This is a genomic window from Emcibacteraceae bacterium (genome assembly GCA_041396985.1).
Classification (GTDB): domain Bacteria; phylum Pseudomonadota; class Alphaproteobacteria; order Sphingomonadales; family Emcibacteraceae; genus Pseudemcibacter.
This window is the reverse complement of sequence record JAWKXO010000001.1, coordinates 288,358-403,700: the sequence shown is the minus strand read 5'-3', so window position 1 is coordinate 403,700 and position 115,343 is coordinate 288,358. Positions and strand designations below refer to the sequence as shown.

Annotated in this window: 100 protein-coding genes and 1 tRNA gene (2 of these 101 only partly in view); 61 read left to right on the top strand and 40 right to left on the bottom strand. The window is 44.5% G+C overall.

Annotation, left to right across the window (positions count from 1 at the left end):
* Together R3D86_01850 and R3D86_01845 are read left to right on the top strand one after the other, a co-directional pair.
* Positions 1-952, top strand: partial view of a pyridoxal phosphate-dependent aminotransferase gene (locus R3D86_01850; GenBank protein ID MEZ5756947.1) — the 3' portion only. Its footprint begins 251 nt before the window's first position; the window shows 952 of its 1,203 coding nt (coding positions 252-1,203); its start codon lies off the left edge, out of view; it ends in the stop codon at positions 950-952.
* 3 nt (positions 953-955) lie between these two features.
* Complete coding sequence (locus tag R3D86_01845) at positions 956-1,600, top strand: HAD family phosphatase (protein ID MEZ5756946.1); 645 nt, start codon at positions 956-958, stop codon at positions 1,598-1,600.
* 271 nt (positions 1,601-1,871) lie between these two features.
* Here the strand turns inward: R3D86_01845 and R3D86_01840 are convergent, their stop codons facing one another.
* The 5 genes from R3D86_01840 to R3D86_01820 all read right to left on the bottom strand — a co-directional run bounded on the left by R3D86_01840 (position 1,872) and on the right by R3D86_01820 (position 9,022).
* A complete protein-coding gene (locus tag R3D86_01840) occupies positions 1,872-2,756 on the bottom strand; it encodes a LysR family transcriptional regulator (protein MEZ5756945.1) in 885 nt (294 codons plus the stop codon).
* An 89-nt stretch (positions 2,757-2,845) separates the two neighbouring features.
* Positions 2,846-3,793, bottom strand: coding sequence for a thioredoxin-disulfide reductase (gene trxB / locus R3D86_01835; GenBank protein ID MEZ5756944.1), 948 nt, complete (start codon positions 3,791-3,793; stop codon positions 2,846-2,848).
* A 115-nt stretch (positions 3,794-3,908) separates the two neighbouring features.
* Complete coding sequence (locus R3D86_01830) at positions 3,909-4,655, bottom strand: DsbA family protein (GenBank protein ID MEZ5756943.1); 747 nt, start codon at positions 4,653-4,655, stop codon at positions 3,909-3,911.
* Between the two features lie 3 nt (positions 4,656-4,658).
* Complete coding sequence (locus R3D86_01825; GenBank protein MEZ5756942.1) at positions 4,659-6,023, bottom strand: M48 family metalloprotease; 1,365 nt, start codon at positions 6,021-6,023, stop codon at positions 4,659-4,661.
* A 221-nt stretch (positions 6,024-6,244) separates the two neighbouring features.
* Positions 6,245-9,022, bottom strand: a complete 2,778-nt coding sequence (locus R3D86_01820; protein ID MEZ5756941.1) for an Rne/Rng family ribonuclease — start codon at positions 9,020-9,022, stop codon at positions 6,245-6,247.
* 511 nt (positions 9,023-9,533) lie between these two features.
* Between R3D86_01820 and R3D86_01815 the strand changes: the two genes are divergently transcribed.
* From R3D86_01815 to prfB, 3 genes are all read left to right on the top strand, one after another.
* Positions 9,534-10,748, top strand: coding sequence for an N-acetylmuramoyl-L-alanine amidase (locus tag R3D86_01815; protein MEZ5756940.1), 1,215 nt, complete (start codon positions 9,534-9,536; stop codon positions 10,746-10,748).
* Positions 10,749-10,887: 139 nt separating this feature from the next.
* Positions 10,888-13,335, top strand: coding sequence for a penicillin-binding protein 1A (locus tag R3D86_01810; GenBank protein ID MEZ5756939.1), 2,448 nt, complete (start codon positions 10,888-10,890; stop codon positions 13,333-13,335).
* Between the two features lie 22 nt (positions 13,336-13,357).
* Positions 13,358-14,486, top strand: a protein-coding gene (prfB, locus tag R3D86_01805) for a peptide chain release factor 2 (GenBank protein ID MEZ5756938.1) whose coding sequence is annotated in 2 segments (ribosomal slippage) — positions 13,358-13,426 and positions 13,428-14,486 — 1,128 coding nt in all. Because the reading frame shifts where the segments join, the coding sequence is not laid out codon by codon here.
* 58 nt (positions 14,487-14,544) lie between these two features.
* Here the strand turns inward: prfB and R3D86_01800 are convergent.
* The 5 genes from R3D86_01800 to R3D86_01780 form a co-directional block, all read right to left on the bottom strand.
* On the bottom strand, positions 14,545-15,018 hold the full coding sequence (locus tag R3D86_01800; GenBank protein ID MEZ5756937.1) for a polymer-forming cytoskeletal protein: 474 nt from the start codon (positions 15,016-15,018) through the stop codon (positions 14,545-14,547).
* Positions 15,008-16,210, bottom strand: coding sequence for a peptidoglycan DD-metalloendopeptidase family protein (locus R3D86_01795; protein ID MEZ5756936.1), 1,203 nt, complete (start codon positions 16,208-16,210; stop codon positions 15,008-15,010). Before R3D86_01795 ends, R3D86_01800 begins: the two co-directional genes overlap by 11 nt.
* 120 nt (positions 16,211-16,330) lie before the next feature.
* Entirely contained in the window at positions 16,331-17,128 is a 798-nt protein-coding gene (locus tag R3D86_01790; protein ID MEZ5756935.1) for a ferritin-like domain-containing protein, read from the bottom strand.
* 8 nt (positions 17,129-17,136) lie between these two features.
* Positions 17,137-17,598 carry a thioredoxin-dependent thiol peroxidase gene (gene bcp / locus R3D86_01785; protein MEZ5756934.1) on the bottom strand — a complete coding sequence of 154 codons (462 nt, stop codon included), beginning with the start codon at positions 17,596-17,598 and terminating at the stop codon, positions 17,137-17,139.
* Between the two features lie 9 nt (positions 17,599-17,607).
* Positions 17,608-20,592, bottom strand: coding sequence for a bifunctional [glutamine synthetase] adenylyltransferase/[glutamine synthetase]-adenylyl-L-tyrosine phosphorylase (locus tag R3D86_01780; GenBank protein MEZ5756933.1), 2,985 nt, complete (start codon positions 20,590-20,592; stop codon positions 17,608-17,610).
* Between the two features lie 102 nt (positions 20,593-20,694).
* On the opposite strand from R3D86_01780, the gene R3D86_01775 reads away from it, so the two are divergent.
* Positions 20,695-23,958: an AsmA-like C-terminal domain-containing protein gene (locus R3D86_01775; protein MEZ5756932.1), complete on the top strand. Its 3,264-nt coding sequence runs from the start codon at positions 20,695-20,697 to the stop codon at positions 23,956-23,958.
* 2 nt (positions 23,959-23,960) lie between these two features.
* Here R3D86_01775 and R3D86_01770 read toward each other — a convergent pair whose 3' ends face one another.
* Entirely contained in the window at positions 23,961-25,013 is a 1,053-nt protein-coding gene (locus R3D86_01770; protein ID MEZ5756931.1) for an LD-carboxypeptidase, read from the bottom strand.
* Positions 25,014-25,042: 29 nt separating this feature from the next.
* Entirely contained in the window at positions 25,043-26,314 is a 1,272-nt protein-coding gene (gene tyrS / locus R3D86_01765; GenBank protein ID MEZ5756930.1) for a tyrosine--tRNA ligase, read from the bottom strand.
* A gap of 93 nt (positions 26,315-26,407) precedes the next feature.
* On the opposite strand from tyrS, the gene R3D86_01760 reads away from it, so the two are divergent.
* A complete protein-coding gene (locus R3D86_01760; GenBank protein ID MEZ5756929.1) occupies positions 26,408-27,529 on the top strand; it encodes an anhydro-N-acetylmuramic acid kinase in 1,122 nt (373 codons plus the stop codon).
* Here R3D86_01760 and R3D86_01755 read toward each other — a convergent pair.
* The gene (locus R3D86_01755) at positions 27,526-28,167 is read right to left on the bottom strand and encodes an alpha/beta hydrolase (GenBank protein ID MEZ5756928.1); all 642 of its coding nucleotides are present in this window, start codon (positions 28,165-28,167) and stop codon (positions 27,526-27,528) included. The two genes, R3D86_01760 and R3D86_01755, sit on opposite strands and share 4 nt — an antisense overlap.
* A gap of 137 nt (positions 28,168-28,304) precedes the next feature.
* Between R3D86_01755 and R3D86_01750 the strand changes: the two genes are divergently transcribed.
* Both R3D86_01750 and R3D86_01745 read left to right on the top strand, forming a co-directional pair.
* Positions 28,305-29,426 carry a cysteine desulfurase family protein gene (locus tag R3D86_01750; protein MEZ5756927.1) on the top strand — a complete coding sequence of 374 codons (1,122 nt, stop codon included), beginning with the start codon at positions 28,305-28,307 and terminating at the stop codon, positions 29,424-29,426.
* On the top strand, positions 29,407-30,558 hold the full coding sequence (locus tag R3D86_01745) for an IscS subfamily cysteine desulfurase (GenBank protein MEZ5756926.1): 1,152 nt from the start codon (positions 29,407-29,409) through the stop codon (positions 30,556-30,558). The genes R3D86_01750 and R3D86_01745 overlap by 20 nt, the downstream gene beginning before the upstream one ends.
* On the opposite strand, the gene R3D86_01740 is transcribed toward R3D86_01745, so the two are convergent.
* The 3 genes from R3D86_01740 to R3D86_01730 all read right to left on the bottom strand — a co-directional run bounded on the left by R3D86_01740 (position 30,550) and on the right by R3D86_01730 (position 33,128).
* Complete coding sequence (locus R3D86_01740) at positions 30,550-31,317, bottom strand: alpha/beta fold hydrolase (GenBank protein MEZ5756925.1); 768 nt, start codon at positions 31,315-31,317, stop codon at positions 30,550-30,552. The two genes, R3D86_01745 and R3D86_01740, sit on opposite strands and share 9 nt — an antisense overlap.
* Positions 31,314-32,144 (bottom strand): alpha/beta hydrolase-fold protein, encoded by an 831-nt coding sequence (locus tag R3D86_01735; protein ID MEZ5756924.1) that lies wholly within the window; start codon positions 32,142-32,144, stop codon positions 31,314-31,316. Before R3D86_01735 ends, R3D86_01740 begins: the two co-directional genes overlap by 4 nt.
* A 297-nt stretch (positions 32,145-32,441) precedes the next feature.
* Positions 32,442-33,128, bottom strand: coding sequence for an arylesterase (locus R3D86_01730; GenBank protein ID MEZ5756923.1), 687 nt, complete (start codon positions 33,126-33,128; stop codon positions 32,442-32,444).
* Positions 33,129-33,174: 46 nt separating this feature from the next.
* Here R3D86_01730 and R3D86_01725 point away from each other — a divergent pair, with 46 nt between their 5' ends.
* Together R3D86_01725 and R3D86_01720 are read left to right on the top strand one after the other, a co-directional pair.
* A complete protein-coding gene (locus tag R3D86_01725) occupies positions 33,175-33,891 on the top strand; it encodes an ATP-binding cassette domain-containing protein (protein MEZ5756922.1) in 717 nt (238 codons plus the stop codon).
* Positions 33,888-36,407 carry an FtsX-like permease family protein gene (locus tag R3D86_01720; protein ID MEZ5756921.1) on the top strand — a complete coding sequence of 840 codons (2,520 nt, stop codon included), beginning with the start codon at positions 33,888-33,890 and terminating at the stop codon, positions 36,405-36,407. The genes R3D86_01725 and R3D86_01720 overlap by 4 nt, the downstream gene beginning before the upstream one ends.
* On the opposite strand, the gene R3D86_01715 is transcribed toward R3D86_01720, so the two are convergent.
* The 3 genes from R3D86_01715 to R3D86_01705 are packed head-to-tail and all read right to left on the bottom strand — an operon-like array spanning position 36,404 to position 38,525.
* Complete coding sequence (locus tag R3D86_01715) at positions 36,404-36,892, bottom strand: CinA family protein (protein MEZ5756920.1); 489 nt, start codon at positions 36,890-36,892, stop codon at positions 36,404-36,406. The genes R3D86_01720 and R3D86_01715 overlap by 4 nt on opposite strands.
* A complete protein-coding gene (locus R3D86_01710; GenBank protein MEZ5756919.1) occupies positions 36,882-37,364 on the bottom strand; it encodes a phosphatidylglycerophosphatase A in 483 nt (160 codons plus the stop codon). The genes R3D86_01715 and R3D86_01710 overlap by 11 nt, the downstream gene beginning before the upstream one ends.
* A gap of 3 nt (positions 37,365-37,367) precedes the next feature.
* A complete protein-coding gene (locus tag R3D86_01705; GenBank protein ID MEZ5756918.1) occupies positions 37,368-38,525 on the bottom strand; it encodes a bifunctional 2-C-methyl-D-erythritol 4-phosphate cytidylyltransferase/2-C-methyl-D-erythritol 2,4-cyclodiphosphate synthase in 1,158 nt (385 codons plus the stop codon).
* 143 nt (positions 38,526-38,668) lie between these two features.
* Between R3D86_01705 and dusB the strand changes: the two genes are divergently transcribed.
* The 9 genes from dusB (at position 38,669) to R3D86_01660 (ending at position 51,487) form a co-directional block, all read left to right on the top strand.
* Positions 38,669-39,670 (top strand): tRNA dihydrouridine synthase DusB, encoded by a 1,002-nt coding sequence (gene dusB, locus R3D86_01700; protein ID MEZ5756917.1) that lies wholly within the window; start codon positions 38,669-38,671, stop codon positions 39,668-39,670.
* Between the two features lie 3 nt (positions 39,671-39,673).
* A complete protein-coding gene (ntrC, locus tag R3D86_01695) occupies positions 39,674-42,268 on the top strand; it encodes a nitrogen regulation protein NR(I) (protein MEZ5756916.1) in 2,595 nt (864 codons plus the stop codon).
* 142 nt (positions 42,269-42,410) lie between these two features.
* On the top strand, positions 42,411-44,609 hold the full coding sequence (locus R3D86_01690; protein ID MEZ5756915.1) for a PAS domain-containing sensor histidine kinase: 2,199 nt from the start codon (positions 42,411-42,413) through the stop codon (positions 44,607-44,609).
* On the top strand, positions 44,599-45,969 hold the full coding sequence (locus R3D86_01685; protein MEZ5756914.1) for a sigma-54 dependent transcriptional regulator: 1,371 nt from the start codon (positions 44,599-44,601) through the stop codon (positions 45,967-45,969). The genes R3D86_01690 and R3D86_01685 overlap by 11 nt, the downstream gene beginning before the upstream one ends.
* A 43-nt stretch (positions 45,970-46,012) precedes the next feature.
* Positions 46,013-47,389 carry a Trk system potassium transporter TrkA gene (trkA, locus tag R3D86_01680; protein MEZ5756913.1) on the top strand — a complete coding sequence of 459 codons (1,377 nt, stop codon included), beginning with the start codon at positions 46,013-46,015 and terminating at the stop codon, positions 47,387-47,389.
* Between the two features lie 34 nt (positions 47,390-47,423).
* Positions 47,424-48,884, top strand: a complete 1,461-nt coding sequence (locus R3D86_01675) for a potassium transporter TrkG (protein ID MEZ5756912.1) — start codon at positions 47,424-47,426, stop codon at positions 48,882-48,884.
* 157 nt (positions 48,885-49,041) lie between these two features.
* On the top strand, positions 49,042-49,296 hold the full coding sequence (gene hfq, locus R3D86_01670) for an RNA chaperone Hfq (protein MEZ5756911.1): 255 nt from the start codon (positions 49,042-49,044) through the stop codon (positions 49,294-49,296).
* Between the two features lie 12 nt (positions 49,297-49,308).
* Positions 49,309-50,703: a GTPase HflX gene (hflX, locus tag R3D86_01665; GenBank protein MEZ5756910.1), complete on the top strand. Its 1,395-nt coding sequence runs from the start codon at positions 49,309-49,311 to the stop codon at positions 50,701-50,703.
* Complete coding sequence (locus R3D86_01660; protein MEZ5756909.1) at positions 50,693-51,487, top strand: inositol monophosphatase family protein; 795 nt, start codon at positions 50,693-50,695, stop codon at positions 51,485-51,487. Before hflX ends, R3D86_01660 begins: the two co-directional genes overlap by 11 nt.
* On the opposite strand, the gene mazG is transcribed toward R3D86_01660, so the two are convergent.
* Entirely contained in the window at positions 51,465-52,253 is a 789-nt protein-coding gene (gene mazG, locus R3D86_01655; protein ID MEZ5756908.1) for a nucleoside triphosphate pyrophosphohydrolase, read from the bottom strand. The two genes, R3D86_01660 and mazG, sit on opposite strands and share 23 nt — an antisense overlap.
* A gap of 190 nt (positions 52,254-52,443) precedes the next feature.
* Between mazG and R3D86_01650 the strand changes: the two genes are divergently transcribed.
* The 4 genes from R3D86_01650 to thpR are packed head-to-tail and all read left to right on the top strand — an operon-like array spanning position 52,444 to position 58,081.
* Positions 52,444-55,458, top strand: a complete 3,015-nt coding sequence (locus R3D86_01650; protein MEZ5756907.1) for an amidohydrolase family protein — start codon at positions 52,444-52,446, stop codon at positions 55,456-55,458.
* Positions 55,459-55,460: 2 nt separating this feature from the next.
* A complete protein-coding gene (locus tag R3D86_01645; protein ID MEZ5756906.1) occupies positions 55,461-55,754 on the top strand; it encodes a DUF4212 domain-containing protein in 294 nt (97 codons plus the stop codon).
* Position 55,755: 1 nt separating this feature from the next.
* Positions 55,756-57,507, top strand: coding sequence for a sodium:solute symporter family protein (locus tag R3D86_01640; protein MEZ5756905.1), 1,752 nt, complete (start codon positions 55,756-55,758; stop codon positions 57,505-57,507).
* 4 nt (positions 57,508-57,511) lie between these two features.
* On the top strand, positions 57,512-58,081 hold the full coding sequence (gene thpR, locus R3D86_01635; GenBank protein MEZ5756904.1) for an RNA 2',3'-cyclic phosphodiesterase: 570 nt from the start codon (positions 57,512-57,514) through the stop codon (positions 58,079-58,081).
* A 2-nt stretch (positions 58,082-58,083) separates the two neighbouring features.
* Here the strand turns inward: thpR and R3D86_01630 are convergent, their stop codons facing one another.
* Positions 58,084-59,655, bottom strand: a complete 1,572-nt coding sequence (locus tag R3D86_01630; GenBank protein MEZ5756903.1) for an EAL domain-containing protein — start codon at positions 59,653-59,655, stop codon at positions 58,084-58,086.
* Between the two features lie 132 nt (positions 59,656-59,787).
* On the opposite strand from R3D86_01630, the gene R3D86_01625 reads away from it, so the two are divergent.
* Genes R3D86_01625 through R3D86_01605 form a run of 5 tightly spaced genes read left to right on the top strand, consistent with a single transcriptional unit; the run spans position 59,788 to position 64,468 of the window.
* Positions 59,788-60,750 carry a carbon-nitrogen hydrolase family protein gene (locus R3D86_01625; GenBank protein MEZ5756902.1) on the top strand — a complete coding sequence of 321 codons (963 nt, stop codon included), beginning with the start codon at positions 59,788-59,790 and terminating at the stop codon, positions 60,748-60,750.
* A complete protein-coding gene (locus R3D86_01620; GenBank protein MEZ5756901.1) occupies positions 60,743-61,246 on the top strand; it encodes an N-acetyltransferase family protein in 504 nt (167 codons plus the stop codon). Before R3D86_01625 ends, R3D86_01620 begins: the two co-directional genes overlap by 8 nt.
* Before the next feature lie 36 nt (positions 61,247-61,282).
* Complete coding sequence (locus R3D86_01615) at positions 61,283-62,575, top strand: M24 family metallopeptidase (GenBank protein ID MEZ5756900.1); 1,293 nt, start codon at positions 61,283-61,285, stop codon at positions 62,573-62,575.
* A 1-nt stretch (position 62,576) separates the two neighbouring features.
* Entirely contained in the window at positions 62,577-63,866 is a 1,290-nt protein-coding gene (locus tag R3D86_01610) for a hypothetical protein (protein ID MEZ5756899.1), read from the top strand.
* Between the two features lie 14 nt (positions 63,867-63,880).
* Positions 63,881-64,468: a gluconate 2-dehydrogenase subunit 3 family protein gene (locus tag R3D86_01605; GenBank protein MEZ5756898.1), complete on the top strand. Its 588-nt coding sequence runs from the start codon at positions 63,881-63,883 to the stop codon at positions 64,466-64,468.
* Between the two features lie 2 nt (positions 64,469-64,470).
* On the opposite strand, the gene R3D86_01600 is transcribed toward R3D86_01605, so the two are convergent.
* Entirely contained in the window at positions 64,471-65,052 is a 582-nt protein-coding gene (locus R3D86_01600) for a peroxidase-related enzyme (GenBank protein MEZ5756897.1), read from the bottom strand.
* 219 nt (positions 65,053-65,271) lie between these two features.
* On the opposite strand from R3D86_01600, the gene nhaC reads away from it, so the two are divergent.
* A complete protein-coding gene (gene nhaC, locus R3D86_01595) occupies positions 65,272-66,678 on the top strand; it encodes a Na+/H+ antiporter NhaC (protein ID MEZ5756896.1) in 1,407 nt (468 codons plus the stop codon).
* Here nhaC and R3D86_01590 read toward each other — a convergent pair.
* The 5 genes from R3D86_01590 to R3D86_01570 form a co-directional block, all read right to left on the bottom strand.
* Positions 66,663-67,727 (bottom strand): hypothetical protein, encoded by a 1,065-nt coding sequence (locus R3D86_01590; GenBank protein MEZ5756895.1) that lies wholly within the window; start codon positions 67,725-67,727, stop codon positions 66,663-66,665. The genes nhaC and R3D86_01590 overlap by 16 nt on opposite strands.
* Positions 67,727-68,302, bottom strand: a complete 576-nt coding sequence (locus R3D86_01585; GenBank protein ID MEZ5756894.1) for a helix-turn-helix domain-containing protein — start codon at positions 68,300-68,302, stop codon at positions 67,727-67,729. The genes R3D86_01590 and R3D86_01585 overlap by 1 nt, the downstream gene beginning before the upstream one ends.
* Positions 68,292-69,251, bottom strand: coding sequence for a 2-oxoglutarate and iron-dependent oxygenase domain-containing protein (locus R3D86_01580; protein MEZ5756893.1), 960 nt, complete (start codon positions 69,249-69,251; stop codon positions 68,292-68,294). Before R3D86_01580 ends, R3D86_01585 begins: the two co-directional genes overlap by 11 nt.
* A 94-nt stretch (positions 69,252-69,345) precedes the next feature.
* The gene (locus R3D86_01575; protein MEZ5756892.1) at positions 69,346-70,023 is read right to left on the bottom strand and encodes a hypothetical protein; all 678 of its coding nucleotides are present in this window, start codon (positions 70,021-70,023) and stop codon (positions 69,346-69,348) included.
* Between the two features lie 6 nt (positions 70,024-70,029).
* The gene (locus R3D86_01570) at positions 70,030-70,650 is read right to left on the bottom strand and encodes a hypothetical protein (protein ID MEZ5756891.1); all 621 of its coding nucleotides are present in this window, start codon (positions 70,648-70,650) and stop codon (positions 70,030-70,032) included.
* A 54-nt stretch (positions 70,651-70,704) separates the two neighbouring features.
* Here R3D86_01570 and R3D86_01565 point away from each other — a divergent pair, with 54 nt between their 5' ends.
* Complete coding sequence (locus tag R3D86_01565; protein MEZ5756890.1) at positions 70,705-71,496, top strand: IclR family transcriptional regulator; 792 nt, start codon at positions 70,705-70,707, stop codon at positions 71,494-71,496.
* Positions 71,497-71,511: 15 nt separating this feature from the next.
* On the opposite strand, the gene R3D86_01560 is transcribed toward R3D86_01565, so the two are convergent.
* Together R3D86_01560 and R3D86_01555 are read right to left on the bottom strand one after the other, a co-directional pair.
* Positions 71,512-72,387: a 3-keto-5-aminohexanoate cleavage protein gene (locus R3D86_01560; protein ID MEZ5756889.1), complete on the bottom strand. Its 876-nt coding sequence runs from the start codon at positions 72,385-72,387 to the stop codon at positions 71,512-71,514.
* On the bottom strand, positions 72,384-73,724 hold the full coding sequence (locus R3D86_01555) for an aspartate aminotransferase family protein (GenBank protein MEZ5756888.1): 1,341 nt from the start codon (positions 73,722-73,724) through the stop codon (positions 72,384-72,386). Before R3D86_01555 ends, R3D86_01560 begins: the two co-directional genes overlap by 4 nt.
* A gap of 96 nt (positions 73,725-73,820) precedes the next feature.
* Here R3D86_01555 and R3D86_01550 point away from each other — a divergent pair, with 96 nt between their 5' ends.
* From R3D86_01550 to R3D86_01510, 9 genes are read left to right on the top strand one after another with little or no spacing between them, the layout of a single operon-like run.
* Positions 73,821-74,993, top strand: a complete 1,173-nt coding sequence (locus R3D86_01550; GenBank protein MEZ5756887.1) for a CaiB/BaiF CoA-transferase family protein — start codon at positions 73,821-73,823, stop codon at positions 74,991-74,993.
* Positions 74,990-75,850, top strand: coding sequence for an SMP-30/gluconolactonase/LRE family protein (locus R3D86_01545; protein ID MEZ5756886.1), 861 nt, complete (start codon positions 74,990-74,992; stop codon positions 75,848-75,850). The genes R3D86_01550 and R3D86_01545 overlap by 4 nt, the downstream gene beginning before the upstream one ends.
* A 2-nt stretch (positions 75,851-75,852) precedes the next feature.
* Positions 75,853-76,755 carry a dihydrodipicolinate synthase family protein gene (locus R3D86_01540; GenBank protein MEZ5756885.1) on the top strand — a complete coding sequence of 301 codons (903 nt, stop codon included), beginning with the start codon at positions 75,853-75,855 and terminating at the stop codon, positions 76,753-76,755.
* Positions 76,752-77,036: a (2Fe-2S)-binding protein gene (locus tag R3D86_01535; GenBank protein MEZ5756884.1), complete on the top strand. Its 285-nt coding sequence runs from the start codon at positions 76,752-76,754 to the stop codon at positions 77,034-77,036. Before R3D86_01540 ends, R3D86_01535 begins: the two co-directional genes overlap by 4 nt.
* Positions 77,029-77,229 carry an NAD(P)-binding protein gene (locus tag R3D86_01530; protein MEZ5756883.1) on the top strand — a complete coding sequence of 67 codons (201 nt, stop codon included), beginning with the start codon at positions 77,029-77,031 and terminating at the stop codon, positions 77,227-77,229. Before R3D86_01535 ends, R3D86_01530 begins: the two co-directional genes overlap by 8 nt.
* Positions 77,226-78,437: an NAD(P)/FAD-dependent oxidoreductase gene (locus tag R3D86_01525; GenBank protein ID MEZ5756882.1), complete on the top strand. Its 1,212-nt coding sequence runs from the start codon at positions 77,226-77,228 to the stop codon at positions 78,435-78,437. The genes R3D86_01530 and R3D86_01525 overlap by 4 nt, the downstream gene beginning before the upstream one ends.
* A complete protein-coding gene (locus R3D86_01520) occupies positions 78,434-79,537 on the top strand; it encodes an FAD-dependent oxidoreductase (protein MEZ5756881.1) in 1,104 nt (367 codons plus the stop codon). The genes R3D86_01525 and R3D86_01520 overlap by 4 nt, the downstream gene beginning before the upstream one ends.
* A complete protein-coding gene (locus R3D86_01515; protein ID MEZ5756880.1) occupies positions 79,534-80,304 on the top strand; it encodes an SDR family oxidoreductase in 771 nt (256 codons plus the stop codon). Before R3D86_01520 ends, R3D86_01515 begins: the two co-directional genes overlap by 4 nt.
* Positions 80,305-80,316: 12 nt before the next feature.
* On the top strand, positions 80,317-82,011 hold the full coding sequence (locus tag R3D86_01510; GenBank protein MEZ5756879.1) for a sulfatase-like hydrolase/transferase: 1,695 nt from the start codon (positions 80,317-80,319) through the stop codon (positions 82,009-82,011).
* 57 nt (positions 82,012-82,068) lie between these two features.
* On the opposite strand, the gene R3D86_01505 is transcribed toward R3D86_01510, so the two are convergent.
* Entirely contained in the window at positions 82,069-82,392 is a 324-nt protein-coding gene (locus R3D86_01505) for a hypothetical protein (GenBank protein MEZ5756878.1), read from the bottom strand.
* A 181-nt stretch (positions 82,393-82,573) separates the two neighbouring features.
* Between R3D86_01505 and R3D86_01500 the strand changes: the two genes are divergently transcribed.
* Together R3D86_01500 and R3D86_01495 are read left to right on the top strand one after the other, a co-directional pair.
* Positions 82,574-83,878 carry an APC family permease gene (locus R3D86_01500; protein MEZ5756877.1) on the top strand — a complete coding sequence of 435 codons (1,305 nt, stop codon included), beginning with the start codon at positions 82,574-82,576 and terminating at the stop codon, positions 83,876-83,878.
* A complete protein-coding gene (locus R3D86_01495) occupies positions 83,875-84,699 on the top strand; it encodes a phytanoyl-CoA dioxygenase family protein (GenBank protein MEZ5756876.1) in 825 nt (274 codons plus the stop codon). The genes R3D86_01500 and R3D86_01495 overlap by 4 nt, the downstream gene beginning before the upstream one ends.
* An 8-nt stretch (positions 84,700-84,707) precedes the next feature.
* On the opposite strand, the gene R3D86_01490 is transcribed toward R3D86_01495, so the two are convergent.
* Positions 84,708-85,034 carry a hypothetical protein gene (locus tag R3D86_01490; protein MEZ5756875.1) on the bottom strand — a complete coding sequence of 109 codons (327 nt, stop codon included), beginning with the start codon at positions 85,032-85,034 and terminating at the stop codon, positions 84,708-84,710.
* Positions 85,035-85,125: 91 nt separating this feature from the next.
* A complete protein-coding gene (locus R3D86_01485) occupies positions 85,126-85,713 on the bottom strand; it encodes a hypothetical protein (protein MEZ5756874.1) in 588 nt (195 codons plus the stop codon).
* A 161-nt stretch (positions 85,714-85,874) separates the two neighbouring features.
* Here R3D86_01485 and R3D86_01480 point away from each other — a divergent pair, with 161 nt between their 5' ends.
* Both R3D86_01480 and R3D86_01475 read left to right on the top strand, forming a co-directional pair.
* Positions 85,875-87,041 (top strand): hypothetical protein, encoded by a 1,167-nt coding sequence (locus R3D86_01480; GenBank protein ID MEZ5756873.1) that lies wholly within the window; start codon positions 85,875-85,877, stop codon positions 87,039-87,041.
* A 74-nt stretch (positions 87,042-87,115) separates the two neighbouring features.
* Positions 87,116-88,282 (top strand): hypothetical protein, encoded by a 1,167-nt coding sequence (locus R3D86_01475; protein ID MEZ5756872.1) that lies wholly within the window; start codon positions 87,116-87,118, stop codon positions 88,280-88,282.
* 76 nt (positions 88,283-88,358) lie between these two features.
* On the opposite strand, the gene R3D86_01470 is transcribed toward R3D86_01475, so the two are convergent.
* From R3D86_01470 to rbsK, 5 genes are read right to left on the bottom strand one after another with little or no spacing between them, the layout of a single operon-like run.
* Entirely contained in the window at positions 88,359-89,429 is a 1,071-nt protein-coding gene (locus R3D86_01470) for a nucleoside hydrolase (protein ID MEZ5756871.1), read from the bottom strand.
* 43 nt (positions 89,430-89,472) lie between these two features.
* Positions 89,473-90,429: an ABC transporter permease gene (locus tag R3D86_01465; GenBank protein MEZ5756870.1), complete on the bottom strand. Its 957-nt coding sequence runs from the start codon at positions 90,427-90,429 to the stop codon at positions 89,473-89,475.
* Positions 90,430-90,431: 2 nt separating this feature from the next.
* A complete protein-coding gene (locus R3D86_01460; protein MEZ5756869.1) occupies positions 90,432-92,003 on the bottom strand; it encodes a sugar ABC transporter ATP-binding protein in 1,572 nt (523 codons plus the stop codon).
* A gap of 7 nt (positions 92,004-92,010) precedes the next feature.
* Positions 92,011-92,976 carry a sugar ABC transporter substrate-binding protein gene (locus tag R3D86_01455; protein ID MEZ5756868.1) on the bottom strand — a complete coding sequence of 322 codons (966 nt, stop codon included), beginning with the start codon at positions 92,974-92,976 and terminating at the stop codon, positions 92,011-92,013.
* On the bottom strand, positions 92,970-93,935 hold the full coding sequence (rbsK, locus tag R3D86_01450) for a ribokinase (GenBank protein ID MEZ5756867.1): 966 nt from the start codon (positions 93,933-93,935) through the stop codon (positions 92,970-92,972). The genes R3D86_01455 and rbsK overlap by 7 nt, the downstream gene beginning before the upstream one ends.
* A gap of 115 nt (positions 93,936-94,050) precedes the next feature.
* On the opposite strand from rbsK, the gene R3D86_01445 reads away from it, so the two are divergent.
* Both R3D86_01445 and R3D86_01440 read left to right on the top strand, forming a co-directional pair.
* Entirely contained in the window at positions 94,051-95,169 is a 1,119-nt protein-coding gene (locus R3D86_01445; GenBank protein ID MEZ5756866.1) for a nucleoside hydrolase, read from the top strand.
* A 17-nt stretch (positions 95,170-95,186) separates the two neighbouring features.
* Complete coding sequence (locus R3D86_01440) at positions 95,187-96,197, top strand: LacI family DNA-binding transcriptional regulator (GenBank protein MEZ5756865.1); 1,011 nt, start codon at positions 95,187-95,189, stop codon at positions 96,195-96,197.
* Between the two features lie 10 nt (positions 96,198-96,207).
* On the opposite strand, the gene galK is transcribed toward R3D86_01440, so the two are convergent.
* Together galK and R3D86_01430 are read right to left on the bottom strand one after the other, a co-directional pair.
* Positions 96,208-97,368, bottom strand: coding sequence for a galactokinase (gene galK / locus R3D86_01435; protein ID MEZ5756864.1), 1,161 nt, complete (start codon positions 97,366-97,368; stop codon positions 96,208-96,210).
* The gene (locus R3D86_01430) at positions 97,365-98,408 is read right to left on the bottom strand and encodes a UDP-glucose--hexose-1-phosphate uridylyltransferase (GenBank protein MEZ5756863.1); all 1,044 of its coding nucleotides are present in this window, start codon (positions 98,406-98,408) and stop codon (positions 97,365-97,367) included. Before R3D86_01430 ends, galK begins: the two co-directional genes overlap by 4 nt.
* Positions 98,409-98,547: 139 nt before the next feature.
* Between R3D86_01430 and R3D86_01425 the strand changes: the two genes are divergently transcribed.
* Genes R3D86_01425 through R3D86_01410 form a run of 4 tightly spaced genes read left to right on the top strand, consistent with a single transcriptional unit; the run spans position 98,548 to position 103,188 of the window.
* Positions 98,548-100,110, top strand: coding sequence for a sodium/sugar symporter (locus R3D86_01425; GenBank protein ID MEZ5756862.1), 1,563 nt, complete (start codon positions 98,548-98,550; stop codon positions 100,108-100,110).
* 26 nt (positions 100,111-100,136) lie between these two features.
* Positions 100,137-101,285: a cellulase family glycosylhydrolase gene (locus tag R3D86_01420; GenBank protein ID MEZ5756861.1), complete on the top strand. Its 1,149-nt coding sequence runs from the start codon at positions 100,137-100,139 to the stop codon at positions 101,283-101,285.
* A gap of 9 nt (positions 101,286-101,294) precedes the next feature.
* A complete protein-coding gene (locus tag R3D86_01415) occupies positions 101,295-102,443 on the top strand; it encodes an aldose epimerase family protein (GenBank protein MEZ5756860.1) in 1,149 nt (382 codons plus the stop codon).
* A 40-nt stretch (positions 102,444-102,483) separates the two neighbouring features.
* Positions 102,484-103,188, top strand: a complete 705-nt coding sequence (locus R3D86_01410; protein ID MEZ5756859.1) for a class I SAM-dependent methyltransferase — start codon at positions 102,484-102,486, stop codon at positions 103,186-103,188.
* Between the two features lie 28 nt (positions 103,189-103,216).
* On the opposite strand, the gene R3D86_01405 is transcribed toward R3D86_01410, so the two are convergent.
* Positions 103,217-103,306, bottom strand: a tRNA-Ser gene (locus tag R3D86_01405).
* 202 nt (positions 103,307-103,508) lie between these two features.
* Between R3D86_01405 and R3D86_01400 the strand changes: the two genes are divergently transcribed.
* The 11 genes from R3D86_01400 to der form a co-directional block, all read left to right on the top strand.
* A complete protein-coding gene (locus R3D86_01400) occupies positions 103,509-104,555 on the top strand; it encodes a lytic murein transglycosylase (protein MEZ5756858.1) in 1,047 nt (348 codons plus the stop codon).
* A gap of 13 nt (positions 104,556-104,568) precedes the next feature.
* The gene (locus R3D86_01395; protein MEZ5756857.1) at positions 104,569-105,462 is read left to right on the top strand and encodes a septal ring lytic transglycosylase RlpA family protein; all 894 of its coding nucleotides are present in this window, start codon (positions 104,569-104,571) and stop codon (positions 105,460-105,462) included.
* A gap of 35 nt (positions 105,463-105,497) precedes the next feature.
* The gene (locus tag R3D86_01390; protein MEZ5756856.1) at positions 105,498-106,679 is read left to right on the top strand and encodes a D-alanyl-D-alanine carboxypeptidase family protein; all 1,182 of its coding nucleotides are present in this window, start codon (positions 105,498-105,500) and stop codon (positions 106,677-106,679) included.
* Positions 106,672-107,304, top strand: coding sequence for a dTMP kinase (gene tmk, locus R3D86_01385; protein ID MEZ5756855.1), 633 nt, complete (start codon positions 106,672-106,674; stop codon positions 107,302-107,304). The genes R3D86_01390 and tmk overlap by 8 nt, the downstream gene beginning before the upstream one ends.
* The gene (locus R3D86_01380) at positions 107,301-107,729 is read left to right on the top strand and encodes a hypothetical protein (protein MEZ5756854.1); all 429 of its coding nucleotides are present in this window, start codon (positions 107,301-107,303) and stop codon (positions 107,727-107,729) included. The genes tmk and R3D86_01380 overlap by 4 nt, the downstream gene beginning before the upstream one ends.
* Before the next feature lie 81 nt (positions 107,730-107,810).
* Entirely contained in the window at positions 107,811-109,271 is a 1,461-nt protein-coding gene (guaB, locus tag R3D86_01375) for an IMP dehydrogenase (protein MEZ5756853.1), read from the top strand.
* Between the two features lie 9 nt (positions 109,272-109,280).
* The gene (locus R3D86_01370) at positions 109,281-110,543 is read left to right on the top strand and encodes an RsmB/NOP family class I SAM-dependent RNA methyltransferase (protein MEZ5756852.1); all 1,263 of its coding nucleotides are present in this window, start codon (positions 109,281-109,283) and stop codon (positions 110,541-110,543) included.
* A gap of 9 nt (positions 110,544-110,552) precedes the next feature.
* Positions 110,553-112,109 (top strand): glutamine-hydrolyzing GMP synthase, encoded by a 1,557-nt coding sequence (gene guaA, locus R3D86_01365; GenBank protein ID MEZ5756851.1) that lies wholly within the window; start codon positions 110,553-110,555, stop codon positions 112,107-112,109.
* A 118-nt stretch (positions 112,110-112,227) separates the two neighbouring features.
* A complete protein-coding gene (locus R3D86_01360; protein ID MEZ5756850.1) occupies positions 112,228-112,860 on the top strand; it encodes a tetratricopeptide repeat protein in 633 nt (210 codons plus the stop codon).
* Positions 112,861-112,874: 14 nt separating this feature from the next.
* The gene (locus R3D86_01355) at positions 112,875-114,230 is read left to right on the top strand and encodes a PQQ-binding-like beta-propeller repeat protein (protein ID MEZ5756849.1); all 1,356 of its coding nucleotides are present in this window, start codon (positions 112,875-112,877) and stop codon (positions 114,228-114,230) included.
* Between the two features lie 33 nt (positions 114,231-114,263).
* Positions 114,264-115,343 carry the 5' portion of a ribosome biogenesis GTPase Der gene (der, locus tag R3D86_01350; protein MEZ5756848.1) on the top strand. Its footprint extends 336 nt past the window's final position, so 1,080 of the gene's 1,416 nt are visible here — the first part of the coding sequence; it begins with the start codon at positions 114,264-114,266; its stop codon lies beyond the right edge, outside the window.

Here is a 115,343-nt window from a genome sequence, read left to right as displayed (position 1 = left end):
TAATGGACTTGAGTATAAACGTGAAAATATCAGTGTGAATTGCGGCGGCAAGCACACAATTTTTAATGCCTTCATTGCGACGCTCAATCCGGGGGATGAGGTGATTATCCCAACACCTTACTGGGTTTCCTATCCTGATATGACGTTGCTTGCGGGCGGAACACCTGTTTTTGTTGAAGCCACAATTGATACCGGCTTTAAAATTACCGCCGATCAGCTCGATGCGGCCATAACACCAAAAACAAAATGGATTATTTTAAATTCACCTTCAAATCCGTCCGGTGCGGCTTATACATATGATGAAATGAAGGCATTGACCGATGTTGTGCTTAAGCACCCGCACGTCTGGATATTTGCCGATGATATCTATGAGCATATTATTTATGACAATTTCAAATTCCATACACCGGCTCAGGTTGAGCCGAAACTGAAAGATCGTACCCTGACGATGAATGGTGTGGCAAAAGCCTATGCCATGACTGGATGGAGGATCGGATTTGCCGGTGGACCGGTGGAGCTGATTAATGCCATGCGGAAAGTTCAGTCACAAAGCACTTCAAACCCATGTTCGATTTCACAGGCTGCAGCTGTTGCCGCGCTTACCGGACCACAGGATTATTTGAAAGACCGCGCAGCAGAATTTCAAAAGCGCCGTGATATGGTCGTTTCAATGATTAATGATGTGCCGGGACTGAGCTGCCCGACCCCGGAAGGCGCTTTTTATGTTTACCCGAGTTGCGCCGGACTGATTGGCAAGAAAACACCCGAAGGTAAGGTCATTGAAACGGACCTTGATGTGTCAACATATTTGCTTGAAAGTGTTGGAGTTGCTGTGGTGCATGGTGAAGCTTTTGGCCTTTCGCCGCATTTCCGCATTTCCTATGCGACATCGGAAGATGTGCTGAAAGAAGCCTGTGGCCGCATTAAAAAAGCGTGTGAAGCATTATCTTGATTGATGGATTTTGATCTGATCATATTTGACTGTGATGGCGTTCTTGTTGACAGCGAGCCGATTGCCAATCGGCTTTTGCGGGATGCGCTGGCAAAAAACGGTCTTGATATGACTCTGGATCAGGTTGTTGATACTTATGTTGGTCGATCAATGTCAGCGGTTGTTACCATTTCAGAAGATTTATTGGGAAAAAAATTACCTGCGGACTTTCTTGACGTTCTTCAGGTTGAAACATTTGCGGCTTTTAAAGAAAAATTAAAAGCGGTTGAAGGCGTGGAAGACCTGATCAATCATATTTTAAAGCAGAATAAAAAAATCTGTGTCGCTTCAAGCGGGAGTTTTGAAAAAATGAACTTCACACTTGGGCTTACCGGGCTGCGTAATTATTTCGGTGATCATATATATAATTCGTCGCAAGTAAAAAGGGGCAAGCCCTATCCCGATTTATATCTTTATGCCGCGGAGAGGATGAAAGTTGAACCTGCAAAATGCCTTGTGATCGAAGACAGTCTTCCCGGCGTTCAGGGGGCGGTTGCAGCAGGGATGGAGGTGATTGCTTACTGCGTCAACGGTCAAGATGAAAAATGCAAAAAAGCTGGCGGGCTTGTTTTTAAGCAGATGAGCGATATACTCAAGCATATTCACTAAAAAAAATGCCGGGTCATGGACCCGGCAAGTTCACAAAATATAGGGAGGTTTCATATCTTGGGGAGATTATGAAACAGTGATGGGTCGAAAAGGGGGAGGATGCGACACCACCACGAACTGAAATAATTAAAGAATTACTCAGCGATGTTTCTCAACATCTGAGTAAAGTTATAGCCGATTGTTTTTGGAATGAGTACCTAGTAAAAACTCGTTGCTCCTATGCAAAAAATGCATAGCAAATGCCATATTTAGGACATTATGTTAGATTATACTAAAATCTTGAATGTTTGAATTCCTCAATTATAAAGTCCCTGAAAGCTGAGATTCTCTGAGATTTCCGAAGTTCCTGAGTATAGACAAAATATGCCGGAAACTCATGTGTCTTTGTATCGGCAAGTATTCTTAACACATTTGTGGAACTTTGAACCAGATAATCAGGTAGCGATCCGACGCCAAGTCCGGATTTAATTGCCTGTAGCATCCCATATATATTATTGACTTCCAGAATGGGTGTGCGTTTCTGTGTTGCGCCTGCTTCAAGGATCCAGTCAATATTTTCGATGGGGCTGTTGGTCAGGTCCCCATAGGTGATCAGCCGATGATGATCAAGATCAGCAAGCGAGCGCGGACGTCCATATTTATTGAGATAATCCGGTGAGGCATAAATATTATAATGAAATGTACCGATCTGTTTTTGTATCAGGTCCAGATGCTCGGATGGGTGAAAGCGGATTGCCACATCGGCCTGCCGGGTAAATAAATCAAAATCACTGTCGCCGATCAGCATCTGTACCTGAATATCCGGATATTTATTAATAAATTTCCAGATATTATTCATCATCCAGGTTGAACCGAAAGAGTTGGTAGTGGTTATTTTAAGTTTCCCTCTTGGACTTTCTGTTCCTTCAAGTATTTTTTGTTCTGTTACGTGAATTTTAGAAACCACTTCTTTTGTGGTTTCATATAAGGATTCTCCTTCGTCGGTCAGTATAAGACCACGGGCATGACGATTAAACAAAGAAGTCTGAAGGCTGTCCTCTAGGGTACGGATCTGACGGCTGACTGCTGACTGACTTAAACCCAGTGCATCACCGGCGCGTGTGAAGCTGCCGGCAGTGGCGACAGCATGGAATATGCGAAGTTTATCCCAGTCCATGGATAGTATCCCTTATATTTTGGCCATTAATTGCCTTGGATATTCCGTTATCTCCCGCAGAATATCCAATTTTGTGATTTTATTATCTTTTATTCATTCTCAGCTATAAAGCGTTCTGCTTCAAGCGCGGCCATACAGCCCATACCAGCGGCCGTAACGGCTTGTCGGTATTTCTCATCCGTGACATCACCCGCGGCATAAACCCCGGGAATATTGGTTTCGGTGCTGTCCGGCGCTGTATTGATGTAGCCACGTTCATTAATATCAATTTTTCCTTTAAACAGGGCGGTTGCCGGAGCGTGACCAATAGCAATAAATACACCATGCACCGGAATTTCATGGGTCTCGCCAGTATTTACATTTTTTACTCTTGCCGCTGTTACGCCACCCATTGGTGGTTCATCTCCAAGAATTTCGTCAATTTCATGATTCCAAAGGCATTCAATTTTCTTATTGGCAAATAAACGGTCCTGAAGAATTTTTTCTGATCGCAGTTCATTACGTCTGTGAACCAACGTTACTTTGGATGCAAAGTTGGTCAGGAAAATAGCTTCTTCTACAGCTGTGTTACCACCACCGACAACGATAACGTCCTTTCCACGGTAAAAGAATCCGTCACAGGTGGCACAAGCGGATACACCGACCCCCTGAAATTTCGTTTCCGATGGTATGCCAAGCCATTTTGCCTGGGCGCCGGTTGCGATAATTACTGTATCTCCGATATACGTATCACCACTGTCTCCTTTGCAGACAAAAGGACGCTTCGAAAAATCAACATCGCTAATGAAATCAGAAATTATAGTTGTTTCTACATGTTCGGCCTGTGCTTTCATTTGCTCCATAAGCCAGGGTCCCTGAATAGCCTCTGCAAAACCCGGGTAATTTTCAACATCTGTTGTGATGGTAAGCTGTCCACCTGGTTCCATTCCCTGAACAATTATGGGTTTTAAATTAGCCCTTGCAGCATAGATAGCAGCAGTATATCCAGCGGGGCCGGACCCAATGATAAGGACTTTAGTGCGATGTTCAGTTGCCATAAATGAAAGCTCCAGAATTAGTATATAATATTTATAAAATTTTGTTGGTATCTTATGGCACGAAAAAACCGGACTGTGAAGTCCGGTTTTTATAATTTTATAATCATTCTAAAAATTACATTTTTTGTGTTTCTCGCACCTTTTCAATAACTTCTTTTAGGTGTTCGTAAGGAACGTAACCGGCTATGATCTGATCACCAATGACAAAGCCGGGTGTTCCTGAAATACCAATATTCTGAACAAGATATTTAGTTTTTGTGATATTGCTTTCAATATCGGGGTCTTTCATATCTTCTTTTAATTTTTCCTCGTCAAGTCCGGCATCACGGGCAATTTTCATCACGAGATCTTCTGTAAGTGACCGCTTATTCTTCATCATGGCATTATGGAATTCCATGAATTTCCCCTGCTTCATTGCCGCCATAGCGGCGACAGAGGCATAATTGGATGATTCTGCGAGAATAGGGAGTTCCTTATAAATAATTTTTAGGTTTTTATCTTCATCTAGCAACTTGCTCAGAATGCTAGGAACCTGTTTGCAATACCCACAATTATAATCGTAAAATTCAATCAGGGTGACATCACCGTCTTTATTTCCGGCTACATAACTATAACCGTCATTATAGAGTTGATCCTGCGCATCCAACAGCATACTTGCGTTCTGGCGCTTACGAAGAACATTTACGGCTTCCGGAATGATTTCCGGATTTTCCAGAATATAATTTCGGATCAGCGCATTAATTTCTTCCTTTTGGGCATCGTTAAATGATGTGCCGCCTTGCTGTGCGTTACCGAACAGGGAAAACAAACCTGCTGAAACGATGACCAGTGCAATGGCCGCTATCAATTTTGGGAATCTCATACCCTAACTCCTGTTTCTTTCTTTTTGGCGTTCTGCTTTATCTTTTTCTTCCTGTTCCTGCTGCTTTCTTTCCTGGTCGTTTATATTTACCTGACTTGCCATCATAATATCCTGGGCTTTAAACCAGTTTGGAGAGTTTTTAGGAAGTAAATCAACAGCTTTCTTAGCGTTTATCATAGCCCCTCTAATATTACCAGTAAGTAAAAAATGTTGAGCCGTTGAATAATGGGTCATCGCTTCATCATTCTTCCTGTGGTAGGCAATAGAGGCTTCTTTCCAGCCAAAGCTGTCATTTGGCTCTTCTTTCAGTGCAATTTCAAGATTACTAATTGCTTCATCGAGATACCTGTCATTCTCGGAGCTGATCAGGGAGCGTGCATATGACATACGGATTAAGGTTGAAGACGGTAAAATCTCAACCGCTTTTTTATAGGGTACAAGCGATTCTTCCACTCTCCCATCTTCAAATAAAATCTGTCCTTTTGTTTCTTGGAAGTATGGATTATCGGGAAACTCATTAATAAGAGAATCTATTTCAGCCAGTGCCAGTTTTATCTGCTTATTTCTTTGATAGCCGAATGTTCGGGCATATCGAGCATTCACGCTTTGGTCGCTAAGGGGATATTTTACCAAAGTAGCATGTAAGGGTTTTACATAACCAAATAATTTAGCCTGTAGTCTGAAAAATTTCTTTTCCAGTTCAGGGTCTGTTTTTACATCATAAAATGGGGATGCTTTTACTTTTTCCTCAACGCGTTCTATACGATCCGAGGTTAATGGATGAGTGCTTGCATAAGGATCCTGATATCTCTCAGGAACAAGGTCCTGATCGCCCAGAATTTCAAAAAATTCAATAAGGCCTCTGCCTGACTGCCCCATTTTATCAAGAGTAGTAAGAGCGGACTGATCAGCAGAAGATTCCTGCGTTCTGCTGAAACGCAGAAGGGTTCTGTAGCCAACCTGTTGACCGCCCATCATCAGGGCCAGTCCGGCATCGGCAGAACCCGCCGCCATGGCGGCGACACCGAGCACCAATCCCATGAGACTGTATGCAGTCATCTGGGACATCCCTTCGCTGAATCTCGTGAGGTGTCCGCCTTTAATATGCCCTGTTTCGTGGGCAATTACCCCGACAACCTGGTTAGTATTTTGTGCAGCGAGTAAAAGGCCTGAATTTATAAAAACATTCTGTCCGCCCATGACAAATGCATTAATTGTGCTGTCATCAAGCAGGTATGTGTCAACGGCACCCGGCTCCAGATCGGCAGCCTTAAAAATCGGTTCGGTAATATCCCTGATAATCTGCTCAATTTCGGCATCCCGTAAAATTGATAGTCCACGTTCTTTTGCAAAAGTAACATTTGTCATTGTGAAGCTGTAAATAAGCATCACAACAAATATTCTGTGTATTACAAACTTAATGGATTTTATCATCATGTACCAAGTTTATGCTGTTCAGGTCGCTTCGTCAATTAATGCTCCTTTTAAGCAACAACGCCTTAATGAAGCATGAATAAAATGTTAAAACAACATTGTGACAAAATTAAAGCCCGAATGAATTATTCAGGCTTTAATATTTTATAATTTTGTTATCTGGACCACCAGCCCTTTTTCTTTGGTTTTACTTCAACTGGCGTAGTATCTGAATTAGAACCAGTTTCTTTATCAGTAACGGTTTCTGCCTTACTTGCAGCATCCGTTTTTTTAGTGGTTCTTTTTCTGGTGCTTTTCGCGGGTTTTTTATCAGCCGGAATTTCTTCGCTTGTCTCAGTTTTTTCTTCAACCGGTTTTTTACGAGTTCGGGTTGCCCTTTTAGGTTTCGGCTTTTCTTCCACTTTTGCGGCAACAGTTTCAGAAACGTCCTCTACCTGTATATTCTGCTCAGTATTTTTTTCAGTCTCAGCGTCGTCCTGGACCTTTCTATTCCGGCGAGGTTTTGGCTTTGGTTTGGTTTCTTCCTTCGTTTCCTGTTTTTCAGTTACCTCCGCCGTTACTGTTTTCGTTTCCCCGGAAACAGCTAAGTCACTTTTATTGTCAGTTTCTTCAGTATTATTTTCTGGTTTATGATCAAAGTCACGTCTTCTCCCCCGTCTTGAACGACGCTTGCGGCGTGGACGATCGTGGTCTTCTTCAGCCTGAACAGAATTTTCATCGGTCTCGTTTGCAGGAGAGTTATTTTTATTTTGGGAAGATTTTCTTCTTCTTCTGCGTCGTTTTGATTTTTCGTTGTTTGTTTCTTTAGGCGAGACGTCCTCTTCAGTTACATCAATCAGCGTATTGACATCGTGTCCCAGCCTTAAAGAGTCATTCCTATTTTGCAGAGTGCCGGACGGCTTTCCTGATTTATCCATGCGGTAGGCAGATGCAGTCAGATCACTATCAATTGCAATTGATACGCTGAAGTTATTTCGTTTTTCAAGGCTGATCAGATTTTCTCTTTTATTATTAAGAAGATAAATGGCAATCCTGGAAGGGAGATAGACAGTAAAATGCGAATTATTACTTCTGCTTCCTTCTTCCTCAATAATTCTTAATATATGAAGACTTTGGGATTCAACGGATCTTAATACACCGCTGCCTTCACAGTGCGGGCAGGGGGTCGTGCTGGATTCAAGCACACCAACCCTTAGTCTTTGCCTTGACATTTCCATCAGACCGAAAGAACTGATCCGTCCCACCTGAATACGGGCGCGATCTGCCTTTAGGCAGTCTTTCATTTTTCTTTCAACAGCACGGTTGTTCCGGTTTTCCTCCATATCGATAAAATCAATAACAACCAGTCCGGCCATATCGCGCAACTTTAACTGGCGGGCAATCTCCTCCGCTGCTTCAAGGTTCGTTTTAAGGGCCGTTTCCTCAATATTATGTTCTTTTGTTGCGCGTCCTGAGTTTACGTCAATCGAAACCAGAGCTTCTGTCGGGTTAATGACAATATACCCCCCGGATTTAAGCTGTGCTGTCGGGCTATACATGGAATCGAGATGAGCTTCCACTTTATAGCGCTGAAAAAGTGGGATAGGGTCAACATAATGGTGGATTTTTTTGGCATGGCTGGGCATCAACATGCTCATGAAATTTTTAGCCGTTTTATATCCTCTTTCACCTTCAACAATTATTTCACTAATATCTCTGGTATAAAGATCACGAATGCTGCGTTTGATCAGGTTGCCTTCTTCATAAATCTGCGTTGGGGCAATTGATTTAAGTGTAAGTTCCCTGATCGCATCCCACATGCGTTTTAAATAATCATAATCACGTTTAATTTCCAGCTTGGTGCGGTCACTGCCTGCTGTACGGATGATACAGGCATGACCCTTTGGCATGTTTAGTTCTGACAGAATATTTTTCAGTTTTTTGCGGTCTTTTACATTGGCAATTTTGCGGCTGACACCACCACCGTGAAGTGTGTTTGGCATAAGGACGCAATAACGGCCTGGCAGCGACAGATAAGTCGTGAGGGCAGCGCCTTTGTTTCCTCGTTCTTCTTTAACAACCTGTATAAGAATAATCTGATTTTTCTTAATGACTTCCTGAATTTTATATTTATAGCGCAGACGTTTTGCCATTTTAATGCGCAAACGTTCTTCTTCCTCTTCCTCGGACGGAGCATTAACTTCTTCGTGGCTTTCCTGAGCCAAATCGCCATTTTCTATGAATTCATCATCCATAAGTTCAGCTTCATCATGATCGTCATTATGCTCTTCAGCTTTATTGTCCTCATTCGCAACGTCTTCTGTGATAACATTATCAGCTTTTGTCGTTTCAGCTTTAGTTTTAGATCTTTTTCTGCGGGAATTGCGCTTGGCAGCTAGATCATTTTCATTACCGTCCGGCACTTCTTGCTTTTCAGTATTGTCATCTGCTACCTGAGAGTCAGTCTCAAGTGCGTCTGCTTCGGCAGTTTTTTCTTCATCTTCAATTTCGACATTGTCTGCAGTTTCAGAAGCAGAATTTTCATCTTCTGTATTTTCAATATGATTTTCTGCATCACCTTCGCTGTACCTTCTGCGCGGGCGTCTTCTTCTCTTTTTTGGCTTCTCCTGTTGTTCTTTTGCTTCAACTTCCAGAAGATCAGCATTTGCAGCGGCTTCCTCCGCTATTAAAGCTTCACGGTCAGCAACCGGGATTTGATAATAATCAGGATGTATTTCACTAAAGGCTAGAAATCCATGGCGATTTCCCCCGTAATCCACAAATGCGGCTTGCAGAGACGGTTCAACACGGGTCACTTTTGCTAGATAGATGCTGCCTTTTAATTGTTTTTTAGAGGAACTTTCATAGTCAAAGTCCTCCACTCGATTTCCATCGACGATGGCCACACGGGTCTCTTCCTGGTGGGAGGCGTCGATTAACATACGTATTGACATTTAAATATTCTCCACTCAAAAAACCGCTCGAGCTTTTATGGTCATTTGCTGCCATTAAGCGTGCAGGTTTTTGGTTTGTTGTTTTTAATAATTTTTGGGGCAATGCATTAAAAGACTTAGGAAAGAGAACAAATACGCCATTATCACCAAAGGTTTTTTCCTTTGATGTTGGGTGACTACTCTTGCTGCTTTTAATGCCTGAATTCATAATTTTTTATCAAACTTATTTTTGGGTTTGATCGTAATCTCTATTCTTGTTTTTCTTCTTATAAGTAATTCTTATAAAGCCTAATCATCACTTGGATTTTCAGCATCGTATTTTCGATCATTTCTTACGCGTCAATACGACTGAAATATAACATAATAAACATGTTGACGATAAACAACTGAAAATAACAAAAATTAAAAAATACTTTTTGAAATCATTATTTTATATTAGAAATGTTAATAAATATTAACCATTATCCTATATTTTATTAATTATAGGCAACTGAATGCGAAGATTATTAGGATGATCAAGGTGGGTCGAACCCTGTTTTTGCCATTAAGAATTTTTCTCTCTGCGCTGATTTTTTCGGCAGTGTTCGCAGGCTATTCTCTTGCGGCTTCTCCGGAAATATCCGCCGTTCGTCTTGGCGGAGATGACAATAAAACCCGCTTTGTCCTTGAAATAAAAGGAAAATCTGCGTTTCGAACTTTCAGTCTGGCAAATCCAAACAGGATTGTTATTGACCTTGATGAGGTTAACTGGAAAATAGGCCCAGGTGGTGCTGAAGGGATGGGACTGATTAATAATTATCGGTATGGACTTTATATGCCGGGCACTTCCAGGATTGTTCTTGATCTGAAATATCCAGTAAAAATTGCCAATTCATTTGTCATCAAGGGCAAAGCCGGCAATCCGGACCGGATGGTTTTTGATTTTGAAAAAATATCCCAGGCATCATTTTCCAGCACTATTTCAGCGCCAGCTGTGAGAGCGCAGGCCGTAAACAGTACCAGAAGCCCTGCAAGCAGACCCATTTCAAATAAAAAAATCATTGTCCTTGATCCCGGACATGGTGGTCATGATCCCGGCAATCTGGGCGGGGTTAAAATCAATGGTATTTCGGAAAAAAATGTGACAATTGCGGCTGCCCGGAATATTAAAAAGATACTTGAAGCGTCAGGACGATATAAGGTTATTATGACGCGTGACCGCGATATTTTTCTGAAACTCCGTGAACGCAGTTTGGTTGCTCATACCAATAATGCTGATTTGTTTATTTCTATTCATGCGGATGCCTTCAATAATGCCTCTGTAAGGGGGGCGACGATTTATACATTGACCGAAACAGCCTCAGACCGTGAGGCTGCACTTTTGGCTGCTCGCGAAAACAAGTCAGATGTCATCGCTGGTGTTAATCTTGGTGATGAAACGGATATGGTGCAAAATATCCTGATTGATCTTGTCAAACAGGAAACTATGAATTTATCCAATCGTTTTGCGGGAGAACTAAACTCGGAACTAAAAAAAGCAGTGGTTATGAGAAAAAGAAGCCTCAGGTCTGCCGGTTTCGCGGTTTTAAAAGGCATTGATGTTCCATCAGTCCTTATCGAGATGGGATATTTAACCAATAGCACAGATGCTAAACTGCTGATGCAGCGGGAAACACATGATAAAATTGGCAAAGCAATTCTTGATGCGGCAGACCAGTATTTTGCCAAAAATTTTGCTTTTAACTAGGTAAAATTCTAATTTTTATTAACTTGATTGTGCCTTATGTATGTCATAATTTGCACCTAAAATTACAGCGATTCTAACATATCGGGCGAAATGGTTGTTTAAACTGTCAAAAAAGTGGAAAAATATTATAGGCGGCTTAGTGGTATTTACCCTTGTTTCGGGTATTGTCACGGTTCTGGGCGGTCTTTATATCCTTTATTCCTATGGTCGCGATCTGCCAGACTATAAACAGCTGGCCGATTATGAGCCACCGGTCGTAAGCCGTGTTTATGCCGGTGACGGTAGCCTGATCAAAGAATATGCCCGTGAGAAACGGCTGTTTGTACCAATTTCAGCAATTCCGCCAAAAGTAATTCAGGCCTTTATTTCAGCTGAAGATCAGAATTTTTATACCCATATCGGGATTGATTTTAAGGGACTGTTTCGTGCCGTCCTCTTTAATGTCAAAAATGTCATCACAGGGAGACGTCCGGTCGGGGCATCTACAATCACGCAACAGGTTGCCAAAAACTTCCTGCTTAGTGGTGAAGTACGCCTTGAGCGGAAAATAAAGGAAGCCATTCTTTCCTATAGAATTGAGCAGACATTTACCAAAGATCAAATTTTAGAACTTTATCTGAATGAAATTTATCTTGGTCAGAATTCTTATGGCGTGGCTGCTGCTGCCCTCAATTATTTTGGAAAGTCGCTTGATGAACTTGATGTCGAGGAAATTGCTTATCTGGCGGCTGTGCCAAAGGGGCCAAGCAATTATCACCCCGTTCGCCATTATGATGCGGCCATTGGTCGCCGTAACTGGGTTCTGGGACGAATGGCAATAGAAGGCTACATTAGTGAAAAAGAAAAAGATGAAGCAATCAAAAAGCCGCTTGTCGCCGTTGAGTCCGGACAGGCTAGAACGTTTCAGGCGGACTATTTTGCAGAAGATGTCCGACGTGAACTTAAACAGACATTTGGTGATGAAGAACTTTATGGTGGTGGATTGGCGGTTAGAACGTCGCTATCTCCAAAACTTCAAACCATAGCCGAGCGCGAATTAAAAAATGGTCTGGTGGTTTATGATCGCCGTCATGGCTGGAAAGGCCCTCTGGATAAGATGGACCTATTTTCTGCCCCTTATGAAGAGTGGAAAAAAAGCTTTCTTGAAGTGAATACACCGCTCGGTATTGATAGCTGGGAAATAGCCGTTGTACTGGATGTCGATGATCAGCAGGCAACAATAGCCACTCAAAAAGCTATTCATGATGCAGCAACATATGACCGTTTGCCGCTTGAGTCGATTTCACTGGATGAGGTCAGTTGGGCACGTAAATGGCTACCGGAAGAAAGACGCGGTCCGGCAGTAAAATCCGTGACAGAAGTCTTAAGCCAGGGCGATATTATAGCCGTTGAAAAAATTGATCCGTCAAAAACAGATGCAACCGCATTAACCAATGGTACGGCTTATGGCTTACGCCAGATACCTGAAGTGAATGGAGCTTTGGTGGCGCTTGACCCGCATACAGGTCGAGTTCTGGCAATGGTTGGTGGTTATGACTTTAAACGTAGTGAATATAACCGCGCAACCCAGGCAAAGCGTCAGCCAGGCAGTGCTTTTAAGCCTTTTGTTTACAGTGTTGCCCTTGATAATGGCTTTACGCCATCAAGCCTCGTGCTAGATGCTCCATTTGTGATTGATCAGGGTTTTGGCAACGGTAAATGGAAACCTCGCAATTCAAGTAATAAATATTATGGTCCAAGTACACTTAGGCTTGGTATTGAAAAATCAAGAAACCTGATGACAGTCCGGCTGGCACAAAATCTTAAAATGGATAGAATTGTTGAAGTTGCTGACCGGTTTAATATTACACATAATATGCCGGATCTTCTATCAATGTCGCTCGGCGCCGGTGAGACAACCTTATTAAGGCTCTCTGCAGCATATGGGATGATAGTCAATGGCGGTAAGAAAATTGAACCGACCCTGATCGACCGTATTCAGGACAGGCATGGTGTTACTATATATAAACATGATCAACGGCAATGTGATGGGTGTATTGTTGATAAATGGGATTATCAGCAGGAACCTGTCCTACCGGATGTCAGGGACAGGGTCCTTGATCAGGTGACCGCCTATCAGCTTGTCTCAATGATGGAAGGGGTCGTCCAGCGCGGCACAGGCATCCGTATAAAAGTATTAAACCGTCCTCTCGCTGGAAAGACAGGGACAACGGATGAAAGTTTTGATACCTGGTTTGTCGGCTTTTCACCAGACCTTGTCGTCGGTGTATTTGTTGGTTTCGACAGACCACGTTCACTCGGTGATGGTGAAGAGGGCGCTTCAACAGCTGTCCCGATCTTTCGTGACTTCATGGCGGACGCCCTCCGTGACGAGAAACCCATTCCTTTCAGGGTACCCGAAGGGGTGAGACTGGTTCGTGTTGATCCTGTTTCCGGCCAACTTGCAAGTGCTGATACTAAAACTACAATACTCGAAGCATTCAGGCAGGGAACCTTCCCAAATAAAGAAGAACAAGTACTTGACGGATTTAATTCTCTCGTGCAAACAAAGACCAAGCTGCGAACAGGTACTGGCGGCATATATTAATTAATCATAATGGTCTTTAAAAATGAAAGCTGAAATCCAGAATAGTGTGGAAAAAATCAAGCAGTCTCTCGCACTGCTGAGGAGGCATCTTTGACTGGGATGTCGCTCTTGAACGATATGAGGAGTTAACAGCCCTCTCCGAAGATCCCAAACTCTGGGATAACCCCAAAAATGCTCAAAACCTGATGAAGGAACGCACCAAACTTGAACAGGCTATTACGCTTTGTAAAGATGTGCAGAGTGAGCTTGATGATAATATAGAGCTTATTGAGCTTGGTGAACTCGAAGATGATCAGGATATCATCTCAGAAGCCGAGGCGGCCATTTCGAGACTGACTGAAAAAGCGTCTGTACTGGAAATGCAGACCTTGCTTAGTGGCGAAGCGGATGCCAATCCGGCTTATCTTGAGATCAACTCTGGAGCAGGCGGAACGGAAAGTCAGGATTGGGCAAATATGCTGCTCAGAATGTATAGCCGCTGGGCAGCGGCGCATGGCTATAAGGTGGATTTAATCGAAATACATAATGGTGAAGAAGCCGGTATTAAATCGGCAACCATTGAAGTAAAAGGTGAGAATGCCTATGGCTGGCTTAAAACGGAAAGCGGTGTTCACCGGCTGGTCCGTATTTCCCCTTTTGACAGCAATGCCAAACGACATACCAGCTTTGCCAGTGTCTGGGTTTATCCTGTCATTGACGATGATTTTGAAGTTGAGGTAAATGAAAGTGATTTGCGGATTGATACATATCGTGCATCAGGTGCCGGCGGTCAGCATGTGAATACCACTGACAGTGCAGTCAGGATCACCCATATCCCGACGAATATTGTTGTCCAGTGTCAGAATGACAGAAGCCAGCATAAGAACCGGGCCACGGCCATGAATATGCTTAAAGCCCGTCTTTATGAAGAAGAGCTGCAGCGCAGGGAGCAGGAAGCTCATAGTGAACATGATTCAAAAACGGATATCGGCTGGGGGCACCAGATCCGATCATATGTCCTTCAGCCATATCAGATGGTAAAAGACCTGCGAACTGGTGTTGAAAGCGGGCAGCCGGATAAGATATTGGATGGGGATCTTGACATGTTTCTGAATGCCGCATTGGCGGCAAGAGTTCATGGCAGCAGTACTGAAGTGGACGATATAGAATAAAAAAGCGGGTTTAATTCCCGCTTTTCAATTAATTCACTAAATATTATTTAAATCAAATCTATAAGATCGTTTTTTTTTCCGGCTCTTTATTGTCGGTATTGGCAGAAACGACCTTGGTTGTGTTATTATTGGAGCTCGCAAGATTGCCGCCAGCAGTAGAATTCTGATGACTCAGGTTACCTTCAATGTACGCCCCGGCTTCAATGCTGAGTGTCTGATGGCAAAGGTCGCCGGTAATTTTTGCAGATTTCTCAACACGAATATTTCTGCCCGTAATGCTGCCTTTGACAGTGCCTTTAACAACGACATCATCGGCGGTCACCTTCCCTTTAACGGTACCATGCTCGCCAATGGTAACTGAATTACTTTTTAGATCACCTTCAATAGTGCCATCTAATTGAATTTCTCCTGATGTAGTAAGATTACCTTTAATAACAACATCTGAACTGATGATGGATGGTACTGAATTTGCAGGTGGTTTCATTGCCTTAATTTCCTCAGGTTTTTCGGTTTTATCTTGATTAGCTGTCATAGCTTTGTTGTCTGATCTTTTGAACATCTTTTGCTGCCTTAAGCACTTTTAAAGGGTCAAGTGGTTTCCCATTAAACCAAATTTCATAATGAAGATGAGTACTAACGGCTCTTCCTGTACTACCCATAAGGCCAATAAGTTGATTTTCCGTTACTTTTTCACCTTTTTTTACCTTTACCTGCGAAAGATGGCCATATTTAGACCGAAATCCATTGCCATGATCAATTTCCACATAAAGTCCGAATGTACCAAAACGGCCAGCTCTTGCCACAATACCGGGGCCACCTGCCCTGATGGGGGTCTTATGCCAGCCCGCCATGTCAAGTCCTTTGTGCTGGGCCCATTTTTTTGTAATTGGGTCCCGTCTCATGCCAAATTTGCTTGAAATATAGTATTTTTCTGGTGGAGTGGCTATTGGAAGATAGGAGAGGGCAACCTCAAGGTTATTCAGGTTTTCACGTTTATTATAAAGTTCATCAAAAGAACCGCTGTCAATTGATGCATCGTTTATCCCACCTTCAAGGCCGATAAATGGACCACCTTGACCTATTGCTGAAGGAAGATCATCAGCAAGTTCGAGCATCTTATCAGAATTAATACCGGCATTGTCCAATACACCTTCCAGAAAGGCAAGTTTCTTATCCACTTTATTCATCATCATTTTGACTGTGGTATTCTGCTGCATTTCTATGCGTTTAAGTCCTACATAAATTTTATCCAGATCTTTATCACGTATCATATTGCGTGTTTGCTGATCAGCGTCATCATCATAATCTTCATCATTGCTGGAAGAATTATCGAAAGCCGGATTCTGTGTGGAGGGTTTGGTGAGATTGCCGTCCTCTTCGAGGACCTGTTGTATATATTGCTGGCGTTGTTCTAACGCGGTGGCGGATTTTTGAATGTCGTTTTTTAATTGATTATACTGTGCTTCAAGTTCCTGGTAATTTTGGCTGGTTATCTTTACCTCGCCATTCTTTTCGTCAATAATTTCCGTTATATATACATAATTATAGGATGCTACCAGAAACCAAATGGCAAATCCAAACAGAAATAGGCTGCTTCCGATTTGAACTTTTTGAGAAATTGTGATGAATTTTACATCGCCATTTGTCCTGAAGTATAATTGCCTGTCAGGATAGTAACGATCGGCTTTCTCACTTAACCATTTGATAACATTGTCTATTTTCAATTAATTCTCTCATAAATAAAAATTCTGCCCAAACGAATTTCATTTATTATGGACGAATCGTTCAAAAGTAACCTGAATATGATAGCAAATAATTAAAGAATGCAAACATTTTTAATGAGTTTACAGATTTTGGGCCAGTGGCAAATAGTATGCTTCTGACAGTCCGGCTTCCTCTCTTGCCTCGCTGTTAAACGGCGGTTTTAAATGACCGGCAAAATATTTTCGAACCATTTTCTGATAGGTTTTTTGTGGATCCAGATCATTTTTTTCACATAAAAAATTAAACCATTTTTGCCCTGAACGAACATGGTCAATCTCTTCCTTATAGATAATTTCAAGTGCCTGAACACTTTCCATATCACCACTTTCAGCGAACTTTTTGATCATTGCCGGTGTAACGTCAAGCCCTCTTGCTTCCAGTACCAGTGGAACAATTGCCAGACGCGCCAACAGATCATGTGCGGTGGCCTCGGCAGATTGCCAGAGCCCATCATGTGCGGGCAGGGCACCATAATAGCTGTCAAAAGCTTTAAGGCGTTTATTTAATAATTCAAAATGTCTTGCTTCATCTTCGGCAACTTTTATCCAGTCATCACAAAAGTCACGGGGCATATAGTGCCCAAACCTAAGCACAATGTCCCAGGCCAGATCAATGGCATTCAGCTCAATATGGGATATTGCATGAAGCATTGCTATCCGAGCGGCCCGCGCCTTGGCATTACGCCTTTTTGGCATATCCTTTGGCATTAAAAGCTCTGGCTTTTCCGGTCTTCCCGGTCTTTCGGGTGCGTCAAGGTCAAATGAAAATTCAAGCAGCCCATTGCGCCAGTCAGTCGCGCCTTTAAAGGTAAGATATATCTTATCTTGAATATCAGAAGCACTTAATGCTTTGTGAGCTGCGTCAGCTAACGTTTGCATTTTTTCATTCATAGGTCTTTAACGGCGTCAAGAACCTCTTCAACATGACCGTCAACTTTTACGTTCCGCCAGATATTCTTTATTAGCCCGTCTTTACCGATCAGAAATGTGGCGCGTTCAATGCCCATATATTCCCGGCCGTAAAGCTTTTTTTGAACCCAGACTCCATAATCTTCACAAAGTGTACCGTTTTCATCGACCAGTAGCTTTATCGTCAGATTTTGTTTCTTTATAAAATTCTGATGCATTTTAACGCTGTCTTTTGAAGCGCCAAGTATAATTGTATCCAGATCCTCAAATTTTCCTTTAAGCTGGCTAAATCCTATGGATTCCTTTGTGCATCCGGGTGTGTTGTCCTTGGGATAAAAATAAAGAACTATATTCTTTCCTTTAAAATCAGACATGGAAACTTTATTTCCGGTTTCATCAGGCAGATTAAAATTAGGGGCCTTTTGACCAATTTCGGGCATGGTAACGTCCTATTTGTTATTTAGTATTGTTGATTGCTCATCCATTAGCATCTCTGACGCTGGTGTTTCAATGATTTCATAATATAAATTATGTATAAAATTCTGATTTTCCAGTATGAGGGCTTCAACCTTATCCGGTTCAGTATTGAAACGTTCAGCCAGTGTAAGCAGCAATGCATAAGGTTTTTCCTGATCAACTTCCTCATTATCAAGACAAAGGCGAAGCATGGCCTGTATAGCAGAAAGAATATGGGACGCCTTATAAAGCTCGTTGGCAATATCCTCTTCGAGTATACTTGCTTTGGAAAGGGCGGTTATTTGCTCAAGCGTGTTTTTTTTCAGAATTTCCGGATGATCCGCCCCATGTTTTAGAAGCAAATACTGACAGATAAATTCCACATCAATAATACCGCCTCTAATATGTTTCATGGCCCAGATATTGCTGGTGGCAAAATTATCGACAAGTTTTTTTCTCATATTTGCGACATCTAGCAGCAGTTTTCTGGGGTCGCGGTTTTTATTACTTAGAGTGTTTAAAATTGCAGCTTCAATTTTTTTCTGTAATTGCTTTGGACCGGCAATTACTCTGCCACGGGTTAAGGCCATATGTTCCCAAGTCCAGGCCTGGCCTGTTTGATAATCTATAAAACTTTCAAATGAGACGGCAAGGGGCCCCGCTGTTCCCGACGGGCGAAGCCGCATGTCAACCTCGTATAATTTTCCTTCGCCTGTTAAGGCAGTAATGCTGGTAATGAAATTTTGGCAGAGCCTGGCATAATAATGATTGACTGAAAAGGGCTTGCTTCCGTTAGAATAGCTTTCCATATCATCCGCTTCGTAAATAAGAACCATATCAATATCCGAAGTCGTGGACATTTCATAACCCCCGAATTTTCCCATGGCCAGAACACAAATTGATGAATTTTTTATAATACCGTGCTTTTTGGCAAATTCCCCTTCAACATGTCTGAGCATTGTACTGAGCGAAGTCTGGGCTATGTTTGATAGTGTTTTTGAAAATTCAATGACATCAGTGTCCCCTCTCAAGATCTGAAGTCCTACCTGAAATTTTCCTTCATTTGTCCATTTTCGCGTAATATCCAGAACATCCTGAAAATCAAGAGCTGTACGAAGTAATTCATCAAGACTGTCCTGAAGTTTTTTCAGGGAGGAGTTTTTTTTAAAATTCTCCGCATTTAATACTGAATCCAGAAGGAGTGGTCTTCTGGCCAGCTGATTTGCAAGAAATGGAGCAATACCGGTTATTTGGGCCAGAAGGTCAAGAAGCCAGGGCTGAGCCTTTATAAATGAAAAAAGCTGTACCCCTGATGGAAGGCGGGAAAGAAATTCATCAAATTTAACAATACCTGAATCAGGATCCTTATGCTGGCCAAATGCTTTTAAAATATCCGGAACCAATTGTTTTAAAATAGTTCTTGCCCGTTCCGTGCGGCAGGCACGGTATCTTCCAAGCTGCCAGTTTTGTATGATTGTATAAATTTTCTTAGGATCGCTAAACCCTGCTTCCTCAATTGCATTCAGTGTTGTTGGATGAAATTCATCAAGGGGGAATGACAGGCTGATATCCTCTGCCTGGGTCTGGTTGGTATCATGAAGCAACCCGTTAAAAATATCCTGAACGCAGTTTAAATGATTGATCAGGTCTTTCTCAAATTTTGATCTGTCCGTATATCCCATGAATTTGGACATACGCTCAATATCATTGTTTGACGTTGGCATTATATGGGTCTGATCGTCATTGACCATCTGAAGACGGTGTTCAAGTGTCCGAAGATAGATATAGGCATCCTGAAGGATTTCAAATTCTGCTCTGTCTACTTTGCCGCTTTTACAAAGGGCTTCAAGGGCAAGCAATGTTGGCGCAATTCGAAGGGCGGGCTCTCTTCCCCCAGCTATGAGCTGATGAATTTGAGCGATGAACTCAATTTCCCGAATGCCGCCGGGGCCAAGTTTTACATCATGCCCTTCCAGTTTTATGCGGGTATGACTATGATGTTCGTGAATCAGTTTCTTGATTGCATGGATATCATCAATGGCCGCATAATCAAGATGCTTTCTCCAGACAAATCCTCTAATGCGTTCAAGAAAAGCCTGCCCTGCAGAAATGTCTCCTGCAATTGGACGGGCTTTAATCATTGCTGCCCGTTCCCAGTTAAGACCGACACTCTGATAATAAAATTCTGCCCCTTCCATTGAAAGAGCAACCGGCGTTGCCCCCGGGTCAGGACGAAGCCTAAGATCCGTTCTGAATACATATCCATCGGCAGTACGCTCGGACATTATTTTTACAAGTCTTTGCGTCATACGTATGAAAAAGTCCTGTGCGCTTTTTCTGCCAGTATATTTGACGATATCAAGGTCAAACAGCACGATCAGATCAATATCACTTGAATAATTAAGTTCATATCCGCCAAGTTTTCCCATCGCCAGTATAACATAACCAGAGTTTGAACTGACGTTATCCCCAATTTTATGGCAGAGATCACCATTATCCAATGCTTCCCGGATCATGAAATTAACGCAGAGGTTTAGGCAAAGTTCAGCGAAAAGGGATAAGGATTTGGTGATTTTATCGAGAGACCAACTGCCTGACAGATCAGCAAAGGCAATAGTTAGAGCTGCTTTTGCCTTCGCTATTCTTAAAGCATGCATCAGATCATTCTGGCTTTGAAAGACCATATCTTTTAAATTTGAATTTATTTCATCAATCAATTCGTCCGGTGTTAATTTAAAAAGCCTGATTGAAAAGTCTGAATATTTAAAGAGCAGGTTTGTCAGATACGGACTATTTGAAAAAATGGAAAGCAGGAGGTCTTTTTGCTGTTCATCATCCAGTATATTTTTAATGTCATCCGGGTAAGATTCATTGTAAATTAATATAAAATCCTTTAATTTCTCTTCAGCGAGCCCCTTATCTGAAATAAGAGGGAAATGAAAAGAGTTGTTTGATGTATCTGCTGACACCTGAGACATTTAAATCGATCCAAAAATCATATTATTGACAATTTTATAATATAGTTAGCATCATAATTCGTGTTAGCCAAACAAACTAATTGGAATTAAAGAGAAAATATATTGCTCAAAGCTTTAAGATTCACAGTAAAATTTCTGGTATCATTTCTGGCCATCATGACTTTGGCGATGCTTCTTTTTATCTGGAGAGTGAGCAACGGACCTGTGGAACTTGAGGGTTATTCCCCATTTTTTCGAAATCTTCTGATTGAACAGGGGATAGGCCAGAATGTAGCAATAGATAAAACAATCCTGACCTGGCGATCTGCGAAAAATAACCCGACCGGGAATAGCTCATTCGAGGTCAGATTTTTAAATGTTGAAATTGAAAACCCGACAACATCACTCAAACTTGAAATTCCCAAAGCAGGAATGCAGTTCAGTCCTGCAGCATTTTTCAGAGGAGTATTAGCCCCAACATTTGTAGAATTCAGTGGACTTGAACTTAATCTGTTGCTTCCAAAGGAAACCTGGAACAGTCAGGCTTTTGATCAGGAAGAATTTGTAGCAACCATGAGAGCTTATCTTGCCGACTTTAACAGTTCGACGAACCTTGTTCCCCGCCTGACGAAACAGTTACTTGCCCCACCAAACGCCTACAATTCAACGGGGTACCTTCAGCATCTGACTTTGGTTGATACAGCAATAAATCTAAAAGACGAGCTTTCTGGTGATGTCTGGCAAATACCTGATGCACAACTTGACATTAAGCGGTTTGATGGCGGTATCAGTATGCTTGTGGAGGGGGCAATTGATTTCGAAGAAAATAATGATATCCCGTTACATTTGTCAATTACCTATAATATTGCAGCCGAAAAAGCGACAACAGAACTTGGCTTTTCAAATTTTATCCCTTCAAAAGTAGCGGGTGAGGTAGAGAATCTTTCAAGTCTTTCAACATTAAATATTCCAGTTGGAGGCAATATTAATTTTTCTATCGACAAAAATTTTGATTTACCTGTATTTAATTTTGAATTTGATGTGGGTGATGGTCTGATAAACCCAGGAAAAATCTATAAAAGCCCCATAAAAATTGATCAGGCTGTTGTTTCAGGGCAGTTTATTTCGGCTTCCGATGAAATTTCACTCGATGAATTTTTTCTCCAGTTTGACGGTGCACGTGTGGAAGCACAGGGAACGATCAGAAGCATGCGAAATGATCCTGATGTACTGGTATCGGCAAATGTTGAAAATATGCCGCTTATAAATTTAAAAACCTATTGGCCACCAGAATTATTGGCCAATGCCCGTAACTGGATTGAAGATAATATTACAGGGGGTATGATTACTGATGGTGTTATTGACGTTAATATTCGTCCTGAAATGTGGGCATTGGAAACCCTGCCACCCAATAGTTTTATATTTAGCTTTAATCTGATTAATGGGAGTTCGCATTATTTAAAACCAATGCCGGAACTGACAAATATTATGGGTTCAGCAACGCTCAGACTTAACCGTTTCCAGCTCAATGTTCAAAGTGCAAAAATTGAAAAAGTAGATATTGAAAATGGCGTTCTTCATTTTAATGATATTGCTCATAAAGGAGAGGCGGTTGCACATTTTGTCTTACCAATTAAAGGGCGTGTTGAGGAAATTCTGAAAGTCATTGACAATGAACCGCTCGGCTATCCAAGTGATTACGGGATAAAGCCGGATACGGTATTGGGAAATGCAGATACCGTTCTGACACTTGATTTTCCGCTAATAAAAGATCTTATGATGAAAGATGTCGAGTTCGATGTTCAGGCTGATATTGACGCGCTTTATATTCCCAAATTATCCGACAATTTTTCACTTTCAGAAGGTGTCATGAAACTATCGGTCAACAGACAGGGAATAACGTCCACTGGCGATATTATTCTTAATGGCGTTGATTTTAAGGCAAACTGGACCGAAGATTTTACCAATACGGCCAAATTTCCAACAAGTTACACAATAGAAGGCGATGTAGAGGGAAAGGACTGGGATAATCTTTATCTGCCATTTGTTGATTATATTGAGGGCCCATCTCATGCCACATTGACCTTGAACGGTGAAGGGGCGGGACTTAGAAGTGGAAGCGGCCATTTTGATTTAAAAGATGCCAAAATTGCATTTGAACCGTTAGGCTGGCTTAAGGAAGAAGGGGAGAATGCTAACACAGATTTCACGCTTCTATTTGACGATAACGAAACAATTAAGGTCAATAATATTGCTTTTAAATCTGATGGTCTGATGAGTGACCTTGATCTTATTTATGATGGGGAACGGACGTCACGGCTTTATATTAAATCTTTAAAAATGCCGGATAATGACTTTTCCGGACTATTTGAATGGGACAGCGAAAATGAACTTTATCAGGTTTCTTTAAACGGCCATCAGTTTAATGCCATTCCAATTATGGATATCGTTTTAAGTCCGGCAAAGGAAGGAGAGAAAACGGAACTTCCTGATTTTAATCTGGCGGGATCAGTAGAAAATGTAAAAATGTATAATGATGTAGAAATGCAGGATGCCACTGTTCTGACCGGTTATGTCAATAATGAAGTTATTGATTTTGGCTATAGTGGTAAATGGGATGAGGATAAGAAGCTTTCCATTATCATTGCCAGCACCTTAGATGACCTTGATGCCCCACAAAAACTGACATTGCAAACCAATGATGCCGGCCAGGCCCTTCGCTCACTGGATTTTTTCACAAGTGGTGACCGGGGCGAATTGCTTGTGGAAGCTGATATTGAACGGATGGAAAAAGGGTTTTCTCTTTCGGGAACTATAAAAGCCAAAGATTTCACTGTTGCCAATTCTAAAGCCTTCAGTGAACTGCTAAAGGAAAAGGAATTTTCCAAAGCACAGGAAGAGCTGGAAGCAAACGGACTTTCCTTTACCAGCTTTGAAAGTGAATTTAAGCAATATGATGATGTCCTCACGCTTATTTCCGGAACGGCAAAAGGACCAACACTTGGCGTTACGCTTGACGGATTTGTTGATCAGAAATTTGATCAGATTTCTTTAGGCGGAACAATCATCCCGGCATACGGGATCAACTCTCTCTTAAGCAATATACCGCTGATCGGCACCATACTGGCCGGTGGCAAGGGAGAAGGGGTATTTGCAGCAACCTATAATATGACCGGTACAATTGAGGACCCTGAGGTTAAGATAAACCCGTTAATGGCACTTGCCCCGGGGATATTAAGAAAAATATTTGGGGCCATCGGTGGTGGCTCAAATAATCCAAGTGCCAGAACTGAGGCTGAGCAGGCCGAGAGCAATAAAGAACAGCAGAATTTGCCGCCAGAAGAAAATAAGCAGGCCGAAGCAGTTTCGCCAGAGCCGATGAAATAAAATCAGGCGACCGCGCTTTCAAGCATGGTCACTGATCCTTCGTCGGCGTCAATTTTTACACGGCAACCGACAGGCATAGTACGTTTTTCAGGAATATGACCAAACATTGCCCCGGTAAAGACGGGCTTTCCTCTTTTACCGAAATGCTGTTCAAAAATATCCATAAGGGTGAAATCACCATAGCCGCCATCTGTATCAACATCTGTCCAGCCGCCGAGCACCACTCCGGCACAATCATCAAGATGTCCGCCAAGGGCAAGTTGGGTCAGCATACGGTCGACACGATAAATATTTTCACCAATATCTTCAAACATCAGGATTTTGTCTTTGGTGTCCGGAAAATAGGGTGTTCCCTGTACGGCTGTGAATACTGTCAGGTTGCCACCGATCAGGCGTCCTTCAGCAGTGCCGGATACGATTGTCTGTATTCTGTTTTTACGAACAGTAAGATATTCACCCTTATCTTGTGGGTTTACCATATGTTGTGCTTTTCCTTCAAACAGCACTTCACGAACATTTTCAGCGCTGAAATGGCTCCAGTCACTGCCGGCAATCGGGCCATGGAAAGTCATCAGATTGGATTTGATATATAGTGCATTTAAAAGTGCCGTAATATCACTATAGCCAAGAAGTATTTTTGGGTTTCTGGCAATCAGATCATAATCAAGGTAAGGCAGCACACGTGCAGCGCCCCAGCCACCCTTTAGGGCAATCAGCGCTTTTGTTTCATTATCAGCAAAGGCTTTATTAATATCATCTGCCCGCACTTCATCTTCAGCAGGAAAGTATCCATATCGGTCCATAACATGTTCGGACACTTTCACTTTTAGTCCCAGTGCTTCCAGTGATTCAATGGAAAGCTGCAAACGCAGTTTCTGATATTCAACGCCGGAAGGCGCAAATATTGTGACCGTATCCCCTTTTTTTAATCTTGCAGGTTTGGTTGGTGCCATCATCGATTGTGCGGATGCTAAATTCGGGGATGTTGCCAGAGCCACTGCGGCCCCACCAGCAATGCCAGCTGTCAAAAATTCGCGTCTGTCTAATTTTGTCATCACAATCACCTTTTTTTATTTGGTTAAATCTATTTAGGCACCACCAATATATGGCGTTTTTTGCCAGCAGATAATTTAATACTGCCCTGATCATTCAACTGGTCAAGATTAATAAGCATTTCGGCGTCAGAAATTTTCTCATCATTCAGTTTTGCACCGCCCCCTTTAATAAGTCGGCGGACTTCACCTTTTGAACTGCCAAGACCGGCAATCACATAAAGATCGGCAATCGAAATGCCTGCTTCCAGTTCAGATTTTCCAACATTAACAGTTGGAAGATCAGCGCCAAGTGAGCGGTCTTCAAATGCTTTTCTGGCTGTTTCCTCGGCTTTTTGTGCGGCTTCTACGCCATGCAGCATACTTGTAGCTTCATTGGCCAGAATTTTTTTGGCTTCATTTATTTCCTGACCCTCAAGTGCTTCCAGTCTTCTGACTTCATCCATCGGAAGTTCCGTAAACAGACGTAAAAACCGCCCAACATCGGCGTCAGCCGTATTGCGCCAGAACTGCCAGAAATCATAACTGGAACATAAATCCTCGTTAAGCCAGACGGCACCGGTTGCGGTTTTTCCCATTTTTGCCCCGCTGGCAAGAGTTATGAGCGGCGTGGTCAGGCCAAAGACCTCTTTTCTGTCCATACGTCGATTAAGTTCAACCCCGTTAATGATATTGCCCCACTGGTCAGAACCACCCATTTGCATGGCACACCCGACGCGGCGCTGAAGTTCCAGAAAATCATATGCCTGAAGGATCATATAGTTAAACTCAAGAAAAGTAAGCGGGCTTTCCCGGTCAAGACGTGTTTTGACACTATCAAATGTCAGCATGCGGTTGATGGTAAAATGTGGACCGACATCCCTAAGCAGCTCAATATATTTAAGCTCATCAAGCCAGTCTGCATTATTTGGCATAATGGCGTCAGTTGGCTTATCCCCGAATTTCAGATATTTTGTAAAAACACTTTTTATACCGTTCATATTTTCATTTATTTTTTCGTAAGTCAGTATCTGACGACTTTCATCCTTGCCGCTTGGATCACCGATTTTTGTCGTGCCGCCCCCCATCAGGGCAATGGGCTTATGACCGGTTTTCTGTAAGTGACGCAGCATCATAATCTGCACAAGTGAACCGACATGGAGGCTGCTGGCGGTACAATCAAACCCGATATATGCAGGAATAATTTCAGATTGCAGCCTTTTATCCAATGCTTCCGGATCTGTACACTGATGAATAAAGCCGCGTTCAAGCATTATTTTCAGAAATTCTGATTTAGGGGTATAATTATCAATCGTTTCGGTCATAGTATGGTCAACTGTTATGCTATATGTATAAAGGAAGATCATGTAACACATGTTTGACAAAGACCAAAACGGAAATTTAAGGAAATTGGCCTGATGAAAAACGGAAACACTGAATTAACGGCCATTGGCCTGATGAGCGGGACATCACTTGACGGTATTGATGCGGCACTCATAAAGTCGGATGGTCAAAGCATAAGGCGGTTTGGGCGTCCATTTCATATGACCTATAACCGTGAACAGAGGGATCAGCTTAAAGCCGCCCTTAAGGAAGCCCGAAATGCCGGAAAACCGACCAACGCCAATAAACTGATTAATGACACTGAGCAGCTTATAACGGCACTGCATGCTGAGGTGGTCCGTGAATTACTTAAGCAAAATAACCTTAAAACGACTGACATTGATGTGATCGGGTTTCACGGTCAGACATTGCTTCATGGCCCCAATGAAGGCTGGAGCTGGCAAATTGGGGACGGTGAAAAACTTTCTAAAATGCTGAATATAACGGTCGTAAATGACTTAAGACGGTATGATGTTGAACATGGCGGGCAGGGCGCACCAATGGTGCCTGTGTATCATCAGGCAATTGTCCGCGAAATTGCAGAAGACTTTCCGGTGGGTCTGATAAATTTTGGCGGGGTTGCCAATATCACCTGGATCGGTGGAAGGGATTCTGAGAATTTGCTTGCGTTTGATACCGGTCCGGCAAATGCAATGCTTGATGACTGGATAAGAAAACATACAGATTATATTTATGACCAAGACGGCAAGTTTTCAAAAAAAGGGATTGTTAACAGGGAAATTTTATCCGGGTGGATGAAGAACAAATATTTTGAAATCAAACCGCCAAAGTCACTCGACCGGGATGATTTTAATGTTGATGAAGTGAATAGGCTTTCACTGGAAGATGGAGCGGCAACCTTGGCGGCTTTTTCCGTGGAAGCTCTAAAAGTTGCCAGTGGACAATGCCCGCAGCCGGTAAAAAAATGGTATGTTTGTGGTGGGGGCGCCCATAATCTGACTATTATGAAAATGCTGAAAGAAGCTTTGGCTTGTGATGTCGGACCGATAAGTGATCTTGGGTTTGATGGTGATTTTATTGAGGCAGAAGCCTTTGCTTATCTGGCTGTCAGGCATCTTTATAATCTGCCAATCACTTTTCCGGGGACGACTGGAATTTCAAAGCCGTCCACCGGAGGAATAGTTCATAAACCTTAATAGCCTAGACGTTTCGTAAGATATCTGTCAATTGACTGAACGAGGGGCTGATGATGCTCTTCATAAAAGTGGCTGGCCCCTTCTATTTTATCATAATCAATGGTGATGCCTTTTTGTGCCTGAAGTTTATCAACGAGCTTACGCACAGAATCCTCACTGACAACGGTATCCTCCGTTCCCTGGGTGATCAGGCCGGAAGATGGGCAGGGGGCAAGAAATGAAAAATCATATAGATTAGCCGGTGGGGATATTGACAAAAACCCTGTAATTTCAGGACGGCGCATAAGAAGCTGCATTCCTATCCAGGCGCCAAAGGAAAAACCGGCGATCCAAACCTGCGGTGAATCACGGTTAACTGTATGAAGCCAGTCAAGGGCGGATGCCGCATCACTTAATTCGCCAACGCCACTGTCATAGATGCCCTCGCTTCGTCCGACACCGCGAAAATTAAAGCGGAGAACTGAAAAGCCACGACGAACAAAGGAATGATAAAGAAAATAACATATCTTTGCATTCATGTTACCATTAAACTGGGGGTCGGCGTGTAGGATTAGAGCAATAGGAGCATTTTCATTTTTACTTGGATGATACCGGCCTTCGAGACGGCCTTCGGGACCATTAATTATGACGTCTGGCATATTAAATGTAACCTTAAAAAAATATATGTTTATTATGGCAAAATAGGTGCCATTAAAATACCGTGTTGATGATTCCGTCTTCTTATAGCATAAAACCAAGGTAAAATTTCAACTAAGAAATTAGGCAAAACCAAAAAATGGCTGATAACAACTTAAAATATCTTGATTATAACGCTACAGTTCCTATTCGGCCGGAAGTTATAAAATTGATGGCAGAGGTCATGGAAGAAGGCGGTAATCCGTCCTCTGTGCACGCGCTTGGCCGTAAGGCAAAGGCGCGAATGGAGGAAGCAAGATCTATAATCGCCAGTGCAATAAATTGCCGTCCGCAGATGATTATTTTTACATCTGGCGGGACTGAGGCCAACAATATGGCAATTTTGTCTACGGGGAAAAACCGCCTGATTACAAGCACTGTAGAACATGATAGTGTCAGATCAGCCGCCTCAAGATTTGTTGGTAATGTTGACTATCTGGCGGTGGATCAAAACGGCCAGATTGACCTTGATGCGCTTGAAAAACTGCTTAAAATTAATGCTGAAAATACAATTGTATCAATACTTTATGCAAATAATGAAACCGGCGTCTTGCAGGATATAAAAAAAATCTCAACCATTTGTCATGAAGCAGGGGCCATTATTCATATTGATGCGATTCAGGCCTTGAGCAAGATACCAATTGATTTTAAGGATATGGCGGTTGATCTGATGAGCATCTCATCCCATAAAACAGGCGGACCCCAGGGGGTAGGGGCACTGGTGGCTCATGAAAAACTGCCGGTAAAATCCTTTATCCTTGGTGGCGGACAGGAACTTGGCCGTCGCGGTGGTACAGAAAATATTGCCGGAATAGCCGGATTTGCCAAAGCGGTTTCCATGATGGAGCAGTCCTCGCAGAAAATGAAACTGGTTGAAAAATGGCGTGATGAAATTGAACAGGAAATTATGGATCATTCAAACGAGGTTCTGTTTTTTGGCAAAAATTCACCACGGCTACCCAATGTTTCAACAATTTATATGCCAAATGTCAGCAGTGAAACACAGGTGATGAATTTTGATCTTGATAAAATCTGCATAAGTTCGGGTTCCGCCTGTTCATCGGGCAAGGTAAAAGCCTCTCATGTTATTGAGGCAATGGTGAAGGATAAAAATATCGCTTCCTCAACCATCCGTGTAAGCATGGGGTGGGCAAGCGAGCATTCTGATGTGGAAGCCTTTATAAAAAGCTGGAAAAAGCAGTATGACCGAAAAAATCGTTAAACTGCCCATATATCTTGATTATCAGGCGACGACACCTTTAGATGAGCGGGTCTTAAAGGCGATGATGCCGTATTTGACAGAAAAATTCGGTAATCCCCATTCCGTTGAGCATCGCTTCGGCTGGGAAGCGGAAGCAGCCGTTGATGTTGCCAGAAAGCAGGTTGCCGACCTGATCGGGGCGGATGAGAAAGAAATTATTTTTACGTCCGGTGCCACCGAATCCAATAATATGGCCATAAAAGGCATTGCCTTCGCACATTTTCCCAGGAAAAATCATGTTATTACGGTGAAAAGCGAACATGAATGTGTCCTTGCCTCCGCCCAATCACTGGAAAAAATGGGGTTTGAGGTCAGCTATCTTGATATTGACAGGGACGGGCTGATCAATGTTGATCAGCTAGAAGCGATGATAACCGAGAAAACAATTTTGGTTTCAGTCATGCCCGTGAATAATGAAATCGGCGTTATTCAGGATCTAAAGGCAATTGGCGAAATTTGTCATAAACATAGTGTCATATTTCATACGGATGCGGCGCAGGCGGTTGGTAAAATCCCGCTTGATGTTCTGGAAATGCATATAGATGTCATGAGCATTTCCGGCCATAAAATTTATGGGCCCAAAGGGGTTGGCGCGCTTTATCTGAAAAAAGGAACCGGCATTATTCCGCTTTTTGATGGTGGCGGGCAGGAAATGGGACTTCGTTCAGGCACATTATCACCGGCGCTTTGTGTTGGACTGGGCACCGCCTGTGCGTTATCGCAAGTGGATATGGATAAGGATTTTAAACATATCAGTAAATTGTCCGAAATAATGCTGTCTAAAATAAGAAATAGCCTTAATTCCGTATCCTTAAACGGCAGCGAAACCAGGCGCTATCCCGGCAATTTGAACCTGACATTTCGTGGTGTTAAAAGTGATCTTTTGGTCGCTGATCTTAAGGATATTGCCATTTCAACCGGGTCGGCCTGTTCATCGGCCAAACATAAACCCTCTTATGTGTTGGCGGCATTGGGGCTTGATAAATCAGAAATTGAAGCTTCAGTCAGGATCGGCATTGGCCGGATGACGACGGAGGGCGAAGTAAATTATGCCGCAGATTATATTATAAAAACTGTGCAGAATTTACTTTAAAAAATCCAGAAGCAGTTTTGAAAATTCTTTTGGCTTTTCAGAATGAAGCCAGTGACCGCAGTCATCAATGGTTTCAATTTTTGCATTTGGAAAAAGCGCCAATATTTCAGGTACATAATCATCAGAGATATAATCGGAGCGATCCCCTCTGATAAACAAGGTCTCTCCGTCAAAAGCGATGCCATCCGGAGCGGCGGAAATATGCTCATATTCACGGATCAAAACCGGCAGATTAATGCGCCACTGAAAAATCCCTTCATCATTCCTGACCAGATTTGTCAGCAGAAATAATCTTACTCCTGCTTCATCAACATATTGGGCCAGAATTTTATCGGCTTCACCACGCGAGCTTATTTTATCAAGGGGAATTGCCAGAAGTCCATCAAATATCCTTTCATGATGATGTGGATAAAGTACAGGTGCGATATCACCGACAACAAGTTTATCAACACGGTCCGGAAAATGCAGGGCAATCTGCATAGCGGTTTTGCCGCCCATTGAATGGCCCAGAATATGGGCTTTCCCCAAATTCTGATCATCCATGAATTCTATAATATCAACTGCCATAAGCGGATAGCTCATCTGGTCCGAATGAGGTGAGTTTCCATGATTTCTAAGGTCAAGGCAGTAAACAGTAAAGTCGGCAGCATAAATTTTGGCAAGGCCGCGAAAATTACTGGCCGAGCCATAAAGGCCATGAAGTATGATAAGAGGTTTTTTGGAGAGATCATCGCCATACTGGTCAAAATTCAGTTTCATTTTTTACTGTCAAAATCCTTAAATATATAAAGCAGTCCCTGATATAAACTCTTTAGCGGCATACTGCTATGATTTTCGCCCTCGATAAGGGATTTACCATATTGTATCTTTGGCAGTCCTTTAAGTTCAGCCAAAAACTTTTCCTGTGGGTCTGTCATAATGTCTTCCTCGTCCTGACTTCGGTCAATTTGCGTCAGGAAGAATTTTTTTTCAGCACTGAAATAATTGAATTTATTAATGACAAGCTTTTTAACGACCATGCTTTCACCGTACCAGAGACTTGGATCGCTCAGGATGTAATTTTCGAATAAATTCGGCTCTTCAAGAAAACTGTAGGCTGCAAAAAGTCCGGCCAGCGAATGCCCGAATAATATATCATTTCCGGAAGTGGAATAACGATCTTCGATAAAGGGTTTTAGTTCTGTTTTAATAAAATCAAGAAACTTGTCTGCTCCACCGCTATTTTCGACCATGCGGGCATTTGGATCATCCGATTGATAAACCGGTGTCAAATCAGTATTTCTGTATACATTCGGGATCGCTACTAGGATGACCTTTGGAATTTTACCCGAACTATCCTGCAAAAAATCAAGAATACCTTGTGCCATCTGGTAATATTTATCGCCGTCCAGAAGATAAAGGACAGGATATTGCTCATTTTCGGTATAGTCCCGCGGCAGACCGACCAGTATTTCCCGGTCCTGTTCAAGGATATTGGAATATAAATGTTGCCTGTCGCCGATCGAAAGTCTGTTCTGGGCCAGTGCACACTGAAGCGGCAGGGTTATTAATGCAATAACAAGCGTCAGAAAATATTTTTTAATCATCTTTATTTTCCTCTTGGGTCAAATGATAGAATTAAAAAATATCAGGTCAATAAAAATCCGGCCCCCTCAATTGAGGAGGCCGGTTTCATAAACAGGGTGAAGGGGAGTAGGGAAATTACTGTTATAGTAAAAATGACACCTGTTTATTTTTTAGTTCATTGTTATTCCGCTGAGAACAACAAATAAGGGAGCAAGTAGCTATAGGAAGTAACATGCTTGCTAATCCATTTATAACTGAAAAATTACTTCCTTAAAGCCGATTGCGATAAGGTGTCACCATTTTGAGACAAGACGAAATTAAGGCTTTTGTACCCGCACCAATGCTTCCAGCACATAAGGGGCAATTTTATCAACGATAATCTTTACACCGCGCGGGTTTGGGTGCATCAGATCGCTCTGGTTCAACTCTCTATCCCCGATAACGCCGTCAAGAAAGAATGGATAAAGCAGGACATCATATTTTTTTGCCACATCCGGAAAAATCGGATTATATTCGGAAGTAAATTGTTCACCAAAATTGGGCGGTGCAATCATGCCTGCCAATAGTGTTGGAATTTTCCGTTCTTTTAAAATACTGACCATTTTATCAATATTCTGCCGGGTTATTCTGGGGGGAAGGCCGCGAAGCGCGTCATTGGCACCCAGCTCAAGGATAACCAGATCAATATTATCAACACTGTCCAACACCCATTCAAGCCGGGCAAGTCCACCTGATGAGGTATCCCCAGACACGCCAGCATTGAGCACGTCCACTTTAAGCCCGTACTGATTAAGGGTATCTTCAAGCTGGTCGGTAAAACCTTCGCCCTGAACAAGTCCTGCACCAGCCGTCAGGCTGTCGCCGAACGCTATGATTTTTTTGGCTTCCTGCGCATGGCAAGTGGAAGCAATGACGTATAATATCGTAAAAAACGTATATTTAAACGCATTAGGGTTGAATAACGCTCTTGGAGCCTTTACCACATTATAGTATAACCCTTTCAACACAGACACCTGAATAAAACCTCATTGTTTGACGAGTAAAATAAATATGACCAACAATATCATTCTTGAACTAAAGAATATTCATCTAAGGCTAAAAAGCAACGATTTTGAGGTCAGAATATTAAATGGTATAGATTTAAAAATTGTTAAAGGTAAGGCAGTCGCCATTCTTGGCGCATCCGGTTCCGGAAAATCAAGCATGATGTCAGTGATGAACGGTCTGGAAAGGCAGACGGAAGGCAGTGTCATTGTTGCCGGTCATACACTTGATAAAATGAATGAAGACCAGCTTGCCATGTTCCGCCGTGAAAATATCGGCATTATCCTACAGGCATTTCACTTAATTCCGACCATGACAGCCCTTGAAAATGTAGCCGTACCGCTCGAGCTGGCCGGGATTGCGGATGCAGAGGATAAGGCAAGGGCTATGCTTCATGATGTAGGGCTTGATCACCGGCTTGATCATTACCCTACCCAGCTTTCGGGCGGTGAACAGCAGCGGGTGGCGATTGCGCGTGCCATGGCACCGGAGCCTAAAATACTTTTTGCCGATGAGCCGACTGGAAATCTTGACGGGAAAACCGGCCATCAGATTATTGAACTTATTTTCTCCTTAAAAGAAAAAAATGATGCAACCCTGATCCTGATCACCCATGATCAGGAACTGGCAGGAAAATGTGATGAAATCATCCATATTGAAGACGGACTGATTGTTGACAACCAAAGTTCCAATAAAGATGAAAACAGGAAAGTTGCAGAATGAAGACTGCCTTTAAATTTGCCCTGCGTGAAATCAGATTTGCTTTCCGGCATTTTCGGATTTTTATCGCTTGTCTTTTCCTGGGAACTGCAATTATTGCTGCGGTGGGGTCGGTCACGAAAAATATTGTCGTTAGCCTTGCCCGGGATGCTCAGACATTCCTTGGCGGTGATGTGGAGATCAGGACCAACCAACGCTTTTTAAGCGATGAGGAAATGGCTTATATCAAGCCAAAAGTGGAAGAAATATCCCTGATCAGCGAACTTCGCGCTATGGCCCATACGGCTGAATTTACGGACAGCACGCTGATCGAAATTAAAGCAGTGGATAGTCATTATCCCATGTTTGGCAAGCTTGAAACATCAAGCGGATTGTCGCCAAAAGAACTTCTGGATTTTAAAGACGGGCATTGGGGTGTCGTACCGTCAGAAGCGATTGCGACGAGACTGAACGTAAAAGTCGGGGATATGCTGAATATTGGCAATCTGAGCTATCAAATTCGTGGCATTACGGTGAAAGAACCGGATAGCGCCAATGCCGGGTTTCAGTTTGCCCCCACCGTTATTGTTGCCTATGACAGTATGGAGCAAACGGGTCTTATTACATTTGGTACCCTGATTGAATATAAATACAGGCTTCGACTGGCGCCGGGGGCGGACAGTAAAGCCTTCGACGAACAGATTGAAGAGGCATTCCCGGATTCAGACTGGCGTGTGCGGGAAAAAAGCAGCGGCGGTAACAGTACCCAGCGTTTCATTGACCGGATGGGGCAGTTTATGACACTGGTCGGGCTTACCGCCCTTTTGGTCGGCGGCGTCGGGGTGAGTAATGCGGTTCATGGTTATTTGAATTCAAAAACCGATACCATAGCGACCTTTAAAATTCTGGGAGCGCAGTCAAATACAATATTTCAAATTTACCTGCAGCAGATATTGATCATGTCGGCAATTGCCATTTCGCTCGGGTTATTAGCGGGCGGGAGCCTACCGTTTATATTTGCGGATTTTCTTGAAAGTAAAATGCCGATTACCATATCACGGGAATTTTATCCGGTGCCTCTGGGCGTTGCTGCCTTTTACAGTGTTCTGATCAGTCTGATTTTTACGCTTTGGCCATTGGCTAAAGCAAAGGATATTTCCGCCCGTCAGCTGTTTCGCATGACTATTGCCGAGCCGGGGGCAGAGAAAATATCAAGAAATTATGTTCTGATTATCGCCGCGATGGCGGCCCTTATGCTGACGATGGTATTTTATACGGCCGAGTACCGTGAACTGACAGGCTATTTTATTGGTGGAATGCTGGCGTCATTTGCACTACTGCTAGGGACAGGATATCTGGTAAAAGCGGGTGTCGGCTACCTGCCCAGGCGTTATAGCCCGGCGCTTAGAATCGCTTTATCCAATATTACCAGACCCGGTAATTCAACCCTTTCAATTATATTGTCATTGGGCCTTGGACTTATTCTGCTGACTGCAATTTCGCTGGTCGAATACAGCCTTGATTCAGAAATAGAACGGAGGGTTGATACGGATGCGCCAAGTTATTTTTTCCTTGATATTCAAAAAGCGCAGGAAGACCAGTTTAAAGGGTTCACAACGTCTCTTGATGGTGTCAGCCTTTATCGTACAGTACCGAACCTTCGCGGGCGTATCACCCATATTAAAGGGGTTCCTTCGGAAGAAGCCGATATCAGCCCCGATGTCAGATGGATGCTGCGTGGTGACCGTGGCATGACATTTGCCGATGAAGTGCCAGAGGACAATAAACTGGTAGTGGGTGACTGGTGGCCGAAAGGTTATGACGGTGAGCCGGAAGTATCAATCAGTGAAGATATGGCAAATGGAATGGACCTGTCGCCAGGGGATATGATTTCGGTCAATGTACTTGGTCGAAATATTGATGTAAAAATCAGGTCGGTTCGATCTGTCGATTGGGGAACATTTGGTATTAATTATGTCTTGATGTTTGACCCAAAAGTTTTAAGCAGTGCGCCTTTTACCTATGTTGGGACCATTAAATCGACGGAGAATAGAGAAGCGGATAATTATCTGTCCATTACCAAAGAATTTCCCAATGTAACGACCGTCAGGTTAAAGGAAATCCTTGAAAATGTTCAGCTGTTGCTTATGCAGATTAAAGGGGCAATTGATGTTATGGCATCCATTACCATCATCGCCGGTATTCTGGTTTTAAGTGGTGCGATCGCTGCCGGACATAAAGGCAGAATATATGACAGTGCCGTGCTGAAAGTTGTCGGAGCGACCCGGCTTGATATTTTAAAAGCCTATATTTTTGAATTTATCCTGCTTGGGGTGGCAACGGGTCTTGTTGCCATATTGCTGGGGTCGGTTGCCGCCTATGGTATTGTTGTCGGCATTATGGAACTTGAATGGACATTCTCGCTGGAAATACCGCTACTGACTGTTATTGCGGCGATATTTATTACCATGTCGCTGGGCATGTTCAGTATCTGGCAGGCCATGTCGGTCAGACCGGCGCAGGTGTTGCGCGGCGTTTAGATAAGCTTTTTAATAAGGGTGAGAGCTGCAATAATTGTCGCTTCCCTGACTTCCTGGCGGCCAATATCGCCAAAATTATGTTTTTCATGAATGGTTTTTTCATCTAGTCTTGCCGCCGCCATATGGACAAGGCCAACAGGTTTTTCCTTGCTGCCGCCACCGGGGCCGGCAATGCCGGTTACGGATACCGCGATATCCGCTGTTGAATGGTTAAGCGCACCAAGCACCATGGCGCGTGCGGTTTCTTCACTGACTGCGCCATATGTTTTTAATGTTTCTGTTGATACGCTCAGCAAGTCCATTTTTGCCTGATTGGTATAGGTAATAAAACCACGATCAACGACATCGGATGATCCGGCTATTTCGGTAAGCGCTCCGATAATCAGGCCACCGGTACAGGATTCTGCGGTGGCAATTTGCAGTTTTTCGGCACGGCACCGATCAAGTATTTCGCTGGCAAGATTAATAATAAGGTCAGAGAACATAATAATTTGCAGCGAACAGAACCGCTGCCCCCATTAAACCGGCAGCCACATCATCCGCCATTACGCCATAAGCGTCATGGCGTTTGTCAAAGATAGTAATCGGCCAGGGTTTCATAATATCAAAAAGGCGAAAAGCAAGCAGGGCCAGAAAATACTGTCCCGGATGGGTATGATCTGTAATCATCAGGCACACGAGCCACTGGCCCACCACTTCATCAATCACTATTTCGCCGGGATCCGTTTTGCCGGTTTCTTCCATATATGTTCGCGATGCCCAAAGCCCCACCACAAACAGGATTAAAGCGGCACTGGCCAGAATCATTTTGTTGCTAAAATCAAGGATCAGCCAGGCAAATGGCAGGGCGGCAAGGCTGCCAAAAGTACCAGGGGCAACAGGGATAAGCCCGGTATAAAACCATGTTGAAAGCATCAGCGAAGGGTGTAGAAATGATTTGGACCAGTTTTCAAGCATATGCTATTCCGGTAATCTGATTGTTGCGACGGCTTGCGCCATGATGCCTTCACCTTTTCCCGTAAAGCCAAGCTTTTCCGTGGTTGTCGCTTTTACGCTGATACGGTCAATATCAAGATCGATAATTTCAGAAATACGGTCTCGGATCAATTCACGGTGGGGGGCAATTTTTGGAGCTTCACAGATAATCGTCAGATCGATACTGGCAATGACGCCCTCTTTTTCATCAACAAGCTTTGCTGCATGCTTTAAAAATATATCTGAAGTCGCCCCCTTCCATTGATCATCTGATGGTGGGAAGTGGTCCCCGATATCACCCATAGCTATAGCCCCCAGAATCGCATCGGTGATTGCATGAAGGGCGACATCCGCGTCCGAATGACCTTTGAGGCTTTTATCATGGGGAATTTTTACGCCACCGAGGATGACATGGTCACCATCTTCAAAGGCATGGACATCGATCCCGTAACCGATGCGAACATCTGTATAGCTGTTTCCGCTCATCATTTCCGCTTTTTTTAAATCTTCGTCTGTGGTTATTTTAAAATTATCCTCGGACCCTGGAATTATCCTGACCTTTATACCGCTTTTTTCTGCAATGGCGCTATCATCGGTCAGATCACTTTTTTCAAATCGGCGATGGGCCATAAAAATGGCTTTATAGCGAAAGGCCTGCGGTGTTTGCGCTCTGTAAAGGAATTCACGATTAAGGGTATTATCAATATTGTCACCTGACATATATTTAATTGTATCGGTTACCTTTAGCGCCGGAATGACCGCACCGCAGTGGGATACTTCCCGGATTAGGCTGTCCAGTATTTGCTGACTAAGAAACGGTCTTGCTGCATCATGGATATAAACATATTCCGGCAGATGAATATCTATAGCTTCAAGCCCTCTCAGGACTGATTGCTGTCTTGTAGCACCGCCAAAAACAGGGGCGGGAAGGCCAAGATCGCCCACGGCATTCTCATAAAGGTCACGGTCATCTGGATGAATTATAACCTGAACAAGATTTATATCGGGGTTCTCCAAAAATATTTTTACCGTGCGACGAAGAATAATCTCCCCGCCCACACTAAGATATTGTTTTGGTATTTCCCCGCCAATCCGTTGTCCGCGTCCTGCGGCAACAATGATAGCTGCATTCCTAATTGTCATGTGTCGACGCTATCATTTTTCCAAAAAAATGTCCTCTATATTTTATAGTTTTTTCTGCTTTGACCTAAATGACCATTTCAGGTATAGTGCGGCCCGCATTGATTATTTTTTAGACATTTTTTACGGCTGCTTATTTTTTAATCATGGATATAAAGCTAAACCCTATAAATATCGGCCCGATTGTGGTTGAAGATCCGGTTCTCCTGTGCCCTATGGCCGGGGTGACTGATTTACCCTTTCGTCGACTTGTCAAAAGGTTCGGGGCTGGTCTGGTAACGTCGGAAATGATTGCCAGCCAGGCAATGATCCGTGATCATCAGCGTACCCATAAAATGGCGGCCGCTGAAAGTGATGAATATCTTATGTCTGTCCAGCTTGCCGGATGTGATCCGGAAATGATGGCAATTGCCGCCAAAATGAATGAGGACAAGGGCGCAGAAATTATTGATATCAATATGGGTTGCCCAGCCAAGAAAATTGTTAATGGTTATGCCGGGTCAGCCCTAATGCAGGATCTGGATGTGGCCGCCAAGATTATTAAGGCAACTGTTGATGCTGTTGAAATTCCCGTAACGCTGAAAATGAGGACCGGATGGGATATCAACTGCCGAAACGCACCTGAGCTCGCAAAAATTGCTGAAGATCTTGGCATTAAAATGGTTGTCGTCCATGGACGGACCAGAAACCAGATGTATAAGGGTGTCGCTGACTGGGCTTTTATCCGGGAAGTAAAAGAAAGCGTGTCCATTCCCGTTATCGCCAATGGTGACATTGTCAGCTGTGAAGATGCTCGTGAAGCCTTAAGGCAGTCCGGGGCAGACGGCGTGATGATCGGCCGGGGTTCATATGGAAGACCCTGGTTTTTATCGCAGGTTATTCATTATCTGAAAACTGGTGAAAAATTGCCCGACCCTGATCTGCCGCTGATTAAGGATATAATGATTGAGCATTATCAATCCATGCTTGATCATTACGGTGAGGATGTCGGCAAGAAAATAGCCAGAAAACATATCAGCTGGTACACCAAAGGTTTGCATGACAGCGCATCGTTCAGGCAAAATGTCAATAAAATGACAGATACGGCAGAGGTGCTCGATACGATTGAAGCCTTTTTTGAACCCTTACTTTCTGAACGCGCAGCCTGATTGATGAACGCAACAAATCAAAATTCGGAACGTCAGGCTGCACCATATGATCAGGCTGACGTTATCCTGAACAGTATGTCAGATGCTATTATCACGATTGATGCTCAGAATAATATTACATACGCCAATGTGTCAGCGGAACAGTTTCTGGGAAGCAGTCTTCCCATTTTGCGGCGAAAAAAAATTCAGGATATTGTCCCGTTTGACAGTCCGTTAATTGCCTTGACTGAACAGGCGCGAAAAACCAAGGCGGTCATTACAGAATATGATGTCAATATCGGCAACCCGCATATTGGTGAACTGAGTACGGATATTCATGTATCGGTGTTGATTAATGATACTGATCTGCCGGAAGAGGAAGGAATTCTGATCCAGCTGCAGAAAAGAAGCATTGCCCAGAAAATTAATCAGCAGCAAACCCACAGAAGTGCCACCAGGTCAGTTTCCGGGATGGCGGCGATGCTTGCCCATGAAATTAAAAATCCGCTTTCCGGTATTAAGGGCTCAGCACAAATATTGTCACAGGATGTCAGCGACGATGACCGGGCACTTACCAATCTGATTTGTGAAGAAGTGGACAGAATTTGTATTCTGGTTGACAGGATGGAGGTTTTTACCGATCACCGTCAGTTGGAAAAAGTGGAAATAAATATCCACAGCATTCTTGAGCATGTAAAAAAACTGGCGGAAAACGGGTTCGGCAAACATGTCAAGTTTTCGGAAAATTATGACCCTTCACTTCCTCACACTCTTGGGGATCGTGGAAAACTCATTCAGGTTTTTCTAAATCTTCTTAAAAATGCCTGTGAAGCTGTTCCAAAAAGAGATGGGCAGGTTACCATCAAAACAGCTTATCGTCAGGGGGTAAGGGTAGCAGCATCAGGTTCTGATGAAATGCTGCATCTCCCCCTTGAAATTTCCATCATTGATAATGGAAGTGGCATTTCAGAGGATATAAAGGCCAATATATTTGATCCGTTTGTGACCACAAAGGCGGGGGGTACAGGTCTTGGCCTTGCGCTGGTGGCAAAAACAATCAGCGATCACGGCGGCATCATTGAATGCGAAAGCATTCCTGGAAAAACGGTTTTCAGAATTTTACTGCCAGCGGCACCAAAGCAGGGACAGAAAAATATGGAAAATAAAACCATTTTAATCGCGGATGACGATAAAGCCATCAGGACGGTTCTGTCCCGGGCGCTTGGCCGTGAAGGCTATGATGTTAAGCTGTGCAGTAATGCATCGACCCTTTGGCGCTGGGTATCAAATGGTGAAGGGGATCTGGTGATTTCCGACGTGATGATGCCCGATGAAAACGGGCTTGATATGCTGATACGTATTAAAAAAATCAGGCCGGATCTCCCCGTAATCATTATGAGCGCACAGAATACCCTGATGACAGCACTAAAGGCGACGGAACGGGGGGCTTATGAATATTTGCCCAAGCCTTTCGATCTTGATGAACTTAAACTGGTTATAAAAAAAGGATTAAGCCCGAAGAGCAAATCGCCTCAGACTGGCAATGTCGAAGAAGATGAGGAAATGCCCCTGATCGGTCGTTCACCGGCGATGCAGGATGTTTACCGGATTATGGCCCGTCTCATGAACACGGATTTGACGGTTATGATTACCGGGGAAACAGGGACCGGCAAGGAATTGGTGGCAAAGGCACTTCACGATTTTGGCAGGCGGCGTAATGCACCCTTTGTCGCCATTAATATGGCGGCAATCCCACGGGAACTTATTGAAAGTGAGCTTTTCGGCCACGAGAAAGGCTCATTTACCGGGGCCGTATCCAAAAATATTGGCCGCTTTGAACAGGCAAAGGGCGGCACATTATTTCTTGATGAAATTGGCGATATGCCAATGGAAGCACAGACGAGATTGCTGCGGGTATTGCAGGAAGGGGAGTATACAACCGTCGGCGGTTCAAGCCCGATTAAGGTGGATGTCCGAATTATCGCAGCGACGCATAGAAACCTGAAATCGATGATTGCCCAAGGGTTGTTCAGGGAAGATCTGTATTACAGACTTAATGTTGTTCCGATTAATTTGCCGCCTTTACGAGACCGCAAAGATGATATTCCTGATCTGGTAAGGCATTTTTTTGCAAGTTATGCAGAAGATCATAATCAGGTGCCAAAAATTATGGATAAAAAGGCACTTGATCTTCTTAAAGAGCATAATTGGCCTGGAAATATCCGGGAACTGGAAAATCTTGTTCACAGACTGGCCGCTCTTTATATTGAAGAAATCATCACATTTGATAATGTTTCAAATGAACTTACAGCACAGTATGATGCATCAGCGGATATAAGTAAGACAGGTCAGCAACCAGGCTATAGCGACGAAACTCTGCAACAATCCATACATCGTCATCTTAAAAAATATTTTGACGCTCATCCCTATGATGAACTGCCGCCTAACGGTTTATATTCAAGAGTGTTAGGGGAGCTTGAAAAACCATTGATTGAACTGACACTTGCCGCGACCAGAGGAAATCAGATTAAAGCAGCAGAACTGCTTGGTTTGAACCGAAATACGCTCCGAAAAAAGATCAAGGAACTGGAAATTCCGATCATAAAACACAAAATCTGACTCTTTTTTATTATGCTGGCAATAATTCCATGCTAATATGTTGTAATAATGCAACAATGTGCTAGTCTTATTGGTTATGAGTGAACAGGCGTTAAGAAAAAAATCGAGACTGTTAAGCAGGATTAGAATCTGGGCCAGAAAAGTGGACCTGGAAAATAAGACGGCTTTTGTTCTGTTCCTTGGGCTGATGGCATCAGGGGCGGTTGCCTATGCCTTGTTCAATGGGGCGGAACCGCTTTCTCCAACGCCAAATAACCTTAAAATTCTGGTTCTCCTGATCACAATTATTCTGCTACTTCTTGCGACACTTGTGGTGCGCCAGATTATTCAGCTCTGGAACACGGGGTTAAAAGGAGCGGCCGCAACAAGGCTTCATAAAAGAATTGTAACATTGTTTTCCGTTGTTGCTATTACGCCAACCATTATTGTGGCAATTTTTTCGGTGATGTTTTTTGAATTTGGGCTACAGGCATGGTTCAGTGAAAAAGTGCAAACCGTGCTGGATAGCTCGGAAAGCGTTGCAAAGACCTACATCGAGGAACATTACAAAATTATCCGGGCTGACGTGATTGGTATGGCCAATGAGCTGAACCGGCAGGCATTTGTTTTTGCACAGCAGCCAGAGCTGCTTGATCAAGCCCTGAATATTCAGGCGAGGGCTCTTGGGCTTTCGGAAGCCATTATTATCAACCGTAAAGGGGTTATAACTGCGAGGGCGTCTTCAACATTCAGTGTTTTTGATGGGCGGCTGAATAAAACAATCATTGATGCGGCTGCTGAAGGTGGCGTCAAGTTTTTCCCGCCCCGTGATAATGACGGTCAGATTCGGGTGATCCTTCGTCTTGACGGTTTTCTTGATCAGTTTTTATATATCAGCCGTCTTGTTGATGCACAGGCATTGACGCTCATCAGGAGGACCGGTGATGCCAAAAATGATTTTGAACAGTCGCAATCAGAGCTTTCTGAATACAGATTGCTTTTTAATATCTGTTTTATTGGTATTGCGCTGATTGTTCTTTTTGGTGCGGCTTGGATGGGACTTGAGCTGGCCAATAAGCTTATGAAGCCGATTAATATTCTTGTCCGTGCGACTGACCGTGTCGGTAAAGGGGATTTTTCTGTGCGGGCGCCGATCAAGGAAGGATATGATGACCTTGGTGGTCTGACCAAGGCGTTTAATACCATGACATGGCAGCTTCAGAAGCAACAAAAAGATCTTCTTTCCGCAAATCTGAAGCTTGATGAAAGAAGAAGGTTTACTGAAACAGTGCTTTCAGGTGTGTCCCCGGGTATTATGGGGCTTGATCCCAAGGGAAATATTACCCTGCCAAACCGTTCTGCCTCTATTATGTTGGGATTAAGCGAGGAAGAGCTTAAGGGCCGTAATATTAATGATGTGATGCCGGAGGTTTCAGAATTATTTGACAAGATTGTCAAATCGAAAAATCAGGGCGTTGAAACGCAGATTGTTTTGGAGCGGGGGGAATATAAACTTAATCTTCTTGTCCGCCTAACCGCTGAGCTAAAAGGGCGACGTGCTGAAGGCTTTGTGATCAGTTTTGACGATATTACAGAGCAGGTTGCTGCTGAAAGAACGGCGGCATGGGCTGATGTGGCCCGCCGAATTGCTCATGAGATTAAAAATCCGCTCACACCAATTCAATTATCTGCGGAAAGACTTAAAAGAAAATATTTAAAAGAAATTGAAAGCGAGCCGGAAACATTTTTACAATGTACAGACACGATTATCAGACAGGTCCGTGATCTACGGCAGATGGTTGATGAATTTTCTACATTTGCCAGAATGCCAAGCCCGGTAATACAGCCGGAAGATCTGGTGAAAATTACTGCTCAGACTACATTTATGATGGATGTCAGCAGTAAGAAAATTAAAATTACCACTGATTTTCCCGATCATCCTGTGATGTTTAATTGTGATGCCGGTCAGATCGGACAGGCCCTTACCAATATAATCAAAAACGCATCAGAGGCACTTGTTGATCAGAAGGACGGTGAAATCAATATTAAGCTGGTTGAAAGTGATGAAAAAATTGAAATTATCGTTTCGGATAACGGCATTGGTATGCCTGAACAGATGATGGACAGGCTAACCGAACCTTATGTAACAACCAGAGCAAAAGGAACGGGTCTGGGGCTCGCCATTGTGAAAAAGATCATGAAAGATCATGGGGGTGATTTAAGTCTTGAGAATAATGACGGTCGCGGGGCCAAATCGACCCTGATATTCAGGAAGGATATCAAACAGGAGAAAGAGCTGGAGAGCGCAGCAAAAGAACAGGTAAAAAGTAAAAGTAATTTAAGGATAGTGCATGGCGCTTGATATATTAATTGTTGATGATGAAGATGATATCAGAGAGTTAATTTCCGGCATTTTAAGTGATGAAGGCTATGATACGCGGGTCGCAGGCGATAGTGATAGTGCGCTAAAGGAAATTGACGCCCGCAGGCCGTCTTTACTCATCCTTGATATCTGGCTGCAGGGAAGCCGGCTTGACGGTCTTGAAATTCTGGCGGAAGTTAAGAAAAAGCATAAAGATCTTCCGGTAATCATCATCAGTGGGCATGGAAATATTGAAACGGCAGTCACCGCCATTAAAAGAGGGGCTTATGATTTCATCAGCAAACCTTTTGAAACGGAAAAACTGCTTATTCTTGTCGAACGGGCCACTGAGGTGGACAGATTGCGACGGGAAAATCTCGAGCTTAAGGAAAAAGCGGGTTATGAAACTGAATTGACCGGGACTTCCTCGGCCATTTCGTTGGTCAGAAATACAATTGCCAAAGTCGCACCAAGCGGAAGCAGGGTACTTATTTCAGGAGCTTCGGGTACAGGTAAGGAATTAGTTGCACGACTTATTCATCGTCAGTCAAAAAGAGCAAATGGTGCATTTATTGTTGTCAATGCGGCTAGTATGTCACCGGAAAATATGGAACGAGAGCTTTTTGGTGTGGAAGAAGACGGGACCGTTGTAAAAACCGGTGTTTTTGAAAAAGCTCACGGGGGTACTTTGTTTTTTGATGAAGTTGCGGATATGCCGCCGACAACCCAGGCAAAAATATTAAGAATTCTGACCGACCAGACTTTTGAACGTGTCGGCGGTAATAATAGAGTACAGGTTAATGTCCGGGTTGTCAGTGCAACCAGTCGTGATCTGCGCCAGGAAATTGATGCCGGCAGATTCAGGGAAGATCTCTATCACAGGCTTAATGTTGTGCCGGTTCAGGTGCCATCCCTTACTCAGAGACGGGAAGATATCCCCTTATTGGTAAAGCAGATGATGATCAGCTTTACCAGTGCAACCGGTCGTCCTCCCAGGGATATTGATGAAGAGGCCTTATCGGCGCTGCAAGCCCACGACTGGCCGGGAAATGTCCGGCAACTGAAAAATACTGTTGAACGTATGCTGATACTTTCCAGTGAAGAAGAAACCATTACCATGGATTTGCTTCCGGTGGATGTGCTGGCCAATAGTGAGATTATCAGGCCAAATTCCGGTACTGAAATTATGACACTGCCGCTTAGGGAAGCAAGGGAGACATTTGAGCGCGAATATCTCAATGTGCAGATACAAAGGTTTCAGGGCAATATTTCAAAAACGGCAGAATTTGTTGGTATGGAACGGTCGGCACTGCATAGAAAATTAAAAGGGCTAGGCATTAACAGTCCGGATAAAAGATAATGAAAATAAAATTTACTTTATTAATGGGTGAAGGAAATATCCTATGAAAGTTATTGTCTGTGGAGCCGGGCAGGTTGGGTTTAATATTGCCCGCCATTTGTCGCATGAGCAGAATGATGTTACCGTCATCGACCGTTCGGAAGAACTGATAAACAAGGTAAGAAACTCTTTGGATGTGCATGCTCTGGTGGGGTATGCCTCCTATCCTGACCTTCTTGAAGATGCTGGCGCTGAAGACGCGGATATGATTATTGCTGTTACCCTGTTTGACGAAGTTAACATTGTTGCCTGTCAGGTTGCCCATTCGCTTTTCAATGTGCCGACCAAAATTGCAAGGATAAGGGCCCAGAATTACCTGAACCCGGAATGGCGCGCATTGTTTAGCCGGGATCATATGCCCATTGATGTCATTATTTCACCGGAGATAGAAGTAGCCAAAGCGGCCATTAACCGTCTTGAAGTGCCGGGGGCGACCGATATGATACGCTTCGCCAATGACCGGATTTGGCTGGTAGGTGTAAAGCTTGAGGAAGATTGCCCGGTTGTTGATACGCCTCTCAGGCAATTGACCGAATTATTTCCGGATCTGCACATTGTTGTGTGTGGAATATTGAGAAACGGTAAACTGATTGTGCCCAGCGGCAATGACCAACTGATGGTCGGGGATAATATTTACATAGCATCTGAAAAAACCAATGTAACAAGAGCGCTAAATGTGTTTGGTCATGAAGAGGAAGAAGCCAGAAATGTGATCATTGTCGGCGGTGGTAATGTTGGACAGTTTTTAAGTGAACAACTGGTTGAATCAGGAAATAAATTTCAGATCAAAATCATTGAAAGCAATGCTGACCGGGCCGTTCAGGTTGCTGAAAAAGTGTCTAAGGCTGTTGTGCTTCATGGTGATGCCCTTGATATGGAAATTCTGAAGGAAGCCAACATTCAGGGGACACATGCAATCATATCGGTGACCAACGATGACAAGGTCAATATTCTCTCGGCGCTTCTGGCAAAACAGCTGGGCTGTAAAAGTGCCATTACGCTGATAAATGATCATTCATTTGGTGATCTGACCAGGTCTGTTGGTATTGATGCGTTTGTTGATCCGCGCCAGACCACAGTTTCCAGTATTCTTCAGCATATGAGACGGGGTCGTATCAGCTCATTGCAAAGTCTTGCCGGAGGTGAAGCGGAAGTTATTGAAGCAGTCGCCGTTGAAGCATCGCCACTTGTCGGAAAACCGCTCAGGGACGTGAAACTGCCAGCGGGTATTATTATAGGATCTGTTATCCAGGACGGTGTAATAATTGTTCCCAAGGGTGGGACGATTATTAAAGCTGGCGATACCGTAATTGTCTTTACCTGTGCTGACATGATTAAAAAGGTCGAAGAGCTCTTTTCTGTTCGCCTGGAATATTTCTAAAGCTATCGCTCGTTGTGATAATTTTGGGCCATAAATGATTACAAATATCGGTCATATTATCGGTTATCTGCTTATTATTTTGGGAATAAGTGAACTTGTACCGATTTTGGCGGCTTTAACCTTTGGTGAAAATCATCTGGTTTTGCCGTTTTTTATCTGTTCAATGCTCACTATTTTTGTTGGTACGGGCTTTTACCTTGCCTTTAGTTATAAACATGAAAAGCCCAGCCGATTTGATATTATTTCATTTCTTATTTTTGTATGGACGATTATCCCTGTCTTTGCCTCTATCCCCTTTATGGTCACAGGGGTATTGACCAAATTTACCAATGCCTATTTTGAAGCGGTGTCGGCTTTCACCACATCCGGTTCAACAATGCTGGCCAATACCGCTCTGGCGCCCAAGGCAATTTTATTCTGGCGGTCATTTTTACAGTGGCAGGGCGGTATTTTTATCTTTGTTTTGGCAATATCAATCATTCCATTAAGTTCAATTGGCGGATCTGAATTATTTAAAAGCACATTGGTGCATCGTGAGCAGGAAGGCTTTCTGGAAAGATTAAAAAGCACATTAAAAAATCTCGCACTTCTATATGTTGGACTGACTTTAGTCTGTGTCATTCTGCTGGCTATTAGTGGGATGACCACCTTTGATTCATTGACCACGGCTATGGCGACTTTATCCAGTGGTGGTTTTACCAATCACGCCAATTCCGGTGTTAACTCCCTTAATTTCAGAAGTGAGATTATATTAATCCCTTTTATGATCATTGCCGCGACCAATCTGACCTATCACTGGTCGTTTCTGACCAGTGGAAGATTGCGTCTTTATAAGGATGATTATGAACTTCGATATTTTTTAATCATAATTCTGATAGCCAGCCTGGTTATTTTTCTGACATTGGCTAATTCAGAATCAGGTCCGGATTCGTCAATAATAAGCAAATTGGGGCTCGCTATTTTTACCTCTGTATCTGCATTGAGCACAACCGGCTTTCTTCCTGATGGGGCAGGTACAATGCCGATCAGTACAGTAGTGGTCTGTATCATATTACTCTTTATCGGCGGATCAATGGGGTCAAGCGCAGGCGGATTTAAGATAATGCGTCTGAAAGTTTTGTTAAGGCATGCTGATGTTGAAATAAGCCGATTGGCTCACCCGCACGGTGTGGTGCCGATGCGGGTCAATAATATGACCGTAACGGATACGATTTTAATGAGTGTCTGGACATTGTTTTTTCTTTATTTATCATCCATTGCCTTTTTTTCCCTTTTATACGGCATCCTTGGCTATGAGGTTGGGGTGGCCATTGGCCTTACGGTTGTGAACCTGTTCAGTGCAGGGTCGATGACCGAGCTAATTGCCCAGGATTTTATTGGCTATAGCAGCATGAGTTATCCGGCAAAATGGCTGAGTTCGGCAATAATGATCATAGGACGTCTGGAAATTATGCCATTACTGATTTTTTTGTCGCCAGGCTTCCGAAAGAGTTAAAATATTAATAAAATATTAATATTGCCAATGCATCTTGTTATCTTCTCTGTTTAAATAGAAACAGTGATGTGTTATACTGTACAGGCATTGAATTGCAGCAGTATTCAGGTCTATACTGTTTTAAGGCTATGATAATAAAAAAAAGTGGAATAAAAAAATGTCCGAAAAAATGCACAACTTACAAGATGCCTTTCTCAACCATGTAAGAAAAAATAAAACACCGATAACGGTTTTTCTGGTTAATGGTGTAAAACTGCAGGGTATAATCACTTGGTTTGATAACTTTTGTATATTACTGCGTCGTGACGCAAATGTGCAGCTTGTCTATAAACATGCCATATCAACAATTATGCCGGGTGGCACGATTAACTTATTTGATGCTGATGAAGATGAGAATATTGAAGAGGAGTAATTTCCCTCAGTCATGACCAATCATGATGCAAAAAATTCTCTAGATTTTCGTAAAAAAACCTTTAGCAGTTTTTGGAATGATCAGGTGGATGCACCGGAAATGGCAAACCATTCGACCGGTGCGCGCACATTTATTTTTCATCCAAATCTAACGAGCAGAAATCAGGTTTCTCAACAATTTGACCGTAGTGCACAAAACAGGCTTGATGAAGCCGTCTCATTATGTGCTGCCCTTGATCTTGAAATTATCATGGCGGAGGTGGTACCGCTTTCTAAAATCCGTCCCGCTACATATCTGGGTAAGGGTAAACTCGAAGAGATAGCCGTTTATATCAATGCACATGATATAGAACTGGTTGTTGCTGATTGCGAGCTCAGCCCGGGCCAGCAAAGAAATCTTGAACGTGATTTAAAGGTGAAGGTCATTGACCGTACCGGTCTAATCCTTGAAATATTTGGCGAGCGTGCCCAGACAAAAGAAGGGGTGATGCAGGTTGAACTTGCCCATCTAACTTATCAGAAAAGCCGTCTGGTTCGGTCATGGACCCATCTTGAACGCCAGCGTGGCGGTTTCGGTTTTATGGGTGGCCCCGGTGAAAGTCAGATTGAAAGTGACCGCAGGCAAATAGACGAGCGGATCGGTAAAATTAAGAAGCAGTTGGCCTCGGTTATCAGAACCCGTGAACTTCATCGTAACAGTCGCCGCAAGGTTCCATTTCCCATTATTGCCCTAGTCGGTTATACAAATGCCGGGAAATCAACACTTTTTAATTATCTGACCAAAGCCAATGTTATGGCAGAGGATCTCTTGTTTGCAACACTTGATCCCACCATGCGTAATGTTGAAATGCCAAATGGTAAGAAGGCAATTTTTTCTGATACGGTTGGATTTATTTCTGATTTGCCGACACATCTGGTCGCTGCATTCAGAGCGACTTTAGAGGAGGTCACGGAAGCGGATATTATTCTTCATGTGCGTGACATATCACATCCTGAGACAGAAGCGCAGAAACAGGATGTTGAAGGAATTTTAAAATCTCTAGGGGTCATGGAAAATAAAAACAAAATCATTTTTGAAGTATGGAATAAAGCGGATCTTTTAAGCGATGAAAAACGCGAGGTCATGGAAAATATGGCAGCAAGGAATGATAATGCTGCCATGGTATCGGCTATTACTGGTGCTGGATGTGACCAACTGCTCCTCAATCTGGATAAATTGCTCGCCAAGGGTAAAAAAACCTATACCCTTAAATTTAGCCATGCAGAAGGTGCTGATATCGCACTTTTTTATAAATATGGTGAAGTGCTTGATCGAAAAGATACTGCAAAATCGACTGTCATAACAGTCAGACTTGATAACGCGGCAATCGGACAGTTGTCAAAAATGGGAAAACTTAATGAAAATTGATGAAATAAATTCATTGATTAAAAATGTAGCCGATAAGGAAATTCTCTCCCGTTTTCGTAATCTGCGTGAGGACGAGGTCCATTTTAAAGAACCAAACGAATTTGTAACAGCTGCTGATATTGCTGCCGAGGCTATCCTGACAGAAGGACTGCTGGAACTCTACCCCAATGCGATTATTACAGGGGAAGAGGATATAGCGGAAAATCCGCAGAGGCTTAATGATCTTCTTGCTGCTGACTGTGGTTTTCTGATTGATCCTATAGATGGCACAAATAATTTTATTAAGGGAGATGAGCGCTTTGCCGTGATGGCGGTTGCCCTGCAAAAAGGAAAAGTGGCTGCCAGTTGGATATATCTGCCGGCAACGGGGGCAATGGCAATGGCACAGGTAGGAAGCGGAACCTATCTTGACGGGGAAAAAATAAATCTTCCTCCTGCAAAAGCCAATCTCAATGAATTAACAGGTGCTGCCCATATTAACCGTATGCCGGAAAATTTAAGATCAGTCGCAAAAGAAAACCTGAAACGGTTCAAAGAAAACAGACCAGCCTTTTGCGCAGGATATGATTATATTTGTTTGCTGACCGGGCAAAAGGATTTTTCTGCTTATTACCGGACCCTGCTTTGGGATCATTTGCCCGGAGCTCTGCTTTTTGAGGAAGCAGGGGGATATGTCCGAACTCTCGATGATAAACCCTTTACACCGACGAATGATGGATTAGGTCTGCTTTGTGCCCACGATAAGGCCGTTTGGAAAGATATCAGAGACGCTCTGTTTCCTTAGCCTTTTCCCAAAATTCATCAAGCTCTTCAAGCGTATATTGATTAATAGTTTTTTCTTCATTTTCAATATATTGTTCAATTTTATTAAAGCGATTTGTAAACTTGTGATTGGCGCGTCTTAGGGCTTCTTCCGGATCAATCTTAAGGTGCCTTGCCAGATTGGCATAGACAAACATCATATCACCGAATTCTTCCTCAATTTTATCTTTATTCTGATTGTTTTTGACCAGTTCTTCTGAAAGCTCAGCCATTTCTTCGTTCAGTTTGTCAATAACCTGTGATGTTTCGGGCCAGTCGAATCCAACTCTGGCGGCCCGCTTTTGCAGCTTAACGGCACGGGTGAGTGCCGGAAGACCAATGGTAACACCATCCAGAATACTGGCCTGTTTTTTATCGGCTCTCTCCTTAGCTTTTTGTTCTTCCCAGGCAATGGTCTGTTCTTCCGCATTTCTGAAATTTTCATCGGCAAATACATGGGGATGACGACGCACCATTTTATCTGCAATAGCTTCAGCCACATCAGAAAAGTTGAAAAAGCCGGCTTCCTCGGCCATGCGGGCATGGAAGACCACCTGAAACAGCAGATCCCCCAATTCATCTTTAAGCCCCTCCATGTCATTATTCTCAATCGCCTCTGCCACTTCATAGGCTTCTTCAATAGTGTAGGGAGCAATTGTTTTAAATGTCTGCTCAACATCCCAGGCACAGCCATCTTTCGGGTCACGCAGTGTTTCCATAATCTGTAGGAGATTTTTGATATTTTCCATATTTCACATTCATAATTTTAAAATTAGTATTCCCGGTGAATATATAGGCGGGTTTGTTGTCATCAGAGTAATACGACAGGAATAAAATTCAAGCATTGAATAATTCTTAAATTTGATAAAATTATTTACATCTAAGTTAATTTCTGGAAAGCTGTGCCAGGGATTATTCAAGTAAATACAGGGGAGAGTTATGAGGGCTCTATATTCATTTTTGCTGATTGGTTTGTCTTTATTAAGCGCTGCTGAAGCAAAGGAAATTAAATTTTCACAAGGGACAAATTTCGGGATCAGCCTTTCGCCTGATGGCAAATTGATCACTATGGATCTGCAGGGAGTGTTGTGGACTGTTCCTGCCGAAGGGGGAGTTGCAAAGGCACTCACAGCCGGGCAGCAGCCCGAAGCCCGTGAACCGAGTTTTTCACCGGACGGCAAAAAAATTGCTTTTCAGGGCTATTATCAGGGCTACTTCCATATCTGGACAATCAACAGTGATGGGAGTGAGCTCAAACAGATTACATCCGGACTTTATGATGACCGTGAACCATCCTGGAATGAGGATGGTGATACGATTGTCTTCGCATCGGACCGCGATGGCAATTACGATATCTGGGAGATAAATGTAAAAAATGGTTCTGAAAAAAAATTAACAAACTTTCCGGATGATGAAGGACATCCCAATAAATCCAGGAATGGCGAGCGACTTTTATTTACCCGAGAAATAAAAGGCAGATATTCTGAAATCGTTATGATTGATTATGCAGAAGACAAGCCATATGAAGTCAGCCTGATGAAAACGGAACGGGGTATTTTTATCAGGCCGTCTTGGACCAACAATAGTGAAGGGTTCAGTTATATTTCACAATTTAATGATGACATTAGATTAAATTATGTGACGGATGTCTATAGCCTGGAAGCGCAAAAAGACACGGTTGTTATCGATCAGGGGGATATATTTCCGTTTCGGTCTGTCTGGAGTGAGCAAGGGATATATTTCACCGCTGATGGCCAGATTAAATTTCGCCCGGTTAAGCTTGAAAACAGACGAAATAAAACGCGGGTAAGTCTTGGTGATCTGAAAATGGTGCCTTTTGAGGCGTCGATTACTTCGGTTGAGCCGAATTATACACACAAAGTCCGTGATTTTGATAACAGAGCGTCACAGCAAGTTCGTGGCATTGGAGCAATGGATGTATCGTCAAAAAATAATGATATCGTTTTTACCGCGCTTGGCGATCTGTGGCTGCAGGAAGGTGATAAGCTTTCCAGAAATATAGATGATGGTCCCGGTCATGTGGTTGACCCGGCCTGGTCACGAGAAGGGGATAATCTGGCCTTTGTTGCGGAAAGGGATGGCCAGATGGATATCTGGATCCGCGATATTTCCAGTGGCAAGGAAAGAAGATTGACCCATGATCTGAACCGTGAGTACAGACTGGCCTGGTCGAGAGACGGAAAATACATTGCTTATCTTTCAACACGGGGCATTTCAAACACCTGGGGCAGGTCCGATCTTAAAGTCATTGATGTGGAATATGGGAATATCCATACCGTTGATGAGCAGTTATTTACGCCAGGAAAGCCGACCTGGTCAGTTGATGGAAAGCATCTGGTTCTGGCGGTGGTCAAACCGGCAACATCACGTTTTCGCGAAGGAATGCATGCTCTTAAACAATATGATGTGGAAAGCGGTCGGTCAAAATTCCTCGATCTTCCCAATAATATCGGATTAAGCACCCGTGATGGAAGTGGCCCTGTTATTTCTTATGATGGTGGTAAAATGGCCTATATCGCCGAAGGGGAATTAAGAGTTGCCTATGTCAATAATGCCGGGGAAATCACCGGTGCTGCTGAAAACAAATGTCTTGATACGGCGCTTATGCCCCGCTGGGCAAGGGGATCAGAGCGCATCTATTATTTTTCAGGAAAAACTCTAAAAAGCTGTAATTTTCTAACCGGGCAGACGCAAAATCATTTGATTAACCTTTCATGGAAGCGGGCATCGGACGAGGATATAACCATTCATGTGGGGCGTATTTTTGACGGCGTAACGGACCAGGTTCGTGAAAATGTGGACGTTTTTGTTTCCAAAGGGCGTATTACCAGTATAGCCCCTCATGGACAGTATCCTGTTATCGGCAAGTTTTATGATTATTCAAAAAATACAATGATTCCAGGACTTATGGCGGGGCACAGTCACCAAACGGAAATAATGGGGGAAAAACTTGGCCGAAACTGGCTTGCTTACGGTATCACGAGTGTTCGCGACCCGGGCAGTAATCCTTATAAATCGCTGGAACGTCGGGAGATATGGGATAGTGGTATTTCGGCTGGTCCAAGGTTATTCAATGCAGGTTGGTTGACTGGCGGAGCCAGAGTTTATTATGGCCAGTCCTATAACGCTTTGAATGAAAAGGCGTTAAGGCATGAACTCCAGCGTGCAGCAGAACTTGATTATGATATGATTAAGTCCTATGTACGCTTGCCCGACGAATATCAGCAGATATTAATTGCCGATGGCCATAAACTGGGTATTCCATTATCCTCACATGAAATTGCACCGGCTGTTCAAAACAGCATGGACAGTGTTGAACATATTTCAGCCACCAGCAGACGGGGATATTCACCGAAATTTTCTTCCCTTGCCCACAGTTATGAGGATGTCATCAATATTATCAGTCAATCCGGCCTCTTCATCACGCCGACTGCCGTGCTTGATGGGGGATATTATAAATTTCTTCAGGATATGCCTGAATATAAAAGTGATATTAAATATAGAACGTTCCTTGATCAGTTACAGCGGGATGATCAGGAAATGTTTGCAAAATCCGGTTTTGCTTTTAATGCCATAAAACATACTCCTGCGCTCCTCGAGACCATTAAAAAACTTCATGATCGAGGGGCCAATGTGGCGGCGGGCACGGATAGTCCGTTTATTCCATATGGCATTGCACAGCAGTTGGAGATTATTATGTTTGAAGCCGCTGGTCTTTCACCCGCTGATGCCATACGTGCCGGGACCATCAAGGTGGCAAAGAATATTGGTGTTGAAGCTGATCTTGGAACACTGGAGGTTGGCAAACTGGCGGATATGGTCATATTAAACGGTAATCCCATTGAGGATATCCGCAATATCCGTAACGTTGAAGCAACCATTAAAGGTGGTCATCTTTATACAATCCGTGAACTTACGACAAACAGGGATTAAATATGACGGACGCAAAAGCATATTGGAAAGAGAATGTCAGTCTGGTTTTAAAACTGCTTCTGATCTGGTTTATTGTTTCCTATGGGATGGGGATTTTGTTAGTTGATTACCTTGACAGGTTTCAGTTTTTTGGATTTCCTTTTGGCTTCTGGATGGCGCAGCAGGGGTCAATTTATATCTTTGTGGCCCTGATTTTTATCTATGTGTTCAAAATGAACAAACTGGATAAAAAATACGATGTTGAAGAAAGCGATGACCATATCCCCGCTGAAGATTTGACCAAAGGGGAACAGTGATATGGATATTCAAACGCTGACTTATATTATTGTCGGGATCACGTTCGCCATTTATATCGGCATAGCGGTTTGGGCCAAGGCGGGGACGACGGATGATTTCTATGTGGCCGGACATCATGTGCCGCCGCTGGCAAATGGTATGGCGACAGCGGCCGACTGGATGAGCGCGGCCAGTTTTATTTCCATGGCGGGAATCATATCCTTTATGGGGCGTGACGGCTCCATGTATCTGATGGGCTGGACGGGTGGTTATGTGCTTCTGGCCCTGCTTCTGGCGCCTTACCTCCGCAAGTTTGGCCAGTTTACCGTGCCTGACTTTGTCGGGGACCGTTATTATTCCAATGCAGCCAGAACGGTTGCGGTTATCTGCGCCCTTTTTATTTCCTTTACCTATGTTGCCGGGCAGATGCGGGGGGTCGGTATTGTCTTTTCCCGGTTTCTTGAAGTTGATATCACCACAGGGGTTCTGATCGGCATGTCGATCGTCTTTTTCTATGCCGTACTGGGGGGAATGAAGGGTATAACCTATACGCAGGTGGCGCAATATTGTGTGCTCATTTTTGCCTTTATGGTTCCGGCAATATTTATATCGCTGATGATGACGGGTGATCCAATTCCCCAACTCGGCTTTGGCAGCACCCTCGTGGACGGGTCGGGGATATATCTTCTTGATAAGCTTAATGGTCTTTCAACCGAACTCGGGTTTGGTAAATATACCGATGGCCGAAAATCAAGCATTGATATGTTCTGTATTGTCGCTGCACTTATGGTTGGAACCGCGGGGCTTCCACATGTTATTGTCCGGTTTTTTACGGTTCCGAAAGTTCGCGATGCACGTCTGTCGGCTGGCTATGCTCTTGTGCTTATTGCCATTCTTTATACCACGGCACCTGCAGTCGCCAGTTTTGCCCGGCTTAACCTGATTAACACCGTCAGTAATGTTGACTACACGCAGACTCCGTCCTGGTTTAAAAACTGGGAATCGATTGATCTGATTGCCTGGCGCGATAAAAACCACGATGGTAAGATTCAGTATATGGCCGGAAACGCGTTTGATGGCAAACCTGATTTTACCGACGGACGTGGTGCAAGTGGAGAGCGACTTCTTAAAAACGCAGACGGCAACAGTGTAAATGAGCTTTATATCGATCAGGACATTATGGTTCTGGCCAATCCGGAGATCGCGAAGCTTCCAAACTGGGTTGTGGCGCTTGTGGTTGCAGGGGGGCTGGCAGCGGCTTTATCAACGGCGGCGGGGCTTTTGCTGGTGATCTCAACATCTGTTGCCCATGATCTTTTTAAAAAAATGCTGCTTCCCAATATTACCGATAAACAGGAACTGATGTATGCCAGAATGGCGGTTGCTATTGCCGTACTGATTGCCGGCTATTTCGGCATCAATCCGCCTGGCTTTGTGGCGCAGGTTGTTGCCTTTGCCTTTGGTCTTGCGGCGAGCAGCTTTTTCCCCATTATATTAATGGGGATTTTCTATAAGCGAATGAATAAGGAAGGGGCCATTAGCGGCATGATCAGCGGTCTGGTCTTTACGGCGGCCTACATCATATATTTTAAATTCATAAATCCGGGAACTGATAATGTCAGTCACTGGTGGTTTGGGGTTTCCCCGGAAGGGGCGGGAACATTGGGTATGGTCCTTAATTTTATCGTTGCCTACGGGGTCAGCAAATTAACCCCTCCGCCACCACAGACTGTACAGGATATGATCGAAAAAATCAGAATCCCAAGAGGATAAGACATTGGAAAAAGAGCTAACAAAGCCGAGTATTAGGGCTTTTGTTGCATTGTCGCTCAGTAATGAAGTGATGGAGGTTCTAAAACAAAAGTCAATTGCGCTTCAGAAACAGTTTGCAGCGCTGAATATCAGATGGGTTCCTTTTAATAATTACCACCTGACATTAAGTTTTATCGGCAATATTCCGCTGCATGAAATTGACAGGCTTGAAGCCGTTGTAAAAAAATCAATTTCCGGTTTTACGCCGTTCACACTGACCATTGGTGATATCATTCTTTTCCCGCCTGATAAGGAAGTTAAAGGACTTTTCGTCGCTGATGTCCTGCTGGATGAGGCTCTTGAAAAATTGCAGGCAAAAATTGAAACGGATTTAAGAGCGGCAGATTATAAAATTTATGATCGGCCCTATAGACCGCATATTACCATTGCCCGCTTAAGAAAAAACAGGGTGGAGGAAGAAGAACTCCCTAAAGACAATCTTAAATCTTTTTCATCGGTTAACCAGGTGCATATCTATGAAAGTCATAAGGAAAATGGCATCGTTTCAAATTCAATTGTTCGAAGTTGTCCATAGGATTAGGAAGTATAAAGCTTGATCCCTGTATTGGGGCGTCCGAACAGATAACCTTGCCCAAAAGTAACACCAAGCTGTTTTAAAAAATCTGCCTGCTCTTCGGTTTCGACCCATTCGGCAATTGTGTATATATTAAGATCATTACAAAGAGTGACGATTGAGCGCAGAAAAGCACGTGTCTTTTCATCTTTAAGGGCATCCCGAATATAATCGCCATCAATTTTAACGCCATCAACCACCAATTCACGTAGATAGCGAAATCCGGCAGCGCCTGCGCCGAAATCGTCTAGATAAACCCTGAAACCCATTTCTCGTATTTCATTAATGACATCAGAAAGCTGTTTCAGATTAGTGATTTCGGCTGATTCCGTAATTTCAAGTGAGATAAATTTGTTAATTTCAATATTGTTTCGTAATCGTATTTTTAAATCTTCCAGAAAAGCTTTATTGGAAAGAGATTTACCCGATAGATTGACCGCAATTTTTGGCGGTGTTTCGTGTATTTTTATCTGATTTATTTTTTCAACCACGAGATTAAATGTTGCCCTGTCAAATTCCTGGATCATGCCAACTTTTTCAGCAAAACAGATCGTTTCAAACTGGAGATTATGCAGGTCCGCATCAGTAAACCTAATCAATGCTTCTGAATGGTGTACGGCTCTGCTTTTAAGTGAAACAATAGGTTGATATAGAAGTGAGAAATCGCCATTGGCCAAAATAGTTCTAAGGTTCTGTACTTTTGAGGCCGTATCTTCAACTATTTCCCTGTAACCCTGTGCGAGCGTTTCAATATCAAAACCGTCTGCATCGTCGGCGAATTGCTGAAGACTGAATAATAAGGCACGAACCCCGTCTTCTTCGCTCAACATATCCTGCTCTGTATCAATGGTTGTGCTTTTTAATCTAATCCCTGTGGATTTTGTAAGCTCACGGATCAAAGCTTCAGTTTCAGGTCCATCAGGTTCTTTTGTATGAATTACGGCGAAGCGATTATCCGACAGTTGTCCGGCACTTTGGCCACCAGTTGAATATTTATTGAGTAAACTCCCTAGTTGGGCAATTCTTTCACCTTCAATTTTTTGATTACCCTCAGTTTCCAGCAGGGTGATATTAAGATGAGCGTCCTGATTTTTATTATCAGATAGAATGTTTTCAACTTTTTTAAGGAAAATGTCTTTTTCTTCTTTGATATCATTGCTGTCAGGGTTTGACTCAGTCTTGTGACCAAGTCGATATGCCGACATAAGGACCAGAAACATCCGGGTTTCATCATCAGGCAGTTTTCCAAAAAATATAGAATAATTCTTTCTGAATTTTTCTTTTTTACCAACATAGAAATTGACGGGACCAATACGGTTGGTCCCTTTTATAAGCGAGGATATCTGTTTAAATGTCTTGCGTTCACTGGCTTCAAGCAGGTCAGGAAAAAGGGTTGATTTAACCTCAGATGTCCCCAGGCCAATTTCGCTAATAGCGCCATCGGCATTTACAATTCTGAACTCTTTATTTAATTCAATAAGAATATCGCCTACTGAAAAAGAGAAACCCAGGAAGCGATCTGGAATTTTGGCCATTTTTATCCCCAACAAAACTGGCAGTATAAGAAAAGAAGTTATGTTTTACCAACATTATTTATACGTAACCAAGCTTGATTAAAAGGAATAAAAGACATACAAATATTGGGGACTGATGATAAGGGGAAGTTCATGAAAACGGATCAGCTTAAAGTGGGACTGGCGCAGATTGCACCTGTATGGTTTAACCGTGAAGCGACACTTGCAAAAGTCATTAAATATATTGAAAAAGCGGCTTCCCAGGGGATTGAACTGATCGCCTTTGGTGAAGCACTTGTTCCGGGTTATCCGTTTTGGATTGAGCCAACCGGCGGGGCACGCTTCAATGCACCGGACCAAAAGGAAATATTTGCAGAATATACCAATCAGGCCGTACAGATTGAAGCCGGGCATCTTGATGAGGTTTGTGCCGCAGCACGGGATGGGGGAATAGCTGTATATCTTGGTATTATTGAAAGAGCCAAGGATCGTGGGGGGCATAGCCTATATTGCAGTATGGTTTATATTAACTGGACGGGAAAAATCTGTTCCGTACACCGTAAACTGCAACCAACCTATGAAGAACGACTGGCCTGGTCACCGGGTGATGGCCACGGGCTAACGGTTCATGAGCTTGGTAATTTTACGGTTGGGGGTCTTAACTGCTGGGAAAACTGGATGCCGCTGCCCAGAGCAGCTCTTTACGGGATGGGTGAGGATCTTCATGTGGCCATCTGGCCCGGATCAAAGCGCAATACTCATGATATAACACCCCACATGGCCAAAGAGGGGCGCTCATTCGTGATGTCCGTATCGGCACTAATGCGCCCAGACGATATTCAAAAATCAATGTTACACTTTAAAGAAATTATGGAACCAATTAAAAATAAAGAATTTTTAGCTGATGGTGGCTCATGTCTTTGTGGCCCGGACGGACAGTGGATAATTGAACCTCAGGTCGGGGAAGAAGGGCTTTATGTGGCAAGTATTAATCATGCAAAAGTCCGTGAGGAAAGGCAGAATTTTGATCCCGCCGGGCATTATTCAAGGCCGGATGTCACCAAACTGATTATTGACCGCCGTCGCCAGGCAACTGTGGAGACCATTGATGAGTGACCTGATTATTCGTCCTTCCGAAGAGGAGGATATGGAAGCCATACACAAAATTTATGAGAATGAAGTGCTCAACCGCACAGCGACATTTGATGAAAGTCCGCCCTCAAGAGAAGCAATGGAAGCAAAAAGGATCGATATTTTGTCGCATGGTTTTCCGCATATGGTGGCTGAAATGGACGGAAAAGTGGTTGGGTATGGTTATATATCCCTTTATCGGCAGCGATCAGCTTATTCCCAGACAGTTGAAAATTCAGTTTATGTGGCCGTTGATAAACAGAAGTCGGGGATAGGTTATAAGCTGATGCAGGCAGTTATAGAGGACTGTGAAAGACTGGGGCTTAAAAATATCATTGCCGTCATTGGTGACAGCGGCAATACGGGATCAATAAAACTGCATCAGAAACTGGGTTTTAGACAAGTTGGAATTTTGACCGATGTCGGGTTTAAATTCGGCCGCTGGCTTGATGTGGTTTTGATGCAGAAAACATTGAGATAAAATTTATAAACAAAAATAAATTGTGGGAGTGGTTTCATGAACAGCAGAAGAAATTTTTTAAAACGGACCGGATTTGCCGGTGCCGCCGGATTGGTCAGTGCCTGTGGTCAGGGGGCTGAGCAGGGAAAAACTGAAGAAAAGGCAGCTGTCAGGACAGGGAAATTTGACCATCTGCCCAATATGATGGATGGGGTCGCCCCCATTTCCGTTTCGGAACATAAAGCGCGCGTGGCCAAAGCACAGGAGCTGATGGCCCAGAATGGGATTGAGGCCATTTATCTCGAAGCGACATCAAACCTCTGGTATTTTACAGGCATGCGCTGGGGTCAAAGTGAACGTATGGCGGCCGCCATAATCCCTAAAGAAGGGGAAGTAGCCTATGTCTGCCCGATGTTTGAAGTGGAAAGGCTGAAAGAACGCATCATCCTTGGTGATATTGTCCGTGGCTGGGAAGAACATGAAAGCCCCTATAAACTAGTGGTTTCCATGCTTAAAGATATGGGGATAACATCCGGCAAACTTGGTATTGGTGAAAATACCCGCTTTTTTCTTGTCGATGGTATCAGGAAGGAAGCACCGTTTCTTGAAATTGTCAGTGCCGATCCTGTAACTGCAGAGTGCCGAATTATAAAATCGGCTGATGAAATAAGGCTTTTGCAGAGGGCAAATGATATTACCATTGCCGCCTATAAAGAAACCGTCAAACATATAGAATTGGGTATGCGTGGATCAGATATTTCGGCCATTTCGAGGCAGGTTCATGCAGCATTAGGCGTCACAGGCTATCTTGGCACTATGATCGGTGTGGTTTCATCATCCCCACATGGTTCTATCGTGGAACCGGTGCTTGAGGAAGGCATGATTGTGCTGATGGATGGCGGTTGTGATGTCCATAATTATTCGTCCGACATCAGCCGGACTATTGTTTATGGTCAATATACGGCGGAGCAGGAAGAGGTCTGGAACCTTGAAAAACGGGCACAGGCCGCTGGGTTCGCTGCCGCGCAGCTAGGTGCGCCACAGGAAAATGTTGATATAGCAGCCCGAAAAGTGATTACCGATGCAGGTTATGGTCCGGATTATAAAACACCGGGTCTGCCACACAGGACAGGTCATGGGATTGGACTTGATATGCACGAATGGGGCAATGCAGTACTCGGCAATAAACGGCCTTTGGCGCCCGGTATGTGTTTCAGTATTGAACCGACAATAGCCATTCCCGGTAAATTCGGTGTGCGGTTGGAAGATTGCTGTCATATGACAGAAAGTGGCCCGGCATGGTTTTCGAACCCTTCTGTCGCAATTGATAATCCGTTTGGTGATAATTAAAATGAAAAGAATATATTTTTTTCTGGCATTTATTTCTGCTCTTGCTTTATCAGGATGCGACGAGAATTCGGAGTCAATAGATCACCAGTTTACCATTGCCATGATCCCGGATACCCAGAATATGGTCGATTATCTGCATCAGAAACAGGCTGGCTTTGCCATTGACAGCGCTGATCTTTATATTGAACAGATGCAGTATATTGCGGACAATACTGAAAGCAGGGGTGGTGAAATTGCCTTTGCCACATCGGTTGGGGATGTCTGGCAACATTTGGATGTCGAAGTTGATCCGGCCCATTATGATCGTGGGCTGCGTAAAGTGCCAACCACACCACGTATCCCGCCGGAGGAACTGGTGTCAGGCAGAAATAATTTCGAAATACCCGTTGTCATAAAAGGGTATGACCTAATTGAGGAAACCGGTATTCCATTTTCCGTTGCCCCCGGTAATCATGATTATACAACGGGATGGATGCATAATCCTTTTCCGGATGATCCAAACGCCCGTGATCGGATGCGCGCAGAAAATATTCTGCCCAATATGCATCTGGGCGGGTATGATGTTTTTAATGGTGTATTCGGCCCTCAAAGCAAATATTTTAACGGCAAAAACTGGTATATCAGCAGCTTTCATGGTGGTGTAAACAGTGCGCAGGTCTTTGATGCCGGAGGCTATAAATTTCTTCATCTTGCCTTTGAAATGCAGGCGGGAGATGATGTTTTGGCATGGGCACAGTCAGTAATTGATGACAATCCCGGATTACCCACCATTATTTCGACCCATGATTTTCTAAATCCTCGTGGTGAGCGTCTGCCAAGCCCAAGTTATGACCTAGATGCGGTTGATCCCCTTGCTCATAATAGTGCAGAGGAAATATGGGACGAATTTATCCGCAAAAATGACCAGATTTTCATGGTGCTGAGTGGCCACCAGCTTGGACAGGCAATCAAAACTTCTATAAATGATAATGGAAACGCCGTATACCAGATCCTGGCTGATTATCAGGGGCGGGGACAGGCGGCAAACCCACCTGCGGACCAGGAACAGATTACCGGAATTGGGGACGGTTGGCTTAGGTTAATGGAATTTGATACTGCACCGGCAATTCCGGTGATAAAGGTCAGAACCTATTCAACATTTTATAAAAAATATTCAAATGAGCTTGCGGATTATGCGGGCTGGTATCGTGATATGGAACAACCTGGAATGACAGATCAGGAATTTCAGGACGCCGATAATTATGATATAATACTAAATGATTTTAAAATTAGGTTCGGTGAACCTGAATAAAGGGAATATGATAAATGATAAAAAAGCTAAGCCGTCGTGACATATTGGAACGCATGGCCGTGGTCAGTGGTGGGGCTATATCATTAAGCATCATTTCCGCCTGCGATAACGGGGTTTCGGTGCCTGAAACAACCGATAATTTAAACCTTAAGGTTCTTAGTAAAGAGCAGTTTGATCTTGTGGGGGATCTTGCGGATATGATTATCCCGGAAACAGATACGCCCGGTGCAAAGGCTCTGAATGTTCATTTCTTTATTGATGAATTGGCTGCAAATTGGATGACGGCTGATGAAAAAGACAGGCTTTTAATTGATCTGACTGCCCTGGATGAACGGATCAGGCGGCTTTTTGGCAATAACTTTTCAAATCTTGATGAAAATAATAAAACAGCAGTTCTTGAGCAGTTGGGTTCTGAAATGCTGATTTCCGAAGAACGCAATAGTGGTCATAAACATATTTACCAGCAGCTTCGTGAACTGACAATTTTTGGTTATTACACATCGGAAGTCGGGGCAACGGAAGAACTTGCTTTTGACCCATTGCCGGGGGATTATCATGGCTGTATCCCTTTTTCCGACGTCGGAAAAACCTGGTCAGTGTAATTTTACTCATCTTCCTTATAATAGCCAATGACGTCGCCTTCAGTGGTCACGCCAAGCCCATTGAGCACCCGGTTTGAATAATTAAAATAGGCAACGACCTGGTTCACTTCAAGAATTTCCCCATCATCGCAACCAGCGGCACGAAGCAGTTCCATATCAGTTTTATCCATTTTGGCAACATTTTCGGTCAGCTTTTTTGCGTAATTCAAAAGAGCCAGTTGTTTTCCTGAAAATACCCGTTCCGGGGCATGATCTTTTAGCGCTGCATAGATAGCCTCTGATTTTTCCTTATTTTTGATCAATCTCCTTGCATTGGTAAAATGGTGGGTAAGACTATATTGGCATTCATTGATGATGCTTGTGTAAGAAGCAACAACTTCAAGAAACCAGAATGGCAGCACATTTTCCGGGTTGTGAAGGACCGATTTATAAATGGCCATATGCCCGGCAATTGTATGTGGCCGAAGGGATTGACAACGCATAACATTATCAACGGTGCCATGTGGAGAACGGGCCTTGTCATACATTTCTTTTGTAAGACCTTCGGCTTCACTGTCTTCAATCATTTTTATCCATGCGCTCATATTTTCTTCCATTCCCTGATCAATATGGTTGCAAATATCCTATTAAAACTGAATAGAAAATCCAAGCCCTTAAAGGGTTGGAATAAGCAAAATGACGGTTCCACTATGCTGGCATTGACTTTCCGGGGGATGGCTTTATCTTGGTTAAAAAGAAACGAAAATTTTAGCAGTAGCAAGGCTAAATTAGAAAAGTAATTTTAGGGAAGAATATTTTATTTTATGAGTGAAGTTAAGATACCCGGGTTTACACAGTCGGCAATCTGCTTTGGCGGCATTATTGGCATGATAATCACCGGCCTGATCGTTTTTGCCATTCCACTTCATGTTATTATTATGACGGCAATTATCTGGACTTCCGGCCATGCCTATTCACTGGGTTATCGGTTCCCGGATATCAAGCTTGCCATGAATAAGGGAATAGAACGTGGTTTGGGGGCCATGTATATTTTTATTCTGATCGGCGTAGTGATTGCCGCTTTTCTTGAAAGTGGGACAATAACAAGTATTGTTTATTACAGTCTTGATCTGATTAATCCTTCAGTGTTTTTGCCGGCGGCTCTTCTTATCTGCAGCTTTATGTCACTGGCGGTGGGAACGTCCTGGGGCACTGTAGGTACGGCCGGTGTTATTCTGATCGGCGTAGGATATGCCATGGGAATTCCTCTGCCGATTGTGGCGGGAGCGGTCGTTTCCGGGGCCACGTTTGGTGATAAGCTATCACCCATTTCGGACACCACAAATCTGGCGGCAGTCGCGGCAGGGACGGATCTGTATAAACATATAAAATCAATGCTTTATACGACTATTCCCACCTATATTATTTGTCTCGTTCTCTATGCTGTCATTGGCTTTAATTATTCCGCTGATACAGTGACCCGTGATGAAATTATTGCTTTCCAGTCGGCGATTGATGCTAATTTTGTCGTGAGCATATGGAGTTTTCTTCCAATCATCGTTTTGCTGGTTTTAAGCCTTCGAAAATCACCGGCGGAAGTGGCGATGGTCACCAGCGTTGCAACAGCAATTTTTCTCGCCATTATTCAGCAGGACAGGAATATTCTGAATGTTTTAACCAGTCTTCAAAGCGGCTACTCAGCTGATACGGGGCATGCGGGGCTCAATCAGCTTGTCAATCGCGGTGGCATCATGAGCATGATGGAAACCCTTTCCATGACATTATTTGCCCTTGCTCTAGGCGGTCTTTTGGAAAAAGTTGGTTTTCTAAAAGCGTTGCTGAGCGGTCTTTTGGATAAAATAAAATCATTCCTTTCCCTGATATTTGCCACTATGTGCACTGGAATTCTGGCCTGTACAAGTATGGGGGAAAGCTATATTTCCATCATTGTGACATCACAGCTTTTCAAAGAGAAATATGCAGAAATGAAACTCAAGGCCTATATGTTGTCACGAACGGTGGAGGAAAGCACGACAATGTCTTCACCGCTTATCCCATGGTCTACGGCAGGTGCTTTTTACTATGGGGCCATGCAGGTGCCCGTGCTTGATTATCTGCCTTATACTTACTTGAATGTGCTTAATCCGATCGTGTCACTGACCATGACTTATTTCGGAATTGCGGTTTTCAAAACGATTACTGAAAATAAGAGTGCTCAGGCAGCCGAATAGTTAAAAAGACCGGCAAGATCGGGCCATTTTCTTAAACACTGGCTGCTTTTTTCAAACATATGCGGTAAAAGCTTTCCGTCCTGCCATAGGGGCGTGCCGTTTACTTTTATTGAATGCCCGGGAAGGGTACAGCTGATTTCACCAGGTGCGTAGTCGCCGCAGGTATGGAAATGAACATAATTTGGGTCACTGAATACTGTATTTGACCAGCGGTCAGGATTATCGCATTCGGGGACAGTATAAGCGCAGCCTGGATGAATCCCCGCATGCCATGAGTGAACGATAGCAGGATCAATGTTAAATTCAGAAGCAACATTCTGATAATGTTTTTTTACCTTTGCCACTTCATTATCTGGTCCGGTAAAACTGATGATGCGGCCCTTTTTTATTTCTGCATAAACGGGTTGGTCAATTTTAACAAAGGGCGGTTCATAAACGCTTGATCCAGTGGGGGCAAGGTAGCGGTCCATTACGATGCGGCCAGAGAAGTTATCTGCTTCAATCGGGGCAGGAACACCGAGCGGAAACCTTAAAACACCAACATCCTTTTGCTTATTACCCTTTTTTTTATGTAATAATCCGGAAAATTCAGTTCCCAGCGGGCAGCTAATTTCAATTTTCTCAGCATTGGTCAGAATATTATCAACCGCGTCTTTTAAGTCCACTATTGATTGATATGGTGTCGTGCCAAAAGGGGAAGCGAGCATATCCATATCGCGGATATAACACATCACACTGCGTGTGCCGGGTTTGGGTCGGGAAAAGCGGTCCTGATCACCAATGCGGCTGAAAAATATGGTGCAGTCATGATTTTCAATATGGCTGAGCAGTTTTGGGCATCTTACATTCTCTGGCTTGCCAACCACAATAGTTGTCGGATTTATACCCATCTTTTCTGCTTCTTCGGAAATAAAACGTGCGGTTTTGCCGTCATACCAGCCAAGATCAGACCGTTCTGAAATGATAAGCAGGCTTTCATCTTTCTCAAGGCCAGCGCAATTTCGCAGCAGGTTTTTTGCACCAATAATATGGTGTTCAGTAATCTGCATCAGCGTCTTTCCGCCTTGATTGTCAAAAATGTAAATTTGGGACTCAGGACTTCAGCAATGCCGTGGCTTAGCTCGCTATCCAGCGTCAGGCTATCGCCTTTTTTTAAATGGATCTGCCGCTGTCCGTAATTAAAAAGTGCCTCTCCCTCTTTCACATGCATGAAGACGACACCATGCCCGATATAGGTCGGCGCCTTGGCATCCTGCTTTACCATGGTGACGATATGGGCTTCAAAGCTTAAATCGCGTCGGATGTGGGACGCGAGATTAATATAATCGTGGCTATGTTTATCAATAATTCTTGTGGAATGGATGCCCTGTCCCGACCTTACATGGGTAAAGTCGACATGATCGGTCGCTGTGTCTCTGAAAAAACTGACCATCGGCACATCAAGAGCTTCACTGAGGGCGCTAAGGGTGGAGATGGAAGGGGAGACCTGACCATTTTCAATGCGGCTGATCATGGCGGCGGAAACGCCGGCAGCTTCGGCAAGTGCACGGGCATTAAGCCCACGGCTTTCACGCATATCTTTTAAGGATGCACCAATGGCGCTGTCAATTTTACTATCCGTCATTTTTCTTCCTGTATGAAAAGGCCCGATCGAAACGCCAGGCCAGATAATCACCGCAGCTGATGGCAGGCTCATTTGCTTTACCAAAAATGTCTACCGCATCAATGATGGTTTCCGGGTTGGGATCATAGGCCAGCACCAGTGACAGCCTTTCCCGGCCCGAGCGGTTAATAACCCGATGGGGTGTTGATCTATATTGACCGTTGGTCCAGCGATGAAGCAGATCACCGACATTGACAATCAGGGTTCCTTCAATGGGCGGCGCTTCAATCCAGTCCCCATTAATTTTTTGTACCTCCAGTCCGCCTACATCATCCTGACAGAGAACGGTCAGCACACCAAAATCAGTGTGTGGCCCAACACCGAACTGATCATCACCCATTTCCCGGGGCTGATCGGGATAATACACAAAAGAACCCCTGCTTAATGGCAAATCGGAGGTTTTAAGGAAAAAGTCTTTATCGAGATCAAGGCCAAGAGCAAATCCCTGCATAAGATAATGGGCAACAACATGGGCTTGGAAAAAATAATCCATCGCCGAATGTCTTAATTCCGGCAAAAAAGCTGGCCATTTATTTTTGCCGCGCAGGGGGTGATCTTCAGGGATTATCCCATTTTCATCCTCAAAACCCCAAAGGAAACTTTCCTTCAAGTCAGGTTTCAGATCATCATCCATTTTTGCACCGCCGCTGCTGATCCATCCTCTGTGCTGATCACTTATTTTTACGGATGATTTTAATGTCTCATCGCTGTGGAAAAAGGAATATGCCGTCTCGCGCGCTTTTAATATACAGTTTTCAGGAATGCCGTGATTTTTGATATAAATAAACCCGAAGTCCCGGCTGGCAGCATGTAAGGCAGCTGCAACATTTTTGGGGACCGAACCATCTCTTAGCGGACCAATATCAATGATCGGAATTGTTGCCTGATCTACCGATTTTATGTTGGCCAACGATGAAAAACTCCCCTTAAAATGATATGAGACTCATATAAGGGAAGTTATAATTTAAAATTTACTGTTGAGCAATATATTAATTATTATGCAATTATATATCTTCAAAAAATGTCGGGTTTCTGCCGCCGATGACAATATCAAACCTATAGCCGCAGTCAAAATCCTCATAATGCGTTTCAAATTCTTTTCCGATATTCTTATCAAAATTATCCCCCATCAGTATACGCATCGGGTCACTGTCATTATGAGGGTCGTCCTTGAAATACATCTGGGTGATCAGGCGTGATGATCCGCCGCGGATCGACATATGAATATGTTTTGGCCGCCAGCGGTTGATATCTGGGCGGGCCAGATAGGCGCCGGGCCGGATGGTCCAGAATTCATAATTGCCATTCCGGTCGGTAAGGGTTCGGCCAATACCCAGAAAATTTGGGTCAAGCGCCAGTCCTGAATGATCCTCAATATGGGTATAGCGCCCATATTTATTGGCGTTCCATATTTCGATCAGCGAATTTTTAATGGGCCGTCCAAATTCATCGGTAACCTTGCCGATCACTATTATAGGCTCACCTTCTGCCCGTGGTCGTCCGGGGGCAAGGCGGGTCATGTCCGCTTCGCCCGGATTAATCCCGTAATTATAGGGGGCATATGGCGCGAATGAGGCCCGGGCTTCCTCCGGTATTAGGTGGAGACGGTTTCTCGGTGTTCTCTCATTGGATGTATTGTCGGTCGGGCCGATTTCAATTTGTCTTCCGTATCTGGTCATCATTATTTCCTAACTCAGCAGGTCATCAAAAAACGGGGTTTCATTGTCACCCGCCATGATGATTTCAATCTTATATTTTTTTAAGCCGTCGTCTGTTTCTCCGGCCGGTTTCATCATTAGACGCTCCCTTAGCTTTTTATCAATGGAGAGCAGAAGCGGGTCACTTTCATTGGCCGGGTCACCATCAAAAAACAGCTGCGTGACGATCCGCATAATCCCGTCTGAAAATATCGTCAGCGTAATATTCGGTGCTCTTGGCTGTTCAAGATCGGTGTTAATTCCCGGGCGAATGGTTTTTAAGCTGAAATTGCCGTCTTTGGTCCGGTGACGGGCATAACCGTTAAACCACGGATCAAGCTTAGGGTGGGTTTCTGTAAGCGGCGTACGGTATATGCCATCGGCATTGGCCTGCCAGAATTCAAGCAGGCAGCCATTTGCAAGATTGCCGTTGATATCTTTTATGCACCCTTCAATGATAATTTTTTCACCGCGTGGCTCAAGAATAATACCACGGCGGATTTTGGTCATATCCATACTGTCATTATCGCATAGCGATATCGGGTAATAGGGGCCCAATGTATCTTCATTGGTTGGTGTAAGGCGGTTGATTTTTGCTTTGGAATGTGTCATCCCTTATCCTTAAGTTTTGTATATAAAACAAATGTTCGTAATTTTAGGTTAAATATGTCAGAAAGTCTAAATAAGAATCATGACCGGTATTTTGTTCCGGGACTGGCGCGAGGGCTTCGCGTACTTGAGGTAATCGCGCAGGCTGATCAGCCACTTACCATTGCTGAGATCGGTAAAAAACTTGAAATTTCCAGGTCTTCCGCATTCCGGATTACCTATACACTTTCTTATCTCGGTTATCTTTCCTCTGATAAGGGGGATAAGCTTTATGAACTGGGGCCTCGGGTTCTTGATCTTGGTTTTTCCTATCTCAATCGGCAGGACATTATCAAGCTCGCCAAGCCTTATCTTGAAAAATTGCGTGATCAGACAGATGTTTCCAGTCATCTTGCTATCCGTGATGGTAAAGAGGTTCTTTATCTTGATAATATTATATCGAGATCGTCCTTCGTAAGCAACATTACAACCGGTGACAGGAGGCCCATTTATGCCACGCCGCTTGGCTGGATATTGTTGGGGGATCTTTCTGAAACGTCGATCCGAAAACTTTTTGAAGGGGATCAGTTTAAAATCCTGACCCCGCACACCCCGAAAAATACGGATGACCTTATTAAACGGATCAAAGACGCACGTGAACAGGGGTATGTCATATCTCGCGGTTTTGTTCAGCGCGGTGGATCGACCATCACCGCCCCCATCCTTAATGAAATAGGGAAGGTGGTTGCGGTTATTGACATATCTGCACCGGACAGTGCCTTTTCCTTTGATAAAATGGACAGTTTCTATGTTCCGGCGGTGGTGGATACCGCGCGTGAGATTTCTAAAAATCTCGGACATAGAGGTTAGCATTAAATTCTCCGGTTATTTTTTAAGCCCAAGCATCTGCCTCGTTTCGTCAGTTCCGGCAATTTCGCCGCCGAGATCATGAATAATGCGTACCGCTTTTTCAACCAACTGGGCATTTCCTTCGCAAAGCTCGCCTTTTTTAATATAGAGGTTATCTTCCATACCGACACGCACATGACCCCCGGCGACAAAGGACTGTGCCAACATCGGATATTCCATCCGGCCAATGCCAAAGGCGGCCCAGACGGCATTTTCAGGAAGCTGCGATTTTAAATAAAGCAATGATTCTGAATTGGCGGCAATGCCAAAGCGTACTCCCATAACCATTTGCACCATTACCGGGGATTTAATGACCCCTTCGGCAATAAAATGATTAAGCAGATGCATATCACTGCTGTTGAATATTTCGATTTCCGGTTTTACCCCGGCGGCATAAATGCGCTCAGCCATAATTTTAAGATTTTCCGGCGTATTGATCACGGCAGCCTGACCCGACCACATGGTGTTAAGATCTAGCGTGCAAATTTCCGGTTTCAGTTTTTCAATATGTGAAACCCGGAGTTCCGGACGGCACAAAGTTGAATTTTCCGCGGCAATTTTTGGGTTGTCCCTGGACGGGACAAAGCGGCCGCCTTCGCCTGTCGTCAAGTTAAGGATGACATCAGTATTTTTATCTCGAATTCGGCTGACCATTTCATCATAAAGGGCAAATTCCATTGATCCTTTGCCGGTTTTCGGGTCCCGTACATGAAGATGCACGATCGCTGCACCTGCGGCCGCGGCGTCAAGGGCCGCTTCGGCAATTTCTTTTGGTGTAACAGGCAATTTCGGATGCATATCCCGGCTGGTCAGGTTACCGGTCACCGCACAGGTGAGAATGGTTTTTGTCATGATGTCACCTTATCAAGCTGATTTTGAAGACATTTTTTTGTGGTGGCCACAATGATATCTAGTTCTTCATCCGTGACTGTATAGGGCGGAGCAAGCAGAATATGATCGCCCGCTCTGCCATCGACGCATCCCTGCGACGGGTAACTGAGCATACCATTTTCCAGAATATCCATTTTAATTTTTCCGGCCAGGTTAAGCTCTGCCGGAAAGGGTTCTTTGGTATTTTTGTCTTTGACAATTTCAAGCCCCCAGAAAAGCCCGCGGCCACGAATGTCACCGATATTGGGATGATCTTGAAATTCGGCCCGCAGCATGGACCCCAGTTTTTCGCCCTGTAACCTCACGGCACCAAGCAATTGATCCTCCTCGATCACTTTAAGGACGGCCAGGGCACCGGCGCAGGCGATAGCGTGGCTCATATAAGTGTGACCGTTCCAAAGGTTGCCGCTGCCTTCCAGAATGGCATTGATAATTTTTTCATTGGCCATAACGGCAGCAATCGGCTGATATCCTGCCCCAAGTCCTTTGGCAATTGTGATAATATCGGGGCAGGCACCTTCGGCTTCCATGGCAAATAAATATCCGGTCCTGCCCATGCCGCACATCACTTCATCAGCGATGAAGAGAACGCCGTATTTGTCACATATTTCACGGATCCGCTTAAAATAACCGGGGACGGCAGGTTCCGCCCCAAGGGATGCGCCGGATACCGGTTCTGCCACAAAGGCCGCAACCGTTTCAGGGCCCTGTTTCAGGATTTCCTCTTCGAGCGTGTTTGCTATCCTAAGACCAAATTCAATATCCGTTTCATTGTCATGTTTGTATCGATAGGCATAACAGGGGGGAATATGGGCAACATCAATCAAGAGTGGGTCAAAGGGTTTTTGCCGCTGCTTGTGGCCACCGGTGGCAAGGGCACCAAGCGTATTACCGTGATAGGATTTATCACGGGCAATGATTTTGCTGCGCTTCTCATCACCGCGTTCAAGATGATATTGTCTGGCAAGTTTTAAGGCCGCTTCCATCGCTTCAGAACCGGATCCAAGAAACATTACCCGGCCATTGCCAAAACCTTCCGGTGCATGTTCAATTAAATAGGTGGCAAGGGCCTCTGCCGGCTCATTAGAAAAGACTCCGGTATGGGCAAAAGAGACTTTATCCAGCTGAGTCTTTATCGCTTCAATAACGCGGCTGTTTGTGTGCCCAAGGCAGGAGACGGCCGCCCCACCACTGGCATCAAGATATTTTTTCCCTGTATCATCAATAAGATAATTGCCATCTGCGCTTTTGACTATGGGAACGGATATACTTATATTTCTATGTAGAACATGTGACATTTCTGTGGTCCGAAGTAAAAAGTTTTATATACAAAACATGTGTTTAATTATAAAACATATATTGAAATAAAAAACAATAGCGAATATAAGTTAATCATGAACAGGCCATTTGAAAATATAAAAGTGCTCGACCTGACCCATGTGCTGGCGGGACCATTTGCGACTTATCAGCTTGCGCTTCTGGGTGCTGATGTGATCAAGATAGAGGATCCAAAAAATCCGGACTGCGCCCGTGGGCGTGGCCCTGACCCGGCGCAGAACAGGGCATTACGGGGCCTTAATTTTCAGGTTCAGGCCTCCAATAAGAAAGCCATTACCCTTGATTTAAAGCATCAGTCGGGAAGAAGACTTTTAAAAGAACTTGTGAAAAGTGCCGACATTCTGGTTGAAAATTATCGCACTGGTGCTTTGGATAGTTTGGGGCTTGGCTATGATGATCTGAAGGAAATCAATCCCGGTCTTATTTATTGTTCGCTTTCCGGTTATGGCAGTGACGGCCCGCGGGCAGAGGTCAATGCTTATGATAATGTCATTCAGGCAACAAGCGGTATTATTGATCAGTCCGGCGGGCATAAACCGGGGCTATCCTTTATTGATTATGCGGCGGGCTATAATGCAGCTTTTGCCATATCCGCCGCCCTTTATCGGCGCGATAAAACGGGGGAAGGAACCCACATCAGTTCATCCATGTTTGAAGTGGCCATGACATTAATGGCACCGGAGGCCGCGGCGGTGCAGTATCCGAAAAAAACAAAACGGGATAAGGAAGCGGGGATCGGATGCTATCAGACATCCTATGGTCAGCTGATGATCGGGGCTTTTACGGCGGATCAGAACAGGAGCATGTGGGCCATGTTGGAAGAGCTTGGCTATGAGGTGCCTAAAAATTTGAAAACCCCCAATGACTGGGAAAGCCTATGGGCGGTGACAGACGAAATAAGGGAAGCACTGGAAAAAATATTCACTGATAAAACGGCAGAAGCCTGGCAGGAACTTTTTCATAAAGCGGGCCTGCCTGCTGAAACAGTCAGAACCCTGTCCGAAGCTGTGGAAGACCCGCAACTTAAAAATTATTTTCAGAAAGGTCCGCAAGGCCCAGGGGATACATATCCGCCGATTTTGCCAACTGCCGCTTATAGTTTTGATAATGGCCCGGCTATTACATCACTGCCTCCGTCGGTCGGGGAGCATACAGAAGAAATCCTGAAAGGCCTTGGCCTTACGGGCAGGGAAATAGAACAGCTTAGAAATGATGGGGTAATATTATGACAAAAATAATCACCGCAACCCTGTGGGCCAGATTGCCGGAAGAGCTTCATTATAAGGGGGAACCCAATGATTGGGTCAAGATGACAAGACCCGGACAATCGCTACATTCATTTCTGGAAGGGCCGGAATTTGACACCCAAGGTAATTTGTGGCTAGTTGATGTTCCTTACGGGCGGATTTTTAAAATTGATGATAACGGCAACTGGTCCCTTCATCACAGTTATGACGGGCATCCCCATTCCATTAAGCAAAAAGCCGATGGCAGTTTTATCCTGACCGATTATAAAAACGGCCTTATCGCCTATGATGGCGAAGATAAATTCACGGCACTTCTTTCCAGCATTAATTTTAAGGGGTTATCTGATCTGACTATTGCTGAAAACGGAGATGTCTGGTTCACGGATAGTGGCCGAACCAGTCTTTCTGACCCAAGTGGCAATGTTTATTGTTTAAGAAACGATAACTGCCTTGATCATGTACTGAATAATGTTCCTTACCCCAATGGTATTGCCTTAAGCCGCGACGGCAAAATGGTTTATGTTGCGGCAACGCGCGCCAATGCGGTCTGGCGGTTTCTCGCCGATTATACGGAAGCGGACCGGCCAATGGTCGGCACTCATATCCAGATGTCAGGCGGGCTTGGGCCGGACGGTCTTGCCGTTGATGTTCATGGTAATCTGGCAGTGGCCCATGCCCAGACAGGCCGTGCTTATATTTATAATCATTTTGGCGATATTCTGGCCCGTATTGATCTGCCGGAAGGGCTTTGGATTACCAGTTTAATTTATCAGAATAATAGCCTTTATATTGTTGAGGCACAGACTGGCTCAGTTTACCGGGCAGATTTAGAGGAATAAAAATGAAAAAAGAAGATTTGCACGGCTTTGTCCCGGCGGTGGTAACTCCCTTTAATGAAAATGGGGACATTATGGAGGATGCTTTTCAGTCGCTTGTTGACTGGCTGATCGGGCTGGGGGCAACTGCAATCTGCGTTTCCGGTGATAATGGTGAAAGCTGGGCCCTGTCAGCGGCTGAAAAAGGCAGGCTGACCAGACTGGCTGTTGATCAGGCCGCGGGAAGGGTGCCGGTGATTACCGGCTGTTCAGCAACCACCCTAAAAAACAGTGTTGATTATGCACTCGCCGCCAAGGAAAACGGAGCAGCCGCCGTGCTTTCGATGCCGCAGACATATGTGCTTAAAACCACGCGGGATGAGCTTCTATCCCGATTTGAAAAGCTCTCCGCGGCCATTGATATGCCGATTGTTGCCTATAATTCACCACGCCGGGCTGGACTTAATTTATCCATTGATGATATTGGTGCCATTATGGATGTCGCGCCGATTATCGGCATCAAGGAAAGTAACCGGGATTATTTTCATCACACACATTTGATCAGGCACTTTTCAGAAAAAATGGCGATTATGGTTGGCCCCTGTCATTATATTATGCCGGGAATTTCGCTTGGTGCACATGGTTTTATAGCAACCGGCCCTGAATTTTTAGGGCCAGATACGGCAAAAATAACCTCTCTTGCCCGTGAAAAACCTGGTCAGAAACAGGCCGATATTCATTATAAACTGACGGTTCTTTATGAACTTCTGATGGGCAATTCAACCTGGCCGGCTGCCTTCAAGGCGGCGCTTAACCTGATCGGGCAACCGGCGGGCGTTCCGCGTGATCCGGTTCATGCTGCAAGCGCTGATGTGGTTGAAGCCATCAAAAAAACATTTGATGATCTTGGAATATCCTATCAGCCATGACAGTTGGGGGCAATGATCATATCCTAAGATCAAAGGAAATTTCCTTTATATTTGATGGTGTTAGTATTACCGGTCATGACGGGGAAACAGTCGCCGCTGCATTGCTGCGGGCGGGCATTACCCATTTGCGAAATGCACCCAATTCGGACACGCCAAGAGGCATGTTTTGCATCATGGGGGCCTGTCAGGAATGTGTCGTTGAAATTGACGGGCAAAAAGTCGAGGCATGCCGCACCACGATTACAGAAGGACTTGTGATCAGGAGGGTGCCAAGTGTTTGACGCGATCGTGATCGGGGCCGGTCCAGCCGGGGCAAATGCCGCCATTCTGTTATCAGAAAACGGACTAAAAACAGCCATTATTGATGAGCAGCGGGATGCCGGCGGTCAGGTATGGCGGGCAAAATCAACATCAATTCTGGAAGCCCCCAAAACGGATGCTGGTGAGCAGGGCGATGCCTTGCGGGAGGGCTGAAGTCAAGCAATGTCATCACAAAATTTAATTGTCGTGTCTGGCATATTGAAAGACAGGAAAATGGTCATTGGCTGCTTTCTGTGGTGGGCGGAGTTGAAAAAAAACTGATCACAAAGGCCTTAATCATTGCAACGGGTGCGCAGGAAAGGGTCATTCCGGTTCCCGGCTGGACTTTACCCGGTGTCATCGGCCTGGCCGGGGCCACGGCACTTTTTAAAGAGCACATGATGGCCCCAAAACGGCGCACCATTGTCGCTGGAAACGGACCACTGTTATTTTATGTGGCAAACGAAATATTAAGGCTCGGGGGGCGTGTTTCCGCTGTCATTTCGTTAAACAGCAGGATGGATTGGTTAAAATCTATGCCGGCTATGCTTTCAAACCCGGCGTTAATTGGACAGGGACTTAAATGGATATTCACCCTTTATAAAAACCGTATTCCCTTCTACTGGCAACATGCGGTAAGGACAGTGGAAGGCGAAAATACAGTTGACGGGGTCACCATCTGCAAAGTGGATCAGAACTGGGCACCGATTGCGGGGGCGGATCAATATATTCATGGCGAAAATCTGTGCTATGGTCAGGGGTTAATACCAGCTGTTGAAGCAACCCGTCTGGCTGGCGCCGATCATCACTATGACGAAAAGCTGGGAGGATGGGTTCCGACTATTGATGATTGGGGCCGCACGTCTGTGTCAGGATTATATGTCTGCGGTGATAATGCCGGGATATATGGTGTGCTGGCCGCCCCGATCAGGGGTAGTCTTGCCGCACAGGCCGTATGTGAAGATGCAGGCACAAAAATTGAACAGAAAGCTGATGTTAAAAAATTAAAAGCGGCAATAAAATTTGGTCTTGCCGCTACTTCCCTGACCATTCCACGTAGTGGGCTTGAAAGCTTAATCTCCGGCGAAACCGAGGTATGCCGCTGTGAAGGGGTTATCAGACAAGAAATAGATTTTGAAATAAAAACAGGGGCACAGTCTCCCAATGCCATCAAATCAGGGACACGCTGTGGCATGGGGCCATGTGGCGGGCGTTATTGTATGGAAGCGGTCGCCCTGATTACCCAGCAAAGAACAAAAAAGTCGAGAGAGGAAATTGGTCTGCCCACAGCTAGGCCGCCGCTTCGCCCGGTGACGATTGATGAAATATCAGATGATCTTGACTATGATGATCTGCCGATCCCGGGAGTATCGCCACTATGATGCCGATATTTGATATAGCTATTATCGGCGGTGGTATCATGGGCTGTGGTACGGCCCTTCGCCTTGATGATGGGGGAATGCGGGTCATTATCCTTGAGCAGGGGGATATCGGGCAGGGGGCATCCGGGGTAAATGCCGGAACCTTATCAATGCAGATTAAACGTGTAAAATTAATGCCTTACGCCATCCTTGGTCATGAAGAATGGCAGCATATGGGTGACGCGGTTGGCTTTCATAAAACGGGGGGTTATACATTGGCCTTTAATGATCGTGAAGCCGAGCTTCTTCATGAAAGAATGGTAATGAAAAAAGAAGCCGGGGCAAATATCAGTTTTGTTTCGCCTAAGCAGCTTAATGAAAAAGAACCGCACCTTGCTGAGAAGGTGATTGCCGCCAGTTACTGCCCTGATGACGGCTATGCCAATTCATCATTGACCGGACAATATTATAGAAAAAAAATTGACGAAAAAGGCATCAATTTTATTGAAGCTTTCAGGGTCACCAATATCAGAAGCACATCCGAAGGATATGAAATCGCTTCCGGCGGCAGGACGGTGGTTGCCAGCCGCATTCTTATCGCCTGTGGCGGCTGGAGCAAACATATTGCCGACATGCTAGGGGTTGATCTTCCCATTAGAGCGCGGATTAATACTGTCTCAGTAACAGAACGGACCCCGTATCTCATAAGCAGTGTCATTGGCCATGCCACCGGGCTTCTTACCATGAAGCAGAAAGAAAATGGTACCATATTGATTGGTGGCGGATGGCAGGGAAAGGGACGCCCGGAAGAGGGACGCGGTCAGGTGAGCGCTGATAGTCTGGTGCCGAATTTGCAACTGGCAAAATTTGTGCTTCCAGCTTTATCCAATATAAGGATCGTAAGATCATGGACCGGTTTTGAAGCCAATGTGCCGGACTTTTATCCGCTTGCAGGGGCACTGCCAAACAGGGATAATGCCTTTATTCTTGGCTGTGTAAGGGGTGGCTTTACCATTGGTCCCTATATTTCAAAACTGATGGGCGATTTTATACTTGGAAAAGAGCTTGAAATGCCGCTTTTTGATCCGGGTCGAAAAATGGAAGAAGGAAAACTGATATGAGTGAAAAAATACTTCAAAACCAGGTGGCCGTAATCACGGGCGGCGGCACAGGGATCGGTGCGGCGTGCGCCGATATGTTTGCGGATCATGGTGCCCATGTGGTTATTGCCGGTCGAAGTCTGCAAACCATAACAATTGTTGCCAATCGCAATGGTGGGACAGCTATTGTCTGTGATGTGACAAAATTTGAAGATGTTCAGGGATTATTCCAAAAAGCAAAAATGATCACGGGCAAAGTTGATATTCTGGTCAATAATGCCGGAGTGCCCGGCCCGGTTTCGCCGATCGCGGATGTCAATATTGATCAGTGGCGAAAATGCGCTGAAATAAATCTGTTCGGCGCCATGTTCTGTATGCGTGAAGCGGCCCGTATCATGTGCGAGCAGAAATCGGGTTCAATCATTAATATGTCATCTCTGATGGGAATTGAGGGATACCCTATGCGCTCAGCATACAGCGCGACAAAATTTGCGCTTGTCGGTATGACAGAGGCGGTGGCAAGGGAAGTGGGTCCCTATAACGTACGGGTCAATGCGCTTCTTCCCGGGGCGGTGTCCGGTGATAATATGGACGGGATTCTTGAACGCCGGGCCGAGGCAGAGGGCAGAAGTGTAGAGGAAATAGTGAAAGAAAACTATACCGACCCGGCGGCCCTAAAAAGATGGGTTGCACCGGAAGAGGTGGCAAAAGCCGCCCTGTTTTATGCGTCAGATGCCTCAAGTGCGGTGACCGGAGATAAAATGAAAGTATGTTGCGGACGATTTTAAAGGATAAAATAAATGTCAGATAAGAATAAAATTTCAAGACGTGAATTTTCAAAGGGGGTGGCGGCAACAGCGGCTGGAATTACCATTGCGGCGGCTTCGGATATCACAAGAGCGCAGCAAATGGCAAAATCCTCAAAACATAAAAATGTGCTGATGATCCTGATGGATCAGGAACGGGCCTGGGCAACTTTTCCAGAAGGACTTGATCTTCCGGTGCGAAATAAATTTGCTTCAGAAGGGGTTTCATTCGAAAATTATAATATTGCCACATTGTCCTGTGCACCCTCCCGTTCGGTTATTTATACTGGGCAGCATGTTCAGAAAACCACCATTTTTACCAATCCCGGCCTTGGGGAGGGTGACCCGTTCCTAGATGTAAAAAATACGCCAACCATAGGCCAGATGTTTAAAAAAATCGGGTATAAAACGGCTTATAAGGGGAAATGGCATTTATCGGTTGGCTTTGATGAAGATAATGTAGAAGCGCTGGTCGATTACGGGTTTGATGAATGGCATAAAGGGCAGGACACGGGTGGTGTCGTTTATGAAGGGGCGGAAAAAGACCGTGAAATACTTGAAAATGCTAAAGATTATCTGACCCGACAAAAGGACGGGAAGGAGCCATGGTTTCTGGCGGTCAATTTTGTCAATCCACATGATATCATGTGGCTGGATGCCAATGGAAAACAGGCAAAAACCAGACTGCGCCCTGGCCTGGTCAGCGATATGAGACCGGCACAGGATTTCTATCCATATAACCATGATTTCGGCTTGAATGTTCCAGCCAATTTTTATGATGATTTGAGTAAGAAACCGCAGGCACAGATGGAATTCGTTAAGCTTGGTCAGTATTTTTACGGGGAACAGGATATTAGCGATGAAGAAGCCTGCAAAAATGTGCTGAATTATTATGCGGCCTGCCTTGTCGATTCAGATCAGGTGATTGGGGATCTGCTCTCAGCACTTGAAAATCTTGGTATGGCGAATGATACGATTGTTATTTTAACATCGGACCACGGGGAAATGGGGGGCTCACATGGCCTTCGCCACAAGGGGCCATTTATGTACAGGGAAAATATTAACGTGCCACTGGTGGTTAGATACCCGGGCGGTCAAAAAGGCGTTAAATCAAACGCAATGATGAGTGCCATTGACTTTGCACCGACCCTGATCGGACTGGTGGGGGAAAATTATAAAGACATTGAAAAACGGCTTATGGGCTATGATTATTCAGGAATAATTATGGGCAAACCGGTTCGCGAGCGAAGCGAATTATTGGTCAATTTCAGCAACACAACTCAGGGAAATTCGCGGCTGGAGAAAATCCGCATGCTGCAAAAGGAAGCGGAGAAGAAAGGGGCACCCGTTGTTCAGTTTAAGTTTCCGGATGATTTTATCCAGTTTGATACCAGAACGTTGGGTCGGGGTATTATCACAGGACGATATAAATTTTCGCGCTGGTTTGCCCCGGGCGATCATCATAAACCGACAAACTGGCAGATGCTGGTAGGCCGAAATGATCTTGAGCTTTATGATCTTGATGCCGATCCATTGGAGATGAACAACCTTGTCCATTTCCCAGAAACACACAGGGAACTTATTTTGGAATTAAATGCAAGGCTTAATGATCTGATTGAAAGGGAAGTAGGGGTTGATCTAGGCAGGCATCTGCCGGGAGACCATAATATCTGGACATCAGAAATATAATAAAAAAGCCCCCGCAGATATACTTCTGCGAGGGCGTAAGTTTGGTCTAACTTAAGATTATCTATAGATTTCTCTGGTAATGATAACCACTGGTCTATCAATACGTTGTGGGGCATATGCACGTCTGAAGCGACGGATTTTTTTCGCTTTTCCACGATTAGTGACTTTTGCAAAATGCCTTTGATTATTGGGAACGACAATTACCGGGACACTGTGGCGTCCACCTGTGTAAATGATTTTTCCCGGTTGGGTGATTACAACATGTGATTTCCGCTCACCAGCATATCTTTGTGTGCGTTCATGGGCTTGTGTCTGTACCGCAAGTGTCAGGCTGACGGCGAGAGCGGCAATCCATGCTATAATATTTAATTTCTTTTTCATCACTGGTCTCCTTTTCTATGTTAATCAACCACTTGGAAGCCCTTTTCGTAATTCCTTTATAGCCGGACTGATCTGAACCGATGATGAATTTGGCTGAAATCTGTTGTTCATCTTTTATCACTTGCGGGTTTCCTGGCAAAAAGTTAGGCTGATTAAAAAGGGGAAGAAATAGGGGATAAATATGTCATTGGATTTGCCGGAAAATAAGACAATCGGCCTATGGGGTATTGTTTTCACCATCACAGGATTTGTCGTTGGCGTATCAATTTTCATTTTACCTGCAAACTTAATAGAAATTGCCGGCCCTGCCGTTCTTCTCGCCTACGCTATAGCAGGGGCAATGGCTATTGTGACCTGCTTTGCCACGGCACAGATTGGCACGCTTATGCCGGCTGAAGGGGGAACTTATGTTGCTATTTCCAGGCTAATGTCCCCTTATTTCGGGTTTCTGGCCGTCTTTATACTTCTTTGTGCCGTTGTGCTGGTTAATTCATTCGTCGGCTACGGCTTTGCTGATTATATTGTTTATTTTTTTCCGGGCCTTAATAAAAAACTTTCCGCAACCTTAGTGGTTTTATTTTTTGGTCTGGTCAACATTTCAGGATCTGATCTGGTCATAAAAATTCAGGGAATAATGGTTATTCTCTTTCTGATCATGCTCAGTATATTTATCCTTAGTGGACTTCCTCATTTTGAAATAAATAATTTAAAGCCGTTTATGCCAAATGGTGTTGGTGCGGTATTTGAGGCGGCGGCACTTGGCTATTTTTCCTTTGCCGGATTTATTTCCCTGCTTGAATTTGGCGGGGAAATAAAAAAACCGTCAATTAATATTCCTATTGGCCTTGCACTGAGTTTCATAATCGTTTTTGCCTCTTATGGCGGCGTTTCTCTGGTGCTAAGCGGCATTGATAGGGGGCAGGGCTTTGAAGGGATGGTGACACCGGTCCTTGAAGTGGCAAGAACATTTCTTCCAAAATGGCTTATTTCGGCGTTGGTATTGTCAATTATTGCAGCAGCGGCAACAACTGTGAACGGTCTTATTCTCGGCTATTCAAGGGATATATTTGTCATTGCCGAAGCGGGTATATTTCCCAGAATTTTTGCCATAAGATCAATGAAATTTAAAACGCCAGTTAATGCAATTATCGCTTATACATTGCTTAGTGTTGCTGCTATTCAGACAGGAAGTGATATTACAAATTTTGCGCTTGTTGCGGTAATGGGGCTGCTTATACAGCAGTTATTCATTGCCATTAGTTTATATCGGGTGCCTGTAGTTATGGGAACTGACTATGAAAAGGCGGAATTCAAACTTAAAAAATGGGTGATAAATTTGGTTTCAGTTTTGTTATTTGTAATTTCGGCCGGGTTTATTGCCAAAATGGTTTCTGATAAACCGGAATTTGGTTTGATAATCCTGGCTGTATTGGGTCTTGGCAGTCTCTATTATTACGCTAATCTCAATAAAAGGAACGGGCAATGATCCTGAGCGATAAAGAAAAGCAAATCTATGCATTGGACGGCGTGGTAAAAGTGAGTGGTGCATTTGATCCTAAATGGGTTGAATTTCTTAGAAAAGCCACCGAAGAGAACATGAATAATCCCGGTGAAATGGCGGAAGAATATGCAAAAGCTGAAAATTCGACCCGGTTTTTCGGCGATCAGTATATCTGGACAAGAAATAATGATTTTAGAAAGTTTGTGTTTGAAAGTGAGGCGGCAAAGATAGCGGCGGAGCTCATGGGGTCCTCCAAAATAAACATGTTTTTTGATCACCTGCTTGTAAAGGAACCCGGATCAATTGAGCCGACCCCCTGGCATCAGGATGGCCCATACTGGAAAATTAAGGGAGAGCAGATTTGCTCCATCTGGTTTGCGATGGATAATGTCAGCGAGGAAAATGGTGGTGTAAGGTATGTTAAAGGATCACACAGAACGGGCATCAGATACAGACCCCAAAGTTTTAGTGGTAAAGGTCATGCCGAATATGGCGAAGCGGGACTTGAAGTGATGCCGGATATTGATCAAACGGTGCCTGAAGACCAGATAGTCTGTTATGATCTTAAACCAGGCGACTGTCTTATTCATCATGCCAATATTATTCACGGGGCACGGGGTAATAAAAGCGCCAAAACTAGGCGCAGAGGTTATGCAACCCGATGGACCGGGGATGATGTGGTCTGGGACCCCAGAAAAGGAACAACTGATGTCCTGAAGGACCCGGGATTAAAACCGGGAGATCCGTTGGATAGCGACTTATTCCCCGTTGTCTGGAGGAATAAGTCGCTAAATCGAAAAAATTAATATTGGTCTTACATTGGTGGATTGGTTTTTAGCTCGGCCGCTTTATCTTTAACGGCATCCATGGCATCTTCGCCGGCTTCTTTTACTTCATCCGCCATTTCACCGGCTTTATCCATGGCATCATCAGCCATCTCCCCGGCTTTATCAGCAACTTCGCCCGCTTTTTGTTTGGCATCATCCATCATGGCGTCGGCAGAACTCATGCTGCTTTCTGCTGTGGCTGCTGCCTTATTTTCCATATTATTGTTTGAACTGTTTTCATCATTGCCGCAAGACGAAATCAAGAATACGGTCGCTGACAATAAAACTGTAAAAAATGTGTTTTTAGTAGTCATTTAATATTTCCTCCTTCATTAGTTTATGAAAAATTTCATTAAAACTGTAAGGATTATAAAGAAAAATGTGTCAAACATGTGGAAAAAATTATTATTTTTCATAAACCAATTGACCATTTTCAATATTCACCTTCATTTTTGGCATTTTTTCGCATGCCTGGATTGCTTTTTTTAGTTCAAGTAAAACATTATCAATACTATTGGATTTCACGGCATTATAGAGTGCTATATTCAGAAAAGCTGTTACCGGCTCTGTATTTTTCTCATTCCCATAAGTCAGGATGCAGGGCACACCATTTCTCATCTGCCTGATAATAAATTTTGCCAGTTTTTTATTATTTTCAATTTTCCTCTTGTTTAGTACAGTGAAGCGAAATCCTACTCTGCCCGAAAAGGGTGGTGGATAATTTTCTTCAGCAAATTCAAGTAACACACCCATCTTGTCCGGGCGCCAGCTTTCATCAAGATCAGGTAAATTGCGCCAGGCACAAAACCATTTTTGGCAAACATCGGGTCGCGACTTGTATATTGAGCAGCCACCATTTTTCAGCAGGTTCGGGCAGGTAAAGTTTGGCTGTTTAACAAATTCCGAACTGTTTATGGAAAGAACAGTACAGCAAACCGTACAATCACCGCATTGACGATCACGAACGAGATATACCTGTGCCGTCTTGTTCAAAACAACCTCAATTAATATCTGATTAACAAATAAATTTTATATATTCATCAGGCTTTTGTAAATATTATTAAATTTTGTCATGTTAGTAATTTATTGAAGAATTTGCAGTAGTTTATTTTTCTTCACAGAGGAATGTGGAGTTGTGTATCAGGGTTGTATAAATGAAATTAGTTAAAACTGAAATTACAGAAGTTGCCGACAATCGAAAGCGTATTACAGGATTTGTCCAATATAATGATGGTTATATTGATGAATACTGGTACGAATATCCGGCTTATTTTGAAATTTCCGATACGGGTAATCCGTGGCTTGCGGCTCTTCTCCCAATGGCGGCAACGATAAACGAAGATTTGGAAATTTCATTGCCGGTTGATCAGCGCTTGTTGGACGGTGCAAACGATATTATGAGGTTTTGGCACTCCTGGGATAAAGGAACATTTATCGTAAAACTTAAAGCAGATAATATTGCTAAAGCAGGTGACAAAAATTCAAAAGAGGCTGCTTCATTTTTTTCTTCTGGCGTTGACGCATTCTATACGGCCTATAATAAACCAAGATCAAGTAATAAAATTCTTATTCATGGATTTGATCTTTCAGTAAGTAAAGAAGCAGAATTTGAAGCGCATTTAAATAGAATTTCTGGCGTTGTAGAGAAACTTGGTGAAGAGCTGGTCTTTGTAAAAACAAATATAAGACAGACAAGATGGAAACAAACAAGATGGCAGGCTATTTCACATGGTGCAGCACTTGCTTCGATAGCTCTTTTGTTTGAAAAGCATTTTTCAGAAATATTCATTCCGTCGAGTATGGGCGATTATTCTGACCTATATTGCTGGGGCTCACATCCTTTAACCGATCCATTATTTTCAACAAGCACAACAAATATTATCACTGACGGTGACGGCCTCAGTCGGCTTGATAAAATTAAATTTCTAGCAGGGTATGATTATGCCTTGCGGCATCTTCATGTCTGTATCCGAGGCAAGGACGGAACTGGTCAGGATGAAGTTAATTGTTCACACTGTGAAAAATGCTACCGTACAATGATTGCATTAGAACTCGCTGGATGCCTTGAGAAATGTGACTTGTTTGATATGGAAAAATTTAATTATGAAGAAATTCCCTACATGTTTGTAACCGATGCATTCACAGCACCGGAATATCATGAAATGGCAGAGGAGGCATTGCGTCAGAACAATCCTGAACTTGCCACTGCAATTTATAAAGCGATAAGAAGATCAAAACTGATCATCAGATTGGGATTTTTGAAAAAGGTCCCGTTTTTATGGTATATTCCCCATAAAATGATGGAGAATTCCATTTATTGATTAAGAAGTTAACATATGGGCTATAGAAAAGTTTTTAATAAGAAGATTATAATAAAATAATAAGGAAATTCAGAATGGAATTAATCAAAACCGAAATTTCGGATATATCAGAGGGGGTCAAGCGGATCACTGGCTTTGTCAGATATGATGACGGTTATATTGATGAATACTGGTACGAATATCCGGCCCAATTTGAGGTTTCTGAAACGGGGAACCCCTGGCTGGTGGCTTTGCTTCCTATGGCGTCGACTATAAATGAGGATTTGGTAATTTCGCTTCCTGTAGATCAACGCCTTCTTGATGGCGTAAATAATATCCAGAGATTTTGGTTCGACTGGAATATGGGGACAAATATTATAAAAATAAAAGCGGATAATATTGAAAAAGTAAACAAAACGCTGCCTGATAATTCAGCTTCGTTTTTTTCTTCAGGTGTTGATGCATTCTATACGGCCTATAATAAACCAAGAGCAAAATATAAAATACTAATTCACGGTTTTGATCTTTCAATTTCTAAATCAGAAGAATTTAGGATACATAGTGCCCGCATATCTAAAGTGGTCAAGGAAATGGGGCAGGAAATTATCATTGTAAGAACTAACATACGGCAAACTCGTTGGCAGAAAACAAGGTGGCAGGCAATTTCTCATGGCGCTGCTTTGGCATCAATAGGGTTGATGTTTGAAAATTATTTTGCAGAAATTTTTATTCCTTCAAGTGTTAGCAGATATACTTATTTGGATTGTTGGGGATCACATCCTGTTACTGATCCTCTATTCTCGACAAGCAGAACAAGTTTTATTGATGATGGTGATGGCTTAAACAGGTTTGATAAAGTGAAACTTTTGGCCAATCAGGATATTGCATTAAAAAATCTGCATGTCTGTATTCGTGGAAAGGATGGATCAGGGCAGGATGAAGTGAATTGTTCACATTGCGAAAAATGTTATCGTACTATGATCGCTTTGGATCTGGCGGGGTGTCTGGATAAATGTGTATTATTTGATAAAGAAAAATATCATTATTCTGAAATACCAAATATTTATATTAATGATGTAGAAGGCAATCCGGAATATGAGCCTATGGCGAAAGAGGCGTTAAGACAGAACAATCCTGAACTGGCAGAAGCAATTCGCAAGGCTATTTCCAGATCAAAATTAATGAATAAAATAAAATTTATGGAAAATATGCCTATTTTATGGCGTATTCCCTATCAAATGCTTAAAAACTCAATTTATTGACAGATCGAATAAATTAACACGAATAACAGGCACCTGATTCGGTGCCTGTTATTTAGAGTTACTTTCTTTAAATCTCTTAATTCCTATACATGTTTATATACTGGCGGAATAAATTCAGGAAAGCATCAGAATTTACAGTTGCACAGGCCTGATGAACGGGTCGTTCACGCCATCCTTCCTGCGACGCAAAACTATGCTCTTCAGGACAGAAAATGGTCTGACCGCGTGAAAATGCACTTTCAGTTGAGACTTTTATTTTTCCGCGGCGGGTAGTGAATATTTCCGGATGCAGCAAATACATCAGTGCCATTGAATCATGCTGGTTTGAGGCCCGCACGCCACGATCCTTTTCATAGGAATTAATATAATACTGATTGATATTTTTTATAAACTGACCGGCTTCACTGGCGGATTTGACCAGCTCGTCAAAATAACTGTCATAAGTAGGCGCGGAATAGGTAACATCAAGTCCGACCATGGTCAGCGGCCAGTCAGCCTCCATCACAATGTCCGACGCTTCGGGGTCGGTAAAAATATTAAATTCTGCTACCGGAGAAACATTTCCCATTTGACCATTAAAGCCCGCGGCACCACCCATAATAACCACAGAATGGACCTTTTTCACGAAATCCGGTTCTTTCTGGATGGCAAGTGCCAGATTGGTGGAGGGGCCAACCGAAACAATTGTCACTTCCCCCGGGTTTTCATTGACCGTTTTTATAATAAATTCATGTGCCGTAATTTTTGGAACTGATAAATCAGTTGCACTCATGTCGTACGCATCGCCCAATCCGTCCTTTCCATGGAACTTTTTATCCTCCACATAAATTCCGTTAATGGGTTTGTCTGCGCCTTTAAGTACGGGCGCTTTAATATTGAACTTTTGTTTAATGAACACGGAATTGCGGGTAGCATTGTTAATATTGGTGTTCCCATTTACCGATGTGATCCCGAGCAATTCAACCGATGGGGCAATATTAGCGATCAGTATGGCCGCCGCGTCATCAACACCTGTATCCACATCAAGGATAATTTTTCTTCGCGCACCTTGTGCGATGGCGGGTGCAGATGACAGCAGTGGCAATAATGCAGCCATTAATGGGGCCATAAGAACACCCCGACGGTTTATATTATTATTCTGGGTCATTTTATTTTTTCCTTTCATTCTCAAAATGATGAAATTTCAAATATTAACTAATAACGTCTTTCCGGGATTTTATTCGGTCAAACAATACGGCGATAATTATGACGGCTCCGGTAATCAGTCTTTTTGTCGGTTCGGCAACACCAATCTGTGCCAGGCCGTTTTGTAAAATGGCGATGATCAGCACGCCAGCCAGCGCGCCAAATATTGATCCCCTGCCGCCCATAAGACTGGTGCCGCCAATCACCGCTGCGGCAATGGCCGATAGTTCAAGTCCGGTTCCGGCATTGGGATCCGCGGCCCCAAGATAGGCGGCGTTAAAAAGACCCCCCAAACCCGCCAGTGCACCGGACGAAGTTAAAACCACCAGGCGGAATTTTTTCACCTCGATACCTGATAAAATGGCTGCCTTGCTGTTGGTGCCCAGTGCAACAATGGTTCGTCCAAATACGGTTCGCTCCAGTAACAAATAGGCAAAAACAACAATTAGCAAGGAAATGATCAGGGCAGGTGAAATACCGATATGTTTTAGCGGCAGCGAAATCGCCTGAATTTCCGGGCCTATAAAAATGGTCTGGGAATTTGTCGTCATATAGGAAGCCCCACGCGCCATTTCCAGCATGCCAAGGGTCACGATGAAGGAGGGCAGGGAAAAATAAGTTGATAAAATCCCATTAACCAGACCGCAGAGGGCACCAATTATTATGCCCGACAGACAGGCAAGGGGCAGGGGCAAATCAAATCCGATTGCTGTAACACCAATCACAGCGGCGCTTAAACCAAGCACAGAACCTACGGATAAATCAATGTCAGCGACAATCAGAACCAGTGTCATGCCGATCGTCACCACAATCAATGACGGCAACTGATTTAAAATTGTGGTAAAAGTCGTTAGCGTCAGAAAATTATCCGACAGGAAGCCAAAAAAGATGATCAGCAATATAAGCGAAGATAAAATAAAATACTGTTCAATATTCCGGCGGAAAAAAGCAATTTTAGACATGTTTATTCAACCCCCCTTGCTGTCATTTTATGGGTATCGGGTTCACTTGATTTGGCCGTTTTATATTCTGAAAAAGCAGCGGCAAGAATATCATTTTCCGACCATTGATCTGGCAAAAATTCTTTCACGATTTTATAATTGGAAAGAACCAGTATCCTGTCGGAAATTCTCATAAGTTCTTCAATTTCGCTGGAGGCGGCAATAATGGTTTTGCCCTGATTTCTTAAATTCTTGATCAGGTCATAAATCATATGTTTGGCACCAATATCAACGCCTCTCGTCGGCTCATCAAGGAGCAATATTTGTGATCCGCCATGCAGCCAGCGGGCGAACAGGGCCTTCTGTTGATTTCCGCCGCTTAATGTTTCAATAGTCTGGTTTTCGTTGGAGCATTTTATGGCAAGATTTTTGATGTAATTTTGCCCGATGATCCGTTCCTGTTTCCTGTCAATTAAGCCGAATTTATAGGCAAGTGAATTTATGCCCGGTAAAGTTATGTTTGAAAGCAGCGAAAGACCGGAAAAAATGCCTGTTTTTTTGCGGTCTTTACTTAAATATCCAATGCCACCCAAAACGGCCTGATGCGGGGTTTGAATATATATTTGGCCGTTTTCATTGATCAGCAGCACGTCTCCTCCAAGCCGGGATCTTAAGCCGAAAAGCGTTTCAAGCAATTCTGTTCGGCCTGATCCGGCGAGACCGGCAATGCCAACCACTTCGCCTACCTGAAATGTGATATTCAGAGGCAGCTTAAAATTCTTTGTTTTTACATTTTGAATTTGCAAAGCCGGTTTTGGTGAAGCGGGTTTATCCTCTCTCTGAATATATCGTTCTTTCAAGGCTTTTCCCGACATTAAATGTATCATTCGCTCAACGGTAAGGTCGGACGCCTTTTCCGTTGCCACAATCAGCCCGTCCCGCATAACAGAAATGCTGTCTGAAATCTGTCTGACATCTTCAAGTCGATGGCTGATATATATAACACTGATACCTTTGTTCCGGCTTAAGTCATGAATTATTGAATGGAGCTTATCGGCCTGTAGCCCGGATAAAGCGGCCGTTGGCTCATCAAGAATAAGTAATTTAAAGGCTGAGAAGGTCTCAATCGCTAGTGCCTTTGCCAGTTCCAGCAGCTGGCATTCACCCACTGATAGCTTGTCTGCTTTGCTCATTTCGTCAATATGATTCAGTCCTACCATATCCAGATAGTGCCGCGCGGTTTTTTTTAGTTTTTTCCAGTCAATAAAACCGCGTTTCCGGGGCAGATTTCTTAACATGATATTTTCAGCAACGGTAAGGGTGTCAATAATGCTTAATTCCTGTGCGGCGCTCGATATTCCCAAGTGATAGGCATCGTTGGGTGATTTTGGATTATAAATTTCACCGTTAAAGCATAATACCCCTTCATCGGCAGCCAGTTGCCCGGTAATGATATTCATCAGGGTTGATTTTCCAGCCCCGTTTTCCCCGATGATTGAATGAATTTCACCTTTGCTTATTGTCAGATGAATGCCTTTAAGCACCGGACCGGCAAAGGATTTTTTCAGATCATTAATGGTGAGAAGTGGTTGCATGAAAAACCTATTTTACATTAAGGCTGTCAGGGGTTATCAGATCAACGGGTGTCGCCCTGTCGTTAAGATCATTGGCGCCGCCAATCAGTTCCAGGGCATATTCAATCCCATAAACCGCCAGAAGGTCGGCATGCTGATCGGCTGTTGCCACCAGAGCGCCGTTTTCTAGCAATTGTCTGACGGCCGGGATATTATCAAATCCAACCACCTTGACCTGACCCGCTTTACCGGCCTGATTAATGGCGGCGATTGCGCCTAGGGCCATACTGTCATTGGCGCAGAGAATGGCGGCAAGCTTAGGATATTGGATAAGAATTGCTGAAGCAACACTGACCGCTTTGGTCTGGTCCCAGTCAGCACTTTGTTCAACCACCAGCTGAATTCCACCTTCTTCCAGGGCTTTTATAAATCCGGCAGTACGTTGCTGCGAATTATAAGCGGTGGTTACGCCTTCAAGAATAGCCACCTGATCACCGGTTTTCAAATTATTCGCCAGATAAGCGCCTACTTTTTCGGCGCCAATAAAATTATCCGGTCCGACAAAGGGAATGGAAAGTTCATATTGTTTCAATATATCTTGATCAAGACGGTTATCAATATTTATGATCTTGATCCCGGCATTGCTGACCCGGGCGAGGGCCGGAATAATGGCTTTTGAATCTGCCGGGGCAATGACAATGGCGTCTACACCGGCTGAGATCATCTGATCAATCAGGTTGACCTGCTGGGCCAGATCGGTTTCATTCTTTATGCCATTTACAACTAGGTCATATTTGTCACTATTGGCTCTTTGATGGGCCGTTGCCCCATCGGCCATAGTGACAAAAAATTCGTTGGCTAGCGATTTCATTATTAAAGCTATCTTCGGACGGCCGTTATTGCTCTGCCCTGCTTTTTCAGTATTACTGTCACCGCATGAGGATAATGAGAGGCTGAATAAAATGATGGAAAAGACGATTTTGATTTTTAACATTTATTTGCCTCTTGATTATTTTCCTTAAGGAATGATTCAACTTCCGTCCAGCCTGGGGCCGCGTTTGCAGCGCCTTTTCTGGTGACAGACAGTGTTGCAGCGGCTGATGCAATGCGTGCACTTTCACTATAACCGAACCCGGTGGAAAGTGCCACGGCAAGCACACCATTGAAAACGTCACCGGCTCCGGTCGGATCAATCGCCTTAACTTGTGGTGCCGGGACTAAAATTTCTTCCCCGCTACAGGCACAATAAACGCCTTTGTCACCCAACGTAATAATAATATTGCTGGCACCCAGTTTTCTTAAATTTTTCACGGCATCGGCACATGTCTTATCATCTTTGGGATATATGCCGACAAGCTCTTCCACTTCCGTTTCATTGGGGGTCAGGACGGTGGATAATTTCAATAGATCACCAATCACTTTTACGGCAGGGGCGGGGTTCAAAATTGTCATCACTCCTGCATTGACAGCGATCTTAAGGGCTTCCCTAACCGTTTCAAGCGGCGTTTCAAGCTGGACTATTAATGCGTCAGAATTTTCTATAATTGCCTTGTGGACTATAATATCTTCCGGTGAAAGGCTTGCATTGGCTCCCGCGGCAACCGCAATCATATTTTCACTATTCTCGGTAACAAAAATAGTAGCGGTCCCGGTACCCTGTTCAGGTGTGGTTTTTATTGCTGATATATCAATGCCCGAGGCTTTTAACTGCTTTAACGCCATTTTACCGAATAAGTCGTCGCCAATTGAGCCGATCATTGAAACATCTGCACCGGCATGGGCGGCGGATACGGCTTGATTAAGACCTTTCCCACCAACGGAGAGTGCAGCATGTTTGGCGTTGATTGTCTGATTGGGCTTTGGAAACTGTTCAAGATAAGCGATCTGGTCGCAATTAATACTTCCAACCACGACAATCTTTTTTTGCGTATCACTGGTCTTGAAATTTGTCATTATTATGCTTGCTTTTAACCCTCTTCATTCATATGATGTATATTACTTAAACGTTTAAGTCAAATTGAATCGTATGGCAGTCTTGGGTAATGGACTTAAAAAAGGGAGAGAACGGATGGTGCAATTTTTATTTAAAAATCGACGTAAAAATTTAACTCTTTTTCTAAGTGCATTGGTCATCTGCATTGGTTTTGGTTTTTTGGCACGGCCATCCGTAGCAAAAGAAAAAATCATTGTAGACGTTGATCTTCATCATTTTACCGATGATCATGAAGCACTGATCATGCTTACTAATCTGCATAAGCAGAAAAAATTACAGTTAATGGGCGTCACGCTGGTGGCCGGCAATCAGTGGATAAATCAGATAGAAAACGATACCTTAAAAGCTGTTGAAAGACTTGGAATGGCTGACGAACTTCCTGTTTATAAAGGGGCGGACAGACCGTTACTTCATGATCAAATGCGATTTGAGCAGGAAAAGCTACTGTATGGATTATATTATACCGGGGCCTGGACGGTTGAGAATAAAATTAAAAATCCACCGGACGGTGGCCCGGAATATAATAAAATCGGGAATGCCCATGCCGTTGATTTTATTATCAATACCGTGCGGGCTAACCCGGGTGAAATAACAATTGCTGCATTAGGTCCACTAACCAACCTGGCGCTTGCTATCCGTAAGGCACCGGATATATCGGCAAAAATCAAAAAAATCATCTATATGGGCGGGGCCTTTTTTGTGCCCGGCAATGTGACCGGATCGGCTGAATTTAACTGGTGGTTTGATGCCGAAGCCGCCGCCATTGTGCTAAATGAAAAAATTGATCATATCATTGTGCCATTGGATGCTACGGATCGGCTCCTTCTTGATAAAAACCACTATGAAAGGATGATCAAAAACCATCCTGATCATATAAATACTAAAACTTTTATGATCCCCAAATTCGGTGACGATTTTAAAAAGGATGAGAATTATAATACACCTGTCTGGGATGCGCTTGTTGCCGCCTATATTTGTGACCCGTCAATTGTAGAAGAAGAAAAAGACCTGCTTGTCGGCATTGATTATGCCTTTGGCCCGGATTACGGACGGTCATATTCCTATCCGGTAGCCCCCTATAATAGCAGGCCGTTACCAATTGGAGCCCAGAAAGCAAAGGTTTTGCTTAAAATGGATGCTGAAAAATTCTGGAACTTGTTTGAAGACCTTATGTTTTATAATGATCAGCGATAAAAGAGTAGGATAAAGCCTTGAGCCGTCAGAAAAGCCCGCCAACTTCAAAAAAGGCAACATTGAAAGATGTGGCGAAACATGCAGGTGTTTCAACGGCGACCGTTTCCTATGTGCTTAATGACAGCGGGTCTGTTGGCACCAAAGTAAAGGAAAATGTGCTCAATGCCGTCAGGGCTTTAAACTATAAGCCCAACCGGTCGGCACAGGCCATGCGCACGGGGCGGACAAAGACAATTGGCCTTATTTTACCTGACTTAAGAAACCCTTTTTTTCCCGAACTGGCGCAGGCGATTGAAAATGCGGCTAGGGAAGCCGGTTATGCCGTTCTGCTTATTGATACTCAGGGGTCTATTGAAAACGAAAAAGAAGGCATACAGATGCTCAGTCAATATGGTGTCGAAGGAGCAATCTGGTGTCCCGCTTCTGAGCAGGACAGTTTTAAAAAATTTGCCGATATAATCCCCTGTGTGGTGGTTGATCGTCCCATGAAAAATTATGATAACGTCCATTCTGATTATGTCATGGGCGGCAAGATGCTGGCCCGGAAAATTCTTAAAGCCGGTCACACTAAAATAGGTCTAATTTCGGGGCCACAGGATATTGCCAGTGCCAGAATGAGAAGAGAAGGGTTCATGACTGAACTTTCCGGCAGGGTGGAAATTATTTGGGAAACGGCCGTGTCCTATGCTGTGGATCTTACCCCTGAAACAATTTCTCTGATTAAAAAGAATAAAGTTTCCGTCATCGTTGCGGGTAATGATCTGATCGCGATCGGCGCTATCAGGGCCTTAAATGACATCGGGATTTCAGTGCCGGAACAGGTTTCTGTCACCGGGTTTGATGATACGCCTTGGAGTATATTGGTAAGTCCCGCTCTTACGACTATAAAACAGCCACTGACAAAACTGGGGCAGGAGGCCGTAAATCTTCTTAAGCGAAGAATGAATGAACCGGAAGCAGAGCGGATGGAAATTATTCTTAATGTTGATCTTAAAGTAAGAAATTCACTTTCTTCAATAATAAATTGAAAAATAACAATTAATTATATAATATTTTTTCGGCGCAGGCTGGTTCACATATATAAATATCTTCTTTAAGTCCGGTTCTGGCTTCATAATGCTGTTCAACAGTTTCTTTCACCTTATCCGTTAAATTTTTGGGGATCAGGGCAATCACACAACCGCCGAAGCCGCCGCCTGTCATTCTTACCCCGCCATTATCACCTATTTCATTGCTGATTATGTCCACCAGATAATCAATTTCCGGCGTCGTAATTTCATAAAGGTCTTTCATGGACTGATGACTTTCTGCCATAAGCCTGGAGATAAGCGGAATGTCACTTTCTTTAAGTGCATCGGCCATTTTCAAAACCCGCTCATTTTCCATAAAGACATGTTCTGCCCGTTTAGCGTCATTGGCGGGTAAGTCTTTTTTCTGCTCCAAAAAAGTTTTTATGGGAATGTCGCGCAGTGAGTTTACACCAAGCCGTTCAGCCACCTGCTCGCATGACTTTCGCCGGTCATTATAGCCGCTTGATGAAAGTTCCCTTTTTACATTGGAATTAATAATCATCAGGGATAATGATGGCGGGATTGGAACGTGGGTAATCTGATGGTCCAGACAGTCAATCAGAAGGGCGCAGTTTTCAGCGCCGCAAGCCGTGCTGAGCTGATCCATAATGCCGCAGGAAAGGCCGACAAAATCACATTCGATCTGCTGGCCTATCTGTGATATTTCCACCTTTGAAAGTTGGATATTATTTAGGTCGCATAAGGTCGTTAGCACCGCCACTTCCAGAGAGGCGGAGGAACTCAGCCCGGCCCCTTTGGGAATAGTGCCGCTGATGGTCAGATCACATCCTTTTAATGGATATCCTTTACTTTTCATCATTTGAAAAGCGCCGCGGATATAATTTTTCCAAGACTCAACGGTTGGGATAATGTCATGATCAAGATCGAAATGATCAGTTTCACTGTTAAAATCTAGCGCGGTAACAGACACCTGATTTTTATCATTCAGTGACCCGGCAACACAGGTGAAAAAATTGATCGATGCCGGCAGCACAAAACCATTATTATAATCGGTATGTTCCCCGATCAGATTGACCCGTCCCGGTGCCAGAATAATGACTGTTTTTCCCCGACCATGATTTTTTTGGTGGGCGGTGAGCACTTTTTCTATTAAATGATCTTTGCTCATTCGCCCCTCAATTTATAATGAATATCGGAAGCATCCTGCAGCATTTTTGCAGCCTGCTCAGGCGAGATGTCCCGCTGCGCTTCCGCCATAAGCTCATAGCCGACCATAAATTTCTGGATGGTTGCCGAACGTAACAGCGGCGGATAAAAATGAGCGTGCATGATCCAGTGCTCTGATCGTTGCCCGTTAGCCGGGCGGCAATGCCATCCCATGCTATAGGGAAAGGCACAATTGAAAAGATTGTCATAGCGCGTTGTCAGTTCCTTCAGTATCCGGGCCAGTGATTTTTTCTTTTCGTCTTCTAAATCTGTCATATGGGAAATAGCGGTACGAGGCAGTAAAAGTGTTTCAAAAGGCCAGGATGCCCAGTAGGGTACGAGGGCCACCCAGTCATCATTCATGCAGACAATGCGCTCTGATAGCTTAATTTCCTGTTTCACATAATCAAGCAGCAGCGGGCTTTTATGCGTTTCAAAATAGGCTTTCTGTTCACGGTCTTCCCGTGCCGCTTCATCGGGGATAAAGCTGCCAGCCCATACCTGCCCGTGTGGGTGGGGGTTTGAACAGCCATTTATTTCCCCTTTATTTTCAAATATCTGCACCCAGGGGTATTTTTGCTCAAGGTCATCGTATATGGCGCACCAGGCATCAATCACTTTGCGGATACTGTCAATGTCGAGTTCCGGCATGGTTTTGCTGTGATCCGGGGAATAGCAGATGACCTTGCAATTGCCGCTGACGGCTTCTGCCTGAAATAAACCGTCCTGCACATTTATTGTCGTCCCATTTTCTTCAATTGCAGCAAAATCATTATTAAAGACAAAGACGTCCTGATACTTTTCATTGATCAGTCCCGATGCCCGTTTGTTGCCGGGACAAAGATAGCAGTCATGATCATAGGACGGTTCCTGATGAAGCTTTTCTTTTTCTACTTTGCCTTTCCACGGTCTGTTAGTACGCTGGGGTGATACCAAGACCCACTTGTTGCTAAGCGGGTTAAAGCGCCTGTGTGGGTTGCTTTGCAGGATCTTATGACTCATCGGCGGGCTGGGCTTTCATTTTGGTTTTCAGAAATTTAATCATGATATGGAATATTGTCAAAGGCAGCAACATATGAAATAGTCAGGATCAGGAAAAATAAAATTCCGGGGAAGAGGGACTGGAAATAGGGGAAGTCTTATGTTGTTGGAAAATATTGATATTACCATCGTTATTTCCTACGCCGTAATGATTATCATCATTGCGCAGTATGTCAGCCGCGAAAAAGCCGGGCATGACAAAAATACCAAGGATTATTTTCTTGCCGGTAAGGCACTGCCCTGGTGGGCAATCGGCGCGTCACTGATCGCGGCCAATATATCGGCAGAACAGATTGTCGGTATGTCCGGCTCCGGTTATGTCATCGGCCTTGGCATTGCGTCATATGAATGGACAGGGGCGATTACGCTGCTGATTGTCGGGAAATATTTTCTCCCCATTTTTTTACAGAACCAGATCTATTCGATGCCCCAGTTCCTTGAAAAACGCTATGACGGGCGGGTCCGTTTTGTCATGGCGATCTTCTGGCTCGGGCTTTATATTTTTGTCAATCTGACATCCATTTTGTGGCTTGGTGCGCTGGCAATCAACACCATCACCGGCATTGAAATAACAACCGGCCTTTTTATTTTAGGGGGGCTTGCCATTGCCTATTCGCTTTATGGCGGGCTTAAGGCTGTTGCCCTGACCGATATTATTCAGGTGACATTGCTGGTTTTTGGTGGGCTGATGGTTTCTTCCGTAGCGCTTGGTCAAATTGGCGGGGATCAGGGTATCTGGGGCGGCTTTATCGAACTGACAGAAAGGCTGCCGGAAAAATTTGACATGATCCTCTCGTCTGACAATCCCTATTATAAAGATCTTCCGGGAATTTCAGTGCTGATTGGCGGTATGTGGATGATGAACCTGTCCTATTGGGGCTTTAACCAGTATGTGATCCAGCGGGCATTGGCGGCAAAATCAATCCATGAGGCGCGTAAGGGAATTGTTTTTGCCTGTTTCCTAAAAATATTGATGCCGGTTATAGTCGTTCTGCCGGGTATTGCTGCCGCACTGCTGGTTAATGATCTGAAAGCCCCTGATCAGGCCTATCCTGAAATGATGAAACTGTTGCCCACCGGCATTAAGGGGCTGGTTTTTGCCGCATTGATTGCCGCTATTCTTTCCTCCCTTGGGTCAATGATGAATTCCATTTCAACCATTTTTACCATGGATATTTATAAAACCATGCATAAAAATGTCAGTGAACATAAGCTTGTAACCATCGGACGGATTACAGCGGCCACCGCTATGGTGATTGCCATTATTATTGCCAAACCGCTGCTTGGCAATTTTGGGCAGGCATTTCAGTTTATTCAGGAATTCACCGGATTTTTTACCCCCGGTATTGTTGTGATCTTCCTGCTTGGTCTCTTCTGGAAACGGGCGACCGCCAATAGTGCACTGGTCGCGGGGATAGGGTCTTTCGTGTTTTCCATACTTTTAAGGCAGTATTGGCCGGAGCTTCCCTTCCTTGATCGGGTCGGGGTCGTTTTCCTGCTTTGCGGAGCCTTGGCCATACTGCTATCCTATGTTATGCCGCAGCATGATATGGATAACACCATCATCACTGAAAATGCGGAATATCAGGTTGATCAGTCATTCAGGATTGGCAGTATTTGTATCACTGCCATCATCACCAGCCTTTATATAATCTGGTGGTGATTTAATCGGGAAAAGGGGAAATTAAAATGCGTTTTTTAAAACTGCTAATGGCTAATATGGTCCTTATCGGCATAAGCCATATGGCAATGGCAAATGAGCGGGGCGAAGCCGACCGCTGGAGCGCCCAGAAAGCCAATGACTGGTACGCCGCGCAAGCCTGGAGCGCCGGGTTTAACTATGCGCCAAGCTATGCCATTAACCAGCTTGAAATGTGGCAGGAAGAGAGCTTTGACGATAATATAATCGACCGGGAACTGGGCTATGCCAAAAATATCGGCTTTAACATGGCGCGGGTTTTTCTGCATAATCTGCTTTGGGATCAGGACCGAAAAGGTTTCATAAAACGTATTAACAGATTTCTTGAAATTGCCGATAAAAATAATATCAAGATCATGTTTGTGCTGTTTGATGATGTGTGGGACCCGTCTCCGCATCTGGGTAAGCAGCGCGCGCCAATCCCCCATACCCATAATTCCGGCTGGGTACAGGCCCCGGGAAAAGACATTTTAGGGGATTTTGACCGCCATGATGAACTTGAAGGCTATGTCAAAGGGATCCTCACGGAATTTGGCAATGATCCAAGGGTCGCGGTCTGGGATATTTATAATGAACCGGGCAATTTGAATGTGGAAGCCTACGGCACAAGGGAAATTAAAAATAAGGAATTTTTCAGCCTTCAGCTTCTTAAAAAAATATTCGGCTGGGCGCGGGCGGTAAACCCTTCCCAACCACTTACCGCTGGTGTGTGGCGGTCCCGGTTTGGGGCATGGGTTGGTGAAAATCCGGACGATCCGGCCTCGAAGCTTTATCATTTTATGCTGGAAAATTCAGACATCATCACTTTCCATTCCTATGAAGGGCTTAAAAATGTAAAAAGCGTTGCGGGGGCGCTTCAGGCGCTTGGTCGACCGCTGATCTGCACCGAATATATGGCGCGGCCCTACAGCACCTTTGAGGAAATAATGCCCTATTTTGCGGCAAAGAAAATCGGTGCCATTAATTGGGGCTTCATCGCCGGCAAAAGCCAGACCAATTATCCGTGGGCGTCCTGGTCGCAGGGCTATAATGCGGAACCAATCCCCTGGTTTCATGATATCCTCCGCGCCGATGGCAGCAAATACAGCGAAGAAGAAGTGCGCTTCATCAGCAATTTAATCAAGCAGACCAATAAATGAGAAAACAAAATGAAAAAATATATCTTCTGCCCGGCTATTGTCGGGGCGTTCCTTTCACTGGTGTCCTGCATGACTAACGAAGAACTGGACCGTATCAGTGTAAAACAGTTTGGCATGCTTGATGACGGACGCGCCGTGCAGGTTTATACCCTTAAAAACAGCGCAGGAAACAGTATTGATATTCTTGATCTTGGCGGCATTATTACCACGATCAATATGCCGGACCGGGACGGCAATCTGGCTGACATTGCCCTTGGCTTCGATAATCCGGAACAATATCTGACCGATAGCCCCTATATGGGGGCGCTGGTCGGGCGTTATGCCAACCGCATTGCCAGGGGGAAATTCCGCCTAGATGGCAATGAATACACTCTGGCGATCAATAATATCGGCAATGCGCTTCATGGCGGCATTGTCGGCTTTGATAAAAAAATATGGCAAAGTGAGCCAAGCACAACCGATGACGCGGCAATGCTCACCCTATCCCTCGTTAGCCCCGATGGGGATGAGGGATACCCGGGGGCGTTATCCGCCACCGTCACCTACACATTTGATGATCAGAACAGATTGACAATTTCTTACCACGCCACCACCGATAAGGCGACCGTGGTCAATTTAACCAACCACAGCTATTTTAATTTAAACGGCCATAATGCCGGGTCAATCCTGGATCATGTCATGATGATTAATGCGGATCGCTTTACCCCCGTTGATGAAACGCTGATCCCGACCGGGGAAATTGCCCCGGTAATTGGCACCGCCTTTGATTTTGAAAGCCCAAAACCCATCGGCCGCGATATCGGGGCGGGTGAACAGCAAATTCAGTATGGTCTCGGGTATGATCATAACTGGGTGCTTGAAAAATCATCTCCCAATGATTTTGAGCTTGCCGCAACGGTTTATTCACCCAAAAGTGGCCGGATGATAAAACTTTATACCGATCAGCCCGGATTACAGTTTTATACCGGCAATTTCCTTGATGGCACGGTTGCGGGCAAGGAAAATACAAACTATCAGAAGCGGGGGGCATTCTGCCTTGAAACCCAGCATTTCCCCGATAGCCCGAACCATTCAAACTTCCCGACCACGGTTTTAAGGCCGGGTGAGACTTACGAAACCACCACAGTGTTCGAATTTGGTGTAATTGATCAGGACTAAATACGGGAATAAATGAAGAAAAAAATACAGGAAAAAATAAATGACCAGCAAATCTTCTGCCAAATTTGATAACGCCCGCGCACGCGAATATGCCCGCCAAAGCCGGATCGGTCTTGCGGGCTATGATGCCTGTCATGAACTTTCCGCCTGTATGCTTGCCGCCGCACTGGGGGAAGGAACGGACGTACGCATTCTGGTTGTCGGCGCCGGCGGCACCGCCGGTGAAATTATTGCCGCCGCCAGGCTTGAACCGCATTGGTCATTTGTCGCCGTTGATCCGTCACCACCGATGCTTGATCTTGCCCGTGAATTTCTTGACCAGGCAGCGCTTTCAAATCGGGTGGAAATGATTTTGGGGTCTGTGGCTGATCTTGACCCGACACCATCATTCGATGCGGCAATTATGATCGGTGTGCTTCACCACCTGCCGACCGATCAGGAAAAAAGTGATATTCTGGCCCAGATTTCAACGCGGTTAAAACCCGGTGCGCCATTTGTCGTTGCCGGCAATTACCGCAGCTATGCGTCTGAACCGTTGCTCATGGCGGCATGGGCCAACCGCTGGCGTATGAATGGGGCGAACAAGGCCGAGGTTGTGGCAAAACAGGGTAAGCTGCTGGAGGGCGCAGAACCGCCCCCGTCGGAACAGGCGGTCATAACCTTACTTGCCGACGCGGGCTTTCATGACCCGATCCGCTTTTTCGCCAGCCTTTTCTGGGGCGCCTGGCTGGCACGGCGGGTTTAATGGATTGTTTTTTTGCTGATTGGTTAAATGGCGGAGAGGGTGGGATTTGAACCCACGAAGGGCTTGCACCCTTGCTGGTTTTCAAGACCAGTGCATTCAACCGCTCTGCCACCTCTCCACAAGATATAGACGCGATTATGCGTGAGAAGAGGATTTAGCGGATCAGGAACTAATGGTCAAGCATAGATTGGCGAGTTTTCAATTATATTGGCTAATTTACGTTTTTTTCTTATTTGCCTTTGAATCGACAAGATTTTTAAACTATATATACTAACACAAATATAGTGACCGTTTTCCAGCATAGAAATAAGGGCAGATCAGTGATCAGAGCATTATTCATAACGTTATTTTCAAGCATGTTCTTTATTATAAATGCCAACGCCCAGCGGCAGGTGGAGGATAACCCCGTGCCGTTTGAAACGTGGCTGGCTGACCTTAAGGCAGAGGCGCTGCAGGAAGGCGTGTCCCAGCGCATACTTGATCTGACCTTTGACGGGCTTACGCCGGACCCGAAAGTGGTCGAGCTTGACCGCCGCCAGCCCGAATTTACCCAGACCGCGGAAGAATATCTTGAAAAGCGGGTGAGCCCCTTACGGATTAAAAACGGCCGCATAAAAATGCAGGAATTTGCCGATGTGCTTGACCCGTCGGCAAAAAATATTGCTGTGCAGAAACGCTTCATTGCCTCGATCTGGGGGATGGAAACCAATTATGGGACCTATACCGGGAATTATAATGTGGTCCGTTCGCTGATGACGCTGGCCTATGATATGCGCCGCAGCAGTTTTTTCAGAAAAGAGCTGCTTAAAGCCCTGCTGATCCTGGAAGAAGGGCATATTGCCCCGGATCAGATGACCGGCTCCTGGGCCGGGGCCATGGGGCAGGGACAGTTTATGCCGACAAGCTTTTTTGCCTATGCCTATGATATGGACGGGGACGGTAAAAAAAATATCTGGACCGATGAGGCGGATGTTTTCGGCTCCATCGGCAATTATTTAAGTGTGCATGGCTGGCGCCCGGACCAGACATGGGGACGGGAAGTGAAATTGCCGGATGATCTTGGTGCCCGTCAGGCGCTTGTTGATCTGACCCATGAGCCAAACCCTCCGAAATCCTGCAAAAGGGCGCTATCGGCACACAGTAAAAAATATTCACTGGATGAATGGCAGCAAATGGGCGTGCGCAATCTTGATGGCAGTGACCTTCCCAAGGTTGCCAACAGCAATATTGAAGCCACACTCCTTATGCCAATGGGGATTGACGGCCCGGCCTATCTGACCTATCAGAATTTTCGGACCATCCTGACCTATAACTGTTCAAATCTTTATGCTCTTGGGGTCAGCTTGCTATCGGATGAGTTAAAATAGTTGAATGAATAAAATGACTTTATATCGGTTTTTAATAGTTGGTTTCATGGCGGCGTTTTTAAGCGCCTGCGGCACCGAGCAGCCCTTACAGACATCGGCACCGCCACCACCGGGTGTCAAAATCGGTGATCCTTATAAAGTTGCGGGAAAATGGTATACGCCAAAAGAAGACCCAACCTATAACGAAGTGGGGATAGCGTCATGGTACGGCGAGGAATTTCACGCGAAAAGAACTGCAAACGGCGAAGTTTATGATATGAATTCGCTGACAGCGGCCCACACAACGCTGCCGATGCCCAGTTATGTGCGGGTGACCAATCTGGAAAATAACCGTTCCCTGATCCTGCGCGTTAATGACCGGGGACCGTTTGTCGGTAACCGGCTGATTGATGTTTCCCGCCGCGGTGCTCAGCTGTTGGGTTTTGAAAAACGCGGCACGACGCGGGTAAGGGTTGAGGCCGTATCCGGCCCGGATGCCCCGGTACAGATTGCCAGGCCCGTTGAGCAACCCCCAATTCAGAAGCAGGAAGTGGCTAGCGTGAATGTTGAATCGCTTGAGGTGCTAGAGCCACTCCCATCCCAGTCGGCATTATCACAACCGATTCAGATGCAGGCAGTATCATCATCACCCGCACCAATGCAGATGGCTTCCTTAAGTCCGGCGACTGACGAACAGGGCGATCTTTATGTGCAGGTGGGGGCCTATAGCCAGATTGGCAGTGCATCGCGCGTTATGACCGCGGTCAGTCAGGTGGGGGAAACCGTGCTTGAAAGCATTGTCCTTAACGGACGCAAATTATATCGGGTGCGTGTCGGTCCACTGCCATCCCGAACAACTGCCGATGCGGCGTTACAGCAAATTTTAAAATTAGGACATAATACCGCCAAAGTCATATTCGATGAGTAGGCGGTGTAAACAGAAATAAACCAAGGTATTTAAGAATGAAACTCAAAAAATCATTTCGTCTTCTCATCCTCGCGGGTCTTTCAACAGCCACTATGGCAAGCGTACTGAATGCACAGACCCTGTCGACCCCGGCTGAACAGGCCATCCTGATAGAAGCGTCGACCGGCGATATTCTGTTTGAAAAAAATGCAGATGAAAAAATGACACCGTCATCAATGAGCAAGCTGATGACTGTTTATATCGCCTTTGAACAGCTTAAAAACGGCAGCCTGTCGCTTGAGGATACATTTACGGTGGAAGATACACCGACCTGGCGCGAATGGCGAAACACCAGCACCAATGATACCGGCTCGACCATGTATGTAAATGCCGGAGACACGGTGACCATTCATGACCTGCTCAGGGGGATTATAGTTCAGTCAGGCAATGATGCCTGTGCCCAGATTGCCCTCGCCATTGCCGGGGATGTCGGTGTGTTTGTGAATATGATGAATGATGAAGCGGCGAAACTTGGCCTTACCCAAAGTCATTTTACCAATACCAATGGCTGGCCTGATGCGGATCATTATATGTCCGCCCATGACATTGCCACGCTTTCTCTTAAAATTGCGACAGAATTTCCGGAATATTATCCGATCTTTGCCGAAAAATCATTCAGTTATGCCGGGGTAAACCAGCCTAACCGTAACCGGTTATTATACCGGGACCGTGTGAATGCCGATGGTCTTAAAACCGGCCACACCCAGGACGGGGGGTATGGGCTTGCGTCTTCTGCCGTGATGGATGGGCGTCGTCTGGTGCTGGTCGTAAATGGAATGAACAGCGACAATGCCCGCATAAACGAGTCTGAAAGACTGCTTAATTACGGGTTTAGGAATTTCGGTATTTATGACATGCTCAAAGCCGGACAGACAATCGACAATGCCAATGTCTGGCTGGGGCAGGAAGCAACGGTTCCCCTTGTATCAGAACAGAATGTAACCCTTTCCATGAATAAACAGGACCGCCGCAATATGACGGCCAAGGTCATTTATGACGGCCCGATTTCGGCCCCGATCAAAAAAGGGCAGCCGATTGCAACGCTTGAAATTTCAGCAAAGGATATGCAGACAAAATCATATCCGCTGGTTGCCGGGAAAGACATTGACAGTCTTGGTGGTATCAGCCGGATCAAAGCGGCCTTTATGTATATGCTGATGGGTTCATCGGGTGACTAACCCCGGAAAATTCATAACATTTGAAGGCGGCGAGGGGGTTGGCAAATCCACTCAGGTTAATATTCTTGTTAAAAAACTAACGGATTTGGGCATTGATGTGGTCCAGACCCGGGAGCCGGGCGGCGCCCCTGGTGCAGAGGAAATTCGCGCGCTTCTTGTGACAGGGGGCACTGATAAATGGCAGCCGATGACCGAAGCACTTCTGCATAATGCGGCGCGGGCAGAACATCTTGCTGTCACCGTAAAACCGGCCCTGGCCGCCGGAAAGTGGGTCATATCTGACCGATATACGGATTCAACCATTGCCTATCAGGGCTATGGACAGGGCATTTCCGTTGGAACACTTCTTGATCTTCACCGATTGAGTACCGGGGATTTCTGGCCCGAGCTGACGATTATACTGGATGGCCATGAGCTTCACCGTGCCAAAAGCCGGGAAATTGAAAATGCCTCCAATGAAGACCGATACGAGCGGATGGGCGAGGATTTTCATCAGAAATTACAGAAAAGCTTTCTGGATATTGCAAAAAACAATCCGGACCGCTGTGTTGTCGTTAAGGCGACCGGAACCATTGATGAAGTCGCAGAACGGGTATGGGAAATTATTGAGGACCGCTGCTTATGAAAAAAATAGTATGGATTATATCTATTCTGTTCTGTTCTTTCTATCTCGCCTCCTGCGGGGCTATGCATACGGATTGTACAACGCTGATTGATGACCGGGATGCTTATCGTCAATGCACGGCTAATCAGGGCAATGCCGTTTCCCAGTTTGAGCTTGGTGTGGCAGCTTTTGACCGTCAGGATTATAAAACAGCCATTGATTGGCTTAAAAGGGCGGCAAAGCCAAGACTTACCAAAAGGGAAGCTTATATTGATCAGCCGGAAGGAAGCAGGCGCGATCTTGCATATGAGGAAGATAAAAATATGGGCACCCCCGGCCATCAGGGGGCACAGCGGCTTCTGGTGAGAATCTATGAAGAAGGCATCGGCGTTCCGGTTAATCATAAAGAAGCGGAACGTTATCGCCAGATGATCCACGAGCAATAAAAAACCATATAATTTTCTTTAATCTTTGACCTTTGCGGCGAATCTTGTTATTTGACTTTTCTTTGTAGGATAGGAAATAATATGAATATTCGCGAAGCCCTCACTTTTGATGATGTTTTGCTTGTCCCCCAAGCTTCTAATGTTCTCCCGCGCCAGGTCCAGTCAAGTTCAGCTCTCACGAAAACAATTACCCTTAATATCCCGCTGATATCGGCAGCGATGGATACTGTTACTGAATCTGATATGGCGATAGCCATGGCTCAGGCAGGTGGTCTTGGGATCATTCATAAAAATATGACCATTCAGGAACAGGCGACCGAAGTTCAAAGGGTTAAAAAGTTTGAAAGTGGTATGGTGGTTGATCCGCTAACGGTTCATCCTGATCAGACCTTAAGCCAGGCAATTGAAGTCATGACAAATGCCAAAATATCCGGGCTTCCGGTTGTTGAGCGTGGAAGTGGTAAACTGGTCGGAATATTGACCAATCGCGATGTCCGTTTTGCCACCAATATGATGCAAAAGGTCAGCGAACTCATGACCAGCAAAAATCTGGTGACGGCAAAAGCAAATGTGACTACGGATGAGGCCAAGCATCTTCTCCATCAGAACAGGATTGAAAAAATAATTATCGTTGATGATGATTATAAATGTGTGGGACTTGTCACCGTCAAGGATATTGAAAAGGCAAAATTAAACCCCAATGCCTGTAAGGATGTGAATGGACGTCTTCGGACCGGGGCCGCAACGTCAGTCGGGGATGACGGCTATGAACGGGCGGAAGCTCTTATTGATGCCGGGGTTGATTTTCTGGTGGTTGATACGGCTCATGGGCATTCGAAAGGTGTTCTTGACACAATTGCAAAAATCAAAAAACATTATCCAAATATCCAGCTTTCCGGCGGTAACGTGGCAACAGCATCAGGCACAAAAGCCCTGATTGATGCAGGTGCCGATGTTGTAAAAGTTGGGATCGGTCCAGGATCTATCTGCACCACCCGTATTGTTGCCGGGGTTGGGGTTCCACAGCTTACGGCTATTCTTGATGCGGTTGAAGTTGCGGATAAAGCAGGGGTGACCATCATTGCCGATGGCGGATTAAAAACATCAGGTGATATTGCAAAGGCGATTGCAGCCGGGGCTTCTGCTGTCATGGTGGGATCACTACTTGCCGGAACGGAAGATGCACCGGGCGATGTGTTTTTACACCACGGTCGCTCGTATAAAGCATATCGTGGCATGGGATCAATTGGCGCCATGTCACGCGGCTCAGCGGACCGTTATTTTCAGGAAGATGTTTCAGAAAGCCTTAAACTGGTACCGGAAGGTGTCGAAGGGCAGGTGCCATATAAAGGCCCGACCGGTAACATGATCCATCAGCTAGTCGGCGGACTTAAAGCGGCCATGGGCTATACCGGAAGTGCGACGATTAAAGAATTTCATGCAAATGCAGAATTTGTAAAAATTTCCGGTGCGGGTCTTCGGGAAAGCCATGTTCATGACGTGACGATTACCCGGGAATCTCCCAACTATCCGTCGAATTAGGAGAATTGGATGTTACCATCCGCCAGAATAGAAGCCGTAATTGACCTTACGGCGCAGGTTGCTCATTCCTTAAAAGAAAATGGCTCGTCGGCGGATGTGATTGTGCGCCAGTTTTTCTCGGCCCGCCGGTATGCCGGGTCGAAAGACAGGCGCAAAATTACCGACCTGCTCTATGAAATTATTCGCCGCTGGGGTTATTTGGCGGACATATCTGATAATAATCCGCGGCTTATGGTGATAGCGGCATTAAAACAGCTGGATGATGACCCGATAAAATATTTTACCGGCGAGACACATGCGCCGGAAAAATTAAACGATGAAGAAATAAAATTGCTTGAGAATTTACCGCCCGTAAAAGAAGAGCATCACAGGCTAAACTATCCCAAATGGCTGGAAGCAGCGCTTAAAGAACGTTTTGGCGCTAAATTCAGGGAGGAAATATCGGCCTTAAATGAGCGGGCACCGCTAACGCTGAGAATAGCCAGAAATTCAGAAAAAATTATAGCCTTTCTGGACGAAAAAAATATTGCTTACCGTCGCGGTATTCATTCAAACAGCGCACTCATCATTGAGGAGCAGCAGCAGATCCGCGACTGGCCGATTTACCGTAACGGACTTGTCGAAATACAGGATGAAGCAGCACAGCTTGCCGTTAAATATGTGGAATTAAAGCCGGGACAGCAGGTTATGGATTTATGTGCCGGTGCCGGTGGTAAAGCACTTGCCGCAGCAGGCTATATGAAAAACAAAGGGCAGATTTATGCGTTTGATATTCACGAAAGCCGATTAAAAGAGCTTAAAGTCAGAGCCAAACGGGCAAAGCAGCATATCTTTCAGTCATTTGTTTTAACGCCAAAAAACAGACATGAGAAACTGGCTGAATTTAAGGAAAAAATGGACAGGGTGATCCTTGATGTTCCCTGTAGCGGGACTGGGACCTGGCGACGTAATCCGGAAAGTAAGTGGCGAATAACGCCGGAACTTCTGGAAGATTATATCAATACTCAGGCCGCTTTGCTTGAGGAAGCCTGGCAAGCCGTAAAACCGGGTGGGCGGGTCGCATATATGACATGTTCCATTTTAAAATCTGAAAACGAGGATCAGGTGGAAGCGTTTCTTAAAAAACATGATGATGCTGCACTTATTCCCATTAGAAAAAATGGTATTGAACAGCTGGAAGGAACCTTACAGCTTAGCCCTTACAGCCGCGGAACTGACGGTTTTTTTGTAGCAATTTTAGAGAAAACAGATATAAACAGCAAAAGCAATTGAAAGAGATGAATGAGCGTTATGACTGACCGGATTTTAATTATTGATTTTGGCTCACAGGTGACCCAGCTTATTGCAAGACGGGTAAGAGAAAGTGGTGTTTATTCGGAAATAATTCCCTTTAATAAAGCCGAAGAAATACTTGAAAAATTTAATCCGAAAGGGATTATTCTCTCCGGCGGACCAAATTCTGTTTATGATACCGACACGCCGCGCGCACCGGAAGCGGTCTTTAAAATGGGCGTTCCGGTGTTGGGGATCTGTTACGGTGAACAAACCATGTGTGAGCAGATGGGTGGGCGCGTTCAGACATCGGATGAACGTGAATTCGGTCGCGCCTTTATTGAAATTAAAGCCGATAGTCCATTGTTTGAAGGTTTCTGGGACGTAGGGACCAAACATCAGGTCTGGATGAGCCATGGTGATAAAATTGACGCTATCCCGGAAGGCTTTAAAGTAATCGCCACCAGTGGTAATGCTCCATTTGCCGCAATCGCCAACGAAGAAAAGAAATTTTACGGTGTTCAGTTTCATCCGGAAGTGGTTCACACGACGGACGGGGCAAAACTGCTTGATAATTTTGTTAAAAAAATAGTTGGCTGCACCGGTGACTGGACGATGGCATCATTCAGGGAAACGGAAATTGCCAAAATCCGCGATCAGGTTGGCACGGGCAGGGTCATTTGCGGACTTTCCGGCGGTGTTGACAGCTCTGTTGTAGCAGTGCTGCTTCATGAAGCAATTGGTGATCAGTTAACCTGCGTATTTGTTGATCATGGCCTGATGCGCGCCAATGAAGCCGATCAGGTTGTCAGCCTGTTTCGGGAACATTACCATATTAATCTGGTCCATGTGGATGCAGAAGATCTATTCCTGGGCAAACTTGCCGGCGTTGATGATCCGGAAAAGAAAAGAAAAATAATCGGCGGACTGTTCATTGATGTTTTCGAGGAAGAGGCAAGAAAAATCGGTGGCGCTGATTTTCTGGCACAGGGAACCCTGTATCCTGATGTCATTGAAAGCGTGTCATTCACCGGTGGGCCCAGCGTAACGATAAAATCGCATCATAATGTTGGCGGACTTCCTGAGCGGATGAATATGGCGCTGGTTGAGCCGCTTCGTGAGCTGTTCAAAGACGAGGTTAGGGCACTGGGGCGTGAGCTGGGACTGCCTGAAGCCTTTATTGAACGTCATCCGTTTCCGGGACCGGGGCTTGCCATTCGTGTGCCAGGTGTTGTGACGAAAGAAAAATGCGATATTTTAAGAAAAGCGGATGTTATCTATCTGGAAGAAATTAAAAAAGCCGGGCTTTATAATGAAATTTGGCAGGCCTTTACAGTGCTTCTTCCGGTCAGAACGGTTGGGGTTATGGGCGATGCCAGAACATATGAGTATGTATGTGCCCTGCGGGCAGTGACCTCAACAGATGGTATGACCGCAGACTATTATCCATATTCACATGAATTTCTCGGGCATGTTTCCACACGTATCATTAATGAAGTTCGCGGCATAAACCGCGTTGTCTATGATATTACGTCTAAACCACCCGGAACAATTGAATGGGAGTAAGCCTTAATTAGGCCAAATTAATTGCGTTTATAAGCAATGGTTGATTGCCTTATGGGATAAGGTCGGCTATTTTGTCGCCTATATAAATTTTGTTTAATTAGAAGAACAGGAGACGCAGGTGTCAGATGCGTTTATTCGCGAAGTCGAAGAAGACATTCGCCACAAACAGATAAGTGATTTATGGAAGCGATATGGCAAGCTGGTGATCGGCATGGCTGTCGGGATCGTATTGGTCGTTGCCGGGCGTTCACTTTATACTTATGTCGTTGAAGGCAAATATAATAAACAGGCAGAAGCCTATACAGACGCCCTAAAATTGTCAGGGGATAATCTTAGCAGTGCTCTTGATCCGATTATCGCCAGCGGCGTAGATGGATATGAAATTGTTGCTTCTTTTAAAAAAGCAGAACTTGCGCTTGAAAAAGACGACAAGGCCGGTGCCGTAGCAGTGCTGGATAATTTTATAAAAAATGTTGAAGTCGCTGAAGTTTATAAGGATATGGCCAATATACAGGCAGCAATTATTGAACTTGATACCGCCCCTACTGACGCCATTCGCTCGCGCCTTTCACTTATCCTGAATGGTGAGACATCATTTAAATATCTGGCTGCAGAGATTATTGCACTATCCGAACTCAACAGTGGTGACAATGAGGCGGCAAAAACAAGTTTGCAAGCCCTTATTGCTAATGCGGACGTGCCAGCATCGGTAAAAAATCGTGCCGAACAATATTTAAGTGTTATTGAATAATAGTAGGAAATTTTATGACCACCATAATCGATTTGCCGGTTGTCCAGCATAAAAAAATAAAGGGTGCTTTTGGCATTTGTATTGCAGCACTGCTTTTAACATCGTGTGGTGGTGGTGGAGCCAATAACAGGGACACGATTGAAGGGGATAGATTTTCCGTTTTGACCTTTGAGCAGGAATTGCAGGTAGATCCACAGCTTAAAGGATCGACAATCATTCTGCCTAAACCGTATGTCAATGAAAATTGGGCCCAGGCCGGTGGGAACCGCCAGCATGTCATGGAACACCTTCAGATTGCTGATAATCCCAAAAAAGTTTGGAGCCACGATATTGGTGAAGGTACGACAGGGCGTAAAGCACTGGTCTCTGAACCTGTTGTTAAAGATGGTGTTTTATATGCTATTGATGCAACAGCCAGGATTACGGCCATTAATGCAGAAACTGGTAAACGCTTATGGGATCATAAATATTCCATGAAAGGCGAGACGAAAATGCTTGCCTATGGAGGTGGTGTTACAGTTGGGGATAATGCCCTTTACTTTGTTAACGGATATGGCCAGTTTGGCGCTCTAAATCTTAACGACGGTAGTGAAATCTGGATTAGGGAAATTGGTGTTCCCATGCGTGGATCACCCACATATGCGGAAGGGCGTGTTTTCGGGGTAACTCATGATAACCATATTTTTGCGCTGAATTCTGAGGATGGAGATGTAATCTGGGACGAAGTGGGTATTGCTGAAAATGCCGGGCTTGCCGGGAATGCTAGTCCTGCTGTGTTTGAAAATACAGTAATTGTCGGATATTCCTCTGGCGAAGTATATGCAATGCGTGTTGAAAACGGTCGTGTTGTATGGACTGATACCTTAAGCCGTCAGGGTCGTTTGACGGCGATGGCTTCATTACGCGATATTGATGGGCATCCGGTAATATATGATGGAAATGTTTACCTTATCAGTCATAGCGGCCGTATGGTTGCGATTAATATCAGAACCGGTATTCGTCTTTGGGAACAGAATATCGGATCTGAGCATACGCCATGGGTCATTGGTGAATTTATTTATGTCGTTAATACGGATTCACAAGTGATCTGTATGTCTCGACGTGATGGTCGGATAATCTGGATTACTCAGCTGGAACGCTTTGCTGATCCGGATGTTCGTAAGGAGCCAGTGGACTGGAATGGCCCTGTCGTTGCCAGTGATCGGGTTATAGTGACATCTACACACGGATATGCTGTAACCTTATCTCCCTATACCGGTGCTGTGACGGGAGGAATGAGACTGCCTTCAGATTCGACAATGGGACCAATAATTTCAAATGAGTCACTTTACTTTTTATTGAAAAATGGTGACATCGTTGCAATGCGATAAGCAATGCACAAACTATTAATGAATTGATTTTAAATGATTTTCACAGTCGCAATTATCGGAAGGCCGAATGTAGGGAAATCAACGCTCTTTAACCGACTAGTAGGCAAAAGACTTGCGCTTGTGGATGATACACCGGGCGTTACCCGTGACCGGCGTGACGCTATGGCGTCTCTTGGTGAATTTAAATTCCGAATTGTTGATACTGCCGGGCTTGAAGAAGGCAAAGATGACAGTTTGTCTGCACGTATGCGCGCTCAGACTGAAAAAGCCATTGAAGAAGCTGATTTTACCCTTTTTATGATTGACGCCCGTGCCGGCGTAACGCCACTCGACAAACATTTTGCCGATATATTGCGCAAAGGCAAGAAGCCGGCAATCCTTATAGCCAATAAGTCTGAAGGAAAGGCGGGGGAAAACGGAATGTATGAGGCATTCTCCCTTGGTCTTGGCCAGCCGATCCCCCTGTCTGCTGAGCATGGTGAAGGACTGGCGGACCTGATTGATGCCTTTGACGAAAAACTTCGTGAACTCGGAATTGATCCTTTTGCTGAAGCGCAGGAAGAAATTACGCCAAAGTCAGTCATTATCGAAGGCGAGGTCAGCGAAGAAGACGAAGTACAAAGTGAGCAGGATGACGGACTGCCCATGCAACTTGCTATTGTCGGTCGCCCCAATGTCGGAAAATCAACACTGATCAATAAATTGCTTGGTGAAGAGCGGATGCTGACAGGGCCGGAGGCCGGGCTTACCCGGGATTCCATTGGCGTCAATTATAACTATGACGGGCGGGAGCTGCGTATTTTTGATACAGCTGGAATGCGGCGAAAATCAAAAGTGCAGGAAAAGCTCGAAAAGCTGTCTGTGGCTGATACCATCCGCGCTCTTAATTTTGCTGAGGTGGTGGTTTTGCTGATTGATGCGACCCAGCCATTTGAAAAACAGGATCTATCCATTGCCAGTCTGGTGGTACAGGAAGGTCGCGCCCTTGTAATAGGGCTAAATAAATATGATCTTCTCGAGAACCGTCAGGAGGTGATGAAAGATATCGCCCATAAGCTGGAACATAGCTTGCCACAGATTAAAGGTATTCCGATTATTCCTGTTTCCGCTCTG

Excerpts from the sequence above, each read along its gene's own strand:
- nhaC (MEZ5756896.1), top strand. The coding sequence starts at position 65,272 with ATGAGTGAAGTTAAGATACCCGGGTTTACACAGTCGGCAATCTGCTTT.
- R3D86_01620 (MEZ5756901.1), top strand. The coding sequence starts at position 60,743 with ATGAGTGACCTGATTATTCGTCCTTCCGAAGAGGAGGATATGGAAGCC.
- R3D86_01590 (MEZ5756895.1), bottom strand. The coding sequence starts at position 67,727 with ATGCAGATTACTGAACACCATATTATTGGTGCAAAAAACCTGCTGCGA.
- R3D86_01740 (MEZ5756925.1), bottom strand. The coding sequence starts at position 31,317 with ATGAAACTGAATTTTGACCAGTATGGCGATGATCTCTCCAAAAAACCT.
- R3D86_01720 (MEZ5756921.1), top strand. The coding sequence starts at position 33,888 with ATGAAGACTGCCTTTAAATTTGCCCTGCGTGAAATCAGATTTGCTTTC.
- R3D86_01470 (MEZ5756871.1), bottom strand. The coding sequence starts at position 89,429 with ATGACCCAGAATAATAATATAAACCGTCGGGGTGTTCTTATGGCCCCA.
- R3D86_01570 (MEZ5756891.1), bottom strand. The coding sequence starts at position 70,650 with ATGACACATTCCAAAGCAAAAATCAACCGCCTTACACCAACCAATGAA.
- R3D86_01555 (MEZ5756888.1), bottom strand. The coding sequence starts at position 73,724 with ATGTCACATGTTCTACATAGAAATATAAGTATATCCGTTCCCATAGTC.
- R3D86_01480 (MEZ5756873.1), top strand. The coding sequence starts at position 85,875 with ATGAAATTAGTTAAAACTGAAATTACAGAAGTTGCCGACAATCGAAAG.
- R3D86_01650 (MEZ5756907.1), top strand. The coding sequence starts at position 52,444 with ATGAGGGCTCTATATTCATTTTTGCTGATTGGTTTGTCTTTATTAAGC.
- R3D86_01455 (MEZ5756868.1), bottom strand. The coding sequence starts at position 92,976 with ATGTTAAAAATCAAAATCGTCTTTTCCATCATTTTATTCAGCCTCTCA.
- R3D86_01640 (MEZ5756905.1), top strand. The coding sequence starts at position 55,756 with ATGGATATTCAAACGCTGACTTATATTATTGTCGGGATCACGTTCGCC.
- R3D86_01645 (MEZ5756906.1), top strand. The coding sequence starts at position 55,461 with ATGACGGACGCAAAAGCATATTGGAAAGAGAATGTCAGTCTGGTTTTA.
- R3D86_01710 (MEZ5756919.1), bottom strand. The coding sequence starts at position 37,364 with ATGCTTGAAAACTGGTCCAAATCATTTCTACACCCTTCGCTGATGCTT.
- guaA (MEZ5756851.1), top strand. The coding sequence starts at position 110,553 with ATGAGCGTTATGACTGACCGGATTTTAATTATTGATTTTGGCTCACAG.
- R3D86_01380 (MEZ5756854.1), top strand. The coding sequence starts at position 107,301 with ATGAAAAAAATAGTATGGATTATATCTATTCTGTTCTGTTCTTTCTAT.
- R3D86_01675 (MEZ5756912.1), top strand. The coding sequence starts at position 47,424 with ATGATTACAAATATCGGTCATATTATCGGTTATCTGCTTATTATTTTG.
- mazG (MEZ5756908.1), bottom strand. The coding sequence starts at position 52,253 with ATGGAAAATATCAAAAATCTCCTACAGATTATGGAAACACTGCGTGAC.
- R3D86_01550 (MEZ5756887.1), top strand. The coding sequence starts at position 73,821 with ATGAACAGGCCATTTGAAAATATAAAAGTGCTCGACCTGACCCATGTG.
- R3D86_01725 (MEZ5756922.1), top strand. The coding sequence starts at position 33,175 with ATGACCAACAATATCATTCTTGAACTAAAGAATATTCATCTAAGGCTA.
- R3D86_01475 (MEZ5756872.1), top strand. The coding sequence starts at position 87,116 with ATGGAATTAATCAAAACCGAAATTTCGGATATATCAGAGGGGGTCAAG.
- R3D86_01520 (MEZ5756881.1), top strand. The coding sequence starts at position 78,434 with ATGATGCCGATATTTGATATAGCTATTATCGGCGGTGGTATCATGGGC.
- R3D86_01800 (MEZ5756937.1), bottom strand. The coding sequence starts at position 15,018 with ATGACAGCTAATCAAGATAAAACCGAAAAACCTGAGGAAATTAAGGCA.
- R3D86_01500 (MEZ5756877.1), top strand. The coding sequence starts at position 82,574 with ATGTCATTGGATTTGCCGGAAAATAAGACAATCGGCCTATGGGGTATT.
- R3D86_01615 (MEZ5756900.1), top strand. The coding sequence starts at position 61,283 with ATGAACAGCAGAAGAAATTTTTTAAAACGGACCGGATTTGCCGGTGCC.
- R3D86_01540 (MEZ5756885.1), top strand. The coding sequence starts at position 75,853 with ATGAAAAAAGAAGATTTGCACGGCTTTGTCCCGGCGGTGGTAACTCCC.
- R3D86_01495 (MEZ5756876.1), top strand. The coding sequence starts at position 83,875 with ATGATCCTGAGCGATAAAGAAAAGCAAATCTATGCATTGGACGGCGTG.
- R3D86_01515 (MEZ5756880.1), top strand. The coding sequence starts at position 79,534 with ATGAGTGAAAAAATACTTCAAAACCAGGTGGCCGTAATCACGGGCGGC.
- guaB (MEZ5756853.1), top strand. The coding sequence starts at position 107,811 with ATGAATATTCGCGAAGCCCTCACTTTTGATGATGTTTTGCTTGTCCCC.
- R3D86_01505 (MEZ5756878.1), bottom strand. The coding sequence starts at position 82,392 with ATGAAAAAGAAATTAAATATTATAGCATGGATTGCCGCTCTCGCCGTC.
- R3D86_01445 (MEZ5756866.1), top strand. The coding sequence starts at position 94,051 with ATGGTGCAATTTTTATTTAAAAATCGACGTAAAAATTTAACTCTTTTT.
- R3D86_01565 (MEZ5756890.1), top strand. The coding sequence starts at position 70,705 with ATGTCAGAAAGTCTAAATAAGAATCATGACCGGTATTTTGTTCCGGGA.
- R3D86_01685 (MEZ5756914.1), top strand. The coding sequence starts at position 44,599 with ATGGCGCTTGATATATTAATTGTTGATGATGAAGATGATATCAGAGAG.
- R3D86_01630 (MEZ5756903.1), bottom strand. The coding sequence starts at position 59,655 with ATGGCCAAAATTCCAGATCGCTTCCTGGGTTTCTCTTTTTCAGTAGGC.
- R3D86_01605 (MEZ5756898.1), top strand. The coding sequence starts at position 63,881 with ATGATAAAAAAGCTAAGCCGTCGTGACATATTGGAACGCATGGCCGTG.
- rbsK (MEZ5756867.1), bottom strand. The coding sequence starts at position 93,935 with ATGACAAATTTCAAGACCAGTGATACGCAAAAAAAGATTGTCGTGGTT.
- R3D86_01840 (MEZ5756945.1), bottom strand. The coding sequence starts at position 2,756 with ATGGACTGGGATAAACTTCGCATATTCCATGCTGTCGCCACTGCCGGC.
- R3D86_01790 (MEZ5756935.1), bottom strand. The coding sequence starts at position 17,128 with ATGCAAACGTTAGCTGACGCAGCTCACAAAGCATTAAGTGCTTCTGAT.
- R3D86_01610 (MEZ5756899.1), top strand. The coding sequence starts at position 62,577 with ATGAAAAGAATATATTTTTTTCTGGCATTTATTTCTGCTCTTGCTTTA.
- R3D86_01545 (MEZ5756886.1), top strand. The coding sequence starts at position 74,990 with ATGACAAAAATAATCACCGCAACCCTGTGGGCCAGATTGCCGGAAGAG.
- R3D86_01575 (MEZ5756892.1), bottom strand. The coding sequence starts at position 70,023 with ATGATGACCAGATACGGAAGACAAATTGAAATCGGCCCGACCGACAAT.
- R3D86_01490 (MEZ5756875.1), bottom strand. The coding sequence starts at position 85,034 with ATGACTACTAAAAACACATTTTTTACAGTTTTATTGTCAGCGACCGTA.
- R3D86_01415 (MEZ5756860.1), top strand. The coding sequence starts at position 101,295 with ATGAAAAAATATATCTTCTGCCCGGCTATTGTCGGGGCGTTCCTTTCA.
- hflX (MEZ5756910.1), top strand. The coding sequence starts at position 49,309 with ATGACCAATCATGATGCAAAAAATTCTCTAGATTTTCGTAAAAAAACC.
- R3D86_01460 (MEZ5756869.1), bottom strand. The coding sequence starts at position 92,003 with ATGCAACCACTTCTCACCATTAATGATCTGAAAAAATCCTTTGCCGGT.
- R3D86_01585 (MEZ5756894.1), bottom strand. The coding sequence starts at position 68,302 with ATGACGGATAGTAAAATTGACAGCGCCATTGGTGCATCCTTAAAAGAT.
- R3D86_01750 (MEZ5756927.1), top strand. The coding sequence starts at position 28,305 with ATGGCTGATAACAACTTAAAATATCTTGATTATAACGCTACAGTTCCT.
- R3D86_01465 (MEZ5756870.1), bottom strand. The coding sequence starts at position 90,429 with ATGTCTAAAATTGCTTTTTTCCGCCGGAATATTGAACAGTATTTTATT.
- R3D86_01535 (MEZ5756884.1), top strand. The coding sequence starts at position 76,752 with ATGACAGTTGGGGGCAATGATCATATCCTAAGATCAAAGGAAATTTCC.
- R3D86_01625 (MEZ5756902.1), top strand. The coding sequence starts at position 59,788 with ATGAAAACGGATCAGCTTAAAGTGGGACTGGCGCAGATTGCACCTGTA.
- R3D86_01745 (MEZ5756926.1), top strand. The coding sequence starts at position 29,407 with ATGACCGAAAAAATCGTTAAACTGCCCATATATCTTGATTATCAGGCG.
- dusB (MEZ5756917.1), top strand. The coding sequence starts at position 38,669 with ATGGATATAAAGCTAAACCCTATAAATATCGGCCCGATTGTGGTTGAA.
- R3D86_01735 (MEZ5756924.1), bottom strand. The coding sequence starts at position 32,144 with ATGATTAAAAAATATTTTCTGACGCTTGTTATTGCATTAATAACCCTG.
- R3D86_01560 (MEZ5756889.1), bottom strand. The coding sequence starts at position 72,387 with ATGACAAAAACCATTCTCACCTGTGCGGTGACCGGTAACCTGACCAGC.
- R3D86_01395 (MEZ5756857.1), top strand. The coding sequence starts at position 104,569 with ATGACTTTATATCGGTTTTTAATAGTTGGTTTCATGGCGGCGTTTTTA.
- trkA (MEZ5756913.1), top strand. The coding sequence starts at position 46,013 with ATGAAAGTTATTGTCTGTGGAGCCGGGCAGGTTGGGTTTAATATTGCC.
- R3D86_01820 (MEZ5756941.1), bottom strand. The coding sequence starts at position 9,022 with ATGTCAATACGTATGTTAATCGACGCCTCCCACCAGGAAGAGACCCGT.
- R3D86_01425 (MEZ5756862.1), top strand. The coding sequence starts at position 98,548 with ATGTTGTTGGAAAATATTGATATTACCATCGTTATTTCCTACGCCGTA.
- R3D86_01510 (MEZ5756879.1), top strand. The coding sequence starts at position 80,317 with ATGTCAGATAAGAATAAAATTTCAAGACGTGAATTTTCAAAGGGGGTG.
- R3D86_01770 (MEZ5756931.1), bottom strand. The coding sequence starts at position 25,013 with ATGACAAAATTAGACAGACGCGAATTTTTGACAGCTGGCATTGCTGGT.
- R3D86_01430 (MEZ5756863.1), bottom strand. The coding sequence starts at position 98,408 with ATGAGTCATAAGATCCTGCAAAGCAACCCACACAGGCGCTTTAACCCG.
- tyrS (MEZ5756930.1), bottom strand. The coding sequence starts at position 26,314 with ATGACCGAAACGATTGATAATTATACCCCTAAATCAGAATTTCTGAAA.
- R3D86_01410 (MEZ5756859.1), top strand. The coding sequence starts at position 102,484 with ATGACCAGCAAATCTTCTGCCAAATTTGATAACGCCCGCGCACGCGAA.
- R3D86_01760 (MEZ5756929.1), top strand. The coding sequence starts at position 26,408 with ATGAAAAACGGAAACACTGAATTAACGGCCATTGGCCTGATGAGCGGG.
- R3D86_01660 (MEZ5756909.1), top strand. The coding sequence starts at position 50,693 with ATGAAAATTGATGAAATAAATTCATTGATTAAAAATGTAGCCGATAAG.
- R3D86_01825 (MEZ5756942.1), bottom strand. The coding sequence starts at position 6,023 with ATGACAAATGTTACTTTTGCAAAAGAACGTGGACTATCAATTTTACGG.
- R3D86_01845 (MEZ5756946.1), top strand. The coding sequence starts at position 956 with ATGGATTTTGATCTGATCATATTTGACTGTGATGGCGTTCTTGTTGAC.
- R3D86_01715 (MEZ5756920.1), bottom strand. The coding sequence starts at position 36,892 with ATGTTCTCTGACCTTATTATTAATCTTGCCAGCGAAATACTTGATCGG.
- R3D86_01815 (MEZ5756940.1), top strand. The coding sequence starts at position 9,534 with ATGATCAAGGTGGGTCGAACCCTGTTTTTGCCATTAAGAATTTTTCTC.
- R3D86_01355 (MEZ5756849.1), top strand. The coding sequence starts at position 112,875 with ATGACCACCATAATCGATTTGCCGGTTGTCCAGCATAAAAAAATAAAG.
- hfq (MEZ5756911.1), top strand. The coding sequence starts at position 49,042 with ATGTCCGAAAAAATGCACAACTTACAAGATGCCTTTCTCAACCATGTA.
- R3D86_01600 (MEZ5756897.1), bottom strand. The coding sequence starts at position 65,052 with ATGAGCGCATGGATAAAAATGATTGAAGACAGTGAAGCCGAAGGTCTT.
- trxB (MEZ5756944.1), bottom strand. The coding sequence starts at position 3,793 with ATGGCAACTGAACATCGCACTAAAGTCCTTATCATTGGGTCCGGCCCC.
- R3D86_01780 (MEZ5756933.1), bottom strand. The coding sequence starts at position 20,592 with ATGTCTCAGGTGTCAGCAGATACATCAAACAACTCTTTTCATTTCCCT.
- galK (MEZ5756864.1), bottom strand. The coding sequence starts at position 97,368 with ATGAGCAAAGATCATTTAATAGAAAAAGTGCTCACCGCCCACCAAAAA.
- ntrC (MEZ5756916.1), top strand. The coding sequence starts at position 39,674 with ATGAACGCAACAAATCAAAATTCGGAACGTCAGGCTGCACCATATGAT.
- R3D86_01390 (MEZ5756856.1), top strand. The coding sequence starts at position 105,498 with ATGAAACTCAAAAAATCATTTCGTCTTCTCATCCTCGCGGGTCTTTCA.
- R3D86_01420 (MEZ5756861.1), top strand. The coding sequence starts at position 100,137 with ATGCGTTTTTTAAAACTGCTAATGGCTAATATGGTCCTTATCGGCATA.
- R3D86_01705 (MEZ5756918.1), bottom strand. The coding sequence starts at position 38,525 with ATGACAATTAGGAATGCAGCTATCATTGTTGCCGCAGGACGCGGACAA.
- R3D86_01370 (MEZ5756852.1), top strand. The coding sequence starts at position 109,281 with ATGTTACCATCCGCCAGAATAGAAGCCGTAATTGACCTTACGGCGCAG.
- R3D86_01830 (MEZ5756943.1), bottom strand. The coding sequence starts at position 4,655 with ATGAGATTCCCAAAATTGATAGCGGCCATTGCACTGGTCATCGTTTCA.
- R3D86_01755 (MEZ5756928.1), bottom strand. The coding sequence starts at position 28,167 with ATGCCAGACGTCATAATTAATGGTCCCGAAGGCCGTCTCGAAGGCCGG.
- bcp (MEZ5756934.1), bottom strand. The coding sequence starts at position 17,598 with ATGCCCGAAATTGGTCAAAAGGCCCCTAATTTTAATCTGCCTGATGAA.